Origin of the sequence: Micromonospora sp. NPDC049240, from assembly GCF_040647835.1 — a bacterium.
Classification (GTDB): domain Bacteria; phylum Actinomycetota; class Actinomycetes; order Mycobacteriales; family Micromonosporaceae; genus Micromonospora.
This window is the reverse complement of sequence record NZ_JBEZCX010000017.1, coordinates 55,838-141,594: the sequence shown is the minus strand read 5'-3', so window position 1 is coordinate 141,594 and position 85,757 is coordinate 55,838. Positions and strand designations below refer to the sequence as shown.

57 protein-coding genes and 2 pseudogenes (1 of these 59 cut by a window edge) are annotated in these 85,757 nt (G+C 74.8%); 27 read left to right on the top strand and 32 right to left on the bottom strand.

The features are described from left to right. Nucleotides 1-1,043: arabinofuranosidase catalytic domain-containing protein (locus AB0B02_RS24825; RefSeq protein ID WP_357303978.1), on the bottom strand; the 1,043-nt coding region annotated here is incomplete at its 3' end. A gap of 438 nt (nt 1,044-1,481) precedes the next feature. Beyond that, on the bottom strand, nt 1,482-1,853 hold the full coding sequence (locus tag AB0B02_RS24820) for a metalloregulator ArsR/SmtB family transcription factor (protein ID WP_107156381.1): 372 nt from the start codon (nt 1,851-1,853) through the stop codon (nt 1,482-1,484). Nucleotides 1,854-2,124: 271 nt separating this feature from the next. Between AB0B02_RS24820 and AB0B02_RS24815 the strand changes: the two genes are divergently transcribed. Both AB0B02_RS24815 and AB0B02_RS24810 read left to right on the top strand, forming a co-directional pair. Beyond that, nucleotides 2,125-3,261 carry a transporter substrate-binding domain-containing protein gene (locus tag AB0B02_RS24815; protein ID WP_357303974.1) on the top strand — a complete coding sequence of 379 codons (1,137 nt, stop codon included), beginning with the start codon at nt 2,125-2,127 and terminating at the stop codon, nt 3,259-3,261. Next, entirely contained in the window at nt 3,225-4,265 is a 1,041-nt protein-coding gene (locus AB0B02_RS24810; protein ID WP_281934891.1) for a hypothetical protein, read from the top strand. The genes AB0B02_RS24815 and AB0B02_RS24810 overlap by 37 nt, the downstream gene beginning before the upstream one ends. Before the next feature lie 33 nt (nt 4,266-4,298). Here AB0B02_RS24810 and AB0B02_RS24805 read toward each other — a convergent pair whose 3' ends face one another. Together AB0B02_RS24805 and AB0B02_RS24800 are read right to left on the bottom strand one after the other, a co-directional pair. Next, nucleotides 4,299-5,042: a class I SAM-dependent methyltransferase gene (locus AB0B02_RS24805; RefSeq protein ID WP_357303971.1), complete on the bottom strand. Its 744-nt coding sequence runs from the start codon at nt 5,040-5,042 to the stop codon at nt 4,299-4,301. Nucleotides 5,043-5,103: 61 nt separating this feature from the next. Next, the gene (locus AB0B02_RS24800) at nt 5,104-5,643 is read right to left on the bottom strand and encodes a phosphatase PAP2 family protein (RefSeq protein WP_281934889.1); all 540 of its coding nucleotides are present in this window, start codon (nt 5,641-5,643) and stop codon (nt 5,104-5,106) included. Nucleotides 5,644-5,861: 218 nt separating this feature from the next. Here AB0B02_RS24800 and AB0B02_RS24795 point away from each other — a divergent pair, with 218 nt between their 5' ends. Then, entirely contained in the window at nt 5,862-6,548 is a 687-nt protein-coding gene (locus AB0B02_RS24795) for a hemerythrin domain-containing protein (RefSeq protein WP_281934888.1), read from the top strand. Between the two features lie 9 nt (nt 6,549-6,557). Here the strand turns inward: AB0B02_RS24795 and AB0B02_RS24790 are convergent, their stop codons facing one another. After that, nucleotides 6,558-9,947 carry a BTAD domain-containing putative transcriptional regulator gene (locus AB0B02_RS24790; RefSeq protein ID WP_357303966.1) on the bottom strand — a complete coding sequence of 1,130 codons (3,390 nt, stop codon included), beginning with the start codon at nt 9,945-9,947 and terminating at the stop codon, nt 6,558-6,560. Between the two features lie 157 nt (nt 9,948-10,104). Between AB0B02_RS24790 and AB0B02_RS24785 the strand changes: the two genes are divergently transcribed. Further along, nucleotides 10,105-13,227 (top strand): hypothetical protein, encoded by a 3,123-nt coding sequence (locus AB0B02_RS24785; protein WP_357303963.1) that lies wholly within the window; start codon nt 10,105-10,107, stop codon nt 13,225-13,227. A 169-nt stretch (nt 13,228-13,396) separates the two neighbouring features. Beyond that, nucleotides 13,397-13,786: a hypothetical protein gene (locus AB0B02_RS24780; protein ID WP_357303960.1), complete on the top strand. Its 390-nt coding sequence runs from the start codon at nt 13,397-13,399 to the stop codon at nt 13,784-13,786. 56 nt (nt 13,787-13,842) lie between these two features. Here AB0B02_RS24780 and AB0B02_RS24775 read toward each other — a convergent pair whose 3' ends face one another. Further along, complete coding sequence (locus AB0B02_RS24775) at nt 13,843-14,826, bottom strand: NAD(P)-dependent alcohol dehydrogenase (RefSeq protein WP_357303957.1); 984 nt, start codon at nt 14,824-14,826, stop codon at nt 13,843-13,845. A gap of 100 nt (nt 14,827-14,926) precedes the next feature. Between AB0B02_RS24775 and AB0B02_RS24770 the strand changes: the two genes are divergently transcribed. Beyond that, complete coding sequence (locus AB0B02_RS24770; protein WP_281934881.1) at nt 14,927-15,673, top strand: TetR/AcrR family transcriptional regulator C-terminal domain-containing protein; 747 nt, start codon at nt 14,927-14,929, stop codon at nt 15,671-15,673. 79 nt (nt 15,674-15,752) lie between these two features. Here AB0B02_RS24770 and AB0B02_RS24765 read toward each other — a convergent pair whose 3' ends face one another. Then, entirely contained in the window at nt 15,753-19,049 is a 3,297-nt protein-coding gene (locus tag AB0B02_RS24765; RefSeq protein ID WP_357303953.1) for a hypothetical protein, read from the bottom strand. 272 nt (nt 19,050-19,321) lie between these two features. Between AB0B02_RS24765 and AB0B02_RS24760 the strand changes: the two genes are divergently transcribed. Both AB0B02_RS24760 and AB0B02_RS24755 read left to right on the top strand, forming a co-directional pair. Beyond that, nucleotides 19,322-20,224: a sulfotransferase domain-containing protein gene (locus AB0B02_RS24760; protein WP_281934878.1), complete on the top strand. Its 903-nt coding sequence runs from the start codon at nt 19,322-19,324 to the stop codon at nt 20,222-20,224. A 32-nt stretch (nt 20,225-20,256) separates the two neighbouring features. Continuing rightward, nucleotides 20,257-20,967 carry a helix-turn-helix domain-containing protein gene (locus AB0B02_RS24755; protein WP_281934876.1) on the top strand — a complete coding sequence of 237 codons (711 nt, stop codon included), beginning with the start codon at nt 20,257-20,259 and terminating at the stop codon, nt 20,965-20,967. Here AB0B02_RS24755 and AB0B02_RS24750 read toward each other — a convergent pair. The 4 genes from AB0B02_RS24750 to AB0B02_RS24735 are packed head-to-tail and all read right to left on the bottom strand — an operon-like array spanning nt 20,949 to nt 22,704. Beyond that, the gene (locus AB0B02_RS24750; protein WP_281934875.1) at nt 20,949-21,527 is read right to left on the bottom strand and encodes a dihydrofolate reductase family protein; all 579 of its coding nucleotides are present in this window, start codon (nt 21,525-21,527) and stop codon (nt 20,949-20,951) included. The genes AB0B02_RS24755 and AB0B02_RS24750 overlap by 19 nt on opposite strands. A 52-nt stretch (nt 21,528-21,579) precedes the next feature. Beyond that, nucleotides 21,580-21,936: a nuclear transport factor 2 family protein gene (locus AB0B02_RS24745; protein ID WP_281934873.1), complete on the bottom strand. Its 357-nt coding sequence runs from the start codon at nt 21,934-21,936 to the stop codon at nt 21,580-21,582. Continuing rightward, complete coding sequence (locus tag AB0B02_RS24740; protein ID WP_281934871.1) at nt 21,914-22,384, bottom strand: SRPBCC domain-containing protein; 471 nt, start codon at nt 22,382-22,384, stop codon at nt 21,914-21,916. Before AB0B02_RS24740 ends, AB0B02_RS24745 begins: the two co-directional genes overlap by 23 nt. Then, entirely contained in the window at nt 22,381-22,704 is a 324-nt protein-coding gene (locus AB0B02_RS24735) for a metalloregulator ArsR/SmtB family transcription factor (RefSeq protein WP_281934869.1), read from the bottom strand. The genes AB0B02_RS24740 and AB0B02_RS24735 overlap by 4 nt, the downstream gene beginning before the upstream one ends. 106 nt (nt 22,705-22,810) lie before the next feature. Between AB0B02_RS24735 and AB0B02_RS24730 the strand changes: the two genes are divergently transcribed. Continuing rightward, nucleotides 22,811-23,557: a hypothetical protein gene (locus AB0B02_RS24730; RefSeq protein ID WP_357303947.1), complete on the top strand. Its 747-nt coding sequence runs from the start codon at nt 22,811-22,813 to the stop codon at nt 23,555-23,557. A gap of 67 nt (nt 23,558-23,624) precedes the next feature. On the opposite strand, the gene AB0B02_RS24725 is transcribed toward AB0B02_RS24730, so the two are convergent. Continuing rightward, on the bottom strand, nt 23,625-24,050 hold the full coding sequence (locus AB0B02_RS24725) for a hypothetical protein (RefSeq protein WP_281934865.1): 426 nt from the start codon (nt 24,048-24,050) through the stop codon (nt 23,625-23,627). Nucleotides 24,051-24,266: 216 nt separating this feature from the next. Here AB0B02_RS24725 and AB0B02_RS24720 point away from each other — a divergent pair. From AB0B02_RS24720 to AB0B02_RS24695, 6 genes and pseudogenes are all read left to right on the top strand, one after another. After that, nucleotides 24,267-24,479: pseudogene (locus AB0B02_RS24720) on the top strand (DUF664 domain-containing protein); the annotation flags it as partial. Between the two features lie 86 nt (nt 24,480-24,565). Then, entirely contained in the window at nt 24,566-25,180 is a 615-nt protein-coding gene (locus tag AB0B02_RS24715) for a dihydrofolate reductase family protein (protein WP_357303944.1), read from the top strand. A 46-nt stretch (nt 25,181-25,226) separates the two neighbouring features. Further along, entirely contained in the window at nt 25,227-26,087 is an 861-nt protein-coding gene (locus AB0B02_RS24710) for a hypothetical protein (RefSeq protein WP_281934861.1), read from the top strand. Nucleotides 26,088-26,178: 91 nt separating this feature from the next. Next, nucleotides 26,179-27,510, top strand: a complete 1,332-nt coding sequence (locus AB0B02_RS24705) for a hypothetical protein (RefSeq protein ID WP_357303939.1) — start codon at nt 26,179-26,181, stop codon at nt 27,508-27,510. 39 nt (nt 27,511-27,549) lie between these two features. After that, complete coding sequence (locus tag AB0B02_RS24700; RefSeq protein ID WP_281934857.1) at nt 27,550-28,782, top strand: MoxR family ATPase; 1,233 nt, start codon at nt 27,550-27,552, stop codon at nt 28,780-28,782. Beyond that, nucleotides 28,779-30,017 (top strand): VWA-like domain-containing protein, encoded by a 1,239-nt coding sequence (locus AB0B02_RS24695; protein WP_357303936.1) that lies wholly within the window; start codon nt 28,779-28,781, stop codon nt 30,015-30,017. Before AB0B02_RS24700 ends, AB0B02_RS24695 begins: the two co-directional genes overlap by 4 nt. Nucleotides 30,018-30,032: 15 nt before the next feature. Here AB0B02_RS24695 and AB0B02_RS24690 read toward each other — a convergent pair whose 3' ends face one another. Next, nucleotides 30,033-30,929 carry a LysR substrate-binding domain-containing protein gene (locus tag AB0B02_RS24690; protein ID WP_357303933.1) on the bottom strand — a complete coding sequence of 299 codons (897 nt, stop codon included), beginning with the start codon at nt 30,927-30,929 and terminating at the stop codon, nt 30,033-30,035. A 114-nt stretch (nt 30,930-31,043) separates the two neighbouring features. Between AB0B02_RS24690 and AB0B02_RS24685 the strand changes: the two genes are divergently transcribed. Next, nucleotides 31,044-31,988, top strand: coding sequence for an FAD-dependent oxidoreductase (locus tag AB0B02_RS24685; RefSeq protein WP_281934851.1), 945 nt, complete (start codon nt 31,044-31,046; stop codon nt 31,986-31,988). On the opposite strand, the gene AB0B02_RS24680 is transcribed toward AB0B02_RS24685, so the two are convergent. Further along, nucleotides 31,985-32,317 carry a hypothetical protein gene (locus AB0B02_RS24680; RefSeq protein ID WP_357303929.1) on the bottom strand — a complete coding sequence of 111 codons (333 nt, stop codon included), beginning with the start codon at nt 32,315-32,317 and terminating at the stop codon, nt 31,985-31,987. The two genes, AB0B02_RS24685 and AB0B02_RS24680, sit on opposite strands and share 4 nt — an antisense overlap. A gap of 67 nt (nt 32,318-32,384) precedes the next feature. On the opposite strand from AB0B02_RS24680, the gene AB0B02_RS24675 reads away from it, so the two are divergent. After that, nucleotides 32,385-32,573, top strand: a complete 189-nt coding sequence (locus AB0B02_RS24675) for a hypothetical protein (RefSeq protein WP_281934846.1) — start codon at nt 32,385-32,387, stop codon at nt 32,571-32,573. 40 nt (nt 32,574-32,613) lie between these two features. On the opposite strand, the gene AB0B02_RS24670 is transcribed toward AB0B02_RS24675, so the two are convergent. The 5 genes from AB0B02_RS24670 to AB0B02_RS24650 all read right to left on the bottom strand — a co-directional run bounded on the left by AB0B02_RS24670 (nt 32,614) and on the right by AB0B02_RS24650 (nt 36,270). Further along, nucleotides 32,614-33,054 carry a VOC family protein gene (locus tag AB0B02_RS24670; protein ID WP_281934844.1) on the bottom strand — a complete coding sequence of 147 codons (441 nt, stop codon included), beginning with the start codon at nt 33,052-33,054 and terminating at the stop codon, nt 32,614-32,616. Continuing rightward, the gene (locus AB0B02_RS24665; protein WP_357303925.1) at nt 33,051-33,731 is read right to left on the bottom strand and encodes an HAD family hydrolase; all 681 of its coding nucleotides are present in this window, start codon (nt 33,729-33,731) and stop codon (nt 33,051-33,053) included. Before AB0B02_RS24665 ends, AB0B02_RS24670 begins: the two co-directional genes overlap by 4 nt. 56 nt (nt 33,732-33,787) lie before the next feature. Then, complete coding sequence (locus tag AB0B02_RS24660; protein WP_357303922.1) at nt 33,788-34,210, bottom strand: hypothetical protein; 423 nt, start codon at nt 34,208-34,210, stop codon at nt 33,788-33,790. Between the two features lie 44 nt (nt 34,211-34,254). Next, entirely contained in the window at nt 34,255-34,797 is a 543-nt protein-coding gene (locus AB0B02_RS24655) for a hypothetical protein (RefSeq protein ID WP_357303919.1), read from the bottom strand. 99 nt (nt 34,798-34,896) lie between these two features. Continuing rightward, nucleotides 34,897-36,270, bottom strand: coding sequence for a DNRLRE domain-containing protein (locus tag AB0B02_RS24650; protein WP_357303916.1), 1,374 nt, complete (start codon nt 36,268-36,270; stop codon nt 34,897-34,899). Between the two features lie 225 nt (nt 36,271-36,495). Here AB0B02_RS24650 and AB0B02_RS24645 point away from each other — a divergent pair, with 225 nt between their 5' ends. Continuing rightward, a complete protein-coding gene (locus AB0B02_RS24645; protein WP_281934837.1) occupies nt 36,496-37,764 on the top strand; it encodes an MFS transporter in 1,269 nt (422 codons plus the stop codon). Beyond that, nucleotides 37,761-38,735 carry a hypothetical protein gene (locus AB0B02_RS24640; protein WP_281934835.1) on the top strand — a complete coding sequence of 325 codons (975 nt, stop codon included), beginning with the start codon at nt 37,761-37,763 and terminating at the stop codon, nt 38,733-38,735. The genes AB0B02_RS24645 and AB0B02_RS24640 overlap by 4 nt, the downstream gene beginning before the upstream one ends. Here AB0B02_RS24640 and AB0B02_RS24635 read toward each other — a convergent pair. From AB0B02_RS24635 to AB0B02_RS24625, 3 genes are all read right to left on the bottom strand, one after another. Then, a complete protein-coding gene (locus AB0B02_RS24635; protein ID WP_357303911.1) occupies nt 38,621-41,800 on the bottom strand; it encodes a hypothetical protein in 3,180 nt (1,059 codons plus the stop codon). The two genes, AB0B02_RS24640 and AB0B02_RS24635, sit on opposite strands and share 115 nt — an antisense overlap. Nucleotides 41,801-41,944: 144 nt before the next feature. Further along, nucleotides 41,945-42,385 carry a hypothetical protein gene (locus AB0B02_RS24630; protein ID WP_281934831.1) on the bottom strand — a complete coding sequence of 147 codons (441 nt, stop codon included), beginning with the start codon at nt 42,383-42,385 and terminating at the stop codon, nt 41,945-41,947. Between the two features lie 44 nt (nt 42,386-42,429). Further along, the gene (locus tag AB0B02_RS24625) at nt 42,430-42,840 is read right to left on the bottom strand and encodes a hypothetical protein (RefSeq protein WP_281934829.1); all 411 of its coding nucleotides are present in this window, start codon (nt 42,838-42,840) and stop codon (nt 42,430-42,432) included. A gap of 542 nt (nt 42,841-43,382) precedes the next feature. Here AB0B02_RS24625 and AB0B02_RS24620 point away from each other — a divergent pair. Beyond that, entirely contained in the window at nt 43,383-44,393 is a 1,011-nt protein-coding gene (locus AB0B02_RS24620; protein WP_281934827.1) for a sigma-70 family RNA polymerase sigma factor, read from the top strand. Between the two features lie 30 nt (nt 44,394-44,423). Here AB0B02_RS24620 and AB0B02_RS24615 read toward each other — a convergent pair. Next, nucleotides 44,424-44,657: pseudogene (locus tag AB0B02_RS24615) on the bottom strand (hypothetical protein); the annotation flags it as partial. A 330-nt stretch (nt 44,658-44,987) separates the two neighbouring features. Here AB0B02_RS24615 and AB0B02_RS24610 point away from each other — a divergent pair. Beyond that, a complete protein-coding gene (locus AB0B02_RS24610; RefSeq protein WP_357303906.1) occupies nt 44,988-45,623 on the top strand; it encodes a winged helix-turn-helix domain-containing protein in 636 nt (211 codons plus the stop codon). Between the two features lie 244 nt (nt 45,624-45,867). Here AB0B02_RS24610 and AB0B02_RS24605 read toward each other — a convergent pair whose 3' ends face one another. Beyond that, the gene (locus AB0B02_RS24605; RefSeq protein WP_357303903.1) at nt 45,868-50,259 is read right to left on the bottom strand and encodes a S8 family serine peptidase; all 4,392 of its coding nucleotides are present in this window, start codon (nt 50,257-50,259) and stop codon (nt 45,868-45,870) included. Between the two features lie 258 nt (nt 50,260-50,517). Between AB0B02_RS24605 and AB0B02_RS24600 the strand changes: the two genes are divergently transcribed. Beyond that, a complete protein-coding gene (locus AB0B02_RS24600; RefSeq protein ID WP_281934820.1) occupies nt 50,518-51,075 on the top strand; it encodes a winged helix-turn-helix domain-containing protein in 558 nt (185 codons plus the stop codon). Between the two features lie 29 nt (nt 51,076-51,104). Continuing rightward, entirely contained in the window at nt 51,105-52,568 is a 1,464-nt protein-coding gene (locus AB0B02_RS24595) for a cryptochrome/photolyase family protein (RefSeq protein WP_308447809.1), read from the top strand. Between the two features lie 4 nt (nt 52,569-52,572). Here AB0B02_RS24595 and AB0B02_RS24590 read toward each other — a convergent pair whose 3' ends face one another. The 7 genes from AB0B02_RS24590 to AB0B02_RS24560 all read right to left on the bottom strand — a co-directional run bounded on the left by AB0B02_RS24590 (nt 52,573) and on the right by AB0B02_RS24560 (nt 76,880). After that, nucleotides 52,573-53,745 carry an aminotransferase class I/II-fold pyridoxal phosphate-dependent enzyme gene (locus AB0B02_RS24590; protein ID WP_357303899.1) on the bottom strand — a complete coding sequence of 391 codons (1,173 nt, stop codon included), beginning with the start codon at nt 53,743-53,745 and terminating at the stop codon, nt 52,573-52,575. Beyond that, a complete protein-coding gene (locus AB0B02_RS24585; RefSeq protein WP_357303895.1) occupies nt 53,742-59,003 on the bottom strand; it encodes an amino acid adenylation domain-containing protein in 5,262 nt (1,753 codons plus the stop codon). Before AB0B02_RS24585 ends, AB0B02_RS24590 begins: the two co-directional genes overlap by 4 nt. Then, entirely contained in the window at nt 59,000-60,016 is a 1,017-nt protein-coding gene (locus AB0B02_RS24580; RefSeq protein ID WP_357303892.1) for a TauD/TfdA family dioxygenase, read from the bottom strand. The genes AB0B02_RS24585 and AB0B02_RS24580 overlap by 4 nt, the downstream gene beginning before the upstream one ends. Next, the gene (locus tag AB0B02_RS24575) at nt 60,013-61,056 is read right to left on the bottom strand and encodes a TauD/TfdA family dioxygenase (RefSeq protein ID WP_281934813.1); all 1,044 of its coding nucleotides are present in this window, start codon (nt 61,054-61,056) and stop codon (nt 60,013-60,015) included. The genes AB0B02_RS24580 and AB0B02_RS24575 overlap by 4 nt, the downstream gene beginning before the upstream one ends. After that, nucleotides 61,053-64,265, bottom strand: a complete 3,213-nt coding sequence (locus AB0B02_RS24570; protein WP_357303888.1) for an amino acid adenylation domain-containing protein — start codon at nt 64,263-64,265, stop codon at nt 61,053-61,055. The genes AB0B02_RS24575 and AB0B02_RS24570 overlap by 4 nt, the downstream gene beginning before the upstream one ends. Then, on the bottom strand, nt 64,262-76,198 hold the full coding sequence (locus AB0B02_RS24565; RefSeq protein WP_357303885.1) for an amino acid adenylation domain-containing protein: 11,937 nt from the start codon (nt 76,196-76,198) through the stop codon (nt 64,262-64,264). The genes AB0B02_RS24570 and AB0B02_RS24565 overlap by 4 nt, the downstream gene beginning before the upstream one ends. A gap of 133 nt (nt 76,199-76,331) precedes the next feature. Further along, complete coding sequence (locus tag AB0B02_RS24560; protein ID WP_281934807.1) at nt 76,332-76,880, bottom strand: hypothetical protein; 549 nt, start codon at nt 76,878-76,880, stop codon at nt 76,332-76,334. 249 nt (nt 76,881-77,129) lie between these two features. On the opposite strand from AB0B02_RS24560, the gene AB0B02_RS24555 reads away from it, so the two are divergent. After that, nucleotides 77,130-80,345 (top strand): hypothetical protein, encoded by a 3,216-nt coding sequence (locus AB0B02_RS24555; protein ID WP_357303882.1) that lies wholly within the window; start codon nt 77,130-77,132, stop codon nt 80,343-80,345. A gap of 61 nt (nt 80,346-80,406) precedes the next feature. Here AB0B02_RS24555 and AB0B02_RS24550 read toward each other — a convergent pair whose 3' ends face one another. Beyond that, on the bottom strand, nt 80,407-81,462 hold the full coding sequence (locus tag AB0B02_RS24550; RefSeq protein WP_357303879.1) for a zinc-dependent alcohol dehydrogenase family protein: 1,056 nt from the start codon (nt 81,460-81,462) through the stop codon (nt 80,407-80,409). Between the two features lie 154 nt (nt 81,463-81,616). Here AB0B02_RS24550 and AB0B02_RS24545 point away from each other — a divergent pair, with 154 nt between their 5' ends. The 3 genes from AB0B02_RS24545 to AB0B02_RS24535 all read left to right on the top strand — a co-directional run. After that, complete coding sequence (locus AB0B02_RS24545; RefSeq protein WP_281934801.1) at nt 81,617-82,885, top strand: cytochrome P450; 1,269 nt, start codon at nt 81,617-81,619, stop codon at nt 82,883-82,885. A 144-nt stretch (nt 82,886-83,029) separates the two neighbouring features. Beyond that, the gene (locus AB0B02_RS24540; protein WP_357303876.1) at nt 83,030-83,479 is read left to right on the top strand and encodes a helix-turn-helix transcriptional regulator; all 450 of its coding nucleotides are present in this window, start codon (nt 83,030-83,032) and stop codon (nt 83,477-83,479) included. Nucleotides 83,480-83,731: 252 nt separating this feature from the next. Continuing rightward, nucleotides 83,732-85,757, top strand: partial view of a nitrate- and nitrite sensing domain-containing protein gene (locus tag AB0B02_RS24535; protein ID WP_357303873.1) — the 5' portion only. Its footprint extends 392 nt past the window's final position; the window shows 2,026 of its 2,418 coding nt (coding positions 1-2,026); it begins with the start codon at nt 83,732-83,734; its stop codon lies off the right edge, out of view.

Here is an 85,757-nt window from a genome sequence, read left to right as displayed (position 1 = left end):
CCGTAGTCGAAGCAGCAGCCGCTGTTGACGTGCGTGCCGCTGGTGACCATGTACATGCCCTCCGGCGCGCTGCCGGTCGGGACGCCGGTCAGGTGACCGTCGCGCCAGTAGCTGTTGCCGGGGTTGATGTAGAGCGAGTACGCCTTCGCGCCGCCGACGGTCAGCGCCTCGCTGGTCGCGGTGGCGGGCCGGCTGGAGGAGGATCCGGGGACCTGCGCGGAGCCCTGGTACCACAGGTCGTTGCCGCGTCCCGACTGGTCGTAGACGACCGTGATCACGCAGGTCGTACCGCCGCAGAACGCGTCCTGGCCGGCGGCGTCGGCGTAGCCGCCGGCGCCCAGCGCGCCGATGTTGCGGGTGGCGCTGTCCGACGAGCGACGGACCTGGTAGAGGTTGCCGCCGTACGCCGAGAACAGCGCGCGCGTGGTGCTGTGCGCCGCCACGCAGGGCGTGCCGCCCGCGGCGTAGATGTCACACGGCCGGCCGCCGGTCGGCGGCGGCGAGGTGGGCGGCGGGGACGACGGAGTGGTGGACGTGGTCCACCGCTGGTTGGCCTGGCCGTTGCAGGTCCAGAGGATCAGCTTGGTGCCGTTGGCGGTGCCGGCGGCGTTGGCGTCCAGGCAGAGCCCGGACTGCTGACCGGTGATGGTGCCGTCGCCGTTGACGGTCCACTGCTGGTTGGCCTGGCCGTTGCAGTCCCAGATGATCACGGCGGTGCCCGGGCTGGTGCCCCGGCCGTTGGCGTCCAGGCACTTGGTCCCGTAGACCGTGAACTGCCGCGCCGACGTGTAGGTCCAGTTCTGCGCCGCCGCGCCGGTGCAGTCGTACAACTGGACCTGGGTGCCGTTGGTGGTGCTGCCGTTCGGTACGTCCACGCAGCGCCCGGACTGCACGCCCACGACGGCGCCCGGCCCGGGGGCGGCGACCGCCGTCCGGGCCTGGGTGGTCAGGACGGCGCCGACGGCGGCCAGGGCGAGGGCGAGGGTGGCGACCAGCAGTCGTGGTCGTCCGGATCGGAGGGATCGGGGACGGGGGATGGCCATGACGGCTCCTCGGGTGCGCAGGCTCCGGGGCCGTCCGTACCGGCACGGAGCCTCACGGGTGGTGACCGTCGGTGAAGCGCTAACACCCGCTGCGCGCACTCGGCCGCCCGTGCGGCGCGCGAGGTGTCCGGCCCGGCACGAGGCGGCGCTTCCGGAGGTGCCTCGGTGGTGGCCTACCGGTCGCTGATGTTATCGCGAACATCGACGTGAGTAATTAGAACACATCGATGTCGCGACGGCGCGGCGAAGCGGGCCGGGGCGTTCGGGCCGGCGCTTCGGGCACGGCTCGGGCAGGCCACGGCCCGAGCCGTCGCCCGGATCGGTCGAGCGACCCGCCCGGCAGGCCCGGCGGACCGGCTCTCCGCCCTGGTCCGCGTCGGGCTCGCCACGCTCGTCACCCGGCGTACGCGGCGACTCCGCCTGGTGGCGTGACGGCGCTCAGCGCGTCCGCTTCGTCGCCCGCTTGCGCGGCGGGGTCAGCAGGTCGGCGATGGCGGCGATCGCGGACGGCACCACCCGGTAGTACGCCCAGACCCCGCGCTTCTCGCGTTCGAGCAGCCCGGCCTCGGTGAGGATGCGCAGGTGATGGCTCACCGTCGGCTGGGACAGCCCGAGCGGGGCGGTCAGGTCACTCACCGACGCCTCACCCTCCGGGGCGGACTGGATCAGACTGATCAGCCGCAGCCGAGCCGGGTCGGCGAACGCCTTCAGGACGCCCGCGAGGCGCTCGGCGTCGGCACGCTTGATCGGCTCACCGGTCAGCGGCGAGATGGACGGCATCGCTGTTTTCGCAGTTCCCACGCCCTCCATAGTCGCACCGACACCATCAATGGGACGGCAAAACCGCCGACCATCACCGGCGGTGAATCTCCGTGGGTCGGGCGGAGCGCCGGACGGGACCACACCCGAAGATCGGATGATCTAGTCTCAGCGTTCCACACCGGTCGATGAACACACACCGACATCTCCGGTGCTCCTGGCCGGTCGGCATCCCGCCCCTCGCGGCGGCTCGTCCCGCCTTGCCACGGACCCGACAATGGAACGACTGACGCTCACCAAGGCGTAGCGGGGGAGGGCACAGGTGAATCAGGCAGGCGAGCCGGCCCCGGCCGGGCCGGCTCCGGGCGCGTCGTCGCGGGCCGGCCGGATCCGCCAGCTCCGGCTGGTGGGGCTGGTGGTCGTGCTGGCCCTCCTCGCGGCGGCGTTGATCCCCATCGTGCTCCAGTTGGGCCCACCGACCCGCGACGACCTGATGGAGCGGGCCGGCCTCAAGGGCAAGGCGCAACTGCTCGTCGGCGTGAAGGACGACCAACCCGGCGTCTCCCAGCGACTGCCGAACGACGTCTGGAAGGGCTTCGACGTCGACATCGCCTACCTGATCGCCGGCTATCTCGGGTTCGACCGGTCCCAGGTGCGGTTCCTGCCGATGGAGAGCGAGGACCGGGCCCGCCGCCAGGCCCGGGACCGCGACGGCTTCGTCACGGTCGACATGGTGATCGCCTCCTACAGCATCACCAAGAAGCGGGAAGAGGAGGAGGGGGCGGTCTTCTCCGCGGCCTACCTGCAGACCGAGCAGTCGGTCGTGACGCTGGCCGGCGACAGGGGCCCGGTGAGCAGCCTGGAGGACCTGGCCGGCCGGACCGTCTGCACGTTGACCACCTCGACCGCCATTCCGCGCCTGCGGGAGGCTCGGGCCCGGCCGATCGGCCGGAACAAGATCAGTGAGTGCGTCCAGGAGCTGTACGACGGCAAGGTGGACGCGGTCAGCAGCGACGCGGCGATCCTCGCCGGCTTCGTCACCGGCGACCGGGCGGGCGACGAGGGCCAGCGCTTCCCGAGCCTGCTCCGGAACGCCAAGCCGCTGCGGCACTGGGACATCGGCGAGTCGGCCGCGGAGAAGTGGGGCGTCAACACCGGCCCGAACGAGGCGCTCCGCGACCTGGTGGACCTCGCGCTCGACGACTCGGCCACGAACCCGCGGAACTCGGCCTGGGAGCAGGCGTACGACGCCAACTTCCGCTGGCAGCAGCGTTTCAACCTCCCGCAGCCGGTCGCGGTACAGCAGCAGCCCGACCCCAGGAAGGTGGAGGTACGGCAGTGGCCGTGGGAGAGGATCGCACTGCCGGCCCCGGCATCCTCCGGATCACCGGCGGCCCGGGCAAGAGCGGCCGGCCCCGCCGGATGGCCGGGGCCCGGCAGGCGCAGCAGTGGCTGCTGACGCTCCTCCCCGCGTTCCCCGTCCTGCTCCTGGTGCTGCGGCTGTGGCAACTCAGCCGCCAGGACATGTCGACGATGCTGCTGCTGGTGCAGTACGTCAGCCCGCTGGGCCTGCTCAGCGCGCTGCTGATCGCGTTGGTCTGGGCCTTCCCACTGGTCGTGCTGATGTTCGGGGTGCTCGGCCGGCTGCTGCGGCTCAGCGCCCCGGAGCGTTTCGACCCGGACCGGTCGCTGCTCGCCTCCTGGACGGCGCGTACCCCCGGCTGGGTGGCCACCGCGGCGGTCGCGCTCGGCGCGCTCACCTGGCAGCTCCGCTTCCTGCCGACCCTGCTGATGCTGGCGCTCTGCCTGCTCGCGCTGCGTACCCGCTACCTGTATCCCGACCGGCCGAACCGGATCCTCCTGGTCAGCGTGGCGATCCCGCTGGCCGTGGCGGTGCTGGAGTACGCCGCGCTGGCCCCGGCCGCGTGGACGGCGCTGCACGTCGGTGAGCCGACCACCGCCGTGCTGCTGGTGGTGCCGCCCGCCGCCACCGTGCTGCTCACCGGCGCGATCCCCGGGTGGATCGCGCCGGCGGTCACCCACGGCCTGGCGTACGCGGTCGCGGCCGTGCTGCCGCTGGTGACCGGCGCGGTCTTCCTGGCGGCGCCGGTGCTGCCCACCACCGCGGTCGAGGTCGCCCCACCGGCCTCCGAGACCGCGACGGGGGACGGCGAGGTCGCCTCGGAGGTGGTGCTCGGCGCGCTGATCACCGTCACCGACACCTCGACGATCATGCTGGACCGGGCGGCCGTCGTCCGGTTCCTGCCCAACGACCACGTGCGTTCGCAGGTTCTCTGCCCGCAGGCCCGACCGGTGCCGTACAGCGTGGTGACGGTGCACGGCTGGCCGGTGGAGGAGACCGTGCTCGACTGGATGATGCTCCGGCGGCCGGTCACCGTGCAGGACGTTCGCTGCGACGGCCGGCTCCCCGCCGGGGACCAGCGCGGCCGGGCCCCGCGTTAGCGGTCGGCCCGTCCCCATGGCGGCGACCGGCGGTCAGGTGCGGCGCAGCACCAGGGTCGCGAAACCCAGCAGGTTGCGGTAACCGCGCAACCACCCGTCCCGGTGCGCCCGGGCGACCGTGAGCGCCTCGGCGGCGTCGGGGTGGCCGGGGTTGTCGAGCGCCCACTCGGTGAGCGAGCCGACCCACGACCATTCGTAGTTGTCCCACTCGGCGGCGTCGCTGAGGTGCGCGTACACCGGGGTCCACTCGGCCTCCTCGGCGGCGTCCACCAGGCCGGCGAGGTCGGTGTGGTCCTCCGGTTTCGCGTCCAGCGCGGCCAGCGCCTCCGGCGTCGGCGGCGCCTGCCAGAAAACCTCACCCACCAGCAGGATCCCGTCCGGGTTCACGTGCCGGCCGGCGGCCCGCAGCGTCCCGGCGAAACCGTCGAAGATGTGCGTCGAACCCACGCACAGCACCAGGTCGTAGTCGCCGTCCGGCACGTAGGCCCGCGCGTCGCGTTCGTGCAGCGTCAGCCGGTCGGCGAGGCCGCGCGTCTCGGCCGCCGCGGCGGCGTGTTCGAGCGCGTGGTGGCTGACGTCGACGCCGTCGGCGTGGCCGTCCGGATAGTGGGCGAGGGCCTGCATGGCCCAGGCCGCCCGCCCGCAGCCGAGGTCGAGGATGCGCGCCGCCGGCCGCCGGTCCGCCCGGCGCAGGAGCCGGTTGACGTTGACGCCGGAGACCGGCGCCGCGATCGGGTGGTGCGAGTGCGCGATGTCGCTGAGTCGTTGACGATCCACGGTTGACAGTGAACACCACCGGACCGCTGCGCCGGATCACGCTCCGAGGCCGGGCCGGACGTCAGGCGGTCGGGTCGGGGTGCGGCCGGAACCGGCGCGCGAAGCGGCGGGTCGTGACCGCGACCGTGACGACGGCGACGCCGGCGACGAGGGCGCCGGCGGCGATGTCGCCGGGGTAGTGCACGCCGGTCCAGACCCGGGCGAAGCCGACGACCACCGCCAGGATCGTGAGCACCGCTCCCCAGCGCCGTGACAGGAAGACGCCGACCGCGAGGGCCAGGGTGAACGCGGCGGTGGCGTGGTCGCTGGGCAGCGACGGACCGGTCGCGTGCGGGATCAACTGGTGCACGTGGTGGTTCTGGAACGGCCGTACCTCGGTGCTGAGCGCGGCGGTCACCCGGCCCAGCGCGAACGCGAGCGCGAGCGCGGCGAGCACGCGCGCCACGGCGCCGGCGGCCGGCCGGCCGGCGCGGACCACCGGCACCACCGCCAACGCCCCCAGGACGTAGATCAACCATACCGCCGCCCACTCGAACGCGTCGTCGACGGCGTCGACCCGCCCCGCCCCGGCGTTGATCATCTGGAACAGGTGGTAGTTCACGACGCCACCGCCCCTCCTCGGCTGCCCGACCCGTCTCCGGGTGGCTTCCACGCTCGCACGCGGGCGTCGCCGGAGGCCGGGAAAGTGCCGAATTCCGCACGCCGTCGTGGCGGTGCCCGACGCCAAGCCGCCACCAAGTGAGCGCCAGGTGCGGCGATCGAGGCTCGGCGCACGACATCCACCGAGCGGGCCGCTGACCGCAGCGGCCGGAGGAGACCATGGACACGACCGATTCCGAGACCGGACCGAACCTCGTCGGCTTCCGGATCAACCACCGCACGATGCGCGCCGACACCCGGCGACTCGCCGACCTGTCGGACCGGGTGGCCGCCGGCCTGATCACCTACGACCGTCGTCGGGCGCGGGCGCTGCGGACGTACGTGTGGCTGCTCTGCGCCGGCATCCACCACCACCATCGGATGGAGGACGAGGTCCTCTGGCCGGTGCTGGAACGCTCGGCCGCCGCCGAGATCGACCTGCGCGAGCTGAGCGACGACCACGCCTCGCTGGACCCGGTGCTGGACGAGGTACGCGCGGCCGTGGACGACCTGTGCTCCGTGTTCGCCCCCGGTGGGCCGGCGGAGCACCGGGTACGCACCGCCGCGCGGCGGCTCGCCACCGCCCTCGCCCAACTGCGCGACGCCCTCGACGAGCACATCGAGGAGGAGGAACGGCTGATCTTCCCGGTGATCCGCCGGTACGTCAGCGTGGCCGACTGGGACACCGTGGAACGGGCCGTCCGCAAGGGCGGCGCGCTGCGTTTCGAGCTGCCCCGCATCGAGCGGTACGCCGAGCCCGCCGAGCTGGACGAGCTGAAGCGGATCGCCGGACCGGTGCTGCGGCTGACGCTCGCGGCGGTGCGACCGGGCTTCCGGCGACGGGAGGCGCGGGTCTTCGGCGGGTGAGCGACCGGCTCACGCCGCCACCGGCACGTACGCCGACTCGTCGCTCCACGGCACGGCGCCGACCGCGCGGGCCAGCCGGAGCCCGGCGTCCCGGTGCGCGGCGGCCGCCACCGGGTCGCCGAGCGCGGCGGCCAGCTCGGCGAGCGTCTGGTCCACCGGCCCGAGCGAGATCGACCCGCACTCCAACCCGGCGAAGCGGCCGGCCCACGGCGACAGCTCCCGGTAGCAGCGCCGGGCGGCCGGCACGTCGCCGAGCCGGGCGGCGACCTGACCACGCACCGTCATCCAGTACAGCCAGAGGTAGTCCGGACGGATCGGGGCCCGGGGCCGCCAGACGGCCCGCGCCCCGGCGTGGTCCCCGGCGGAGAGCAGCGCGTGGGCCAGCACGTCGTGGGCGTCGTCCGGCACCCGCGCGTGCACCTGCCGCAGCTCGTCGACCACCTCGTGCCCGCGCCCGGCGACGGTCAGCGCGGTGAACCGGCCCATCAGCCCCATCGCCGCCGCGTTCGGGCCGCCGACCCGGCTCATCCGGTCGCTGATCTCCGCGTAGCGGCGCGACGCCTCGTCGAGGTCGCCCCGGAACAGCGCGCAGAGGCCGGTGAACCAGCCCATGACGGCCAGGATCAGGCCGAGCTGGCCGGTGGTGGCCTGCTCGACCGCCCGGTCGACGTGGTGCCGGGCCCGGTCGAAGTCGGCCTCGGCGAGCGCGGCCTGATAGAGGATGTGGTGAGCCTCGCAGCGGTACGCGGTGAGGCCGGCGGCCTCGGCCGTCGCCAACAGCTCCCGGCCCACCTCGGGCAGCTCGGCGCGGTGCGCGGGAGCGACGGTGACGAAGTAGCGGGCGTTGAGCGCGCGGCAGAGCACGGCCGGGTCGTCCTGCCGGCGGGCCAGCGCGAGGCCCTCCCGGGTGACCTCGTCGGCGCGCTCCTGGTCGGCGCCCTCGATCTCGAACGCCAGCACGCTCAGCAGCCGGGACCGCAGCGCCGGACGGTCGTCGCCGACCCGGGACAGTTCCTGCTCCAACAGCCGGACCAGGGCTTCGTCCACCAGGCGGTCCGGCCGGATGGTCCAGGTGACCGGGGCGTCGAAACAGGTGAGCGCCGCGTGGACGGCCCCCGGATCGCCGGTGCCGGTGGCCAGCCGTACCGCCTCGGCGCGGGCGGCGCGGGCGGTGAGCACGTCACCGGCGAGCGCGCCGGCGGTGGCCAGACTGCGGTGCAGGTCGAGGCGGGTCCGGACCGTGGTCGCCGGCGCCAGGTCGACCGCGCGCAACGCGCCGGCCCAGAGCGCGGCGGCCTCCCGCGGCGCGCCCAGGTCGCCGGCGCGGCGGGCCGCGGCGGCGAGGTGGCCGATCGCGTCGGCCGCGGTGGCCGGGGTGAGGGCCGCGAGCGCGTGCCGCCCCATCGCGGCCACGTCGTCGACGTGCCGATCCCGCAGCACGTCGAGGACGCGGCTGTGGATGCGGGTGCGCCGCAGCAGCGGGACGCTGTGGTAGAGCGCGTCCCGCATCAGGGCGTGCGCGAACCGCACCCGGCCCGGCGCGGGCTCGACGAGCAGGCCGGCGGTCACCCCGGCCTCCAGCCCGTCGAGGACCTGGTCCTCCGGGCCGCCGTCGACCGCGAGCAGGGTGTCGATGTCGGCGGTCTCGCCTAGGACCGCGGCCTGCCGCAGCACCGTCCGCGCGCCGGCCGGCAACCGCGCCAGCCGCCGCGCCAGCACGTGACCCAGGCCGGCGGGGACGCCGTCCAGCGCCGCCGCCGGCCCTTCGGCCGCGATCAGCTTCGCCAGCTCGATGGTGAACAGCGGATTGCCCGCCGCGCGGTCCCGGACGGTACGCAGCAGCTCGGTGTCGGTGCTGTCCACGCCGTAGCGGCGCAGCAGTTCGCCGACGGCGTCCGCGTCGAGGCCGCCCAGCTCGCATTCGACGGCCGGTACGCCGGCCAGCGCGGCCCGCGCCACGGTGAGGTCGTCGGTCACCTCGTCCGGCCGGTACGTCGCCACCACCAGGACCGGCGCCCCGGCGAGTGCGGCGGCGAGGTGGCGGAGGATGCGCAGCGTCTCGCCGTCGGCGCGGTGGACGTCCTCGACCAGCAGGAGCAGCGGGCCGTGACCGGCCAACCGGGACAGGTAGGCGGCCAGCGCCTGCCGGAGGTGGAACTCGTCGTACTCCCCGCGGGCGCCGGCCGACGTGCCGGTCTCCAACAGCAGGCGCAGCCCGTGGGTCTCCGCCTCGTCGAGCGGGAGATGGCGGCGGGCGGCGGTGACCACCTCGTGCCAGGCCCAGGCCGGCGGTGCGCCCTCCACCTGCGGGCAGGTCCCGGTCACCGGACGCCAGCCGTTGACGGCGAGCGTGTCGGCGAGGTGCTGCGCCAGCGTCGACTTCCCCGCGCCCGCCTCGGCGCCCACCCAGCAGATGCCGAGGCCGGTCCGGGCGGCGCGGGCCGCCGCGGCGCGCAACCGGGCCAACTCGGCCGTCCGGCCCAGCGGTCGCTCCGGGCGCGCCCCGGCGGTCGCGGCGGGAGCGGACGTCGCGACCGCCCCGGCAACGGTCTCCGGCCCGGTGACAGCCCTCGGTCCGGTGACGGCCGCCGGCCCGGCGACGGCGGCGGGCCGGGTGGCGACTGCGGTGGGCGCCTCCAGCCGTGGACTCTGCCGCAGCAGGTCCGTCTCCAGGTCCCGCAGCTCACGGCTGGGATCGATGCCCAACTGCTCGGCCAGCACGGCGCGCACCGCGCGCAGCACCTCCAGCGCGTCCGCCTGCCGGCCGAGGCGGTACAGCGCGACCGCGAGCAGCATGGCGGCCCGTTCCCGCAGCGGGTGCTCCCGTACGTGCGGATCGAGGTCGAGCACCACCTCGCCCGGGCGGCCCAGGTCGAGCAGCAGTTTCGCCCGCTGCTCGACGGCGTTCAGCCGCAGCCGGCCCAGCCGCTCGCGTTCCCGGTCCGCCCACGGCTCGCCGGCGAACTCGGCGTACGGCGTGCCGCCGTCCCAGCAGGCGAGCGCCGTCTCCAGGTCGGCGACCGCCGCGGCGGGCCGGTCGACGGCGGCCGGGGTCGCCGCCCGCAGCCGCGACTCGAAGCGCCAGGCGTCCACGTCGGTCACCGGCAGCCGCAGGGCGTAACCGGGGGCGACGGTGACCAGGATCCGGGCCGGGGCGCGGGACGGACGGTCCGGTTCCAGCGCCCGGCGCAGGTTCGACACGTACACCTGAAGCGCCGCCTGGGCCCGTGGCGGCGGGTCCGCGGACCACAGGTCGTCCACCAGCCGGTCGACCGACACCGCGTGACCGCCGCCGGCGACGAGCCGGGCCAGCACCGCGCGCTGCCGAGGCGCGCCGAGGTCGATCGCGGCGCCGCCGTGGAGGGCCCGCACCGGACCGAGCACGCCGATCGTCGTCACGCCGTGACCCTAACCGGACCGGTCCGTCGTGGAGATCATCCATCCGACAGTCCCGGCCGGTACGCCAAGCGCGCGTTAAGCACCCGCCAACTCCGGTCCGGCTCGATGGAGGCCGCATCGCGCCCCGCGACCGCGGGGCGTCGGAGAAGGGACATCCATGAGAACCAAGAAGGGCCGCCCACACCGGTGGCTCGCCGCGGTGACCGGTGTCGGCCTGGTCGTCGGGCTGGCCGGGCCGGCGGTCGCCGCCGACCCGGTCACCTACGACGAGCAGGCCGTGCACCACGCCCTCTTCGCGGCCGTCGTCCAGGTCCGCGAGGGTGGCACCCCGGGCCTGACCGACGCCGTGCTCGCCGCCGAACTCAGCGACTGGCGCGCCACCCACCCGACCGCCGACGCCGCCGCCGTCGGCGCCCACCTGACCGCCGTCACCGCCCTCGTCGGGCAGGCCGTCACCGCGTCCGACGAGTCACCCGGCAAGCTCCACCTGCTCGGCGCGGCCGTGGAGAAACTCGCCGGCAGCGGCGAGGCGCGGCTCGGCGGCCCGGCGGTCCGGGGGCTGCTGCGCAGCACGACAGGTGAGGAACTCGGCGGGATCGTGCCGCCGATCGAGCAGATCCGCAGCGGCACGCAGGACCACATGTGGGAGATGCTGTCGCGGAGCGCGATCGGCCAGGTCTGGGCCGGGCTGCACACCCGGGCCGCCTCCGACGCCGTCCTCGCCGAGGTCTGGAACAGCGCGGTCGGCACCCGGCTCGGCGTACGCCTGGACACCCCGGCGGACGAGCTGGCGCAACTGCCCGACCTGACCGGCCACCTCGACCTTCCGGCGATCACCGCGAAGCGGTACGACAAGGACGCCTACCGGGCGGAGATCCAGACGCAGCTCGACGCCGCGCTCGCCGCGCTGCGGGCGCGGTCGGCGGCCGCGGTGACCGACGCGGTGGCCCAGTCCGACCGCTTCCCGATCGGCGGGCCGGACAAGCCGACAGCCACCGACGAGGCCGCCGCCAAGGCCAAGGCGGAGGCCGACCGCAAGCTCAACGAGAAGCTCGGTCAGGCCGTCACCGTGCTCGGCAAGCTCGCCGGGATGGTGGACAAGCAGTTCGGCCGGCAGATCGAGACCATCGCCAAGGCCGTGGTCGGCGCCATCTCGGCCATCACCACCTACACCGCGGCCATCTCGGCCGCCGGGATCACCACCGCGGCGCTGGCCATGTCCACGTTCACGCTGGTCGGTGGCCTGGTGGGGGCCGCGATGATCCTGCTTCCGCTGTTCACCTCCGGCGGCGGGGCCGACGACGCCACCGGTGCGCAGATCGCGGCGCTGCGGGACCAGATCAACCGGCTCGCGGCGGGCATGGACAAGCGGTTCGACCGGATCGAGAAGATGCTCGGCGTGATGTACGACGCGCTGAGCGCCCAGCTCACCGCGCTCGCCCGGGACCTCGCCGAGGTACGCGCCCAGTTGACCGTCATCGCCGGGCAGCTCATCGTGCTCGACCAGCGGGTCGACGGGCTCGCGCTGGCCAGCCAGGCGGCGTTCGAGCAGATCGCCCAGCAGCCGCTGCGGACCAGCGTCGACCGGTACGTGCACCGTGAGGCGCGCACCGGCTCGGCGATCGACTCCTTCGCGACGTACTTCGACCAGGGCGACTCGCCGACCCGGACGTTCGCGGTCGACTCGGCGCGGCAGGCGCCCCACGTCGTGCCGGTCGGCACCTCGCTGGCCGACCCGGTGTCGACGGTCGGTCTCCACCTGCCGGCCGGCGCGATCGACTACCTGGCCCAGTGGGCGGGCGCCCGGGGCATCGCGCTGACCCCCGCCCCCGGCGACGCGCCGGCCGGTGGCGTGGCGAACCCGTCGGCGTGGCTGCTGGGCGCCCGCGCGAATCTGATCCTGCAACTGCAGAACCCGCAGTACGCCGCCCAGGTCGGCGCGGCCGAGACGCAGAGCACGATCGCCGCCGGTGACGCGGTGAACCGTCGGGTGCGGCAGTTCAGCGCCCCGGCCGCGGACGGCGGCACCAACGCGCTGTTCCAGCGCCTCATGGCCGACTACCGGTCGGCCACGGGCCAGTGGAAGGCGGCCCTCGACGAGGTCGGCCGGGCGGTGCGCTGGGTGGAGACCGACCGCGACTACGACATGTGGGGCAGCGTCGACCAGGACGTCCCGGCGGCGGGCCGGATCGCGGACGTGGCCAGGATGCCGTTCTGCGGACAGGCCGGGGGCGTCACCACGCCGAGCCGGGTCAACCGGTCGGCGCTGCCGAACGTCTACCACCTCGCCACCTACGCGATGGCGCCCGCGCACCGGCCGGAGCTGCGCTCCTGCCTGGACGCCGACTTCGTCAACGTGGAGGTGATCGACGGGCCGCGCACCCAGCGGACCAACGCCGACCTGCAACTGGTGGTGCGGCAGCAGGCCAAGTGGCTGGGCGGCGACTGGCAGGACGTGCGGACCGTGACGTGGAAGACGCACCTGATCGACGTCTGCCTGTGGGACCAGCGGGCCAACCCGCCGACCGGCTACTGCCGGGAGCCCGACTACTACGTCAACCAGAAGTGGGACTCGACGTACCGGCCGGCGTTGGACAACAGCGGGACGGTGGTGGAGAACCCGGCCGCGGTGGCGTTGGCGCGTACCAAGACGCGGGCCATGCTCACCGGTAAGCAGCGCTACTTCTACCGGGTGGCGGCGCTCGGCACCGGTGTCGACCGGCCGGCGGCCGGCACCTGGTCGGTCTCCCAGCAACTGTGGGACGCCGGGAAGAAGGTCTCCGACACGGTCCGAATGCTCCAGATCTTCTCCGAGCTGGGCTGGTCCTCGGCGTTGGACCGGGACGACGTGCTGCACGGTCAACTCTTCGGCGACCGGTCCCTGCCGGCGGACTACCGCCTGCCACGCAGCCAGGACAGCTACAACACCGGATCGCTGCACCTGTTCAACGCCTACCAGCGGGCGTTGGCGAACTACGCCACCTGCGCCCAGACCCTCGACTGGGACCCCTGTCAGGGCGACGTCTCCGGGCTCGACCCGATGCGGGGACAGGAACGGTTCACCGCCGGGTGCGCCACCGCTCCGGCGACCGAGGCCCCCGACGACCCGCTCGGCTCCTGCGTGCTGCGGGCCGGGACGGTGGGCGTCGACAGCCTGGCCGAGCGGTACGCCTACTGGTCCGGCCGGATCAAGGCCGGTAGCCACCAGGAGGGCCTGGCGACGGTGCGGACCGTGCTGGGCCTGCTGCGGGCGACGAACGTCAGCGTGCACGCGAGCTGACCCGGATCCGGCCCGAGGGCGTATCGCCGTGGTGCGCCCTCGGACCGGCGGGTATCGACGATTATGGTGGTTCGTCCACGCGGGACATCACGCCGCCCCCGGCGAACATAGCCTGGCCGCGCCGGAACTTCTTGCCGGCGTTGCCAGTGGACGAACGGGGGAACAGGCCGTGAGAGGACGCCGAAGGCGCCCGGGCGGGACGACACTACGTGCCGTCGACACGTTCGACGCGGACCGGGTGAGCGTCTCCACCGAGGGCGTCTCCCCGCCGGCCCAGTGCGACGCCGACCGCGGCACCGGCGGGGCCGTCGACGAGGTCCGGTTGTTGCAGTCGCCGTCGGGGTGGACGGTCGACGGGCGGACGCTGACCGCGTTCCAGCCCGGTACGGAGTACACCGCCTCCGCCTTCGACAGCGGGCAGGGCACCGTGCCGGTCCGCTTCACGCTGGCGGAGCTGGCCGCGCTGCCGCCGGATCAGGTGCTCGTCGGCGAGCCCGGCGGCAAGCGGAAGGCGGTCACCGAGGACGCGTTCCGCCGCGCGGCGAAGAAGTCCTGCTGAGGGCGGAGGAGTGCCGGTCGGGGCCCGGACGGGCTTCGTCCGGCACTCGTTCGCGGTCAGACGGTGATGACGACCTTCGCGCGGGCGTGTCCGCCTTCCAGATGGCGGATGGCGGCGGGCACCTCCGCGAGCGGATAGGTGCGGTCGACGACCGGCGTGAGGTGGCCGGCTTCGGCGTGGGCGCGTAGCGCGTCGAGGTGTTGCCGGCCGGGTGTCGTGGCGAGGACGACGAGGCGGTGCCGGATGAGCGGCGCCACCAGCCGGCCACGCGTGAGCAGCCAGACCGGTCCGACGAGGTGGCCGCCGCGGTAGACGCCGCCGCCGGAGAGCACCAGCGTCCCGGTCGGGGTCAGCGCACGCCGCAGCGCGGTGAGCGAGCGGTTGCCGACCAGGTCGAACACGACGTCGTGGCGGCGCGGGTCGCGGGTGAAGTCGTCGCGGGTGTAGTCGATCACGTGATCGGCGCCGAGCGCGCGGACCAGGTCGACGTTTCGGGTGCTGCAGACCGCGGTCACGGTCGCGCCGAACGCCTTGGCCAGTTGGACGGCCAGGGTGCCGACTCCGCCGGAGGCGCCGTTGACCAGGACACGCTGCCCGGGTTGGACCCGCCCGGCGTCGCGCAGCCCCAGCAGCGCGGTGGTGCCGGCCAGGGGCAGCGCCGCCGCCTGCTGCGGTGTCAGGTTCGCCGGCGCCGGTGCGACCAGGACCTCGGATACGCACACGTACTCCGCGAACGCGCCGTTGGCGTCGCCGAGGTCGCCGTAGACCGGGTCACCCACGCGCACCTGCCGCACGTCGGCGCCGACGGCCTCGACCCGGCCGGCGAAGTCCCGTCCCCGGATGCGGGCCCGGGGCCGCGTGCGCCCCATCGCCAGTCGCGCCAGCCACGGGTCGCCGCGCGTGGCGTGCCAGTCGTACGCGTTGAGCGCGGCGGCCTCGACCCGCACCCGCACCTGGTCGGCGGTGGGTTGCGGCACCGGAACGTCCGCCAGCGTGAGCGTCTCTGGCGGGCCGTACCGGTCCTGGACGATCGCCTTCATCGTGCCTCCTTGGTGTACGCCGTACACCTATGGTCGGTGTACGGCGTACACCTGTCAAGACGGTTAGGGTTCAACCACCGCCGCCGGGAGCGAGGACGAGATGGCTGAGCAGGCCGACGTGGCGCGCCGGGCGCCACTGAGCAGGGCACGGATCCTGCGGACCGCCGTCGCGCTCGCCGACGAGGCCGGCATCGCCGCCCTCAGCATGCGTAACCTCGCCCAGGAGTTGGGCGTCGTGCCGATGGCCCTCTACAAGCACGTGGCCAACAAGGACGAACTGCTCGACGGCATGATCGACGCGGTCGTCGCCGAGATCGACCCGCCGGCCGCCGACGGCGACTGGAAACACACGATCCGCCGACGCGTGCTCTCCGCGCGACAGATGCTCCGCCGCCACCCCTGGGCGTCGCTGGCGATCGAGACGCGCGACACCGCGACGCCCGGCGTGCTGGCCTACCTCGACTCCATGGTCGGGGCGTTCCGGGCCGGCGGGTTCTCCGTCGACCTGGCGCACCACGTGATGCACGCGATGGGCAGCCGGATCCTCGGCTTCAGCCAGGAACTGTTCGACGCGTCCCGGCGTGCCGGCCGGTCCGGCACGTCCGAGCCCGAGCCGCCGGCCGCGTTCCCGCCGGAGGCCGCCGCGCGGTTCCCGCACCTCGCCGAGGTGGCCGGGGCGGCGTCCCACGAGGACGGATCGGTGGTCGGTTCGGGCTGCGACGACCAGTTCGAGTTCGAGTTCGCGCTGGACCTGCTGCTGGACGGCGTCGAACGGCTGCACCGGCAGGGCTGGACGTCCGCGGATTCAGGAGTGTCGTCCACGGCGGCTCGGGTTCTGCCCCGCTGAAGAGCAGGTCAGGGCGCACGGGGGCGGCGGATGCGGGGTGTCGGGCGAGGAGGGGGACGTTCATCCTCCACCACGACACCTACTGGGTGTGAGCTGCCTCCCGCATGTCGACCCCGTACGCCTCCTCCCGCACGTCGGCGTCGGGGTGCCGGCGCAGCCCGGTCAGCAGGCCCCGCCACGGCTCCGGCCAGCCGGAGACCGCCCCGTGCCGGACCAGCGCCACCGCGAACAGCCCGCCGGCCAGGTCGCCCCGGCCGGCCAGCCGCGCCACCACGTCGTCGAGCCCGGTCAGGTCCGGCCAGTCCGGGAGGGCGCGCAGCCGCGCGCCGACCCGTCCGGCGGCGCGTACCGCGAGGACGGGCCGGCCCGCGCAGAGCGCCGCGACCTCGTCCAGGTTGTCCAGCCGGCCGAGGTCGACCAGCAGGCCGGCGGCCGTGCCGACGAAACCGGGCCGGCCGGCGAGCCGCCGGGCGGCGTCGACGAGCGCGGTCCGGTCGGCGTCGGCCGGCCGGTGCGCGACCCGCACGGCAGCGCCCCGGGCGAGCACGTCGACGCGCCGCCGGGCGGGTCGGTCGGCGGCCGGGTCGCCGGGCCGGTCGTCGGCGGCGTCCCGGTCGACCAGCCGCGCCAGCGCGATGCCGAGCACCTCGTCGCCGCCGGCCCGCAGCAGGTCGGCCACCGCCACGTCGACAAGCGTCTCGTCCAGGTCGGTGAGCCGGTCGACGACCAGGTCGGTGACGTCGGCCAGCCAGGGCGCCCACTCCCCGAGCCGACCGAACGCGGCACGCCGGACCTCCCGGTCGGGGGCGCGACACGCCTCGACGACGAGCGCGGCGTAGCGGGGCCGGTGGCGTTCCGGAATCCAGTACGGATACGCGCCGAGGACCGCGCGTCGTTCCTCGCGGCTGCCGTCGACCGCGGCCCGCAGGACGGTCCAGCTCGCCTCCGGGGTCAGCCGCTGCCGGGCGGCGGAGACGATCGCCGCCCGCAGGTCCCGGTGCGTTCCCGCATCGAGGTACGCGTCGCGCAGCGTCGCCATCGCCGCGGGCGGCCCGTAGCGGGCCAGCAGCCGGGCGGCCTCCTTCCGGCTGGTGATCTTCGCGGGCCCGGTCCGCAGCAGCGCGCCGAGCAGGTCGACCAGCCTGGACGGCGGGACGTGCCGGGCGGCACGGGCCGCCGCGTACAGCGCGACCCGGGCCCGGTCGCCGTCGGCGTACCGGAGCAGCACCGGCAGCGCCTCGTCCGGGCGGTCGGTCCGGACCAGCGCGCCCAGTGCCGCCTCGGCGACCGGCACCTCGGGCGCGTCGAGGTGGCGCCGGACCAGCGCCCGCCCGGCGTCACCGAGGCCGGCGGCGGCCCGGATGGCCGTCGCGCGCTGCCACACGACGTGGCCGGGGTCGGTGACGACCAGCTCCTGAAGCTCCACGAAGCGGGCCTGCTGTCGGGGCAGCCAGCGCGCGGCGCCCGGCGCGTGGCCGGGCACCCAGCGCGTCCCGGCCATGACGAACCGGCCGCGCGGGCGGCGGCGGCCCAACGCCCGGTCGAGCAGGTCGGTGCGGACGCGTCCGACCGCCTCCCACACCTCGTGCAGCGTCACCGCCGACGCGTCGACGTCGAGCACCTCGGCCACCCGCTCGGCGCGGGTTCCCGGGTCGGCGAGCCACAGCGCGATCGCCGTCCGCGCCACCGAGGGCGGCGTGTCCCGGGCGAGCGCCCGGCGCAGCAGCCCCTGGAGCGCGGGCAGCCGCCAGGCCCGCTTGCCCAGCGCGTACGTGAGCGCGAAGAGCGGGGCGTGGTTGCCGCGGGTCATGCCGGCCTCGACCCAGCCGCGCAGCCGCTCGAAGACCATCGACTCCTGCCCGCGCCGCAGCACCTGGTCGAAGCGGCGCAGCATCGGCACGGTCGCGCCGCTGCTCACCCGGTCGATGGTGAGCAGCGCCCAGCCGCGTAGCGGCGCCACGTCGACGTGGCGCGCCAGCACGTCGGCGGCGAGGTGGCTCAGCGCCGACGTGGTGGCGGCCGAGGCGTCCCGCGCGTCGACCGCGTCGGTGGTCACCCGCGTCAGCCCGCCGGCCGTGTCGGCGGTGAGCAGCGGCGCGACCCGGGACAGCGCGGTGAGCGCGGAGGCGCGTACCGGATCCTGCTCGTTGCGCAGCCGGGCGAGCCGGGCGACCAGCTCGGCCACCACGCGCGGGTCGCGGGAGCGGCGGGCGGCGGCCACCAGCAGCGCCCAGCCGGTGGCCCGCTCGTCCGCGTCACCGGAGCGCACCGCGCCGTCCAGCGCGGCGGACGCGTCCGGCCACGGCAGGTAGGCGCTCCACGCGCGGACGTCGGCCTCCCGTTCCCGGATCCGGGGCAGGCCGAGCACCCGGGTCGCCTCCCGGACCCGGACCGTCGCCGGCAGCACGTCCATGACCTCGGCGGCCGGCACCAGCAGCGTGCTGTCGGCACCGGCCAGCGCCCGGTCGTACAGCTCGCCGCGCCGGCCCGGCGCGACGGCGTCGAGCAGCGCCGCGAGACCGCGGCCGTGGTCCCGGAGCCGGGCGGCGAGCGGTGCCAGCTCGTCGGTGGGCAACGTCGCGAGGCGGCGTCGCAGCGCCGGCGTCGACGCGGTCCGGGCCACCCAGGCCGCGCGCCCCGGCGCGGTGAGCAGGCGTACGACGCGGGCCGCGTCGTAGGCGGCGAGCCGCCCGTACGCGACCGGCGGGCCGGGCAGCGACTGCTCGGGCGCGTACCGTTCGAGCAGGTCGAGCGCTTCCGCCGGGTCGCATCGCAGCACCGCGCCGGCGACCTCGCCCCAGATCCGGGCGCGTTGCTCGGGCGGGGCCGCGGCCAGCCGCTCGCGGGTCCGGGCCAGCAGCGTGCCGGCGTGCCGGCGGACCAGCCGCTCCGGGTCGAGCGCGTGTTCCAGGTCGGGCAGCAACTCCCGTACCGTGTCGGTGCCGCAGGCCGGCAGCAACGCGGCGGCCTCCTCGTCGCCGAACCGGTCGCGTACCTCGGTGATCAGCGCGTCGGCGACGGCCGGCACGGGCCGGCGGCGCAGCGTGCGGTAGACCCGCCGCCGGTCGGCGGCGGGTCGGTCGGCGAGGTCGCCGGGCGGCGTGCCGGCGCGCAGCGCCATGGCGAGTGCGGTGGCCCGGATCGACGGCAGCGGGTCGTGGGTCGCGGCGGCGACGGCGGCGTCGTCCCGGACCACCATGGCGGCGATCAACGCGAGCCGCCGGGAGTAGGCGTCCCGGCCGCGGAGGTCGGCGCAGACCCGGGCGCGGTCGGGCGCGGTGCGTGCCCAGTCGGCGAGGTGGCGCATCCGGGCCCGGTGGGGGAGTGGGTCGAGCGACGTCAGCAGCGCGCGGGTGGCGGTGAGCACGACGCACATTGTGCCGGTGGGTGGCGCGCCCCGGGTGCCGGCCCGACGCCGGGCGGACCGGAATCCCGCGCGTCCACCATTCCTGCAATTCCTATGTAAATTGCGGATTTTCAGCGTTCTCTCAGGTCTTTTCCGATTGACATCAATGGGACCGTCGGGGATATTCCTAGCGGCGCATCGGGGCGCGGGGCGAGCAGATGGAGTCTGCGATTCCGGCTGTGCGACGTGCGCGTAATTGTCGGTGTGCCCTGCTCCGCGGGGCGCGGAACAGGTTTGGAAGAATGATCAATCGCGCCGTCGAATTCGCCAAGCACAATACGCCGAACTCCATGCGCGTCGCGGCCCGGCGGGCGCAGATGGAAACGCGCAACACCCGGATGCGGCTCACCGTGCCGGTCGTTTCCCGCAGCGAATTCGACAATATCTTCCACTGCACCGTCCGCAAGACGGGCAGCCAGTGGATCAAGGCGTTGTTCAGCGATCCGACCGTCTACCGTCATTCCGGGCTGCTGCCGTACGACCCGCGCTTCTACGCCGGCGGGGCTACCGCACCCGTCCCGCGCGGCCGGGTCGGCCTCGCGATCTTCCTGTCCCACCGCCGGTTCGAGGCGGTGCCGAAGGCCGGCACGTACCGCGCCTTCTTCGTGATCCGCGACCCGCGCGACGTGGTGGTGTCGAGCTACTTCTCACTGCGGAACTCGCACGCCCCGATGGGTGACATCCCGCAGGCCCGGAAGGCCCTCCAAGAGAAGTCGAAGAAGGAGGGGATGCTCTACGTCATCGACCGCCTCCGCGACAAGAAGCAGTTCGGGCAGATGCGCTCGTGGGCGGTGGCACCGCCCGCGGAGACGTTCCGCCTGTTCCGCTACGAGGACCTGACCGGCGACCGGCAGGCCGAAGAGGTGGACCGGCTGATGCGGCACTGCGGCATCACGCTTCCGCCGTCCGACCTGACCGCGCTCCTGGCCCGCTACAGCTTCACGAAGATGAAGAAGGACAAGGAGACGCCGGGCCGGATCTCCCACTACCGCAAGGGCGCGGCCGGCGACTGGCGCAACCATTTCGACGACGACATCTACGCCGCCTACACCGCGGCGGCCGGTGACCTGGCCGAGGTGCTGGGCTACCCCGCCCGCGACGCGGTCGCCGCCCGGCCCGACGGGTCGGACCCGGCGGCCCGGTAGGGGTTGTCGGCCGATCGCCGTATCCTGCTGCCGTGGCCCTGCGGTTCACCACGCGCGCGTCCGACTCCGGGTGGGTCGACACGGTGTGGACCTGCGCCAGCGGGCCGGTCACGGAGATGACGTCGGTGGCCACCGCGTGCTGGGGCCTGGTGTTCTGGCAGTGCGACGGCCAGCCGTACGCGAGCGTCTCCGGGCCCGAGACCGGCGCGGGCGTCGCGCCGGTGCCGGCGGGCGCCGCCTTCGTCGGCATCGAGTTCGCGGTGGGGACGTCGCTGCGCGCCCTCCCCGCCCCGGCCCTGGTCGACCGCGGCGCCGCACTGCCCGACGTCACCCGTCGGACGTTCCGGCTGGCCGGCGACCGGTGGGAGACACCGGGCCCGGACGACGCCGAGGCGCTTGTCGAGCGGCTGGTCCGGGCCGGCGCGGTGGTCCGCGACCCGGTCGTCGCCGAGCTTCGCCGCGGCCACCGCCCCTACGCGTCGCCGCGCACCGTGGAACGTCGGTTCCGGGCGGCGACCGGGCTGACCCAGGGCGCCGTGCGGCAGATCGAACGGGCCCGGGAGGCCGCGGCGCTGCTGGCCGCCGGCGTTACGGTGGCCGAGGCGGTCACCCGGCTCGGGTACGTCGACGAGCCGCACCTGGCCCGCGCGCTGCGCCGGTACGTCGGGCGGACGGCGGGGCAGTTGCGTGCCGGCAACGGCCGACCGATCGCGCTGGACCTGGGTCAGCGGACCACGTCGTAGATCAGCTTCAGCACACCGTTCGAGTAGGTCTCGGACTCCCGCAGCCGCAACGTCTGCTTGTCCTTGTCGGTGGTGCTGAACAGACGCTTCCCGGCGCCGAGCAGCACCGGGAAGACGAGCAGGTGGTACCGGTCGACCAGACCGGCGTCCGACAGGCGGCGGGCGAGTTCCGCGCTGCCGTGGATGAAGACCGCCCCGCCCTCGCCCCGTTTGAGCGCGGCCACGTCGTCGGTCGAGCGCAGGATCGTCGTCGGGCCCCAGCCGTCGACGAGCGCGTCGTCGGGCAGGCCGGACGAGACCACGTACTTCGGCAGCTCCCGATAGTCGGCGTGGTCGTCGGAGTCCCGCCAGACCGGCGCGAACGCCTGGTAGCTGCGGCGGCCGAACATCAGCGCCGTGGTGTCGGCGAGTTCCTCGCCCTTGAGGCCGAAGGCCTCCGGCACGAACTCGATGTCCTGCACCACCCAGCCGCCGCTGCGGTGCTCCTCGCCCGGCCCGCCGCCGGGGGAGTCCACCACGCCGTCGAGCGACAGGAAACCGGTATAGACAAGATCACGCATGGGGGAATGCTAGGAATCCGGGTGGCCCGGTGTCTTGTACGGAAACGACACGTCAGGGCAGCGGGACCACGTAGGAGTCGACGCGGGCGATGAGCCCGTCGCGGAACGTGAACAGGTCGTTGAAGGCGAAGCGGAACGGCCCGTGCGCCACGCTGACCCCGCGGCCCTCGCCGGTCACCACGACGACGGGACCGTCCTCGTGCACCCGCTCGACGTCGAGCTGCGGGCTGCCGGCGAACGCCGGGTTCTCGATCTCGCCGTCGAACTCCGCCCGCCCCCGGGTGGTGCGGTGACCGTGGATGACCCATTCCACGTCGTCGGTGAGCGTCGCCAGGATGCGCGGGTGGTCGCTGGCCCGGAAGCCGGCGAAGTATTCGTCGACCAGGTCACGCTGGCTGATCTGCGGCACTGTCGGCTCCTGCGGCGGAAAGGTGGGCGGCGAGGGCGTCGAGGATCGAGGCGAGCCCGTCCGCGGCCCGGGCGGTCCGCAGCTCCGGCGGGAGCCGGCGCTGGTGGACGGTCAGCTCGGTGCCCTCGCCGGCGGGCCGGAGCGTCACGGTCGTGCGCAGGCCGGTCACCGGTTCGTCGAAGACGAGCTCGCGCGGCGGGTCGAGGCGTACGTAGACGAAGCGGAGTCGGCGGGTCGCGCCGTCCGGGGCGCGGGTGTCGAGCGCGAACTCGCCGCCGGGCCGCGCGTCCACGGTCACCGACCCGGGTGGCACCTCGGCGTGCGAGCCGCCCCAGAACGCCGCGAGGCTCGCCGGCGTGGTGAAGGCGGCCCAGACCCGGGCCGCCCCGGCACGGAGGTGTCGACGGGCGATCAGTTCGTCGCCGTGCCGCTCGGCGCGGGCGGTCACCGGGCCCCCGCCTCGTCGTCGAGGTGACGGTCGAGCGCGTCGAGCCGGTCGTCCCAGGCCCGGCGCTGCTCGTCGATCCAGGCTCCGACCAGTGCGAGCTGGTCGGCCCGGAGCCGGCAGGGTCGTCGGGTGCCCTCGCGGCGTTGCGCGACCAGGCCGCAGCGGCGCAGCACGCCCACGTGGTGGGAGATCGCCTGCGGGGTCAGGTCGAACGGCTCGGCCAGCTCGCCCACCGTGGCGTCACCGTGGGCGAGGCGGGTCACCAGGGCGCGGCGGACGGGGTCACCGAGCGCGGCGAACGCGAGGTCGAGGTCGGACACGTCCCCACCCTAATCCAAACCTACGCTTGCGCAAGTGCTTGTTTGTATTCGGCTCCGGCGTTTCGGCGGGACCGGGAGCGGGCACGCCGGGAGAAGGGAGGTCGATGTGAACAGACCGAGCCGACCTGACCGGCGGCGACTGTGGGGCCTGTCGGTGCTCGCCACCGCGCTGCTGGCCGGCGCCTGCACCGACGGCGGGACTGACCCGAACCGGGGCGCGCCCCCCGCACCGTCGACGGTCCCCACGTCCGCCGCCGCACCGTCGGCGTCGTCGTCGACCGCCACGACCGTGACCATCCCGAGGTCCGCGTTCGTCGACCTGCCCGCGGAGCTGCGCAAGGGTGCCCCCCAGCCGATGGAGGTCGCCGACGCGCTGCCGAAGCTGTGCGCCGAGGAGTTCGCCACCGGCGGCCGATCGGTGACCGCGGGCGCCGCGATGATGAGCACCTACCAGACGCCCGGGGACCCACCGGAGAACGTCCCCTACGGCACGCTGCACCAGACCGTCTTCGCCTTCACCGGCACCGGCGCCGGCGACTACCTGCGCCGGGTCCGGGCAGCGCTGGCACTCTGCCGCTCCTTCCCGGAGCGGGGCGCCACCGTCACCGTCCGGTCGCAGCCGCTGGCGAGCACCGGCGACGACGCGCTGCTGGTGACGCTGACCCGGCCGGCGACGAGCCTCGACGGAAGCCCGGCCGAGGGCACCACCACCAGCCAGATCACGGTGGTGAAGCTCGCCGACGCGGTGACCGTCGTGCACGACCAGGGCTGGGAGGGCAGCAGCGACAACCCCGACCTCGCCGACGACGTCGCCCGCGCCGCCGCCCGCGGGCTCGACTCCTGGCAACGGTGAGCCGGCCCGCATCGGCGGCCCGCCGAGACGGGCCGTCCGCGAGGACCGGGGGCAACCGGAAGGCCCGTCAGGAGACCGCGGTCCGCACCAGCTCGGTGAGCCGCTTCTCCACCATCGGGCTCCACCGCAGCAGCGCGAACGACGCCGGCCACATGTCGCCGTCGTCGAGGTTGGCCGCGTCCTGGAAGCCCACCGTCGAGTAGCGGTAGTTGAACTTCCCCGAATCCTGGAAGAAGACCACGATCTTGCCGGCCGCGTTCGCGTACGCGGGCATGCCGTACCAGGTCTTCGGCGACAGCTCGGGAGCGGCGGCGGTGATCGTCACGTGTACGCGCTCGGCCAACTCGCGGTCGGCCGGCGCCATCTGCGCGATCCGGTCGAGGACCGCCTGCAACTCGTCGGCCTTCTTCCCGCCCTTCTTCCCCTCGGCGCGCAGCTCGGCCGCGCGCTCCTTCATCGCGGCGCGTTCCTCGGCGCTGAAGCCCTCGCTCATCTCGGTTCCCCCTCGTTCCCCGGCGGTCGACGTGACGCCGCCCCGCTCAGCAGAAACGCTACGACCGCCGCTGCCCACCCGCTTCTCGATTCCTGATCGCTTCGGGAGTGAGGCGGGGCCCCCGCTTAACGCCTCCGGTATAGGTGGGGCCCCTTCTCACGCGTCAGGCGCAACGGGGACAGCCGGCAGCGTCACGGCGGCCTATGATCCGGTGATCGCTCCCGCACCCTGGTGGCCGCCGTGACCGAGGAGCGTGGCCTGGCCGGGCCGGCCGCCTTCACCTCGCCGGACGGTCGCACGCCCACGGTCCGCGCCATACTCCTCGACATGATCGAGGAGTACGCGCGCCACACCGGACACGCCGACCTGCTCCGCGAGGCGGTGGACGGGCGGGTCGGCGAGGGCGCGCCGGCGGACTTCACGATCTGAGGCGTGACCCGCTGACGAGCCGATGAGTTTGGCATGCGACGGCGGTCCACCCGTCGACATCACCTGGAACATGAAGGAGCACCACGATGGCGAAGGTCGTCTCCACGTTGTTCATCTCGGCCGACGGCGTCGCCGAGATCGACCCGGACTGGCACTTCCCCTACTTCGACGACAACATGGGCCGCGCCGTCACCGAGGACTACGACACCTCCGACGTCCTGCTGATCGGCCGGGAGACCTACGACAGCTTCGCCGGCGCGTGGCCGGGCCGGGAGGCCGAAGGCGGCGACGACGCGCCGTTCGCCAAGCAGCTCGGCGACATGCGCAAGGTGGTCGTCTCCCGCCAGCCGCTGGAGTTCTCCTGGCGCAACTCCGAGCTGGTCCAGGGCGACCTGGTCGACGCGGTGACGGCGCTCAAGGCCGACGCCGGCATCAAGGGCGTCCTCATCCCCGGTTCGATCTCGGTGGTGCAGCAGTTGCTCGCCGCCGGGCTGGTCGACGAGCTGCGGCTGCTGGTGCACCCGGTGGCGGCCCGCAAGGGACGCAAGCTGTTCGACGAGGGCGACCGCCCGTACCACCTCCGGGTGACCGCGACGGAGGCGTACCCGACGGGCGTCATCCGGGTCATCTACGCGCCGGCCGACGCACCGGGCCAGGCCGGTTACGACGACGCGAAGGAGCAGTTGGTCACCGGGAGCTGACGGGCGGGGCAGCGGCGGGCCCGCACGCCGTGGCAAGATCCGCGGCGTGCGCCGCGGCCCGTTGCTCCTGACCGGTGCGGCGGTGTGCGCCGTGCTGCACGCCGTCGGCGTCCTGGCGGCGCACCCGGTGTGGCGCGGCGCCGAGGTGCTGAGCCTGGCCTTGCTGCTCGCCTACGCGCTGACCCGTGGCCTGCCGGCCCCGCGCTGGTCGGTGCCGGCGGCGCTGGCGGTGCTGCTGGTGGACGCGGTCCGCACCATGCCGGCGGCGCCCGGCGGCCGGGAGTTCGGCTGGACGGTGTACGGCCGGATCGAGCACGTCGACGTCACGGCCGGCTTCGCGGCGGGCCTCACCGCCTGCGGGGCGGCGCTGGCCGCGACCGTGCTGCTGCTGGTCGGGTGGCGCGCCCGCGTCACGCGTGGCCCGGTGGTGACCGCCGCGCTGGTGGCGGTGCCGCTCCTCGGGTACGCGCTGATCCGGGTCGTCGACCTTCGGCGGGACCTGCTGGCCGAGCAGCGGTCGCGGCCGGGTGGGCCGGACGTGGCGGACGCGGTGGGCGCGCTGATCCTGGCGGTCCTTCCGGCGCTCGCCCTCGCGCTGACCGCGCTGGCGCTCGCCGTGCTGCTGGTTGGCCGGGGTCGCTGGCTCGCCGCGGCCGGCGCGGTCCTGTTGTCGCTGGTGGCATGGCCACTGATCGACACCAGCATCGACGCGGTGCGGCTGCCCGTCCCGACGTTCACCGAGTCCGAGGTGCTGTACGCCGTCACGCCCACGGCGGCACTGCCGCAACCGGTGCCGGCGCTCGCCGTGCTGGTCGAGCTGACCGCTTACCTGCTGCTCGTCGCCGGCCTCGCCGGAGCCGGGCGCCGCGCGCCCGCGGCGCCCGCGCCGGTGGCCGGTCCGGGGTAACCGCTGGCGGTCCGCCGGGCGCGCCGCTACGATCCTCGGCGATGACTCTCTCGTGCAGATTGGGGGCCCGGTTCGCGCAAGGTGAGTGCTGATGCGCTCTCCGGTTGCGAACGCGGATTTCCGCCTCTCCCTCTGGCAGCGGGTGCGTGAGTACGCCGTCCCGCCCGACATGATCCAGGCCGCGACCGCCCGCCGTTCGGTGGGCGACTGGGCCGGCGCCTGTGCGGTCACCCGCGTCGACGTCGATCTGAGCCTGCGCGCGGTCGTCCACCGGCACGGCCGGGAGCTGGCCGCGCGGCTCCGCGACGACCTCCGGCACCTGGCGCCCGACCTGTTGCGCTGGCACCTGCCGAGGACCGCCCCGGACGGGCTGCTGCGTCCCGGGCTGACCGTCACACTGGCCCGGTACGGCCCGCCCGGCCGGGGCGGTGCCGGGGCGGCGCAGCTCGTGGCGCGGACACCGCCGGCGTGGGCCGACGCCGGGCAGCGGATCAGCCTGGCGGTGTGGGCCGGCCCCGGCGACGACGTGGCGGCCCACCCGCATCCCCGTCCCGACCGTCGCTTCCGGCTCGACCTGCACCGCCACCTGTGGGATGCGCGCCGGGCAGGTGAACTGCGGGTCCGCTCCGGTGCCGACCTGCCGGCGGTCGACTCGGCGGGGCCGGCCCACGGATATCCGGCACACCGGTGGCCGGCCGAGGCGGCGCTGCTGCTCCGGGCCGAGGGCTCGACCGGCGAAGCGGTGGCGGTGCGGCTCGGGTCCCGTCGCCGCCTGATCCTGCAACGCCGGGGCGGCGGGTGGACGGCCCGGTCAGGCCGGTCGACCGCGCTGCCGGTGCTGCCGGACGCGGCGACCCGGACACCGCCGGACGTGGAACTGCTGCGTCATCGGATGATCGAGCCCGACCGGCTGCACCCGCTTGTGGCGTCGGCGCTCGCCCCGGACGCTCCGGCCACCGTCCGGGCCCGCGACGACCGGCCGGGGGACCGGCCCCGCCTGGTCGACTGCCGTGGCGTCCGGCACCGGATCGGCCTCGTCGACGGTGTGCTCGCGCCGCTGGACCACGACCCGGCGGAGGTACGCCGGGAGGAGCTGCTCGCCACGCTCACCGGTACGCCGCTGCCGTGCCTGCGCGCGATCGACGAGGCGCACCGCCGGCCCGAGTCCCTGCCCGACATCCGCGCCCGCCTCGACCACGGCGACCTGCCCGGCGCGGTGGCGGCGGTCGAGGCGCTGCTCGGGCCGGACGCGCTGCTGCGCCACGGTGAGCTGCGCGCGGAGCTGGAGGACGCCGCGCTCCGGCGGATCAGCCACGGGCTGTTCCGGGCCGGGCTCGCCGGCCGCTGCCCGGTGCCGTCCACCCGGGACCCGCGATCCGCCTCGGACCGGCGTTCCCACCCTCGTCACGCCCTTTTCCGCTGACCGGGCCGCAGCCCGTCACGAACCCCCAAGGTGATGCTCATGCCCCCTGCCGCCATCCGGACCGACACCCACCCGCCGGCGCAGCTCGATGTCGCCGCCGACCTGATCGCCCTGCTCGGGACCAGCGCCACCGAGCCGCGGCCCGACCCGCAACTGGAGGCGCTGACGCTGGCCGTGGCCGCCGATCTGCCGGTGCTGCTCTGGGGCGCGCCGGGCATCGGCAAGACGGCCGCGTTGACCCAGCTCGCCGCGTCCCTTGATCTGCCGCTGACCACGGTGATCGCCAGTGTGCACGAACCGTCCGACTTCGCCGGTCTGCCGGTCGTCGGCGACGACCCGGCCACCCAGGGCGTGCCGATGGCGCCGCCGGACTGGGCGGTGCGCCTGGTCCACGCCGGCCGGGGACTGCTGTTCCTGGACGAGCTGTCGACCGCCCCGCCCGCGGTGCAGGCGGCACTGCTCCGCCTCGTGCTGGAACGGCGCGTCGGCAGCCTGCGCCTGCCGCCCGGGGTCCGGATCGTGGCCGCCGCCAACCCGCGTACCTCGGCCGCCGACGGCTGGGAGCTGAGCCCGCCGCTGGCCAACCGGTTCGTCCATCTCCAGTGGAGCCACGACCACGAGGTCGTCGTCCGCGGTCTCGGCGGCACCTGGCCCCGGGCGGCCCTGCCCCGGCTCGACCCGGCGCGGCTGGCCGGCGCCGTCGAACACGCCCGCCGCGCGGTGTGCACGCTGCTGTCGGCCCGCCCGACGCTGGTGCACCGGTTGCCGACCAGCGAGGCCGGCCGGGGCGGCGCCTGGCCCTCGCCGCGTAGCTGGGAGATGGCGCTGCGGCTGATCGCGTTCGCCGCCGCGGCGGACACCTCGCGGGACGTGCTGTCCGCACTGGTCCGCGGCGCGGTGGGCGACGGGCCGGGGCTGGAACTGCTGGCCAGCCTGGACCGGATGGATCTGCCCGACCCGGAGGAGGTGTTGGCCGATCCGCACGCCGCCGCCCTGCCCGAGCGGGGTGACCTGCGCCAGGCCGTGCTGGACGCGGTCGTGGAGGCGGTCCGGCGTCGCCCGGAACGCGCCCGGTGGGACGCGGCCTGGACGCTGCTCGGCCGGGCGGCGGAGACCGGAGCCCCGGACCTGGTGGTCGTCCCCGCCGCCACGCTGGCCCGGCTACGCCGCGAGGACTGGGACATCCCGCCGGTGATCGACCGCCTCACCGCGGTGGCGTCGCTGTCGCGGGGCGCCGACGAGACGGCGGCCCGGGTCGCGGCCGGCCGATGAGCGCCACCGTCGTCCTCGACCGGGACAAGCTGCTCACCGCCCGCCTGTACGCGGCGCGAGTCCGCCCCTATCTGGCCACCGCGCTGTTCGCGCTGCACGTGGTCGAGTCCCGCCGGGTCCCCACGATGGCCGTGGACCGGCACTGGCGCTGCTACGTCTCGCCGCTGTTCGTGGCCCGTACGCCGGTGGCGGACCTCGCCGCCGTGTGGGTGCACGAGGTGTCCCACCTGCTGCGGGACCACCACGGCAGGGGTGACCGGTTTCTCCGGGAGCACGGGCTGACCGGGGCCGCGGAACGGCTGCGGATCAACATCGCCGCGGACTGCGAGATCAACGACGACGCGTACGGCGACGGGCTGGTCCGGCCCGCGGACGCCGTCGAGCCCGGCTGCCTGCGCCTGCCCGAGGGACAGCTGATGGAGGAGTACCTGCGCCAGTTCCGGCTCGGACCGCTCACCCAGCACCTGGCCTGGCTGGACTGCGGCAGCGGCGCCGACGGCCTGGGCCGGGCGTGGGACCTGGGACCGGACGGCGCGCACGGGCTCACCGAGCAGGAACGGGACGCGGTGCGGTTCCGGGTGGCCGAGGGGATCACCGGCCGGCCCGGGACCGCGCCGAAGGGCTGGCGGCGGTGGGCGGAGGAGGTGTTCCACCCGCCGCAGCCGTGGCGGGAGCTGCTGGGCGCCGCCGTCCGTTCCGCGGTATCGGCCTCCGGGGCGGGCGACGACTACACCTACGGTCGGCCGTCGCGGCGCTCGGCCGGCGTACCCGGTGTGGTCCTGCCGGCGCTGCGCCGCCGGCCACCGCGTGTCTGCGTGGTCGTCGACACCTCCGGCTCGGTCAGCGACACCGAACTGGGCAGCGCGCTGCTGGAGGTCGCCGCGATCGCCCGGGCCGTGGGCGGACGCCGTGACCTGGTCACCGTGCTGCCCTGCGACGCCGCCGCGCACCGGGTGCTGATGCTGTGCCGGGCCGAGGACCTCCCGCTGGTCGGCGGCGGTGGCACGGACCTGCGTACCGGATTCGCGCGGGCGCTGCGGGACGCCCGGCGCCCGGACGTCATCGTCGTGCTGACCGACGGGCAGACGCCTTGGCCCGCCACCCGGCCCTCCTGCCGGACCGTGGTGGGCCTGTTTCCCCGGCCGGTGCGGTGGAGCGAGCAGGACCCGGATCACGTGCCGGACTCGCCGCCGGACTGGGCGCGGGTGGTGACCCTCGGTTCCCCGTCCCGGTGAGCGCGGCGGTCCGGTTCAGTCGAGCAGCGCCAGCAGCGCGTGCAGCGCCGGGTTGGTGCTGTCCACCGGCCAGGCCAACCCGACGTCCACGGTGGGCGTCGGGGCGGCGAACCGGCGCAGCCGTACGCCGGGCAGCCGCAACGCCCGCGCCCGACCGGCCGGCACGGCCGCGACCACGTCGCCGTCGGCCACCGCGCGCAGCAACTGCTCGTCGTCCGGTTCGTGCCGGACCAGCCGGAAGCCGCCGCGCGGCCACACCTGGGCGATGGTCCGGTCGAACATGCCGGGCCCGTTCTCCCGTGGCCACATCACCGCCGGCAGGTCGACCACCTCGGCCCGGCCGATCCGGCGGCGGCCGGCGGCCAGCGGGTGGCCCGCCGGCAACGCCAGCAGCAGCTCCTCGGTGTCGACCGTGCGGCAGGCCAGCGCCGGCTCGTCCACCGGCGGCCGGACGAACGCCGCGTCCAGCCGGCCGGCGAGCAGGCCGGCCACGTTCGGCGCGGTCCACGCCGTCTCGGACACCACCTCGACACCGGGGTGGGCGGCCCGGAACCGGGCGATCAGCGTGTCGACCCGGCCGCCGCGCGCCGACCTGGTGTACGCCAACCGCAGCCGACCACCCCGGCCGCGCGCCAGGTCGCGGATGCGGGCGGTGGCGGCGTCCACCTCGGCGAGCAGCCGGACGGCCTCGTCGGCGACCCGGGCGCCGACCTCGGTCAGCGTGCAGCCCCGGCTGGTGCGGTGCACCAGCGGCACGCCGAGCTGCCGTTCCAGGGCGCGGATCTGCTGGCTGAGCGCGGGCTGGGCGATGCGCAGCCGGGCCGCCGCGCGGGTGAAGTGCAGCTCGTCGGCGAGCACCACGAACGAGCGCAGCCGGCGCAGGTCCGACCAGGCGCCCGGGGCCTCGACCATGCCACCCATCATAAGCGCCGCTTATCGCCGCCGGTCCGATCCGTCTTGGACGGCACCGTCTCCCGGGGGCCACCATCGGCAACACATCGACGGTACGGGCGAGGGGCGCGGATCATGACGACAGCGGACGTGGTGGTGGTCGGCGGCGGGGTGATCGGGATGACCGCGGCGGTCACGCTTCAGCGGCGCGGCGCGCGGGTCACCGTGCTGACCGCCGACGACCCGGCGGACACGGTGTCCACGGTGGCCGCGGCGGTCTGGTACCCGAGCCACACGGAGGCGGATCCGCGGGTGCTGCGTTGGGCCCGGGACACCCACGCCGAGCTGCGCCGCCAGGCCGCCGACGGGGTGCCCGGGGTGGTGGACCGGCCGACCCGGATGTGGTTGCGTCGCCCGTACGCCGGGCCGCCCTGGTGGGCCGACGCCTGCGGTGACCTGGTGGTCGAGCCGGCCCGGCCGCCGTACACCGCGTTGCTGCGGTTCACCGCGCCGACGGTGGAGATGAACCGCTACCTGACCTGGTTGCACCGGCAGGTGGCGGCCGGTGGCGGCCGAATCGTCCGGCGTGCGCTGGACACGCTCGCCGAGGCGTACGAGATCGCGCCGACAGTGGTCAACGCGACCGGCCTGGCCGCCGGCCGGCTCGCCGCCGACCCGGCCGTGCACCCGGCGCGCGGGCACATCGTGCTGGTGGCGAACCCCGGCCTGACCGTCTCGGTACGCGACGAGGACGACCCGGCGGGCGTCACGTACGTGCACCCGCGCCGGCACGACGTGGTGCTCGGCGGCACCTACCAGCCCGGGGTGGGGCACACCCGGCCGGACCCGGAGACGGCGGCGGCGATCCGGCGTCGCTGCGTCGCGTTGGTGCCAGGGTTGGCGGACGCGCCGGTGCTGGGGGAACGGATCGGGCTGCGACCGGTCCGGCACGGCGGGCCCCGGGTCGAGCGGGATCCCGGCGGTGGGCGGCTGGTGCACGCGTACGGGCACGGTGGGGCCGGGGTGACGCTGTCCTGGGGCTGCGCGGCCGAGGTCGCCGACCTGGCCCTGGCGGATTAGGCCTGCGGTGCCGGCGGCTGCGGCGCGGCGGGCGTTCGTGGTTCGCGAGCGGTCCACGCGAGGAACCGGTCGAACAGCGCCGCGGGATCCGGGCCCGGGTTCGGGGTCAGCGCCAGCAGATCCGCCGTGGCGTCGAACAGGCAACCGGCCATGTAGATCGACAGGGACACCCGGTCGCGCCGGTACTCCATCAGCAGCAGGAGCCGGGCCGGCTGGCATGGCCACGGCGCGGCGCAGACGCGGCACAGCCACAGCGGACGACTCGGCAGGTGAGGTCTGACCGCCCGGCGTTGGCGGTTCGGCACGGGGGACCCGTTCGGCGTAGACATACCCCTTACGGTGACCGAGTCGTTGACCCGGGTCAAGGAGTCGGGGCAACTGTCTAGCGTCCGGAACATGGAGCTGGTGGGTGCAGCGGAGATTCGCGTGATGCTTGGCGGGATCAGCAAGCAACGTGTCTACGTCATCACCAGTCACCGGAACTTCCCGGAGCCGGTGGCCGACCTCGTGCAGGGCAAGGTCTGGCTGAGGTCCGACGTCCAGAAGTGGATCAAAGAGCATCGGCCGGAGCTGGCCGGCGACTGATCAGCCCTCGGCGCCCTGTCGACCTGAGAGCGTAAGCGACTCAGGTCAGGTGCTCGGCCAGCGCGACGATGATGCCGCTCGGCCCACGCAGGTAGCAGAGCAGGAAACTGTCCTCGAAGCGCGTCACCTCGCCGACGAGTTCCGCGCCGTGCGGGCGGAGCCGGGCGAGCGTGTCCTCGATGTCGTCGACGGCGAACATGACGCGGTGCAGGCCCCGCGTGTTGGCCGGGGTGACGCTCGGCTCGGGCACGATCGCCCGCGGCGAGTGGTACGTCGCCAGTTCGAGCCGGCCCGGCGCGTCCGGGATCCGCATCATCGCGATCTCGCTGCGCATGTCGTCGAGCCCGACGACCTTCCCCGCCCAGCTTCCCTCGATCGGCATCCGGCCTTCCAACTCCATGCCGAGTGCGGTGAAGAACGCGACGGCGGCGTCGAGGTCGTCGACGACGATGCCGACGTTGTCCATGCGCTGAATCGTCATGTCCCCGAGGGTAGAACGGCGGACCGACGGCCGGCGTTGTGTGCCGCGACCAGGCCCGGCAGTTCGTCGAGCGACCCGATCCGGAACAGGCAGCGCTGCGCCACGGCCGGCAGGTCGAGGATGTGACCCCACGGCCCGCGCCGGATCAGGCACGCCGGCATGCCCGCCGCCATGGCCGCGCCCGCGTCGTTGTCAGGCCGGTCGCCGACGTACAGGATGGACGACGGGTCATGGCCGGCCTCGCGGACGAGCCGCGCGAAGAACGCCGGCGCCGGCTTCGCCACGCCCCAGCCGTGCGACGTGCCGATCACGTCCACCGGAAGGTCGAGTGCGCGCAGGCTCGCCTCGGCGTGTGCCGGCTGGTTGCCGGCCAGGCCGACGCGCAGTCCCTGATCCTTCAGCGCGGTCAGGCACGCCCGCGCGTCCGGGTAGAGATCGTCCTCGTCGAACGACTCCGGCCGGCCGGCGGCGGCCCGCCGCGCCAACTCGGTCGCCAGGTCGAAGTCGGGCCGGAAGGTCCGGAACGCCTCCTGCCAGTTCTGCCCCCGGGCGATCACCGCGCCGAGGACGGCGGAGAACGTGTGCCGGGGCACGCCGAGCCAGCCCGCCCAGTCCGCGAACTCGCGGGACTCGTCGAGGATCGTCCCCCCGACGTCGAAGAAGACCGCCTCGATCATGTGGCCACCTCCACCGGTGTCGCCTCGCCAGCCTGCCGATCTGTTCCCTGAGGTGGTCAGCGCGTGGCGGTCGGCGAGGGCCGCTTGTCGAACGGCCACGGCTGGGGGCCGAAGAGGTCGGTGCAGGCCGATAGCAACTTCTGCTGCGCCTCGGCCACGCGGGCGTCGGCGGGTCCCCGGTCCACCGTCGGGTCGTTCTTCACCCAGAGCCTCTCGGCCTCCATGCCGACCACCACCAGTTCCCGGCCGGCTTCCTGCACGCCCGGATCGACCGACTTGACGGCTCGCGCCCCGGGCCGGGTGCCGGCGCCGAAACCGAGGTCCTGCTTCTCGATCGCGTCGGCCACCAGGCGACATGCGGACGCCGCCGCCAGGTCGGACGGCGCGGTGGGACTGGCCTGAGCGGAGTGGGGCGCGTCGGTGGACGCGCAGCCGGAGACGAGGAGGAGCAGGGAAAGGGAGGCCAGGCTACGGATCACCGCAGGAGGATAGCGATCATTCCCCGGCCGGGCTGCCCCGTGACCTAGGTGACGTCGCGGCGCTTGAGTTTGGCGCGGCGGCCGTCCGGGTGGTGCCAGACGACGCCCTCGTACGCGGGATGTGCCAGCAGCCACTCACGCAGGCCGGGCGCGTCGCGCGGAACGTCCAGCCGGTCGGCCTCGGCGTGCGCGACGAGCGCGTGTCCGCGTACCCCCTCGGGGTTGCCGTTGATCCTGGGGCCGATCAGCTCGAAGGTGCCGGGGCGGGGCTCGCCCGCGTGCGCGGCCAGGGCCTCGGCGTGGTACTTCGCGAACGACGAGCGGTCGATCGGCTCCCAGCCGACGGTCTTGCCGGTGGTCCCGTCGGTCATGACCGGCCGGTAGCCGGGCGGCTGGGCCTTGCCGGGCTTCACCTCGCGCCGGGCCCACCACGTGCCGTCGGTGTCGAGCAGCACGCAGGTGCCGTCGTACTTGCGGGTGGCGACGCCCTCACCGTCGAGCACCCACCGGCACTCGGGGTCGACCTCGTCGAGGACGCGTCGGCGGTCCTCGGGGTCGCGGCGGAACAGCGTGGGGATCTTACGCATGTCGACATGGTCGCACCGGGCACACCGGGGACGCGACGCATATGGAGGGCGGGCACACCGCCCCGGCCGAGGAAGCCCGGCCGGGGCGGTCACCCCGTCTCAGTGGCAGCTACCGGTGCCGCTGTCGGTGTAGGTCTGCCCCGCCACCGGCACGAACTGCCAGTCGTAGGTGGTGGCGTGCAGGGTGAACTTCAGGACCCCGAACGCGCTGCTGTTGCGCGCCTCGCTGTTGGGCTGGATGGTGCCGAAGCCGTAGTGGTCGGCCCCGCCCATCCCGGCGACGAAGCTGCGTAGCCCCCGCGCGGCGTCGTAGCCGCCGTTGGCGTTCATCGGCGCGAACCGCTCGTAGACGTGGTTGTGTCCCCACACGACGACGTCCGCGCCGTAGTCGTAGAGCGCCTGGTAGAGCGGTCGGGTTCCGGTGGACGGCGCGTGGTTGGAGCTGGACGTGTAGAGCGGGTGGTGCCAGTAGGCGAGCGTGCACGGCTTGGTGCTGGCCGCGAGGTCCGCCCGCAGCCACTGCTCCTGCGTCGAGCCGGCGGACATGCCGACGTTGGAGTTCAGCGACACCACGTGCCAGTTGCCCAGGTCGTACGAGTAGTAGCCGCGCCCGCTCGGCCCGGCCTGGCTGCCGTAGTAGCCGTAGTAGCCGCTCGCGCCGGAGGTGTTGTAGTCGTGGTTGCCCGGTGACGGCCGGGTACGCGCCCTGTGCCGGCCCCAGGTGGGCGCGTAGTAGCTGGTGAACTCCGACGCGGTGCCGCTGTTGTAGACGTTGTCGCCGGTGGTGAACACGGTTCCGGAGATGCCGTCGAGCAGCGCGGCGGTGGCGGTGTCCCCGGAGCCCGAGGTGGCGATGTCGCCGGCGCCGACCAGGACCGGGTCGGCCGACGGCGCGGTGGTGCCGGTGGTGACGACCAGTTGCGGGGCGGTGGCGCCGCTCTCCCGGGCGTCGTAGTAGGCGCCGTCGCTGCTGGCGGAGGTGGCCGCCAGGCTGACCGTGCCGTTGCCGGTGACCGCGGCCGTGACGTCCACCTCGTACCAGCTACCGGGGCCGACCGACCCGATCGAGCCCAGCGCGACGCCGTCCACGGCCGGCTGGTTGTTCCAGGTGGTGCCGGTCTCCGACCAGGTGGTGCCGGACATCGCCCGTACGCTGCCGCCGGCGTCGCTGCCGTTGTTGCCGCTGATCGTGTGCAGTCGCAGCTTGGCGCCGGTCACCGTGCCGCTGAGGCCGGTGACCGTGAACCGCAGGAACATCCGGCGGGCGGGGGAGTTGTCCACCACGAGCTGGGTGGCGGTGCCGTAGTTGGTGCCGGCGGTGTCGCTCTGCACGTACGTGTCGGCGACCGGGGCGAACGTGACGCTCGCCGCCGACGCGGCGCCCGAGCCGGTGAGGACGGCGGCCGTGCTGGCGGCGACCAGCATGGTCGCCGCGCCCAGCGTGACCGATGGTCGGGGGAGTCGAATGCCCATCCAGGGCCCCTTCCGTGGGGGTTGTGACAGCCCACGGAAGGTAGGAATGTCGATGGACCGGCGGGCGACGGGCGGGTGAACGCCGCGTCCGGACAGGGAAACTCCTCGATGTTTTTGCGCCGTTCGCCGACCGCACATCCGGACGGCACCGACCGTCCGTTGTGGTGGCCGGACGCCGCCCGGACGATGGCTGTCCGTCAGCCGTCGACCGCGAGGGGACCGCCCGTGTACCTGTCGACCGTGTCCCGCCCGGTGACCGACCCACCGGCCGCCGGTCGGCCGCGCCGTCGTCTCGCCGGGGTCGGTGGCACCGTCGTCGCGCTCGGCGCGGTCAGCCTGATCACCGACGTGTCCGCGGAGATGGTCACCGCGGTGCTGCCGCTCTACCTGGTGCTCGGGCTGAACCTCAGCCCGCTGGCGTTCGGCGTTCTGGACGGCGTGCACACCGGGGCGACCGCCGTGCTGCGGGTGGTCGGCGGATTCCTGGCCGATCGGTTCCGCCGGCGCAAACTGGTCGCCGGCGTCGGCTACACGCTCTCCGCGGTGGCCAAGCTCGGGCTGCTCCTCGCCGGCCGGTCGGTGCCGGCGATCGGCGCGGTGATCGCGGTGGACCGGCTCGGCAAGGGCGTCCGCACCGCCCCCCGCGACGCGCTCATCACGCTGGCCACGCCGCCCGGGGCGCTCGGCCGGGCGTTCGGTGTGCACCGCGCCATGGACGCGGTGGGCGCGTTCCTCGGTCCGCTGGCCGCGCTCGCGGTCCTGTTCGCCGTCGGACCCCGCTACGACGCGGTCTTCGTCGCCAGCTTCTGCGTCGCCGCGCTCGCCGTCGTCGTCCTCGTGCTGTTCGTCCGGGAACACGCGCCGGCCGGTCCGACCGGTGACGTCGACGGGCAGCGGGTCACCGTGCGGGAGGCCGCCGGCCTGCTGCGTGACCGGTCGACCCGCCGACTGGTGCTGGCCGCCGCGCTGCTCGGGCTCGCCACCGTCGGCGACGGCTTCGTCTACCTGTTGCTGCAACGCCGCGAGGACATCGGCCTGCGGTGGTTCCCGCTGCTCGCGGTCGGCACCAGCCTGGCGTACCTGCTGTTGGCCGGTCCGCTCGGCGCGCTTGCCGACCGGATCGGCCGGCTGCCGGTGGTGGTCGGCGGCTACCTCGCGCTCGGTCTGGCGTACCTGCTGCTCGCCGGCCCGGCGCACGGCTGGCCGCTGCTCGCGCTCACACTGACGCTGCACGGCGTGTTCTACGCGGCCACCGACGGGGTGCTGATCGCGCTCGCCGGGCCGGTCCTGCCGGCCCGGATTCGCACCACCGGCATCGCGCTGGTGCAGACCGGGCAGGCGATGGCGTACCTGCTCTCCTCGGTCCTGTTCGGTCTCGCCTGGCAGGTCTGGGGCCCGCACGCGGCGAGCGCCGCCGCGGCCGTGGCGGTCACCGTCGCGCTGCTGGTCACCGTGCCCCTGCTCGCTCCCCTCCAGCGGAGGTCACCTCGATGATGTCGACACGCGTGAAGCTCGCCACGCTGGCCGCCGCGGTGGTCGCCCTGGGCACGCTGGCCGCCGGATACCCGGTCCTGTCGGCCCGGTCCACCCCGACGCCGGCGTCCGCCGTCGACCGGGCGGTCACGCTCCACCCCGGGCCCCGGCTACTCGCGGTCACCGACCGGCACGTCTCCACCGTGGCGCTGGCCGACCCGGCCGGGCCGCGCGCCGTGTCCGACCGTGAGTGCCTGCGGGTGTACGCGGCGGCCGGCACCGGCGTCTGCCTGGCCCCGAGCAGTCCGTGGTCGTACCAGGTGGTGGTGCTCGACGCCGACCTGCGCCCGGTCCGGCGGCTGGACGTGCCGGGACTGCCCAACCGGGCGCGGGTCTCGGCGTCGGGCCGGATGGTCTCCTGGACCACCTTCGTCGGCGGCGACTCCTACACCAGCAGCGGCTTCTCCACCCGTACCGGCTTCCTCGACACCCGCACCGGCACCGTCGTCGCCTCCCTGGAGGAGTTCACGGTCCGGCGCGCCGGCCGGCCCTACCGCAGCGCCGACGTCAACTTCTGGGGCGTCACGTTCGCGGGCGACGACAACGTCTTCTACGCCACCATGGCCACGGCCGGGAGGCGGTGGTTGGTGCGGGGCGACGCCGCCGCCCGGACGGTCGAGACGGTACGGGCGAACGTCGAGTGCCCGTCGCTGTCGCCGGACGGCACCCGGCTCGCGTTCAAGGAGGCGGTCGAGGCCGACCCGGCCCGGGGCTGGCGGTTGTCCGTGCTCGACCTGCGGACCATGCGGGTGACCGCCACCGCCGAGCGCGCCAGCGTCGACGACCAGGCCGCCTGGCTGGACGGCGGGACGCTTGCCTACACGCTGCGCCAGGACGACGGCCGCCCGGACGTCTGGTCGGTGCCGGCCGACGGCTCCGGCCCGCCCCGGCTGCTGGTGCGCGGCGCGGAGTCGCCGTCCCCGTTGACCTGACGGCCGACCGACAGCAGCAGCCCGGCGGCGGCCAGCGCCGCGCCGGCCCCGGCGGCCCAGCCGGCCAGCCCCGTCGGGATGCCCAGGTAGACGGTGATGCCGAGGATGCGGGACAGCCCCCACGGCAGCAACGCCATCTGGTCGTTCCAGACGGTCAGCGCCCGCTCCGCGCCGATCCACGCGACCAGCCCGGCGAGCACCGCGAGCGGCACCCCGGCGGCGGTGAGCGTCAGCCCGGCGGCCCGCCGGCGGCGCATGCCGTACCGGTCGCGCAGCACCAGCGCGGTCGCCACGAACAGCCAGCAGAACGCCGCCACCGCCACGGTGAGGTAGACCGTCCGGCGGGCCGGCTCGGCCCAGAACACGAACCAGTAGCCGCCCGGCCCGCGCCCGGCCAGCACCGCCAGCAGCAGCACGCTGCGCAGCAGCGCCACGCCGCCGAGGACCGCCCACAGCCCGAACGGGTCCCGCCGACCTACCGCCAGGCGTGCCACCAGCGCGAACAGACTCCACCCGCCGAGTGTGACCAGCAGGTGCGCGGGCGCGGCGAACCAGGTGAACACCAGCCGGCTCGCCACCAGCACTCCGGCCGGGACCAGCCAGACCAGCACCCGGTCCAGCCGGGCCGCCGGCACCGGCAGCGCCGCCACCCGCCACGGTCGCAGCGCGCCGACCAGCAGCGCCCGCGCCGCCGCGCCGCCCGGCCCGCGCCCGCGCAGCCCGAGCGCCACCACGGCCACGACCAGGACCAGCAGCGCCCGCGCCGCCCAGGCCATCGCCGGGTCGCGGTCCGCCCGCTGCGCGCCGAGGTCGGCCGCCGTGAAGCGGTACGCCGGCAGGTCGACGTCCCCGCCGTAGCGCTGCCGGTGCCGGTCCCGCGCCTCGCGGTAGTCGCCGGTGGCCGACCGCCACCGCGCGTACGCGGTGCCGGAACCGGTGTCCAGCCACTGCGCGTGCCGCAGCACCATCGTCCGGTAGGCGGCCAGCGTCACGAACAGGTCCACCTGGTAGTCGAGCGTGTCGACGAAGCGCGCGCGCAGCGCGCCGTCCCGCCACGTCGTCGGGTCGGTGCCGGCCACCAGTTCCCGCATCCGTCGGGCGGTGGCGACCGCCGCGCCGCCCTCGGCGACCGCCGCGTCGACCCGGTCGCCGGTGACCGCGTAGATGCTGTCCAGCGCCGCGGAGTCACCGGTCGGGATGTCCCACTCGAAGATCCACATCATCGGCGGCGGTTCCAGCCCGAGCGCCCGCACCGACGTGTCCGCGTACGGGCCGATGTAGAGGCCGGTGGTGACCGCGGCCCGGGACAGCGCCATGGCCCGCCCGATCGCCGCCACGGTGGCCGGGTCGGCGGAGAACGTCCGGTACGCCCAGTCCGCCGTGACCTGCGCCGGATCGGTGTCCGGGTCCCAGGCCAGCCGCGCCACCGCGTACGTGTTCAGGTCGTAGAGCTGCCAGAAGCCGGCGCGCAGGTAGAGCGACATCGGCCCGGCGCGCAGCGGCCCGCCGTCCTGGGTCCAGTTCCACACGCCCTCGACGTGCGGGTTCGCGGCGAGGAACGCGCGCAGCGCCGCCCGGTGCAGCGGACCGAGGTCGTTGGGCAGCGCGCCGAAGCCCTCGAACTCGCGCCGCGCCTGGAACTCCACGATCCGCCGCTGGGTGCCGCCGCGCAGCGTGGTGTTCAACGGCAGGTGGCTGTAGAAGTCGCCGAGCGTGTACTTGGTGGACACGATCAGGTGCGGGTCGTCGAACCCGCCCAGCACCTCGGCGTACGCGTCGGGGTTGGTGTGCAGGTCGCCCACCGCGCCCACGCCCACCGTCCAGGTGCGGAAGATGATCTCCTTGTCGACCGTGGCCGCGGTGTCGAGCAGTGCCCGCAGCATCGTGCGCACACCCTCGGCGGTGGTGACCGCGAGCTTCGAGCCGTAGTCCCAGCCGCTGCCCGCGTACACCTCGCCGCCCTCGCCGACGCGGACCATCAGGCCGGCGACGAACGGCATGCTCGCGAACAGCTCGGCCAGCCCGGCCCGGTAGACCGCCCAGAGTCGGGGGTCGGTGGTGTCCAGCCCGCCCACGGTCCGGTCCAGGTACGCCTGAAGTGGCGGCGACACCGCGAGCATGTCGGTGAGCAGGAAGACGCGCAGGCCCATCTGGTCGGCGTACCGGAAGACCGGCCCGAACGCCGCCACCATCGCGCGGGCCCGGTCGACGTGCGGGTCGCCGGCCGGGTAGACCGCGTGCCCGTCGCCGACGCCGGCGAACGTCACGTACTCCAGGAAGCCGGGCACCACCACGCCGTTGTAGCCCTGCGCCACCGCGTGGTCGACGAACTGCCGGAACTGCGCGTCGATGCGGGCCACCGCCGCGGCGTCCACCCACGGTGCCCGGGGCAGCACCGCGGGCGAGACGATGTCGGTGTTGAGGCGGTAGTCGTCGCCGGCCGCGAACGCCGCCCGGTCCGGTTCGCGCCCCACCGAGCCCGCGTCGGTCAGCCGCAGCCCCAACCGGGGCGCCACCGGCCGGCCGGCCTCCGCCGCCGGCAGCACCTCGGCGCCGGAGCGGATCCGGTCGGCCAGCCGGTAGAGCCCGGCCGTGACGCCCGCCAGGTCGCCGGTGACGGTCAGCTCCGCCGCGCGGGCGGCGATCCGGTACGACTCCGGGACCCCGCCGGAGCGCAGCTCCGCCCGCAGCGTCGTCACCGCCGCCGGGCTCCGCGCACCCGGGCCGGGGCTCGGATTCCGGTCGGGCGTGCCGGTGCGCCTGGTCGGGGTGGGTGTGGCGGTCGGGGTGACCGTCGGGCGGGAGCGGCCCCGGGCGGCGAGCGCGTCGGCGACCGCTGCGGCGGCCTTGACCGCGCGGAGCTGGTCCGGCACCACGATCGAGGTCAACGGCGGTGGAGCGACCGGTGTGCGGGGCGGCGCGGCGACGGCCGGCTCGGGCGGCACGTCCGCCGGGGTGTGACTGAGCCCCAGCGCGTCGTCGACGACCCAGGCCACACCCGCACCGAGCAGCAGCACCACCATGACGGCGGCGACCAGCCGGTACGGGCGCCGAACCTGACCCACGCTCGCATCCTAGTGGCGGCGGCCCGATCTATCTCCCGTCGCGTCATCGGGTGCGCCGGGGTTGATCCGTCGGTGAGTCGGGTGCCGGGACGCCGGCACCCGACCCACCATCACGGCATGACCCCCCGCCCGTCGGGCAGTCGGCTATTCGGGCCTCGAGTACTCCCCGCAGGTGCTCCACACCGTCGCGCCGGCCTCGGTCTTGCACTCCATGACTTCGAAGGCGTAGTACTGAGTGGCCGGGAGCCTGAAGGTCCCGTTCTGGATGTCACCGTTGCCCGACGCGCTGACGTAGCCCGCGTCCTGGAAGACGCCGTCGTTCCTCTCCCACCGGAGATAGAGCCGCGCGCCCTTGCTGTCGACTGCGGTGTCCTTGACGTTGGCGAACACCTGGGCGTAGGTGGTTCCCGCCGGCGCGTAGTACTGGAACGTGCCCCAGCCGTGCACCCCGGCGATGTCGGCGCCGGTGTACTGGGCCGACCAACTCGACGCCGCCAACGCGGGGGTACTCGTGGCCGCGATCCCGGCGAGTGCCAGGGCCCCCACAGTCGCCGCGACACCGATCTTTCTCAGCGTGTTTCGCATTGCCTTTCCTCCTTTTTCGTGGCCGTCTTCTGTGGCTTTTCTGCTCACCAGATCTGGTACCAGTTGGAGGCGCAGGAACTCGCCACGCATTCCTGAACCCAGATGCTGTCCACGTCGCTCGCGAAAGTGAACCATCCGGAGCCGTACGAGGTGTCGCTGCTGCCGGTGGTGTCCGCGATCTCCTCGCTCCGGACCGAGTTGTCCTGGTACTCGGCTTGAATTTTGAGAATGGCCCGATAGCCGTCCTTCTTGGTGTCCCGGACGGTCGCGGCGACCTCGACCCGGCCGTTGCTGCTGTTGTAGGTGAGCGTTCCGTATCCCCACGCTCCCACCACGTCTCCAGGGTTGCCCGTGACATCCCAGGAGACCGCTGCGGCGGCAGGGCCTGCCTGCAGATCGACCTCAGCAGCCGCGGAAGGTGCGGCGGTGCCACCGATCACGAACGCGGATCCCATCGCCGTGCAGGCGAGTATCGCGCTTTTACGCATTGGCCCTCCAGGTGCAGTAGGTATTCATCTCCTGCCTGCTCCAATCTCAACAGTCCGCGCATCTGATGACCAGCCCCGTAGGTTGTTCCGAACCGTTCCGAACAGCTCGGAACAGATCGGAATAGAGCTGATTAAGGCCCGCGTCGAGGAAGTGCCCCCCGGGGACCTGCTGCACCTCGGCGCACCCGCGGACACCGGCCTGGAATTGACCGACCGCACCGAAGACGTGCTGCTCGTGGCCGGCGGCACCGGCCTGGACGACCCTGGGCCGCCCCCGCCGAGCAGGGCACCGCCATCGCGTCGGCGATCCGCCACCACCGGCCCGGCCACCACGTCCACGTCTGCGGCCCACCGCCATGAACACGGCCGCCCGTCGCTGGCTCACCATCGCGGGGGTGCCGCCGACCACCTGCACCCACCGACGATCGGGGAACGGTGACGGCCGTGAGGATGTCAACTCGCGTCTTGCGTGTTCGCGTTCGCGCAGCGAGTGGGCTAGTTTCGAACGTGTGAACGAGGTGGCGAGCGTCCCCGTCGAGGCGCAACTCGAGGCGTACCGGTCGGAGCTGACCGGCTACTGCTACCGGATGCTGGGCTCGGCCTTCGAGGCCGAGGACGCGGTGCAGGACACCTTCGTCCGGGCCTGGCGCAACTTCGACCGGTTCGAGGGGCGCTCCGCGTTGCGGACCTGGCTGTACCGCATCGCCACGAACGTCTGCCTGAACATGACCGCCAGCGCGCAGCGCCGCGTCCGGCCGATGGATCTCGGTCCCGCCGGCAGCGGCACCGCCGCCCATCCCGGCGAACCGCGCCCGGAGCAGATCTGGGTGGGCCCGGTGCCGGACGACCGGGTCCTCGCCGAGTCCGGCGACCCGGCCGACGTGATCGCCGGGCGGGAGTCGGTCCGGCTGGCGTTGGTCGCGGCGTTGCAGCACCTCCCGCCGAAGCAGCGGGCCGTGCTCATCCTGCGCGAGGTGCTGGCCTGGTCGGCCCAGGAGGTCGCGGACCTGCTCGACACGTCGGTGGCGAGCGTCAACAGCGCGCTGCAACGGGCGCGGGCCACGCTCGCGTCGACCGGCGCCGACACCGACGTGCGCCGGCCGCTGGACGAGGAGCAGCAGGCGCTGCTGGCCCGCTACGTGCGCGCGTTCGAGTCGTACGACCTCACGGCGCTCACCGAGCTGCTGCACGAGGACGCGACGCTGTCCATGCCGCCGGTGCCGTTGTGGCTGCGCGGGCCCGACCACATCACGGCGTGGATGACCGGCACGGGTCACGGCTGCCGGGGATCCCGGCTGGTGCCGGTGGCGGCCAACGGCATGCCGGCGTTCGGGCAGTACCGGCCCGGCCCCGGCTCAGGGCACGTGCCCTGGTCGCTGATCGTGGTGGGGCTCTCCGGCGGCCGGATCACCTCGCTCAACCACTTCCTCGACACCGACCGCCTGTTCCCGCTCTTCGGCCTGCCGGACCGCCTCGACGAGGGTGTCGGCGAGCCCCAGCAGGCCGGCCAGGTCGCGTAGGGCCGCACCGGCCCCGCGGGTCTCCCACCGCCACCCGAACCGCTTGGCGGTCAGTCGGAGCCGGGCCAGCGTCTCGATGGTGACCAGGTCGGGTCGGGTCACCGCGGACAGGTCGCAGATCACCACGCCCCGGTCGCGGCCCCGTAACGTCTCTGCCAACTCGGCGCAGCGGACCGCGACGTCCGCGCGGGTCGGCGTCGTGCCGGGCAGACGGAACACGAGGGTGGTCACGCGGATCAGACCGGCGTACGCCCGGATTCTCATCGCCTCCGGCCGGATCCGCCGGCCCGCCGGCGTACGCCGACCCGAGTCCTTCTCGGACGCGTGCCGATCGGCTGCAATTTCCGCCGGTCATCTTGCCGAACGCAGTTACATCGACGTTAACTGCTATACCAATCATCGTTGGGCGGCTATATGATCCCCGGTAGCTCGCCCCGTAGCCTCACGAAACCGCAGCTCCAGCACGCTTCAGGCCGCTCCCGCACCAGGTGCTCCGCAACGCTCCACGCTCGGTGGCCGGCCCGATCCGCCGCGTCGAAAATGTCGCGGTAATTGCCGGCGCTGCGCCCCAGCCTGCCGGAAAGGTGGGAACGGATGACCGTGATCCCGTCCTTGGTCATCGGCATCGCGTCCACGGCGGCCGATCGCCGGCAACTCGCCCAACTGTTGGGCGGCACCGAGACGTTCCTGATCGTCTCCAGTGCCCATCAGGCGCGCCGGTTCCTCGACCTGGTCCGCCGCCCGGCGGTCACGCGGCCGGCCGTCAGCCCCGACTCCGACGGCGACGTGCCGGCCGACCCCCGCGCCGGGACGCCGGCCCCGCGGGCGGATTCCCGGACCGCGACGCCGGCCCCGTCGGTCGACCCGTCGGCCGGGCCACCCGTCGGTTCCCCGACCGCGTCGTCGGCCGAGGGGTCGGACCGGTCGCCTGTCGACTCGTCCGGGCCGGAGCTGGCCGTGGATTCCGATCGGCGGGTGCTGCGCTGGCGGGAGCGCGAGGTCGGCCTGACGCCGCTGGAGCACGACCTGCTGGTCTGCCTCGTCCACACCCCCGGCCAGGTCTGGACGTACGCCCGGCTGCACCGCGCGGTCTGGGGCAACGACCACCTCGGCCGGGGTTCCGACATGCACTCAGTGGTCCGCCGCATCCGCCACAAGCTGGCCCGTCTGAGCGCCCCCACCACGATCCACGCAGTCCGAGGCGTCGGCTTCCGCCTCACCCCTTCCTAACCCACCCCCACCCCCACCCCCCCACCCCACCTCGTGTTGATCAAGGAGTTTGCGTCTGTTCCGGCGCCCCGGCAGACGCAAACTCCTTGATCAATGCTGAGGGGCCGGCCGGTGGCCGGGTGGGGTGAGTGGGTGGAGGGGGTGGGGGGGTGGGGGGGTGGGGGGTGGGGAAGGTGCGTGATCGGCGTGGACAAGGGGACGGGCCGGCCGGTGGGGAGCACCGGCCGGCCCGCTCCCCGTCAGGTCAGCAGCGGGTGGGGGAGAGGGTGAAGTCCTCGACGGTGGGCGTGGTGGAGTTGATCTTCGTCGGACGGGTCTGGGGCTTCCAGCCGTCCTTGGCGACGATCAGCGTGAGCGGGTTGTTGCGCCGGTCCATCCAGTAGGCGTACCGGCCGTCGGCGTCGGTGGTGAACGTGTAGGAGTTCGCCCAGGAGTCGACCTGCACGGTCGCGCCCGGCAGCGGGGCGGTGGCGCCCTGGCAGCTCTTGCCGGAGACCGTGCCGGACAGCTTGCCCCAGGTGGTCGGCGGCTGCGCGACCATGGTGACCGCCACCGGCGCCACCGTGTACGGGGTGTTCTCCTTGATCACGATGGACGCCGAGTACGTGCCCGGCTGGTCCACGTTCGCGGTCATGCCGACCGTGACCGTGACCTTCGCGCCAGGTGCCAGCGTGACCTTCGACTTGTCGACGGTCAACCAGCTCACGTCGGCCGCCACCTCGGCGCACTCGGAGAAGCCGGGCAGGACCTCGCTGTCCTTGGTGGCGGTGAAGCCGCCCGACGAGCCGCCGACCTTGTAGAACCCGCAGGCCGCGCCGCCCCGGTATCGGGGCGCGTTGGCGTTGGGCAGGTTGGCCCAGGAGCTGGTCGCCGGGTCGTACGCGAAACCGGCGTTGGTGATGGCGCCGCCCTGCGACCCGCCGACGACCAGCAGCTTGCCGTTCGCCACCGCGTACGAGGCGGCCCAGTTGTCGGCCGGCGCGTCGGCGATGGCGGTCCAGGCGTTGGCGCCCGGGTCGAACGCGTAACCGGCCTTCTGCGAGTTCGTGCCGTCGTTGCCGCCGGTGCAGTAGACGGTGCCGTCGATCCCGCCGCAGGACAGGAACGCCACCGACTTCGGGTAGGCGGGCAGCGTCTCCCAGGTGTTCGCGCCCGGGTCGTACCGGACGACCGAGTTGGACATCGGCAGGCAGCTCGCAGTGGTGCAGCCACCGACCGCGTACAGCTTGCCGCCCGCGACGGCCTGGCCGGCGGCCGACCGGGGCGCCGGGTTGCTCGCCTTCGCGGTCCACGTGTTCGCCGCCGGGTCGTACGACCAGGTGGCGCCGTCCGGGCCGGAGGCGCCCCAGCCGCCGGTGGCGACGATCTTGCCGTCGATCACGCCGACCGTCATCGCGGTACGGGCGCCGGGTAGGTCGGCGATGGCGGTCCAGGTCTGCGCGATCGGGTCGTACCGGTAGTTCTTGGTGCTGGACGTCGTCCCGTCGCCGCCACCGATGGAGTAGACCTTGCCGTCGACGGTGACGACCCGGTTGTCCATCACGTTCGCCGGGTAGCCCGGGATGGCGGTCCACGGGTCGGCCTGGGGACCGGCCGACGCGACCGACGTCGAGGACTTGCCGGACGAGCGGGCCGCGAACGACGTCGCCGTGGTCAACCGCTGCGCCGGCGCGCCGGTCGAGCCGAGCAGCGCCTGCTCGGAGAGCCGGGACCCGTCGGCGCGTTGCAGCACGAACCCGCCGTCACGCTCGGAGAACTCGACGTCGACCGGCGCGCCGCCGGTGTTGGTCACGGTGAACGTCTTGCTGACCTTGCCGCTGGGCATCCGGGCCGTCCCGGTCAGCGACGTCGGCTGCACCGACAGCCGGCCGGCGGCCAGTTGGAACGTGGCCGTGGTGGCCCAGTCCGTCTCGACCGTGACCTGCTTGGTCTGGCTCACGTAGTTGCCGGCGCTGGCGATGAACGGGTGCGTGCCGGTCAGCGACGAGAACATCCAGTAGAAGCCGTCGGGCAGCTCGGTGTCGTCCGGGGTGGCGACCGTGGTGGCCTTCTCCGCCGGGCGGTCCTTGCTGGTCACCGTGGCGCCGTTGACGTAGCTGTTGTCGTTCTTGTCGCGCACGTGGCCGAGCACCAGGCCGCCGTCGACCGGCTTGCAGACGAGCTTGCTGCCGATCAGCACGTTGTCGACCTCCCACCACCACTCCCAACTCGCGTCGTAGTAGTGGAAGCGGACCCGCACCTGCGACTGGTTCGCCGCCTGCGGGATCGGCACCTCGGTCACCTTGCCGCGTACGTCGGCCGCCTGCCGGAGCACGTTGCTCCAGGTGGTGCCGCCGTCGAGGCTCAGGTCGACGTCCGCGCGGTCACTGTTCAGCCAGTTGTAGTCCTGGTTGAACCGGATCACCGGCGTGCTCACCCCGGTCAGGTCGACCACCGGGCTGACCAGCGAGGTGTCCTGCCGCCCGCCGTTGCCGTAGTTGTCGCTGTCGATGATGGCGAAACGGCCGCTGCCGCCGGTCAGGTTGCCGCGCTCACCGGCGTCGGTGAACTCCCAGACCTGGCCGGAGCCGGCGTTGTCCACCACCGACCAGCCGTCCGGCACGCCGGTGCCGTCGAACGTCTCGTACTCGCCGTCCGAGCTGACCGTGTAGCCGGGGGCGGTGGCGCACTTCTCCGGGTCCGCCGGCACCGCGACGTTCGCGGTCAGGTTGCCGGTGCCGACCGTGACCTCCTTGGTGACCGTGAGGTAGCCGGCGTACTGCGGCTCGATCGTGAGCCGGTAGGTCGACCCGGCCGGCAGCTTCAGGCTGTAGCGACCGGTGGCCGGCGTGGTGTAGTCCGAGATCGGCGTGCCCGCCACGCTCACCTTCGCGTAGAGCGGCCAGCCGTGCCCCGACCCGTCGGTGACCTGCCCGCTGACCGTGACGCTGGGTGTCGCGGTGAGCACCACGTCGAGCGTGGTGGTCGTGTTCTTGGTGACGGTCGCGGTCAGCGTGCGGCTCGCGTACCCGAACGCGGAGACCACCACCTGGTAGTCGCCGGCGGGCAGCAGCGAGGAGTAGGTGCCGTCGGCGCCGGTGGTCAGCGTCCGGTCCGCCGCGCCGGTCAGGGTGACCGTCGCGCCGGCGACCGCGGCGCCGGTCGCGTCGGTGACCTTGCCGGCCAGCGTGCCGTTGTCACCGATCGGGGCGGCGGCGAGCAGCGCGAGCGCGTCGAGGCGACCCTCGCCGTAGACGTTGTTGTCGTCCGCGGTGCCGCCGCACTGCGTGTCGGCCTTGTCGACCGCCGCGCCGTCGAGCAGCGCGCGCGTCGCGGCGACGTCACCGACCAGCGTGGGCGCCGCGGACCAGAGCAGCGCGATCGCGCCGGCCAGGTGCGGCGCCGCCATCGAGGTGCCGCTGATGCTGGCGTACGAGTTGTCCGGCACGCTGGAGCGGACGTTGACGCCGGGGGCGGAGATGTTCGGCTTGATCTCGCCGTTCTGCCCGGTGCCCCGGGACGAGAAGCTGGCGATGTTGTTGTTGATGTCGTACGCGCCGGCCGAGTAGTTGCTGGCCAGGCTGCCCGGCGAGCCGCTGGTCTGGCAGGCGGGGCCGTTGTTGCCGTTGGACCAGACACCGAAGATGCCGGACGCGGTCCACGCCTCGGTGACGTCCTCCATGAACGGCTCGTTTGACGGCTGCGTGGTGCCCCACGAGTTGTTGATGATGTTGGGCCGCTTGCTGGCGTCCGGGTTCTCGCCGGCCAGGTCGGTGGGCTCCAGCATCCACTGGCCGGAGGAGATCAGCGCGGCGTCGGTCGGGCAGCACCCGTTCGCGGCGATCCACTTGACCTCGGGGGCGACGCCGATCTGGTTGGCGCCGTCCGAGCCGGCCATGGTGCCCATGGTGTGGGTGCCGTGCCCGTCGGAGTCGCAGGGCCCGTCGTCGCACTCGCCGGCCGCGTCGTACCAGTTGTAGTTGTGGTCGAACGTGCCGTCGCCGTTGTTGCCCCGGTACGCGTTCACCAGCGCCGGGTGGTCGAACTGGACACCGCTGTCGATGCTGGCCACGGTGATGCCGGCGCCCTTGACGCCGTACTGGGACCAGACGTCGTCGGCGTTGATGTTGGCGATGCCCCACTCCAGGGCGTTCGTCGACTTCTGGTCGGTGCCCGGGGTGGTCTCCGGCAGCTTGTACTCCACCGGCGCGTAGATGCCGTCCACCTCGGTGTGGGCGGCGAAGTTCTGCGCCATGGTCAGCGACCCGCCGGTCACCTTGATGGCGTTGGTGGCCCAGAACGTCTGGTATTTCGTGCCCGAGCGGTCCAGCTCGGCGCGGATCTTCGCCTGGCTCTCGGCGGCGGTCTTCTTGAGGGCCGCGGCGACCGCGGCGCCCCGCTGGTTCCAGTCCTTGACCGCGCCGGCCCTGCCCAGGTCGGCCCGGTCGCCGAAGTGGATCCAGAAGTCGCCCTCGCTCTTGCCCTGGAGCTGCCGGGTCAGTTCGGGACGGATCTTGTCGCCGGCCGACGCGCCGGCGCCGGTCTGCGCCTGCGCCGGGGCGCCGGTGGCGGCCAGCGCGGTCGCGGCGAGCAGCAGGGCGGTGCCCGCGCTCACCAGCCGCCCGGCCAGTCCCGTTCGGTGTGGACGTCTCAGCATCGGTGCTGCCTCCTCCGATGACCCGCGCTTGATCGAGCCACGACAGAAGGGCCAGGAGACTGCGCTCCCGACTGGTCACACCGGTTTGAAACGAACCCCCCAGGCCCCCTGGGCGCCGTGCGGGTCTACGCCGGCCACCCGAGTGGACACTATGATCGACACCAACGGGCGATCAATGACCGTACGTAAGCAACTTGTCACCAACAGGGCCCCGACGTGGTGACCCGGTTGACAGTCACTGTCACGGTGGGGGGCGGCGTGACGACGGACGACCCGGACGCGACGTCCCCCGGCACCGAGCCGGCGGGGCACCACTTCTCGCTTGTCATCGGCGTGACACCGTCGCCCGCCGAACGGCTCCGGCTCACCGAGCTGCTGGGCGGCGTGGCACCGCTGCTGCTGGTCGCCGACCTGGACGAGCTGCGCGAGGTGATCGCTCCCGAGGAGGATGGTAGGCGGCGGCCGGCGTCGACGCATCCGGAGGCGGCGGGGGACCCCCGGCCCGACGGCGCGCTGGTGATCGACGTGGCCCGGTCCACCGCCCGCTGGGCCGACCGGGAGGTCGCCCTGACCCGGCTGGAGCGCGACCTGCTGGCCTGCCTGACCACCGAGCCGGTACGCGTGTGGAGCTACCCGGAGCTGCGCCACGCGGTCTGGCACGACGCGCCGACCCAGCGCCGCGCGGACGTGCAGTCCTTGGTCAAGCGGTTGCGCCGTAAGCTCGGCGAGCTGGGCACCGGCGTCACCATCGTCGCGGTGCGCGGCGTCGGGCTGCGGCTCACCGATCACCATGATCCCCGGGTCCGGGACGGTTGACGCCTATGCTCCACACAGGAATCCGTCCGGTGCGAAAGGGGCAACAGCGGGAGATGGCACGCTGGCGTTGGCTCCTGGCGGACCAGCTCGGTCCCCACTTCCTCGACGACGACGCGCAACGCGTCCTGCTGGTGGAGAGCCGAACCCTGTTCGCCGCCCGCCCGATGCACCGGCAGAAGGCGCACCTGATCCTGTCGGCGCTGCGGCACCGGGCCGCCGAACTCGGCGACCGGGCCCGGCTGGTGCGCGCCGACACGTTCCGGACGGCCCTCACCGACCTGGGCGAACCGGCCGAGGTGGCGCACCCGTCGTCGCGGGCGGCGCTCGCGTTCGCGCGTACCGTCGACGGGCTGGCCGTGCTGCCGCCGCGCGGCTTCGTGACCGACCGCGCCGACTTCGCGGCCTGGGCCGACCGGCGGCGGGGCCGGCTCCGGATGGCCGACTTCTACCGGTACGCGCGGGACCGGCACGACGTGCTGCGGGACCTGCCCGCCCCGGCCGGCCGGTCCCGTCGCCGGCCGCCGACCGACGTGCCGCCACCGCCGCCGATCGTCGAGGACGACATCGACGCGGCGGTGCGCCGGGACCTCGACCGTTGGCAGGCCGAGGGGATCCGCTTCGTCGGTCGGGACGCCCCACGTCGCTACCCGGCCACGCACGCCGAGGCGCAGGCCCGGCTCGCGCACTTCCTCGACCACCGGCTGTCCGCGTACGCCGACAGCGAGGGCGTGCTCAGCGACGCCGACGGGCTGCTCGCGCACAGCGTGCTGTCGTCCTCGTTCAACCTCGGCCTGCTCGACCCGGAACCGGCGATCCGCGCCGCCGAGCGCGCCGGCCGCGCCGGAACCGCGCCGCCGGCGGCGGTGCACCGCTTCGTGCGCGGCCTGTTCGGCTGGCGGGAGTTCCTGTGGCAGCTCTACTGGTACTTCGATCCGCGCTTCCGGGGCGCCGACTGGCTCGCCGCCACCCGGCCGTTGCCGGAGTGGTTCGACCGGCTCGACGCGGACGCGGTGGAGGCCCGCTGCCTGTCCGACGTGCTGGCCGGCGTCCGGGACACCGGCTGGGCGCACCAGACCGCGCGGCTGACCGTGCTCGCCAACTACGGCCTGCAACGCGGCTGGCGCGCCGCCGACCTGGCCGACTGGTTCCGGCGCAGCTTCGTCGACGGCACCGACTGGGTCATGAACGCCACCGTCATCGGCATGAGCCAGTACGCCGACCTGGCCCGCATCGACACCAAACCGTGGGCGTTCGACGGCGGTCACCTGGACCGGATCGGCGACCACTGCGGCGGCTGCCGGTACGTGCCGAAGCAGGTGCTCGGCGACGACGCGTGCCCGTACACCGGTGGGTTCGAGGCGTTCCTGCACCGCAACCGGGAACGGCTCGCCGGTGACCCGCGGCTCGCCGCCGACCTGGCCGCGCGCACCGACCCGCAGCGGCGCGACGCGGTGCTGGCCCAGGAGGAGAAGCGCGGCGACGAGGCCCCCTGAGTCGTCAGGCCGGTGCCCCGTCGAGCGCCGCCAGGAAGTCGGCCACCAGGTCTGCGGTGTCCTCGATGCCGGTGGAGACGCGGACCAGACCGTCCGCGATCCCGGCGGCGGCGAGCTGCTCGGGGTCCACGATGCCGGCCCACATCGAACGCGGGTGCACCACCAGCGTGCTGACGCTGCCGAGGCTGGCCGCCCGCTTGGCCAGCCGCAGCCCGGCCAGCAGCGCCGCCGCACCGGCCCGCCCGGCGGCCAGCTCGACGCCGAGCACGCCGCCGAAGCCGGTCATCTGCCGGCGGGCCAGCGCGTGCTGCGGATGCGAGGGCAGCCCCGGGTAGCGGACCCGGGCCACCGCCGGGTGACCCGCCAACGCCTCGGCCAGCGCGAGCGCGTTGGCGTTGTGCCGCTGCACCCGCAGCGGCAGCGTCCGCAGGCCGCGCAGCAGCAGCCAGGCGTCGACCGGGCCGAGCGTGGCGCCGGTGACGATGGACGTCCGCCACACCCGCTCGACCAGGTCCGTGCCGCCGACCACCACCCCGGCGGACACGTCGGAGTGCCCGCCGAGGAACTTCGTGCCGCTGTGCCAGACCAGGTCCGCGCCGGCGGCCAGCGGGCGCTGGTTGACCGGCGTGGCGAACGTGTTGTCCACCACCACCAGCGCGCCGGCCGCGTGCGCGGACGTCACCACGGCGGCCAGGTCGGTCAGCTCCAGCAGCGGGTTGCTCGGCGTCTCCACCAGCACCAACCGCGTCTCCGGCCGCAGCGCCCGGGTGAACGCGTCCGCGTCGGTCTGGTCCACCTGGGTGTACCCGACGCCGAACCGGGGCAGCAGCCCGGTGGCCAGCGAGGTGGTGCCGCCGTAGGTGCTGCGTTGCACCACCACGTGGTCGCCGGCGGCGAGCAGGGCCAGCGCGACAGTGCTGATCGCGCCCATGCCGGACGCGGTGACCAGCCCGGTCTCCGCGCCCTCCAGCTCGGCCACCACGGCGGCCACCTGCGCGTGGTTCGGGTTGCCGTAGCGGGTGTAGAACGCGCTGCCCCGCGCCTCGGTGGCGATCTCGGTGAACCGCTCGTCGGACTCGGCGCTGAACGTGGCGCTCTGCACGATCGGCGGCGCGACCGCCCCGCCGGGAACCAGGCCGTCGTCGCCGTGCACCGCGGCGGTGCCGAAGCCGGTCATCCGCGCGCCACCCGGTCCACCAGCGCCCGGTAGCTGCCCAGCGCGGTGAACTCCGGCAGCGTCAGGTCGCTGCCGTGGCGCTGCCGGAGCAGGGTGACCAGCCGCAGCGCGCGCAGCGAGTCACCACCGGCGGCCAGGAAGCCGGTCGCCGGGTCACGCGGCGCGGTGCCGAGCACCTCCTGCCAGGCCACCGACACCCGGTCGGCCCACTGCTGCCGGGCGTCGTCGCCGGGCGCCGGCGTGCCCCCGGCCACCGGGGGCAGCGGCGCGTCCGGGTCGGCGGCCAGCAGCCGGCGGAAGCCGTCGGCCAGCGCGTCCACCCGGTCGGCCGGGACGTGCCGGTGGTCGTACTGCACCATCAGCCCGAGTCGCCCGTCGGCCAGCTCGGCGTCGAGGGCGAGACTGAACGCCACGTCCACGGTGACGCCCCGGCTGTCCACGACGCGACTGCCGTCGTCGACCGGACGCGACGGGAAGTGCGTCCAGTTGAAGAAGTGGTCGAAGCGTGGCCCCGCGCCGCCGGCCCGGACGATCTCGGCGAGCGGGAAGCGGTGGTGCCCCATCAGGTCCCGTTCGGCCCGCCACGCCTCGGCGGCCAACTCGGCCACCGACCGGGAGCCCAGCGCCAGGCGCACCGGCAGCGTGTTGAGGAACAGGCCGAGCGTGGCGGCGCTGCCCTCGCCCTCCGGCCGGCCGCCGACCACCAGGCCGCTGACCACGTCGTCCCGCCCGGCCAGCTCGCCGATCAGGCGCAGGTGCACGGCGAACAGCCAGGACTTGACCGGCACCCCGGCCGTCCGGGCGACCTCGGCGACCCGCTCGGTGGTGCCGGCCCGCAGCGGCACCCGCTGGGTGGTGGTGGTCCGCGGCTGCGCGCCGCCGAGCAGCAGCGGTGGCGCGGCGCCGGCGCCGTCCAACCAGAACCGTCGGGTCGCCGCGTCGGCCAGGGCCGCCCGCTCGGCGGCCACGTACTCCCGGAACGGCAGCCCCGGATCGGCGGCGGCGGTCACCCCGGCCCGCTCCCGGTCGTACGCGTCGAGCAGGTCGGCCAGGAACAGGTGCAGGCTCCAGCCGTCCAGGACGCTGTGGTGCTCGGCGACCAGCAGGGTGAACCCGTCGGCGTCGGTGCGGACCGCGTGCAGCCGCAGCAACGGCGGCCGGGCCCAGTCGAACGGGCGACGGCGCTCCTCGGCGACCAGCGCGTCGACCCGGGCCTGCCGGGCCGGCGCGTCCACCCCGGTCAGGTCCGTCACCGGCAGCTCCACCGGCACCCGCGCGTGCACGAGCTGCAACGGCTCGGCGTACGTGCCGAGCGCGAAGCCGGTCCGCAACACCGGGTGGGCGTCCACCAGCGTGGCCAGCGCCCGGCGCAGCGCCGCCACGTCCAGCGGCCCGGCGACCCGGTGCGCGGTGACGTTGTGGTAGACGGCCGGGTCGCCGGTCAGCTCACCGTGGTAGACCATGCCGAGCTGGAGCGCGGTCATCGGGTACGCGTCGGCCAGCCCGTCCGGCAGCCGGTCCCGGTCGGCGGCGGTGACCAGCGAGAACCGGCCGTCGTGGGCGGCCGGCTCGGGCGCCACGCCGTCCAGTGTGATCCGGCCGTGCGTGACCAGGTCCCGGATCGTCTGATGCGTGAAGATGTCGTTGAGCTGGAACGACAGCCCGCGCTTCTGCGCCGCCACCTGCATCTGGATGCTGCGGATGGAGTCGCCGCCGAGCGCGAAGAAGCTGTCCGTGACGCCGAACGACGCCACCCCGAGCACCTCGCGCCACGCCTCGACCAGGATCTCCTCGGCCCGGTTGGCCGGCGTCTCCGCCGGGTCGCCGGCCGGCCGGTCCAGCCGGGGCGCGGGCAGCGCGGCCCGGTCCAGCTTGCCGTTGCGGGTCAACGGCAGCTCGTCGAGGACCACCACCGCGGCCGGCACCAGGTGCGCCGGGAGCCGCTCCGCGAGCCACTCCCGAGGCGGCGCGACGGGCCCGGCGGCGGGCGTCGCGTCCACCGTCGGGCCCGCGGCGGCGTACCCGGGGCGGACCGCGTGCAGCGTGTGCCGGTCGGTGCCGGTCAGCAGGTCGTCCTGGCGGGTGACCACGGTGAAGCCCCGCGCCTCCAGCAGCGCCACCAGCCCGGCCAGCCGGCCGGCGGTCGCCGTGCCCGGCGCGTCGTGCACCTCCATGGCGACCTGCGCGACAAGCGGCCAGTGCCGGTCGTCCAGGCCGGCCAGCACGTCCGCCTCGGCGCGCTGCACGTCGATCTTCAACAGGTCGATCCGGGCCGGCGCCAGCTCGTCCAGCACCGCCGACAGCGGCCGGACCGGCACGGTCAGCTCCCGGCCGGCGAAGCGCTCGGCGAGCAGCTCGTCCGCGCGGTCGAGCAGCAGGTCCCGCTCGCCCGCTCCGGCGTCCCGCTCGTTGGCCAGGTACCGCTTGATCACCCCGATCTCGGCGTCCGGGTCGGCGTACGCGGCGTGGCCGGACATCATCGAGTAGCCCGGGTAGTAGGTGAACGAGACCTCGCCGGCCGCCCGCGACAGCCCGTACGCGTGCACGGTGGCCGGCACGCCGAACCCGTCGACGTTGCGGCGCAGGACCTCGGCCACGGCCGGCACCGGCTCGAACGCGTGGATCGTCGCGTCCGGGCAGACCTGGTGCACGAAGAGCGAGAACATGCCGATGTTCGCGCCCACGTCGAGCACCGTCGCGCCGGGCCGCAGCACGATCCCGTCCCGCAGGTAGACCCGCTGCGTGAAGATCTCGTCGTACAGGTAGCGGGTCTCGTGCGGGTTGACGCCGGCCACCCGGTCGAGGTCGAGCGCGACGCCGGCCCGCGACCGGACGTAGGCGACCAGCCGGTCGCCGTACCCGTCGTCGTCGCGGGCGACCACCGCGGCGTCGGCCACCTCCGGGTGGCCGCGCAGCACGGCGGCCACCTCGCCCGGCTCCACCCGGAAGCCGTGGATCTTCACCTGGTCGTCGAGCCGGCCCAGGTAGCGCAGCCGCCGCTCGGCGTCGAAGAGCACCCGGTCGCCGGTGCGGTAGACCCGCTCGACGCCGCCGGCGGGCAGCGGCAGCTCCACGAACCGGCGGGCGGTCGCCGCCGCGTCACCCAGGTAGCCGTCGGCGAGCTGCGGACCGGCGACGCACAGCTCCCCGGCCACCCCCGGCGGCACCGGACGCAGCCGCTCGTCCAGCACCCGCACCGCGACGCCGGGCAGCGGCCGGCCGATCGTCGGCGGGTCCCCGGCGCGGATCTCCGCCGCCGTGGTGTCCACCGTGCACTCGGTCGGGCCGTACAGGTTGACCGCGTGGACGTCCGGCCGCGTCGCCACCGCGTGCCACAGGTCCTCCGGCACCGGCTCGCCACCGACCAGCAGCAGGCCGGGCAGCCGGGAGTCGCCCGCGCCGGCGAGCAGGATGCGGAGCTGGGAAGGGGTCAGATCGAGCACGTCCACCCGCTGCCCGGCCAGCGTGGCGGCGAGCGCGGCGCCGTCGCGGCGCACGTCGTCCGGCACCAGGAACAGGGCGCGGCCGTGGGCGAGCTGCACGAGCTGCTTCACCGAGGCGTCGAACGTCAGCGGCGCGTTGACCGCCACCCGCAGGCCCGGCGCGCGGTCCGCGTACACGGTGGACTCCAGCGCGCCGGTCAGGTGCGCGGCGGCGGCGTGCGACACCCGGACGGGCCGGGGCGTGCCGGTGGAGCCGGAGGTGAAGATGACGTACGCCGGATCGGCCGGGGCCGGCGCGGTCGCGGGCGGCGGGCCGCCGGCCGCGACCAGCTCGGCCACCGACACGGTCGCCGGGCCCCGGTCGCCGACCACGCACTCCGCGCCGACCGCCGCGAGCTGCGCGGCCAGGCGTGGCGGCGGGGCGTCCGGGTCGAGCGGCACGAACACCGCGCCGGCCCGCAGCACGCCGAGGAACGTCACCACGGTCTCCCGGGACCGGACGGCCAGCACGCCCACCGGCCGGCCGACCAGGCCGCGGGCGGCCAGCGCCGCGGCCACCCGCGCGGCCCGCGCGTCCAGTTCCCCGGCCGGGTACGCGCCGTCGGCCGCCACCACCGCCGGGGCGTCGGCGGCCATCCCGGCCAGGCCCGCGTCGAGCAGGTCGACGAGGGTACGCGTCGGCGCGGCTCCCGCCGTGCCGCCGGCCCCGGCCAGCCAGCCGGCCTCCCCGGCGCCGAGCACGGCCAGCGGGGCGTCCCCGGCCAGCGCGGCCGGCAGGCTGCGCAGCACGGCCACCAGCGAGTCGAGCAGCCACTGCCCGCCGGTCACCCGCAGAACGACCTCCTCGTCCCCGGGAAGCACGGTGAGTCGCGGCCCGGCGGGCGGGGGCGGGACCGGCACCTCCACCGCCGTCGCGCCGAGCGCGGCGACGCCGGCCGGCGCGACGGTCGGCTCGACCGCGAAGCCGGCCACCGCGCCGGTGCTCTCGTCGACCGGGTCGACCAGGTGGAACGTCTCGTCGGCGGTGATCTCGGCGGCGCGTACGGCGGCCAGCAGCTCGGCCGGGTCGGCCGGCAGCGGCAATGCCAGCCGCAGCGGCCCGTAGCCGCCCAGCGGGCCGACCACGCCGCCGGTGCCCTCGGCCTGCCGGCCGTCGTGCCAGCGGGCCAGCACCAGGTCCGTCTCCTCGGCCCCGTCCGGCGCCTCGGCCCGGCGGGCCACCGCGAGCGCCCACGCGGCGAGCAGCAGCGTCCCGACGTCGCCGTGCGCGGCGCGGGCGGTCGCGGCCAGCTCGGCGGCCGGCAACGCGGTGGTGACCGTCGCGCCCGGATCGTCGCCGTGTGGCTCGACCAGCCGCGCGGCCGGTGCGCCCGGCGCGGGCGGGGACGCCTGGTCACGCTCCTCGACCTGCCACTCGGTGACGTCGAGGAACTGCAACGCCTCCGGGTCGGCCGGCGGCAGCTCGCCGGCGTACGCGTGAGCCAGGTCGGTGAGGAGCAGGCGCAGGCTGGCCGGGTCGGCGATCAGCGGGGTGGCGGCCAACTCCAACGCGTCGTCGGTGAGCGTGACCGACAGCTCGCCCTGCGCGCCGACCGGGACCGTCCGATCGTCGTCCACGTCCTGCAACGGCACCCGCAGCCCGGGGTGGTGCACGAGCGTCAGCCGCAGCGCCTCGTGCCGGGCCACCACCTCGTCGACGGCGGCCTGCAACCGGGCCCGGTCGAGCGGCCGGTCGAGCCGGACCCGGGCCCGCACCAGATCCTGCTTGCCGGACCAGGCCAGTCGCTGGACCGGGGACAGACGGTATCCGTTCACCACACACTCCGGTTGACGTAGAGGTCGGACATGGCGACCAGGATCTGCCGGTCGCCGGTGAAGGGTTCCCGGCCGTGGGTGGCCAGGAAGTTGTCCACCACCAGCACGTCGCCGCGCCGCCACGGCACGGACAGGGCGTGCTGCCGGTACAGCTCACGGATGCCGGTGACCACCTCGTCGGGGATCGGCTCGCCGTCGCCGTGGTACGCGTTGCGCGGCAGCCCGTCCGGGCCGTACTCGCGCAGCAGCGCGTCGGCCACCTCGGGCGGCATGTTCGACACGTGGAACAGGTGGGCGTGGTTGAACCACACCGTCTCCCCGGTCCGCGGATGGGTGGCCGTCGCCTGCCGTCGCGCCACGGTCCGCAGGCCGTCGTCGCCCAGCCAGGTGAACTCCGTCGCCGACGCGGCGCAGTACGCCTCCACCTCCGCCCGGTCGGTGGTCTGGAACGCCTCCTGCCAGGGCAGGTCCAGGTGCGGGCCGTAGTTGCGCACGTAGCGCACGCCGTCGCGGTCGAACCGCTCCCGCACCTCGGCCGGGATCAGCGGGGTGATCACCCGTTCGGCGGCCAGCGGGGTCGCGCCGCCGTCCCCGGTGGCCGGCTGCGCGCAGTGGAAGAACAGGTGCGTCGGCCAGTTGTGCGAGTACGACATCTCGTGGTGCAGCGGGATCCACTGGGCCGCGTTGAACTCGGTGGAGGTGAACACCCGGTCGGCCACCTCGTGCCGGGGCGCGGCCCGCTCCAGGTAGCCGAGCAGCTCCGGGTCGACCTCCCGGGCGGCCCGGCCGAAGTCGTCGGCGCTGCGCACGTCGAAGCCGCGGAAGAACACCGCAGCGTGCCGGTCCAGGTCGGCCAGCAGCTCGGCCCGCCGCCCGGCGAGCCAGCCGGCCAGGTCGAGGTCGGGCACGGCGGCCTCGACCAGCAGCACGAAGCCGTCCGGGCCGAGCGTGCGTCGGGTCACCGGCGCGGTGACGCCGCCACTGCCGCGCCGCCGCGGTCCCGGGGCGCTCACGCGGCACCACCGGTGGAGGTCAGTTCGGGCGCGGCGACCGGGTCGGCCATCGCGGTGAGGATCCGCCGGGGCGGGGTGAACGGCTCCCGCGCGTGCGCGGCCAGCATGTTCTCCACCAGCAGCACGTCGCCGGCCCGCCAGTCGAACGAGCGGGTCTCCGCCGCGTACGCGGCGCGCAGCTCGGCCAGCACCTCGTCCGGGATGGGCGTGCCGTCCCCGTACGCGGTCTGGTAGGGCAGGTCCTCCTCGGCCAGCGCGGCCCGCAGCCCGGCGCTCACCTCCGCCGGCAGCGACGTGACGTGGAAGAACAACGCGTGGTTGAACCAGGTGCGTTCCCCGGTGACCGGGTGCCGGCGGACCGCCGGGCGCACCTGCCGGGTCCGCAGTTGCGTGTCGCCCACCCACTCCACGTCGATCAGCGCCCGCGCGCAGTACGCCTCGACCTCGGCGCGGGAGTCGGTCTGGAACGCGGTCTGCCAGGACAGGCTGATGCCGGGCAGGTAGTTGCGCCGGTAGAGCACGCCGCGCTCCTCGAACTCCGCGACCGTCTCGGGACGCAGCCGGGCCAGCACCCGACGACTGTCCGCCAACGGTGTACGCCCACCGGCGGCCGGGGCCACCTCGCAGTGGAACACGATCCGCAGCGGCCAGGTCACCGTGTACGACTGCTCGTTGTGCAGCACGATCGGCTGGTCGGCGGGGTGCTCGGTGGAGGTGTAGACGCCATCGGTGACCCGGCTGCGCGGCGAGGACCGCTCGCCGTAGGACAGCACGTCGTCGGAGAGCGCCGCCATCACGGTGCGGAAGTCGTCCGCGCCGGCCACCGCGAAGCCGCGGAACAACACCGCGCCGGCGTGACGGGCCAGCCCGTCCACCTCGTCACGGTGCCCGGCCAGCCAGCCGGCCAGGTCGACGTCGGGCACGTTGGCGTGCACCAGCGCCGGCAACGGGCCGTCCGGCCAGTCCGGCCGTACGTCCACCAGGTTCCGTTCCCGGCCGCGGCGGGGGACGGGCCGCGCGACCCGGATCTGATCGGTCATCTCTCACTCCCAGCGGTGTCGGCGCAGTCGGCCAGACTGCGCCGGGGGTCGGCGGCGGCGGTACGCAGCAGCGCGGTGAGGCGGCGGTGCCACGTCATCACCCCGTCGTGGTCGAACAGGTAGGTGCGGTAGGTCCAGAGCGCGTCCAGCGCGTCCCGCCGGTCGTCCAGCCAGAGCGTCAGGTCGAGGCGGGCCGCGTCGGGGGTCAGCTCCACGCCGGTGAACTCGCCGCCGACGGCGCTGCGGTGCCGGGCCGGCGGCGCGTTCTGCACCCCGAACGCCACCTGGACGAGTGGGTTGCGGCCCGGCCGGCGGGTCGGGTTGAGCCGCTCCACCAGCAGGTCGAACGGGACGTCCTGGCGGGCGGCGGCGAACAGCGTGACCCGCCGGGCCTCGGCCAGCAGGTCGGCGAACGTCCGGTCCGGGGCCGGGCGCAGCCGCAGCGGCAGCGTGTTCACATGGCAGCCGACGCCGCGTTCGGCGGCCACGCTGGTGCGGCCGGCGAAGGCCACGCCGACCAGCAGGTCGTCCCGGCCGGTGGCGGCGCCGAGCAGCGCGGCGAACCCGGCCAGCCCGACCATGTGCAGGCTGGCCCGGTGCGCGCGGGCCAGGTCCCGTACCGCCGTGGCGGTCGCCGGGTCCACGGTGGTCCGCAGCGCGGCCCCGCCGGTGTTGAGAAGGGGCCCCTGCTCTACCGCAGGCGTTAACCGGGGGCCCTTCCTTTCCAGCTCCAGCAGGTGGGGGGCGCCGCGCAGGTCGCGCAGCAGCTCGTCGGTCGCGCGGCGGCCGGCCGGCCCGGCCAGCCAGGCGCGCTGCGCGGCGGCGAGGACGGCCGGGCCGGGTGCCGGCTCGCCGGGCGGCGCGTCCGGGTCGTCGTAGGCCACCGCCAGGTCCCGGACCAGCACCCCGAACGACCAGTCGTCGGCGACCGCGTGGTGCACGACCAGCAGCAGCGCCTCCGCGCGACCGTCGCCGTCGGGCAGCAGGCACGCGCGCAGCAGCGGCCCGGTGGCCAGGTCCATCGGGGTACGCGTGCCCTCGGCGGCGAGCCGGGCCAGCCGGGCGTCGAGCGGGACGCCCGGGTCGGCCGGCGCGACCACGAGTTCCGGCCGGGCGTCGGGGCGGACCACCTGCACCGGCCCGTCCGGTCCGGCGGGCAGGACGGTGCGCAGCGCGGGATGCCGGTCGACCACCCGGTGCAGCGCCCGCCCCAGCCGTTCCGGATCCAGCGGCGCGGCGAACCGGATCGCGAACGCCAGCAGGTAGGACGTGTCGGCCGGGTCGAGCCGGTGCAGGAACCAGAACCGCCGCTGCGCCGCGGACAGCGGCGCGGGCCCGCCCGCCGGCTCACCGGGCGCGTCCCCGTCACCGGCCGGCCCGGTGGTCGTCGGCGGGCCGGTGACGTTCCCGCCGCGCCACCCGGGGTCCACCGGCGTGCCGTCCGGATCGGCGGGCACGTCGATCCGGGCGGCCAGCGCGGCGACTGTCGAATGGGCGAACAGGTCGCCGGGGTGGACCCGGCGGCCGGTGGCGGCGGTCAGCCGGGTGGCGCAGCGGACCGCCAGCAGCGAGTCGCCGCCGAGCGCGAGGAAGTCGTCGTCCGGGCCGGTGACCGGCACGCCGAGCAGCTCCCGCCAGACCGTCGCGACCAGCGCGCCGGTCGGGCCGAGCGAACCGGGGTCGGCGGCGGGGCCGAACGTCGGCGCGGGCAGCGCGGACCGGTCCACCTTGCCGTTGGGCAGCGTGGGCAGCCGGTCCAGCCAGACCACGGCCGCCGGCACCAGCGGCGCCGGCAGCACCTCGGCCAGCCGGGCCCGCACGTCGTCGCGCCGCTCGCCGGTCAGGTAGCCGACCAGCATCGGGTCACCGCTCGGGCCGGGCCGGACGGCGGCGGTCGCCCCGCGTACGCCGGGCAGCGCGGCGAGCCGGGCGGCCACCTCGCCCAGCTCGATCCGGTAGCCGCGCAGCTTCACCTGGTCGTCCAGCCGGCCCAGGTAGGCCAGTTGCCCGTCCGGGCGCAGCCGCACCCGGTCGCCGGTCCGGTACATCCGCTCGCCGGGGCGGAACGGATCCGGCCGGAACCGGGCCTCGGTCTCCGCCGGCCGGTCCAGGTAGCCGCGGGCCAACCCGGCACCGGCCAGGTACAACTCGCCGGCCTCACCGGGCGGCGCCGGTCGGCCGTCCGGGTCGAGCACGTACGCCCGGGTGCCCGGCAGCGGCCGGCCGATCGGCGGGTCGCCGCCGTCGCGCGGCACCTCGGCCCAGGTCGAGTACGTGGTGTCCTCGGACGGGCCGTACAGGTTGCACAGCCGGCGCACCTGCGGGCGGGCCCACACCCGGGCGGCCAGCGCGGCGGTGAGCGGCTCACCGGCCAGGCAGACCGTGCGGACGCCCGGCGGCAGCGCGCCGGCGGTGAGCAGCTCGCCCATCGCCGCCGGCACGGTGTTGACAAGCGTGACCGGCAGGCGGTCCGCGCCGGGCGCGGCCAGCGCCAGCACGTCGTCCACCAGCAGCACCCGCCCGCCCCAGGCCAACGGCCCGAAGATCTCGAACACGGACAGGTCGAAGCAGACCGAGGTGGCGGCGAGCATGCCGCCCAGCTCGGTGTCGTCGAACGTCTGCCGGACCCAGTGCAGCAGCACCGACGCGGAGCGGTGCTCGATCGCCACCCCCTTGGGCCGCCCGGTGGAGCCGGACGTGTAGATGACGTACGCCAGGTCGGCCGGCGTGACCGGCGTCGCCGGGTCGGTGCCGTCCCCGGCCGGGTCGAGGCGGTCGGTCAGCACGGTCGGGCCGGGGAACCGGCCGGCCAGGTCGGCGCGGGTCAGCACCAGCCGGGCCCCCGAGTCGGCGGTCATGAACGCCACCCGGGCCGCCGGGTACGCCGGGTCCAGCGGCACGTACGCGGCGCCGGCCTTGAGCACGGCGAGCAGCGCGACCACCAGTTCCGGCGTACGCGGAAGGCAGACGCCGACCCGGTCGGCGCCTGTCACACCGGCGGCGCTCAGCACCCGTGCCAGCCGGTTCGCCGCCTGGTCGAGATCCCGGTAGGAGAGCGTGGCGTCGCCGTGCCGGACCGCCTCCGCGTCCGGGGTGCGGGCGGCCTGCGCGGCGATCATCCGGTGCAGGCAGTCCACGGTGCCCGCGCCTCCGCCGGTACGCCGGGTGGCGGCGCGGCGGGTCGGTCCGGGGCGGGCGGGCGCGCTCACCGGCCCCCACCCCCGACCGCCGCCGCGAGCCGGCGGTCCGCCTCCTCCTGGATGCGGTCCTTGTCGGCGAGCACCACGCTGCCCGGGTCGTTGTCCGGCAGTTCGTCCTCCAGCCGCCTGATCCGGCGGTACGCGATGCCGCCCACGGCCAGCGCCAACGCGCAGAGCCCGGCCAGGATCGCGGCCAGCGCCATGCCCCGGCCCGGCCCGGTGCCGACCAGCCCGGCGAGCGGACCGCCCGGCCGGGCCAGCGGGGCGAGCACGTGCTCGGCGAGCGGCCCGGCGCTGAGGAACCCGGCCGGCACCATCAGCCAGGACAGCATCTGCGCCATGGCCAGCACCCGGCCCTGCAACTCCAGGCCCACCTTGGCCTGCACGATGGCCAGCCAGTGCGTGTTCACCAGCGCGGTGGCCAGGCCCATGCCGAACAGGCCGAGCGCCGGGAACAGCGGGTCCGGCCGCAGCCCGACGGTGAGCAGCGAGACGCCGAGCAGCACGACGCTGGCCAGGATGCCGGTGGTCCGCCGGGCGGTGCCGCCCCAGACGCCCATCAGCACCGACCCGACCACCATGCCGACGCCGCTGGCGGCCAGCACCCGGCCCAGCACCGCCGGGTCGCCGAAGGAGAGCGTGAGCGGCGTGACCAGCACCTCCACCATGGCGAAGAAGTAGTTGAGCGACGCCACCAGCACGACCAGGGCGACCAGCCCGTGCCGGCGGACGATGAACCGCCAGCCGCCCAGCACCTCGCGCCGGAACGGCTCCTCCCGGCGCACGAACAGCGTGTCCGGGAAGCGGACCGACAGCGTGACGGTCACCGCCACCGCGAACGTGACCAGGTCGATCACCACGACGCCGCGCAGCCCGACCGCGAGCACCAGCGCGCCGCCGACCAGCGGGGCCAGCACGGTGCTGGTGGCGGTGCCGAGCGAGACGATGCCGTTGGCCCGGCCGTAGTAGCGTTTCGGCACCAGTTGGGTGACCGCCGCCTGGTAGGCGGGTTGCTGGAACGCGGTGGCCACGGCGGTGACGGTGATCGCGGTGAGGATGTGCCAGAGGTGGAGCTGGCCGAGCCAGAGCAGCAGCGCCAGGCTCACCGTGCCGGTGGCGGCCAGGCAGTCCGCCAGCACCATGATCCGTCGGCGGTCCCACCGGTCGGCGAGCGCGCCGGCGATCGGGGAGAGCACCACGGCCGGCAGCAGCGCCAGCACGGTCGCGGTGGCGAACAGCGACACCGACCCGGTGCGCTGGTAGACCCAGAGCCCCATGCCGAACGCGGTCAGCCCGCTGCCGATCAGCGAGACGAGCTGGCCGATCGCGACCAGGTAGAACACCGCCAGGCTGGGCGTCGCGCGCCGCGCCGGCCGCCGGGGCGCGACGTCCGCCGCCGGCGGTCCGGGTACGGGGACCGTGGCCCCGGTCGGCGTCGGCTCGGCCGTCGGCGGCGCGGCGGTGGGGGCGCAGTGCGCCAGGATGACCGCGGCCAGCTCGGCCGGCTGGTGCTTGGCGAAGTAGTGCCCGGCCCCGTCGATCACCGCCAGCGACACCCGGTCGGCGAAGAACTCCCACTCCAGGTAGCGCTCCTGGTACAGCTCCGTGGCCCGGTCGCCGCTGCCCACCACGCAGACCAGCGGCGCGGACAGCTTCCGGGGCAGCCCGTTGGCGTAGACGTCGGTGTAGTAGTCCTCGCCCCGCGCCGAGTCGGCCAGCACCACCCGCATCACGAAGTCCTTCTCGGCGGAGTCGAAGACCTCGGTGAAGAAGCCCATCGCGCGCAGCGACTCCAGCGTCCGTCGCTTCGACGCCCAGCGCTCCACCGGGAACCACCGGCGCAGCCAGCCGAACACCCGGCCGGGCAGCCGGGGCGCGGGGAAGTGCGCGCCGATCGCCACACCGGTCACGTCGACGCCGGCCGCCTCCAGCCGGCGGGCCAGCTCCACCGCCTCGGCGCCACCGACGCAGTGCCCGTACACCGCCACCGGGCCGGTGATCTGCTCGGCCACCTCGGCCACGCAGCGGTCCACCAGCTCGTCCAGGTCGAGCATCGGCTCGTCCGGGCGGTTCAGGTCGTGGCCGGGGCGTTCCAGCGCGTACAGCGACACGCCGGCCGGCAGGGCGTCCGCCAGCGGCTGGAACGTGATCGCGGAGCCGCCGCCGAACGGCACGCAGAGCAGCGTCAGCGTGGTCGGGGTGCCCGGCCGGGCCGGGGTCAGCTCGTGCAACAGCTTCCCGGCCGAACCGCCGGTGGCGGTCAGGTGCTCGGTCAGCGCCCGGATGGTCGGGTGCCGGAACAGGTCGAGCACGCTGATCGCCGGGTCGCTGCCGGCCAGCGCCTTGATCGCCCGGAACGAGTCGCCGCCCAGGTCGAAGAAGTCGTCGTCGATGCCGACCCGGTCGTAGCCGAGCACCTCGGCCCAGCGCCGCGCCAGCGCCGCCCGCAGCGGCGTGTCCGGCTCACCGGCGCCGGCCGCGGCGCGGTCACGGCGGGGCGCGGGCAGCGCCGCCCGGTCGACCTTGCCGTTGGCGTTGAGCGGCATCCGGTTCAGCGGCACGAACGCCGACGGCACCATGTAGTCCGGCAGCCAGGTGCGCGCGTACGCCCGCCACGGCGCCGGGTCGGCGGCGAAGTCGGCGGTCACGTCCCGCCCGGCGTCCGGCTCCGGCCCGTCGGTGAGCGTCAGGTACGCCACCACCGCCTTCTCGCCGGCGTCCTCGCGGACCACCACGGCGGCGTCGCGGACCGCGTCGTGCCGGCGCAGCACCGCCTCGATCTCGCCCAGCTCGATCCGGAAACCGCGCACCTTCACCTGCGAGTCGCCCCGGCCGAGGAACTCGATCCGGCCGTCGGCCAACCGGCGGCCCAGGTCCCCGGTGCGGTACAACCGCCCGCCGCCGGCCGGGTCCGGCACGAACCGCGCGGCGGTCAGCGCCGGATCGGCGTGGTAGTCCCGGGCCAGCCCCGGCCCGCCCAGGAAGATCTCACCCGGCACGCCGACCGGGACCGGATCCAGTCCGGCGTCGAGCACGTGGACCCGCATGTTGGCGATCGGGCGGCCGATGGTGGGCCGGGACCCGTCCGGGGCGATCCGGTCCATGGTGGCCCAGACCGCGGCCTCGGTCGGGCCGTACAGGTTCCACAGCGCGTCCACCCGCTCGGCCAGTTGCCGGGCCAGCGGCGCGGGCACCGCCTCGCCGCCGCAGACCGCGGTCAGCCCCGGCGTGCCGGTCCAGCCCGACTCGATCAGCAGCCGCCAGGTCGTCGGCGTGCCCTGGGCCAGCGTGACGCGCTCGGCGGCGAGCAGCGCCGCCAACCGGGACGCGTCGTACGCGACGTCGCGGTCCACCAGCAGCATCCGCGCGCCGACCACCAGCGGCAGGAACAGCTCCGGCACGGACATGTCGAACGCGAAGCTCGCCATCGCCAGCATGGTGCCGTCGCGGGTCAGGCCGGGCCGCTCGCGCATCGTGGCCAGCGTGTTGACCACCGCGCGGTGGCTCACCCGGACGCCCTTGGGCCGGCCGGTCGAGCCGGACGTGTAGATCAGGTACGCCAGGTGGTCCGGCCCGGCCGACGACGCGACGGCGGTGTCCGGCTCCCCGGCCGGGCCCACGCCGGTCACCACCGTGCCGGCGAAGTCGAGCCGGTCGGCCAGGGCCGGCTCGGTGACCAGCACCGTGGCGCCGCTGTGCGTCACCACGTACCGCTGCCGCTCCACCGGGTACTCCGGATCCACCGGCACGTACGCGCCGCCGGCCTTGAGCACGCCGAGCAACGCGACCGGCAGCTCGACCGAGCGGGGCAGGCAGACCGCGACCGGCACGTCCGGCCCGACCCCGGCCCGGCGCAGCCGGTGCGCGAGCCGGTTGGCGCGGGCGTCGAGCGTGGCGTAGTCGAGCGTGGTCCCGCCGAACGTCACGGCCGGCCGGTCGGGGCCGGTCGCCACCTGACGCGCGAACAGGTCGACGAGCGTCGGGACCCGGTCGGGCGGGGTGTCCCAGCCGGCCGGCGCCGCGGTGTCGTTCCACTCGGCGAACCGGTCGCGCTCGGCGGCGGTGAGCAGCGGCAGCGCCGCCAACCGGGTGCCCGGGTCGGCGACCGCGGCGGCGAGCAGCGTCGCCAGGTGCCCGACCATCCGGTCGGCGGTCGCCGGGTCGAACAGCGCGGTGTTGTACTCCAACCGGAGGCGCAGCCCCTCGGTCACCTCGTACGCGTACAGCGCCAGGTCCTGCTGGGCGATGCCCGGCTCGACCGCGAACGGCGTCATCCGCACCCCGGCCGCCGTCACGTCCCGCTGCTCGGGCACGTTGAGCAGGTTGAACATCACCTGGAACAGCGGGTTGCGGCTCAGGTCGCGGGGCGCGTCGACCAGGTCCACCAACCGTTCGAACGGCACCTCCTGGTGGTCGTACGCGCCCAGCGCGGTGCCGCGGACCCGCCCGAGCAGCTCGGCGAACGTCCAGTCGGCGTCCAGCACGGTCCGCATCGGCAGCATGTTGACGAAGAAGCCGACCATCGGCTCCAGCTCGGCCCGGACCCGGCCGGCCACCGGCGTGCCGACGCAGACGTCGCGCTGGCCGGTCCAACGCCACAGCAGCGTCTGCCACGCGGCCAGCAACGTCATCGCCAGCGTGACGCCGTGCCGCTGGCTGAACCGGCGCAGCTCGTCGGCGGTCGGCGGGGCCAGGACCAGCGTGCGGACCGCGCCGTCGAACGTCTGCACCGGCGGGCGCGGCCGGTCGGTGGGCAGCTCCAGGGCGGCGGGCACCCCGGCGAGCTGCCGCCGCCAGTACCGCAGGTCGGGGTGGTCCGGATCGGCCAGCCGGCCACGCTGCCAGCGCGCGTAGTCGCCGTACTGGACGGCCAGTTCGGGCAGCGGGTCGCCGCCTCCGGCGCGGGCGGCGGCGTAGCGGGTGGCCACCTCGCCGGCCACCACACCGAGCGACCAGCCGTCGGAGACGGCGTGGTGCATGGTCAGCGACAGCACGTGCCGGTCGGCGGTGACGCGCAGCAGCACGGCCCGGAACAGCGGCCCGGCGGCCAGGTCGAACGGGCGTCGCACGTCGGCGGCGAGGGCGGCGTGCACCCAGCCGGGCACCGCCGCGGCCACCGCCGGCTCGACGATGCTGACCGGCGCGGCCTGGTCCGGGTCGGTCGGCGCGGTCAGCACCGGCAGGTCCACCGGCCCGGCCGGAAGCACCCGCTGCACCGGGTCGCCGTCCGGCCCGAGCGGGAACACGGTCCGCAGCGCCTCGTGCCGGCGCACCAGCCCGGCCAGCGCGGTCCGCAGCGCGTCCAGGTCGAGCCGGCCGTCGAGCAGCAGCGTGGTGCCGACCGTGTAGGCGCTCTGCGCGTACGCCTGGTCCAGGAACCACAGCCGGTGCTGGCCGGAGGAGAGCGGCGCCGGGCCGGCGTCCGGCTCGGCCCGGGGAATCCGCTCCCCGGCCGAGGCGGTCGGAGCGGGCACGGCCACCGGGGCCGCCTCGGGCAGGGTCGCCGGCGCGACGTCCACGGTGGCCGGCAGCGCCGCGGCGAGCGCCGCCACCGTCGGTCGGGCGAAGACAGTCTCCAGCGGCACCGCCACGCCGAGGCGGGCGCGCAGCCGCACCACCACCTGGGTGGCGAGCAGCGAGTGCCCGCCCAGCTCGAAGAAGTCGTCGAGCGCGCCGATCGGCGCGATGCCGAGCAGGTCGCTCCAGACCGCCGCCACCGCTTCCTGCACCGCCCCATCCGGCGCCACGAACGCGCTGCTCAGCGCCGGCCGGTTGCCCGTCTCCTCCGCGCGCTGTTGCACGGGAAGCGTGGCCATGTCGCCCGGGATGGCCACGCTTTCCGAGAAATCGGCCCCGGGGGTGCGGGGGGCGCGGGACGCCGGGGCGATCCAGTAGCGGTGCCGCTCGAACGGGTAGCCGGGCAGCGGCACCCGCCGGTCGCCGTCGCGGTGGAAACGGTCCGTGTCGACCGGCACGCCGGCCAGCCAGAGCCGCCCCACCGCGTCGAGCAGCGTCGACACGTCGTCGGACTCGGCGCGGGGATGCCGCATCGCCGCGACCGTCCGGGCCGGCGGTAGTCCGGCCAGCCGGGCCAGGCCACCGAGCGCGTGCCCGGGGCCCACCTCGACCACCACCGCGTCCTGCTCGGCGAGGAACGCGGCCGACTCGGCGAACCGGACCGGCTCGCGCAGGTGCCGCACCCAGTACGCCGCATCGGTGACCAGCCCGGGAGTGACCGGGCCGCCGGTCAGGTTGCTGAGGTAGGGCCGCTGCGGTTCGGCGTACCCGACCCGGGCGGCGTGCGCGGCGAACTCGTCCCGCACCGGGTCGAGCAGCGCCGAGTGGTAGCCCCGGGTCACCCGCAGCGGGCGGCAGTCCACGCCGTCCGCGGTCAGCCGCTCGCGCAGCCGCCCGACCGCCGCCGGGTCGCCGGAGACCACGCACAGCTCCGGGGCGTTCACCGCGGCCAGCGACAGCCCCTCGTCGAGCAGCCCGGTCACCGTCGCCTCGGGCAGGCCCACCGCGAGCATCGCCCCGGCCGGCGTGCGCGCCACCAGCTCGCCGCGCACCCGCACCAGGCGCAGTGCGTCGGCGAGCGGAAGGACGCCGGCCAGGCAGGCGGCCACGTACTCGCCGAGGCTGTGGCCGACCATCAGGTCCGGGGTGACGCCCCGGGCCAGCAGCGTGCGGGCCAGCGCGTACTCCGTGACGAACAGCGCGGGCTGCACCAGCTCCGGGCGGGCCAGCAGCTCCTCCGCCGCGGGGTGCCCGCCGGGTGGCGGGTCGAGCACGGCGCGCAGGTGGCGGCCGAGGTCGTCGCCGAGCAGCGCGGCGCACGCGTCCACCTCGGCCCGGTAGGTCGGCTCGGCCCGGTAGAGCCCCGCGCCCATCGCCACGTGCTGGGCGCCGTGCCCGGGGAACGCGAACACCAGCGTCCGCCGGCCGCCCGGACGGGTCCCGGTGAACCGGCGGGCCGGCGTGTCCAGGGCGGACACCGCGTCGGCCCGGTCCGCCGCGACCACGTACCGGCGGTGGGTCAGCGCCGCCCGGCGGCCCAGCGCCGACGCGACGTCCGCGAGCAACACCCCGGGGTGGGCGTCGAGGTGGTCGCGGAGCTGCCGGGTGGCGGTCTCCAGCGCCGCCGGGGTACGCGCGGACAGCATCAGCAGGCGCGGCCCCGGCGCGGGCGGGGCGACCGGGCCGGACGGCGCCGGCGGCTCCTCCAGCACCACGTGCGCGTTCGTGCCGCCCATGCCGAACGAGCTGACGCCGGCCCGGCGTGGCCCGTCGGCGACCCATGGCCGCGCGGCGGGCTCGAAGCGGAACGGGCCGGTCCCGACGTCGATCGCCGGGTGCGGCCGGTCCAGGTTCACGGCCGGCGGCAGCGTCCGCGTCCACAGGGCCATCACGGTCTTGATCAGACCGGCCACCCCGGCCGCCGCGTCGGTGTGCCCGATGTTGGCCTTGACCGAGCCGAGCGCGCAGAAGCCGCGCTCGTCGGTGCCGCGCCGGAACGCCTCGGTCAGCGCGGCCACCTCGATCGGGTCGCCCAGGCTGGTGCCGGTGCCGTGCGCCTCCACGTAGCCCACCGAGCGTGGGTGCACGCCGGCCGTGGCCAGCGCACGACTGATCACCTCGACCTGTCCGGCGACGCCGGGCGCGGTGTAGCCGGTGCGGCGGGCCCCGTCGTTGTTGATCGCCGAGCCGCGGATCACCGCGTAGACCGTGTCGCCGGCGGCGACGGCGTCGGCCAGCCGCTTCAGCACGACGACGCCCACGCCGCTGGACTCGATGCTGCCGCGTGCGTCGGCGCTGAACGGGCGGCAGTGCCCGTCGGGGGAGTAGATGCCGCCGTCGTGGAAGCGGTAGCCGCGCCGCTGGGCCGGGAAGACACTCACGCCGCCGGCCAGCACCACGTCGGACTCGCCGGCCAGCAGGCTCTGCCGGCCCAGGTGCACGGCCACCAGCGACGTGGAACAGGCGGTGGCCACGGTGACCGCCGGCCCGGTCAGGTCGAGCTGGTATGCGACGCGGCTGAGCAGGAAGTCCTTGTCGTTGCCGAGCGAGAGCTGGTGCTCGCTGAGCCCGCCGGTCAGCTCCGGATGGCCGCTGAGGTGGTCCAGCAGGTAGGAGCTGCGACCGGAGCCGGCGAACAGGCCGACCCGGCCGGGGTGGCGGGACGGGTCGTGGCCGGCGTGCTCCAACGCGTGCCAGGCGCACTCCAGCAGCAGCCGGTGCTGCGGGTCCAGCGTCTCCGCCTCACGCGGCGTGAAGCCGAAGAACGCCGCGTCGAACTCGTCGACGCCGGGCAGGAAGGTGCCGGTCCGGACGTACGCCGGGTCGTCGATGCGGGCCGGGTCCGCGCCGTCGGCGAGCATCTGCTCCACGGTGAACTCCTCGACCGACTCCACGCCGTCGCGGATGTTCGCCCAGAACTCGTCGACGGTCCGGGCGCCCGGGAACCGGCCGGCCATGCCCACCACCGCGATCGGCCCGTCCGCCGGGCCGGCGGACTCGGTCGCCGCGTGCACCGGCGGGGCCTGCGGCGCCACGCCGGTCGTGGTGACCGTGACCAGGTACGCGGCCAGCGACTCCACGGTGGGATGGCGGAACAGGTCGGTGGCGGTCAGCACGTCACCGAGCCGGGCACGCAGCCGGTCCAGCACGGCCAGCAGCCGCATCGAGTGGCCGCCCAGGTCGAAGAAGCTGTCCCGGGTGCCGACCTGCTCGACGCCCAGCACCTCGCGCCACACGTCGCCGACCAGGCGTTCCAGGCGTACCCGGTCGGCGTCCCACCGGTCGGGCGTCCCCGCCGTCGCGGTGCTCGTGCCGATCCGGTGGCCGGCCGGGGCGGCGCTGCCCGGGGCGGCGGGACCGGCCGGCGTGGCCGGTCCGACGGGGCGACGGGTGGCCGGGGCGTCGGCCGGCGCGGGCAGCGCGTCGGCGTCCACCTTGCCGTTGCCGGTCAGCGGCAGCGCGTCCAGCCGCACGAACGCGGCCGGCACCAGCCAGGACGGCAGCTCGGCGACGAGCGCGGCGCGCAGCTCCGCCGGGTCTCCCGGGTCGCCGGCCAGGTACGCGACCAGCCGCGGGTCGGTCGGGTCGTCCCGGCGCAGGTGGACGGTCACGTCGACGCCCGGCCGGTGCCGTCGGACCGCCGCCTCGATCTCGCCGCACTCCACCCGGTAGCCGCGCACCTTGACCTGCCGGTCGGTGCGGCCCAGGTACTCCAGGACGCCGTCCGGACGGCGACGGGCCAGGTCGCCGGTGCGGTAGAGGCGCGCGCCGGGCACCCCGGAGAACGGGTCGGGCAGGAACCGCTCGGTGGTGCGGTCGGGCTGGCCCAGGTAGCCCCGGGCCACCCCGGCCCCGCCGACGTACAGCTCGCCGACCACGCCCACCGGCACCGGGTTGCCCCAGTCGTCGAGCACGTGCAGCGCGGTGTTCGCGATCGGCCGGCCGATCGGCACCGAGCCGTCGGCCGGCGTGTCCGGCTCCACCTCGTACGCGGCGCAGCCGACCACGGTCTCGGTCGGCCCGTACTCGTTGACCAGCGCGGTCCCTGGCGCGTGGGTCCGCCACGGCGCGACCTGGTCGGCGCGCAGGTTCTCGCCGCCGATGACGAAGCACCGGGTGCGACCGGCCAGCTCGTCCGGGCGGAGCTGGTGGGTGACCAGTTCGAGCTGGGCGGGTGTGATCTTGACCAGGCCGAACGGCGTGGTGGTGTCGCGCAGCGCCTCGCCCAGCGCCGCCGGGCCGAGGTGCTCGCCGATCATCCGGACCGTGGCGCCGGCGGCCAGCGGCACCAGCAGGCTGGTCACGGTCAGGTCGAACCCGACCGAGGAGTGCAGCGGGACCACGTCACCGGCGCGCAGCCGGTACGCCTGGGCCGCCCAGCGCACGTAGTTGGCCACCCCCCGGTGGGTGACCATCACGCCCTTCGGCCGGCCGGTCGAGCCGGACGTGTGGATGACGTACGCCAGGTCGTCCCCGGTCGGCGCGGGCCGGCGACGCGGCCGACGCCGGGGTCCACCGCCGACGCGCGTCGCGCCGGCCCCGGGCATCGGCGCGTCCGGCCCCGGCACCAGCAGCGCCGTGTCGCCGGGCACCAGGTGCGCCAGTTCGGCGCAGGTGAGCACCACCGACGCGGCGGTGTCGTCCATCAGGTGCCGCAGCCGGGCCGGCGGGTTCGCCGGGTCCATCGGCACGTAGGCCGCGCCGGCCCGGAGCACCGCCAGCACCGCCACGGTGAATCCGACCGCGCGGGGCAGCAGCACGCCGACCAGGCCACCGACGCCGACGCCCCGCGCGCGCAGCGTCTCCGCCAACGCCTCGGCCCGCGCGTGCAGCTCCCGGTAGCTCAGCGTGGCGTCGCCGTCGGTCACCGCCACCCCGTCGGGGGTACGCCGGGACTGCTCCTCGATCAACGCGTGCACCAGCTCGTCCGGCTCGGCCGGCGTGGCGGTCCGGTTCCACTCGCCGACCAGTCGCCGGTGCTCCGCGGGGGTCAGCATCGCGACCGAGCCGACCGGCGCGTCCGGGTCGGTCAGCAGCCCCGCCAGCAGCGTCCGGAAGTGGCCGGCGAAGCGGGTCACCAGGTCGGCGTCGAACAGCTCGGTGCGGTACTCCAGCACGGTCCGCAGACCCCTGTCGTCCTCCCGGACGGCCACCGTGAGATCGAACTTGGCGGTCTCGACCGGCACCTCGACGGTGCTCACCTGGAGGCCGTCCAGGCGGGGCGGGGCGGTCTCCCGGCCGTACACGAACATCACCTGGAACAGCGGGCTGAAGCCGGCCCGGCGGGCCGGGCGCAGCGTCTCCAGCACCGTCGAGAAGGGCAGTTCCTCCCGGCTCAGCGCGTCGAGGACGGCGGCGCGTACCCGCTCCAGCAGCGTGGCGAAGGACGGGTCGTCGTCCAGTCGGGCCCGGATCGCGACGGTGTTCAGCAGCAGGCCGACGAGCCGCCGCGTCTCGGGGCCGCGCCGGCCGGACACCGGCGTGCCGACCACGACGTCCCGCGCGCCGGTCCACCGGGCCAGCAGCACGTGCAGCACCGCCAGCAGCACCATGTACGGCGACACCCGCGCCCGCCGGCAGTACGCGGCCAGTTCCTCGGTGGGCACGTCCAGCGGCACCGACAGCGTGCCGCCGACGCCGGACGGCGCCGCCGGGCGGGGACCCCGGGTGGGCAGGTCCAGCGCGGCGGGCGCGCCCGCGAGCTGCTCCCGCCAGTAGTCGAGCTGGGCGGACGCCTCCGGGCCGGCGAGCCACTCCCGCTGCCGGCGGGCGTGGTCGCGGCAGTCGCCCTCGACCGGGTCGAGGGCCGCCGGTCGTCCGGCCCGGTGTGCCGCGTAGAGCCGTTCCCACTCCTCGTGCAGCAGGCCCAGCGACCACTCGTCGACGGCGACGTGGTGGAACGTCAGCAGGAGCACGTGCTCCTCCGGCGCGCAGCGCACCAGGTCGGCCCGGAGCACCGGCCCGCGGGCCAGGTCGAGCGGCTCCCGGGCGGCGGCGCGCAGCCGGGCGTCCACCTCCCGGTCCCGCTGCCAGCTCGGCAGTCCGCTGAGGTCGTGCACCCGCAGCAGTCCCGGGCGCGGCTCGTGGACCACCTGGACGAGCCGGGTGTGCGCGCCGTCGTCGCCCGGGTCCGGCGTTCCGGCACCCGCCGCGGGTCGGTCGACGGCGGGGGGCGGCTCGGCTGCGAGCGTGGTCCGCAGCGCGGCGTGGCGGGCCACCAGGTCGTCGAGCGTCGCGGAGAGCGCCGCCACGTCGAGCGGGCCGTGCAGCCGGTAGGCCAGCGGCACCAGATAGCCGGCCGAGCCCGGGTCGAGGCGGTCCAACTGCCACATCTGGCGCTGCGCGGCGGTCGCCGGCGCGGGGCCGCCGGAGTGGGGCCGCGCCGGTGGGACGGGCACCGGCCGGGCCCGCAGGACGTCGGTCATCGCCTCCGCCTTCGTCGCTGCCGGCCGTCGCGTGGGTCGCATCCGGGCGCGGGCGGTCGCCGCGCCGGACCGTCCGGTCGGCCGGGGTGGTGGAAAGATCAGGATTCCTCGATGGGGAACCGGGTTCATCATGTCACCGACGATCTTTGTCCGCCGATCCCCGAATCGTGCCGCCGGTCGATGCTTTCGGTGTCGGGCGCTGCACGTTCGGCCAGTTCCCGGAGGCCGGTAAGAAATGTGATTGCGGCGGCTCGACGCGCACTCCGGGGCGGTCCCCGGGGTGATGTCGCCCGTATCGGTCATCGGGAGCTTCCGCCGCCTCGACACCATTGTGGAGGGATATGCCGGATGCGGTCGGCGGGCGGCGGCGAGCCCGTACCGACTGCTCATTGTGGCTGTTGACGGCGTCGTTGACAGCGTGATCTTCGATGGAATACGGTTCCTGGCGTAGCTGGCGCGGTTTCTGGCCGCCGACAATCGGTGTGCGCGTTCCGGCGTCGGCGTGCCGAATTTCCGCGACCGATTCGGTAATTGCTCCGACGCGCCCGCTGCTGTCGGATGTTCGGCGTTCGCCGAAAACGGTTTCCCCGCTCGGCGCTTTGTGTCGGCAGGTGACGCCCGACCGTCGTCCGCCGGTCACCGCCCCGCCCTCCGCCGCCGCGTCGACGACGGGATCGATCATGGCGGACGGGCCGGACGGCGCGGGACGGGCCGAAAGGCGCGACGGGGGCCCGGGCGGTAGGCGGGCGGCCAGCCGATCGGTGGAGCGGGGTCGCCGTGTGGCCGGAATTGATGACGAGCGGTCGATTACCGGTGCGGCAACGTATCGCGAGAACTCCTTGCCTCCTACGGTGACGTCCGGCACGCGGACGGAGGGAAGTCGGGAGCCACCCGAGGGGCGCCGTCCGGGCGGACAGGGAGAGTTGTCTCGATGCGAGTTTGGAGTCGCGCGGTAGCGGTGCTCGCCGCCGGCGCGGTCGTGGTGGCGGGGGTGCCGGCGTTGGCCGGCGTCGTCACCGTCACCGACGCCGGTGTCACCGGGCGCACCGGCGCCCAGGCGACGGGGGGCCGCGCCGCGCTCGGCGCCGCCCGGACGGTCGTCACCAGGGCGCAGGTCACGCCGGGGGACACCCGGCTGATGCCGAGCACGCCCCGCACCGACACGCCGCGGATCACCAACGGCGAGATCACCGACATCGAGGTGATCGGCAACCGGGTCTTCATCGCCGGCACGTTCACCTCGATCGCGAACGTCGGCGGCACGGCGATCGCGCAGAAGTCGCTGGCCTCGTACAACCTGGACACCGGCAAGGTGGACACCGGCTTCAAGCCGACCATCGACGGCGCTGTGGCAGCCGTCGAGGCGTCGCCGGACGGCACGTCGCTCTACATCGCCGGCTCGTTCAACACGATCAACGGCGTCACCAAGCGTAAGATCGCCCGGCTCAACCCGACCACCGGCGCGCCGGTGGCCGCGTTCACCGCGACCGCCAGCGCGCGGGCGACCGCGCTGGCCGTGAGCCCCACCGCCGTCTACGTCGGCGGCCAGTTCGCCACCGTCAACGGCGTCGCCCGCAGCGGCCTGGCCGCGCTGAACCCGACCACCGGCGCCGTCGACACCGCGTTCAACCTGCCGGTCACCGGTGGCATCGGCGTCGGCGGCATGCTCACCGTGCAGCAGCTCAAGCTCACCCACGACCGCAGCAAGCTGCTGGTCGTGCACACCGGTCGCCAGATCGCCGGGCAGGACCGCTACGGCGTGGCCCTGATCGGTACGGCCAGCAAGGCGCTGCTGCCGTGGCGGACCCGGCTGTGGGAGGACAACCTCTCCTTCGTCGGCGGCATCCAGCGCGTCTTCGCCGGTGACATCGCGCCGGACGACTCGTACTTCGTGGTCACCAGTGGTTCGGGCGGCGACCGGCCGCCGATCAACGACACCGCCATCGCGTACTCGCTGACCGGAAACGACCACGTCGAGCCGCTCTGGATCTCCCGGCACTTCGACAGCATCTACTCGGTCGCGATCACCGACACCGCCGTCTACGTCGGCGGTCACTTCAGCTGGCAGGAGTCGCCCACCTCGAACGTGCCGTGGCCCGGGCTGGACAACGTCGGCTACGGCACCGGCCAGGGCCTGAGCGGCTACGGCCTCGGCGACCAGGTGGTCCGCCGCGACCACCTCGGCGCGCTGGACCCGCTCACCGGCACCGCGCTGGAGTGGAACCCCGGCTCCAACTCGTACGAGGGGGAGAAGGCGATGCTGGCCACCGCGCGCGGTCTGCTGGTCGGCGGCGACGGCAACGTCAAGGGCGGCAAGACGACCGGTCGGGTCGCGTTCTTCGACCTGTCCAAGGAGCCGGCGCCGTCGGCGCTGGACACCACGGTCACCACGCCGATCGAGGGCGCGGTGAAGCAGGCCGGTGAGTCGTTCGACCTGGGTGGCCAGGCGCTCGCCCCGGCCGGCGTGTCCAAGGTCCAGGTCGAGGTCATGGACCGCAACAGCGGGCAGTACCTCCAGGCCGACCTGACGACCTGGGGTGCGTTCAAGTCGCTGAACGCCACGGTCGCCGCGCCGAACGCCACGTCCACCACCTGGAAGCTCCCGGTGTCGCTGCCGGCCGGCGTCTACCAGATCCAGGCGAAGACGGTCGGCCGCGACGGGGCCGGCGACACCACCAAGGCGATCAAGAAGATCGAGGCGTTCCGCTTCGACGACCTGCCGCCGGCCACCCGGATCACCGCGCCGACCGCCGGCCTGATCGCCACCCAGAGCTTCGTCGCCACCGGCACCGCGACCGACGACAAGGGCGTCAGCTCGATGATCTACTCGTTCCGCACGCCGGACAACCGGTACCTGCAGGACGACGGCAGCGTCGCGGCGGTCTACAACACGTTCCGGGGCGAGCCGGACGTGCTCGGCGCGACGTCCGCCACCTGGCAGTACGAGGTGACGCTGCCGACCGAGGGGCAGTGGCGGATGACCGCCACCGCGGTCGACACGGCCGGGCAGAGCGACCTGCGCGGCGACACCCGGGACTGGACCGTCTCGGCGACCGGTGTCCCGCCGACCGTGGCGATCACCGCGCCGGTGGCGATGACCCCGCCCACCGCCGCCGCGCCGCTGACCGTGGCGCCGGGCGCGACGGTCACGTTCGCCGGCACCGCCGCCGACGAGGACGCGCTGAAGTCGGTCGAGATCTACCTGCGGAACAACACCACCCGCGAGGCGCTGGCCGCGGACGGCACCTGGGGCGCCGACTCGGTCGCCGCGTACCACCGGATCTCCCCGACCAACCTCGACGCCGCCACGTTCGACTGGTCCTTCACCACGGTTCCGCTCACCCCCGGCGTCTACGACTTCCGGGTACGCGCCACCGACAGGCTGGGCCTGACCACGTCCAACACCAACCTGGGCCGGCTCACCGTCACCGCGCAGGTGCCCGGCGACGCCTTCCCGAACGGGCTGCTCAGCTTCACCGGGACCGACCAGAACGTCGACCGGCTGCACCTCGACCTGGCCGGCACGGCGACCGACGACAAGGGCGTGAAGGCCGTCCGGGTGGCGCTGCGCGACCTGGACACCGGCCGGTACGTCCAGCCGAACGGCACGATGGCCGCGGCGTTCGCCACGCTCGACGCGACGCTCGCCGCCCCGAACGCCACCAGCACCACGTTCACGCTCCCGGTCGACCTGCCCACGAAGGGCACCTACAGCGTCGAGGCGTGGGCGGTGGACACGGCCGGCCAGCAGGACGGCTCGACCAGTGGCGCCACCGCGAAGTACCTGGTCTACCCCGGTGACCTCGACCCGACGCTGGAGCCGAGCATCACGCCGGTCGAGGGCGAGGTCTACACCGGTGGTCGGATCGTGGTGACCGGCCGGGCGGTCGACGACGTCGGCATGCAGAAGGTGGAGTTGCAGATCACCAACGCCGCCGGGCAGGGCATGAACGCGGCCGGCACGTTCGGCCGGGCCGGCACGTGGATCGCGGCGTTCCTCACCAGCCCGGGTTCGCCGGGGTCGAACTTCGCGTACACGTCGCCGGTGGTGCCGGCCGGCACGTACACGGTGACGATCCGGGGCATGGACAACTACGGGCAGTACCAGCAGCCGGTCCGTACCGTCTCGGTGACCGTCACCGACTGATCCCGGTCGGCCGCGGGCCGGTCCGCGTCGGTTCTCCCGACGCCGGGCCGGCCCGTCGCCGTCAGGGGCGGACGAGCCGCATCCCGGCGGTGGCCGGCCGGTCCATGGTGGCCAGGGTGGCCAGCGCCGCGGGCGCGTCGGCCAGCCCGATGACGCCGGTGACCAGCTCGCCGGGGCGCAGCACCCCGGCGGTGACCAGCCGCAGCAGCTCGGGATAGGCGTGGGCGGGCATCCCGTGGCTGCCCCGCAACTCCAGCTCGTGGGCGATCACCAGGTCCATCGGCAGCGCGGGCCGGCCCTGCGCGGCGGGCAACAGCCCGACCTGCACGTGCCGGCCGCGCCGGCGCAGGCCCTCGATCGAGGCGACGCAGGTGGCGTGACTGCCCAGCGCGTCGAGCGAGAGGTGGGCGCCGCCGCCGGTCGCGTCCCGGACCGCGGCGGCCACCTCGCCGGGTCCGCCGAGCGCCGACCCGTCCAGGCAGACCGCGGCGCCGCTGCGCCGGGCCAGCGCCAGCGCGGCGGGCGTGACGTCCACGGCCACCACCCGGGCGCCGCTCGCCGCCGCGATCATCACGGCGGACAGGCCCACCCCGCCGCACCCGTGTACGGCCACCCACTCGCCCGCGGCCACCCGGCCCTGGGCGACCACGGCCCGGAACGCGGTGGCGAACCGGCAGCCGAGCGCGGCGGCGGTCCCGTCGTCCACCTCGTCCGGCAGCCGGACCAGGTTGACGTCGGCGTGCCGCACCGCCACGTACTCCGCGAACGAGCCCCAGCCGGTGAAGCCCGGCTGGGTCTGCCGCTCGCAGACCTGCTGGTCGCCGGCGAGGCAGGTGGGGCACCGCCCGCAGGCGCAGACGAACGGCGCGGTGACCCGGTCGCCCGGCCGCCAGCCGCGTACGTCGGCGCCGACCGCGGCGACGACACCGGCGAACTCGTGCCCGGGCACGTGCGGGAGCCGGATGTCCGGGTCGTGGCCCTGCCAGCCGTGCCAGTCGCTGCGGCACAGCCCGGTCGCGCCGACCCGGACGACCACCCCGTCGCGCGCCGGGACGGGGTCGGCCACTTCCCGCACCTCGGGCCACGCGTTGAACTCTTCGAACACCACCGCCCGCATCCCGCCATCCTCCCCGGCCCTGATGTGCGGAGGGCAAGGGGCAGGGCGCAAGTTGCGGGAAAGCGGCAGAAATATATTGATGCCGGCAAATCTTGACGCGTGTTCGTGTGGTGGCGCACGGTAAGGAAAGCGGCCGGTAGTGCAGGAGGCGGTCATGCGGTTGAATCCGTTCGCGGGAGCGTATCTCACCGATCCGGCCGGCGTCTGGGCCCGCCTACTGGCCGCCGACGGCGGCGTGCACCACGACGACGAACTCGGATTGTGGCTGATCACCCGGCACGCCGACGTCCGGCGGGCGCTGGCCGACGCGCGGACGTTCGGCAACGCGCTCACGCTCGCCCCGGTGTACGACATCTGCCCCGAGGCGCTCGCCCTGGTCGCCGGCATCGACGCGCCACCCACCACCGCCGCGGCCGACCCGCCGGTGCACCCCCGCACCCGCCGGGCGCTGCGGGTCACGTTCGCCAACACCCCGGAACGGGTGGAGCAGCGCTACGGCCGGATCGTGCGTCGCCGGGTGGACGAGCTGGTGGCGCGGCTGGCCACCCGGGTCGGCGACGAGGTCGACCTGGTCCCGGCGTTCACCGCCGAGCTGCCGCTGCTGGTGCTGCTCGACATCCTCGGCGTGCCGGCGTGCGACGTGCCGCGCATCCGGGCCTGGGCGGACGGGCAGATCGCCCTGATCTGGGGCAGCCCCGACCCGGCCGAGCAGGTCCGGCTGGCCGGCGGGCTGCTGGAGTTCTGGCACTACTGCCAGGACCTGGTGCGGCGCCGGCTGGACGGCGGCGGTGACGACTACGTCGCCGAGCTGCTGGCGTACCGGGGCGGCGACGACGAGGTGCTGACCGTCGCCGAGGCGTCGAGCATCGTGTTCAACCTGCTGGTGGCCGGGCACGAGACCACGGCCGGGCTGCTCGCCCACGCGGTGGACCGGGCGCTGTCCGAGCCGGGCCGGTGGCGCTCGCTCGCCGAGCGCCCGGAGCGGGTCCCGGCGTTCGTCACCGAGACGCTGCGCTTCGCGCCCGCCATCGACGGCTGGCTGCGGGTCACCAACCACCCGGTCACGCTGGGCGGCGTGGCCATCCCGGCCGGGGCGCGCTGCCTGTTGCTGATCGGCGCCGCCAACCGCGACCCGGCGGTGTTCGGCCACCCGGACCGGTTCGACCCGGACCGGCCGGACGCGCACGACCACCTCTCCTTCGGTCACGGCCCGCATTTCTGCATCGGCGCGGCGCTGGCCCGGCTGGAGGCGGGCACCGCGCTCACCCGTCTCGCCGCGGCCCTGCCGGACCTGAGGCCGGCCCCGGGGCATCCCCGCGTCTTCCGGCCCAACCTGGCGTTCCGCGCGCACCGCGGGCTGCCGGTGACCGTCGCGCCGCCGGTGCCGACCGACCGCCGTCCGGTCGCGCGGCCGGTGGCGTGACCGGGCGGCGTCGGCGGACACGCAGCGCAGTCACGTCTTCACACCCGTACGCCGGTGGGTTAAGAATGACCCCCTGCGAACGCCCAGTCATCGCCCGTCCTCGATCTGCTGCCGATGCCGGTCCGGCGTCGCGAAGGTGAGCACATGGATCGCACGCCCGCGTCGAGCGCCGCTCCCTCCGCCGCCAGCCGCCAGTTCCGTGCCGAGCTGCGCCGCTGGCGGACCCGGCGTGGCCTGACCCAGCGGGCGCTGGCCGAGCGGGTGCGGTTCAGCCGGGAGACGGTCGCCGCGGTCGAGTCCGGCCGGCGGTTCGGCAGCCAGGAGTTCGCCGTCCGGTGCGACGAGGTGCTCGCCACCGGCGGGCGGCTCGCCGAGCTGTGGCCGCAGGTCGCCGTCGAGCAGTTGGCGGCGGACGGCCGGCGGGGGCCCCGGCTCGGCGAGGTGGACCCGTCCGGCCCACCGGCCGCGCGGCGCGATCCGCGCGATCCGCAGGCGGTGGTGGCGGCGATCGACGAGCTGCGGGAACTGATCGGTCAGGTGCTCGGACAGCCCGAACCGGAGGGCCCGCCGCCGTCGGCGGCCAACCGGCACTGACCGGGTCGATGCCCTGGTCCGGGTGTGCCGTCGGCGTCGCCGGCTCTGGGTACAGATGCTGGTACGGCCTGTTTGTACCACGGTCGGGTCTGGCCTCGGCGCGCGGCTTCCGGCGGAATGAGACGTGCAATCCGCAAGTGCAGATAGAAGTTTGCCGATCAGCGCGGGGAGTCAGCAGTGGCGTCGAGCACGAGGTCCCACGCGGCCCGACCCTACCCGCCCCGCCGCCGTCGGTGGCGCATCGGCGGCCGGATGCGCCTCATCGTGGCGGCCCCGCTCGTCGCCGTGATGGGTTTCGCCGGCCTGGCACTGACCGAGAGTGCCCGACAGACCGCCCGCGCCAGCGATCTCGGCCAGCTCGCCCAGCTCGGCGCCGAGGCGGGTGGCCTGGCCCACCGGTTGCAGTACGAACGGATCGTCGCCGCCGACCTGCTCACCCGGGGCGCCCCCGACCAGCAGGACGCGTTCGCCGACGCCACCACCGCCACCGACGCGGCGGTCGCCGGATACCGCCGGCAGCGGGCCCGGGTGCCCGCCGGCGCCGCCGCCGAGCAGGCCGTCCTGCCGCGGATCGACGCGGCGCTGGCCAACCTCGCCCCGCTGCGCGCGCAGGTCCGCACCGCCGAACGCGCCTCGGTCTCGGCGATGACGTTCAGCTACCGCATCGTCATCGCCGACCTGCTCGGCCTCCGGGAGAGCGTCACGCTCGGCGTGGTCGAGCCGCGGATCGCGGACGGCATCCGCGCCTCCGCCGCGTTGTCCAAAGTGGCCGAGGCGGTCGGTCAGCAGCAGGTGGCCGTGCTGCGCGCGGTCACCGCCGGCCAGGTGACGCCCGCGCTCCAGCAGGACATCACCGCCGCCCGGACCGGCGTCACCGAGGCGTCGCTGGCCTTCCAGGCGCTCGCCCGGCCGGCCTGGCAGGGCTGGTGGGAGCAGGCCGGCAGCGGCGAGAACGCGCTGCGGCTGCAACGGCTCCTCGACCAGGTGGCCCGGACGGCGGCGGGCGACCGCCTGGAACTGGACCTCGGCACCTGGCTCACCGCCACCCAGCAGTGGGCGGTCCGCCTGGCCGAGCTGCGCCTGCGGGTCGACGGGGCGGTGCTCGACGACATCCGGGCCGCGCACGCGGACCAACGTCGCCGGACCGTGGTGGAGGCGGCGGCGGCCCTGCTCGCCCTGCTGCTGACCGCGCTGGTCACCTGGGCGGTGGCCCGCCAGATCACCCGGCGGCTGCGCCGGCTGCGGGACGCGGCCAACGCGGTCGCGTTCGAGCGGCTGCCCCAGGTGGTGGCCCGGCTCCAGGAGCCGGACAGCGCCTCGGTCGACCCGGACGACCTGGCCCGTCGCCAGGCCGTCGACGCGCTGGAGGTCTCCGGCGACGACGAGATCGGGGAGGTCGGGCAGGCGTTCAACGCGGTGCACCGGGCCGCCGTGCGGACCGCCGCGGAGCAGGCCGTGATGCGGGCCAACACGGCGGAGATCTTCATCCACCTGAGCCGGCGGGAACAGCGCCTGGTCGACGCCGTGCTGGCCCAGGTGGACCGCGTCGAGCGGGACGAGACCGACCCGGACCGGCTGCACCAGCTCTACGCGCTGGACAACCTCGCCACCCGGATGGGCCGGATCAACGCCAGCCTGCTCGTGCTGGGCGGGGTGGGCGTCGGTCGGGTCCGCCACCACGACGTGCCGCTGCCGCAGGTGCTCCAGGCCGCGCAGAGCCAGATCGAGCACTACGCCCGCATCCGTCTCGGCCTGGTCGACGGCGACGTCGCGGTGGCCGCCGAGTCGGTCGACGAGGTGGTGCACCTGCTGGCCGAGCTGATGGAGAACGCCACCGGCTACTCGCCGCCGGCGACCGAGGCGTGGGTGACCGGCCGGAGCCTCGGCGACCGGGTGATCGTGCAGATCAGCGACGAGGGCGTCGGCCTGCCCCCGCTCCGGCGGCAGCAGCTCAACGACCTGCTCGCCCAGCCGCCCGCCATCGACGTGGCCACCGTGCGGGCGATGGGACTGGTCGTGGTGGGGCAGCTCGCCACCCGGCTGGGCGCCGCCGTGCAGCTCCGGTCCGGGCCGCGGCGCGGCACCATCGCCGAGGTGGCCCTGCCGGCCGCGCTGCTCCGGCCGCTGCCGCCCGAGGAGTTCCTGCTCACCCCCGAGCGACCGTCCCGCCGGGCGGCCCGCGCCACGGTTGCGTCCCCGGTCGTGCCGGCCACCGTCGTGCCCGCCGGCGCGCGGCCCGCTGTGGCGCCCGCCGGCGCGCGGCCCGCCCCGCAGCCCT

Coding starts and splice junctions, on each gene's coding strand:
- AB0B02_RS24820 (WP_107156381.1), bottom strand. CDS start 1,853: ATGGAGGGCGTGGGAACTGCGAAAACAGCGATGCCGTCCATCTCGCCG.
- AB0B02_RS24810 (WP_281934891.1), top strand. CDS start 3,225: ATGGCCGGGGCCCGGCAGGCGCAGCAGTGGCTGCTGACGCTCCTCCCC.
- AB0B02_RS24795 (WP_281934888.1), top strand. CDS start 5,862: ATGGACACGACCGATTCCGAGACCGGACCGAACCTCGTCGGCTTCCGG.
- AB0B02_RS24785 (WP_357303963.1), top strand. CDS start 10,105: ATGAGAACCAAGAAGGGCCGCCCACACCGGTGGCTCGCCGCGGTGACC.
- AB0B02_RS24775 (WP_357303957.1), bottom strand. CDS start 14,826: ATGAAGGCGATCGTCCAGGACCGGTACGGCCCGCCAGAGACGCTCACG.
- AB0B02_RS24770 (WP_281934881.1), top strand. CDS start 14,927: ATGGCTGAGCAGGCCGACGTGGCGCGCCGGGCGCCACTGAGCAGGGCA.
- AB0B02_RS24765 (WP_357303953.1), bottom strand. CDS start 19,049: ATGTGCGTCGTGCTCACCGCCACCCGCGCGCTGCTGACGTCGCTCGAC.
- AB0B02_RS24760 (WP_281934878.1), top strand. CDS start 19,322: ATGATCAATCGCGCCGTCGAATTCGCCAAGCACAATACGCCGAACTCC.
- AB0B02_RS24750 (WP_281934875.1), bottom strand. CDS start 21,527: ATGCGTGATCTTGTCTATACCGGTTTCCTGTCGCTCGACGGCGTGGTG.
- AB0B02_RS24725 (WP_281934865.1), bottom strand. CDS start 24,050: ATGAGCGAGGGCTTCAGCGCCGAGGAACGCGCCGCGATGAAGGAGCGC.
- AB0B02_RS24715 (WP_357303944.1), top strand. CDS start 24,566: ATGGCGAAGGTCGTCTCCACGTTGTTCATCTCGGCCGACGGCGTCGCC.
- AB0B02_RS24705 (WP_357303939.1), top strand. CDS start 26,179: ATGCGCTCTCCGGTTGCGAACGCGGATTTCCGCCTCTCCCTCTGGCAG.
- AB0B02_RS24700 (WP_281934857.1), top strand. CDS start 27,550: ATGCCCCCTGCCGCCATCCGGACCGACACCCACCCGCCGGCGCAGCTC.
- AB0B02_RS24695 (WP_357303936.1), top strand. CDS start 28,779: ATGAGCGCCACCGTCGTCCTCGACCGGGACAAGCTGCTCACCGCCCGC.
- AB0B02_RS24690 (WP_357303933.1), bottom strand. CDS start 30,929: ATGGTCGAGGCCCCGGGCGCCTGGTCGGACCTGCGCCGGCTGCGCTCG.
- AB0B02_RS24685 (WP_281934851.1), top strand. CDS start 31,044: ATGACGACAGCGGACGTGGTGGTGGTCGGCGGCGGGGTGATCGGGATG.
- AB0B02_RS24680 (WP_357303929.1), bottom strand. CDS start 32,317: ATGTCTACGCCGAACGGGTCCCCCGTGCCGAACCGCCAACGCCGGGCG.
- AB0B02_RS24675 (WP_281934846.1), top strand. CDS start 32,385: ATGGAGCTGGTGGGTGCAGCGGAGATTCGCGTGATGCTTGGCGGGATC.
- AB0B02_RS24670 (WP_281934844.1), bottom strand. CDS start 33,054: ATGACGATTCAGCGCATGGACAACGTCGGCATCGTCGTCGACGACCTC.
- AB0B02_RS24665 (WP_357303925.1), bottom strand. CDS start 33,731: ATGATCGAGGCGGTCTTCTTCGACGTCGGGGGGACGATCCTCGACGAG.
- AB0B02_RS24655 (WP_357303919.1), bottom strand. CDS start 34,797: ATGCGTAAGATCCCCACGCTGTTCCGCCGCGACCCCGAGGACCGCCGA.
- AB0B02_RS24650 (WP_357303916.1), bottom strand. CDS start 36,270: ATGGGCATTCGACTCCCCCGACCATCGGTCACGCTGGGCGCGGCGACC.
- AB0B02_RS24640 (WP_281934835.1), top strand. CDS start 37,761: ATGATGTCGACACGCGTGAAGCTCGCCACGCTGGCCGCCGCGGTGGTC.
- AB0B02_RS24630 (WP_281934831.1), bottom strand. CDS start 42,385: ATGCGAAACACGCTGAGAAAGATCGGTGTCGCGGCGACTGTGGGGGCC.
- AB0B02_RS24625 (WP_281934829.1), bottom strand. CDS start 42,840: ATGGGATCCGCGTTCGTGATCGGTGGCACCGCCGCACCTTCCGCGGCT.
- AB0B02_RS24610 (WP_357303906.1), top strand. CDS start 44,988: ATGACCGTGATCCCGTCCTTGGTCATCGGCATCGCGTCCACGGCGGCC.
- AB0B02_RS24605 (WP_357303903.1), bottom strand. CDS start 50,259: ATGCTGAGACGTCCACACCGAACGGGACTGGCCGGGCGGCTGGTGAGC.
- AB0B02_RS24590 (WP_357303899.1), bottom strand. CDS start 53,745: ATGACCGGCTTCGGCACCGCCGCGGTGCACGGCGACGACGGCCTGGTT.
- AB0B02_RS24575 (WP_281934813.1), bottom strand. CDS start 61,056: ATGACCGATCAGATCCGGGTCGCGCGGCCCGTCCCCCGCCGCGGCCGG.
- AB0B02_RS24565 (WP_357303885.1), bottom strand. CDS start 76,198: ATGACCGACGTCCTGCGGGCCCGGCCGGTGCCCGTCCCACCGGCGCGG.
- AB0B02_RS24560 (WP_281934807.1), bottom strand. CDS start 76,880: ATGATCGATCCCGTCGTCGACGCGGCGGCGGAGGGCGGGGCGGTGACC.
- AB0B02_RS24555 (WP_357303882.1), top strand. CDS start 77,130: ATGCGAGTTTGGAGTCGCGCGGTAGCGGTGCTCGCCGCCGGCGCGGTC.
- AB0B02_RS24550 (WP_357303879.1), bottom strand. CDS start 81,462: ATGCGGGCGGTGGTGTTCGAAGAGTTCAACGCGTGGCCCGAGGTGCGG.
- AB0B02_RS24545 (WP_281934801.1), top strand. CDS start 81,617: ATGCGGTTGAATCCGTTCGCGGGAGCGTATCTCACCGATCCGGCCGGC.
- AB0B02_RS24540 (WP_357303876.1), top strand. CDS start 83,030: ATGGATCGCACGCCCGCGTCGAGCGCCGCTCCCTCCGCCGCCAGCCGC.